Consider the following 83809-nt stretch of genomic DNA (forward strand, 5'->3'; position numbering starts at 1 on the left):
TCGGGCATATATTCGCTGGCGCAATAAGCACAGGCGAAACGCTAGCCTTCTACGGGAACAAAAGAAGATCAAGGTTGCCTGAAGGGGCACTAGCAAACCCGATCTCTCTCTGTTGTAACTCTGTCTCGGACTTTGTCGCTAACCAGGCACCCGCTTCCATTGAAAGCGTACTTGCGAGGGCACCGAAAAATCCACTGATAAGCACGGTTGGCTATTTGCCGTATAACCGGCAACACCTGCAATAATCCCGAAAATTGCGCCCAAACCATCATTTACTCCGTAAATCGCGTCTCCAATCCATCCACCGGTCCGAGTCTTATGCCACCTTTCTTGTCCTAAGATGCGTTCAATCGACTCGGATATGGCAGAGATGGGGGGAAATGTGTTCTCCAACCATGTCAGATTTCATGGGACAACCTCCTTCAACAATCAGCATTGATCAAGTACTTAGAACGGTAACGAACCGCCAAATGACAGGTACAGGAGCAGAATATTCAAAGCTAGAATGACGACGGCGCAGAGTGTTGCGGTGACTGTCACAATTCGCTTGTTGACGAGAACCCCCATGATGTCGCGTCGTCTTGTAAAGTAAATCAGTGAAATGATTGGCATTGGCAACACCAGGCTTAGGACGACTTGGCTGATGACGAGCGTCTGAGTGGGATCGATACCCATGGCGACGATAATAAAGGTTGGTAACATCGTGATGACACGACGTAGCCATAGCGGAATGGAGAAGCCGACAAACCCTTGCATAATCACTTGGCCTGCCATCGTCCCGACAGCTGAACTTGAGATTCCTGAAGCTAAGAGTGAGACCAAAAAGGCTGTTGCTGCGGCAGGTCCCAGAAGCGGTGTGAGCGTCTTATAAGCTGACGATATATCTGCGATTCCCGTTTGCCCAGAACCATGGAATGCGGAAGCTGCCATGAACATCATCGAGAGATTGATAAGCCCCGCAAGGGTCATGGCGATAATGACTTCCTTGGTATGAAAGCGGGAAATGTTGCTTTTCTCCACGTCATTGCGGGGGACAATCCGATTTTGTGTCAAGCTCGAATGCAGATACACCGCATGTGGCATGACGGTTGCACCAATCACCCCCACAGCCAGCAGAACCGCATCGCTGTTGCCCATCCAGGGCACCACGCTGTGGTAAACAATTTGGCTGAACTTCGGCTTCGCTAGAATCGTCTCTAGGACGTAACAAGCGGCGATCACAACCACGAAAGCAGCGATGAATTTTTCCAACGGTCGGAATCCCAAACGTTCCAGCATGAGAATGAGATATGTTGTGGCACCCGTCAGCACGGTTGCAATCAGCATAGGTATATGAAATAGCAAATTTAACCCAAGTGTCGCCCCTAGGAACTCCGCGATGTCCGTCGCCATCGCAGCGACCTCGGAGAATCCCCACATGATATACGACAGCCATTTGGGGCAGTACGCCCTGCACATTTCAGGAAGATTTTTACCTGTGGCGATACCCAATTTGGCAGACATGTTTTGAATCAGCATGGCCATTAGGTTTGCCAGTACGACAACCCACAGCAGGTTATATCCAAACTCGGAACCGCTCTGAATATTGGTCGCATAGTTGCCGGGATCGATGTAGGCAACAGAAGCGATGAATGCAGGTCCCAAGAAGGGGAGTAGTGCACGGAGCCCCTTTCTTCGGTACGTGATGGAATCCCGCGCAGCAGAGACCACTTTGCTTTCCGTTTCCATTTGAACAGATGGTGTACTCAAGCGGATACCACCTTTCTTTTGATTGGGCAATTTTCTGGACAGCCAAGTGTTTCTCTTGCGCAACATTTTTAGCCTAAGGAAACTTTCTGAAGTTATTATAATCTGTCCGTCGCAAAATGTGCACATCTTTTTTGTTGAAGGGCAAAAAAGTTTCCCAACGGCAACATGGTTGGCACAGAAATACAACGTATTTCAGGAAAACATCGTAGGATGGTCACTTCACGTCTCAAGGAGGATCTGATGGGGGTCTTGAACGACCGTCTGGGCTCTACGCTAGTTGCTGAATTGGGTTCGTTCGTTCCAATGCATAGCATCCGCATATGATAGCACGATGTCTTATGAAACATCAGGGGGGCTTCAGTTGAGGAAGACAGGCGCAGCAACGAGCGTTTACAGCTGCCTCACGCCAACAGAACGCGGCACGCCCATCGGCGTGCCGTTGTCTTACTTCACATAGGATGTTCATGGTGATACCTTTTGACCACTTGGTGCCTCACAACGGAACCTGTGAGAGGCACAAAATCCCGGGGTTAACCATTGGCCAGGGTCGCGCGGGCCATCGCCAACTGCTCAAGCACAGCTGCCTTGGCCGTACCACCGCGAATCGCGCGACGGTTCACCACCGTCTCCACCTGCACCGCGTGATAGATGTCTTCCTCAAACAACGCCGAGTGTTTCCGGTACTCCTGGATGGTCAGTTCACCCAGGTTCTTTCCCTGTTGCAGGGCGTACAATACCAGCTTGCCGATGACCGCATGCGCCTCGCGGAACGGCAGCCCTTTGCGGACCAGGTAGTCCGCGGCATCGGTGGCGTTCGAAAAATCTCGCGCCAAAGCGGCGGCAATTTTGTCGCTTCGCACCTTCATCGTCTCCACCATGCCCTTGAACAGCCAGAGTGCGGGGAGCAGTGTGTCCAACGTGTCGAAGACACCCTCTTTATCTTCCTGCAAATCCTTGTTGTACGCCAGAGGCAACCCTTTCAACACCGTCAGCAATCCCATCAGATGACCGTAAACACGGCCCGTTTTTCCGCGCACCAATTCCGGAACGTCCGGGTTCTTCTTCTGCGGCATCATGCTTGAGCCGGTGCAGTACGCGTCAGCCAGCTCAATGAAACCGAACTCCTCGCTGCTCCAGAGAATCAGTTCTTCCGACAGGCGCGACAGATGCATCATGATGAGACTCGCCGCGGCCAAAAATTCGACCAGGTAGTCGCGGTCTGAGACCGCGTCCAAAGAGTTTTCATACAATTTTTCAAAGCCCAGTTCCGTTTGCACCTGGACGCGGTCAATGGGGAAGGTCGTCCCCGCGAGCGCACCCGCCCCGAGTGGAGACATGTCCGTCCGTCGCGCAGCATCCTTCAGCCTATCCGCATCTCGTTCCAGCATCCAGAAGTACGCGAGCAAATGGTGCGCCAACAGCACGGGCTGGGCCCGCTGCAGGTGCGTGTAACCGGGGATGACGGTGTCCACGTGCTGTTCGGCGGTCTGCACGAGCGCGCCCTGCAATCCGCGAATGGCCTCCAGCACCTCCACTATCGCTGATTTCATGTACAGGTGCATATCCAGAGCAACCTGGTCGTTGCGGCTCCGGCCGGTGTGCAATTTTCCGGCCACCGGGCCAATCCGCTCGTGCAGCAGGCGCTCCAAATTCATGTGGATGTCCTCGTCTTCCACCGAGAACGACACCTTGCCTTGTCTGACGTCGTCCAGCAGCGCTGCCAGGCCCGCCACCAGCAAATCCGCGTCCGCAGCGGGAATGATTCCGCATGTGCCGAGCATCTTCGCATGAGCGATGCTGCCGCGAATATCTACTTCAGCAAGCCGCTGATCAAACGGAATGGAGGCGGTGTACGCCTCCACCAACTCGTTCGTCGATTCGGTAAAGCGCCCGCCCCACAACTTCATTGCGGCACCTTCTCGACGTTCGCTGTCAGGTTCTCCTGAGCGGGGGTTGTCGCCGGGCCGGACACCGTCGTGGCCGATTCGAGCACACTGAACGGGCTGGTCACCGCAACCGGGGTGGCGGCACCTTCCACAGCCTCATGCACACCGGCGTACACCGTGGTCGGCATGCCCCACAGCGAGATGAAGCCGACGGCGTCGCCGTGCTGGAATGTGTCGCCGGTCGAGTAGGTGGCCAGGTCGTGCCGGTACAGAGAGTACGGAGACTTGCGGCCCACAGCTTGATAACTGCCTTTGTACAACTTGACGCGGACCACGCCGGTGACCGATTTTTGCGTTTCCTGAATGAACGCGTCCATCGCAGATTTCAACGGCGAGAACCAGAGACCATTGTAAATCAGCTTCGCGTACTCCAGTTCCATGCTCGCCTTGTATTGGGCCACCTCGCGGGTCAGGGTGAGACATTCCAACTCCTTATGGGCGTGCACCAACACCAATCCGGCGGGGGATTCGTACACCTCGCGGGACTTGATGCCGACCAAGCGATTTTCCACATGGTCAATGCGCCCCACCCCGTGTCTGCCGGCGATGACGTTCAGTCGATGAATCAGTTCGGAGAGCTGCATGACCTCGCCGTTGAGTGCAACCGGCACGCCTTCATCGAAGGTGATTTCCACGTATTCCGGATCCGCTGGCGCGTTCTCCGGATTGGTGGTCCACAGGAACGCGCCTTCCGGAGCTTCTGCCCAAGGATCTTCGAGGACGCCGCATTCGATGGCCCGGCCCCACAGGTTGGCATCGATGCTGTACGGATTGTCCAGCGTGATGGGAATGGGAATATTGTGCTCCTTGGCATACGCAATCTCTTCGTCCCGCGTCCAATTCCATTCCCGAACCGGCGCTACCACGGTCAACTTCGGATTGAGCGCCTTGACCGAGACTTCGAAGCGCACCTGGTCGTTGCCTTTACCAGTGCAGCCGTGCGCCACGGCCTCGGCACCTTCGGCCGCTGCAACTTCCACCAGCAACTGTGAGATCAACGGGCGGGAGAGTGCTGAGGCGAGCGGGTACTTGCCCTCATACAACGCGTTCGCCTGAAGAGCCGGGAGAATGAATTCTTTGGCGAATCGTTCCACCGCGTCGACTTTGTAAGATTTCACGGCGCCCACCTGGACCGCCTTTTTCTGAACAAAGTCGAGATCCGCGCCTTCGCCGACGTCTACGCACATGGCAACGACGTCGTACCGGTACTTCTCTTTCAACCAAGCGATGGCAACCGATGTATCCAAACCGCCCGAATACGCGAGAACCAGTTTTTTACTCATTATTTATTCCTCCCCGAATGCGCCGGCGTCGGCCATGAGCGCGCATAGTACAGCTTTTTGTGCATGGAGGCGGTTTTCCGCCTGATCAAAGATGATGGAGTGCTCACCGTCGATAATCTCGGCGGTCACTTCCTCGCCGCGGTGGGCCGGCAGGCAGTGCATGAACAGGTAGTTCGGGTTGGCCCAGCGGACCAAAGCGCTGTTGACCTGGTATTCACTGAAGATGCGCTTGCGATGCTCCGCCTCCGCCTCGGCGCCCATGCTGGCCCAGACGTCGGTGTAGATGACGTCGGCATTTTCCACCGCCCGCTGCGGATCTGTGGTGACCAGCACCTGCGAGTGGTTGCGGATGGCGTCTCTCTTGGCCTGCTCCACAATGTCCGCGTTGGGCAAATATCCGGCCGGCGCCGCAATCCGGATGTGAATGCCGAGCTTGGGTGCCAGTTGCAGCCAGGAGTGGGCCATGTTGTTTCCATCTCCCACGTAGGCGACGGTGAGGCCCTGCAAGCGGCCGGTGTGCTCCAGCAGAGTCAGGACATCCGCCAGCACCTGGCAGGGGTGATGGTCGTCCGTCAGGCCGTTGACCACGGGAACGGAGGCGAATTCGGCCAATCGCTGCACCGTGGCGTGTTCAAACGTGCGGATCATAATCCCATCCACATATCGAGACAACACGCGCGCCGTATCCTCTATGGGTTCGCCGCGACCCATCTGTGACGTTTCGCCCGGAACGAACAGGGCGTGCCCGCCCAGTTGAGCCATCCCGACTTCAAACGATATCCGGGTGCGCGTGGAGGCTTTGTCAAAGATCAATGCCAGCGTTTGTCCACCCAAAATGGCGTGTGGGAATTTCGTCTTCTGGGCTTCCTTCAACACCAGGGCCAATTTCAGCAGCGCGTGCACGTCTTCCGTCGTATAGTCGGAGAAGTCCACCAGGTCCCTGCCTCGCAGCCTCTGATGGGCCGCCATGAGGGCGGTCTGCAGGCGAACAGACAGATAGCCGTCACCAAGCGGCTGAATTCCGTTGCCAATTCCCAGTGGGCTTACTTCGTGCTTCCACGCATACACTTGGCATTCTCCTCCCAATCGTGGTTGAATCACGATACAGACTGTATGTATCATTATACGCATTCATGCATAGGTATCAAGATAGTAATGAGGGGTGGGCGAATATTTATTTTTATAAGCCATTGATTTTCAGTGGGATGATGAAGAAAATACACATATTCATTGCATATTCATTCGGTTGCGTGGTATAAGTAAAAGTATCCTCAGGAACGCGCGCAGGTTCTAAAAATGGGGGGGATGGTCCCCAAAGGAGGTCGTGTCCATGCGGATTCGAGAGGCGACCGTCGATGACGTGCCGGATATGCAGCGTGTCATTGCACAGTTTGCCGCGGAGGGACTGATGCTACCGCGGACGGAAAAGTCGTTGTATGAGACGCTGCATTGCTTCGTGGTAGCCGAAGAAGACGGCGTCTTTGCAGGGACGGCAGGCCTTCATCTGTTGTGGCGGGATTTGGCGGAAATCCGTTCGTTGGCGGTGAAATCGGATTTTCACGGACGTGGCGTCGGTCGCATGATTGTCCAAGCGCTGATTACAAAGGCGGAGCGGCTGCATGTTCCGCAGGTTTTGTCCTTGACCTACCAAACCGCCTTCTTCGACAAGCTTGGATTTCAGGTGGTCCAGAAGGAAATGCTGCCGCACAAGATTTGGGCGGATTGCATACACTGCAAAAAGTTTCACCACTGCGACGAGGTGGCCATGCTGTACTACACCGCCGTATACGCGGAGAAACAACGCGAATTCACCAGTGTTTCTGTGGAAAGATAATCCTCATCGGTTGATTGTGCAATGGATGGATCATGGAGTGGCCGCGCATCCTCCCGGCCGGAGGGTGGGCGGTTTTTTGTGTTAGAAAGGGGCGAACAGCTTTCGCCATTCGCCCCCTTCTCCAGGTCACACGAGTGCCTGAATTTTGGTCATGGCTTCGTCCACATGGGAGGTATCAATGATCAGCGGCGGCACCCACCGCACGCGTGTCGGAGCCACCGCGGTCAACAAGAGTCCCGCTTCTGCGGCCTTTTGAACAAACGCGGATGCATCGGGGACCGTGATTCCCCACATCAACCCTCGTCCGGTCACCTCCGGGAACCGGGATGTCAACTGCTGCTGAAGATAGGCGCCCACCCGTCGGACGTGCGCCAAAAAGTCGGGGGCTGCCACATGTTCCAGTACGGCTTGTGCGGCGGCCATCGCGAGCAGGTTGCCGCCGAAGGTGGAGCCGTGGCTTCCCGGAGTAAACGCGGCTGCCACGTCCTTCCGTGCCAATACAGCGCCGATGGGCACGCCGTTGCCGAGGCCCTTGGCCATCGTGACAATATCGGGCTCGAGCCCGATGGCTTCGTAGGCGAAAAACGTCCCGGTTCTGCCAACACCCGTCTGCACTTCGTCGATAATCAGCAGAGCTCCCTTGGCTCTGCACCGCGCCTGAATGGCCCGCAGCACCTCCGTCGGCACCGGATGAACGCCGCCTTCTCCCTGCACCACCTCGACGATGCACGCGGCCGTCCGTTCGTCAATGGCTTCCACCGCCGCCTCAAACGTCTCCGGCGCCGTGCACTCGGGCAACAATGGCTCGAATCCGGCGTGGTAAGCGGGTTTCGGTGTCACTGACAACGCGCCGAAGGTCCGTCCATGAAACCCGCCGGGGAGGGAGACGAAGCGCACTCTGTCCGCTTCCCCGCGCATCGCCGCCGCCTTTCGCGCCAGCTTCAGCGCCGCCTCGTTCGCCTCCGCGCCGGAGTTGCAGAAAAACACCTGGTCGAGTCTGGACAGTTCGGCCAAGCGGGCGGCCACCTGACCGCGCAGCGCATGTCCGTATAAATTGGAGGTGTGCACAATCAATCCCGCCTGGCGGATGATGGCTTCCGTGACCGCCGGATGCGCGTGGCCCAAGTTGCACACAGCGATACCGGCCGTGAAGTCCAAGTACTCTCGTCCATCCGCCGAATATACGTAAGGCCCTTCGCCGCGAACAAGTTCGATGGCTGGCGGAGCGTAGTTGCCCATCAATGCACTGGTCTGCGTGGTTGGGGTCATACCCATCTCTCCTCTTCTTTCGGTGCGATGTGCGTGCCAAGCGGCTGCCGCCATGGCGCGGTCGTATGCTGCACCGCCGCGACCGCAGTGGACACGTCGTTGCCTTGGATGACGTACGCATGCGCCACACCGCCCGCCAACGCTTGCAGAACGGCGTTCACTTTCGGCAGCATGCCGGCCTGGAATCGGCCTTCCTCCGCCAGCGCGCGAACATCCGTCGCAGTAACGTCCTCCATCCGAATCCGGTTGGCAAAATCGGAATAAATGCCTGGAACATCTGTGAAAAACACAATTTTGTTCGCTTGCAGCGCGGCCGCCACGGCGCTGGCCGCCAAATCCGCGTTAATGTTGTACCGGACTCCGGACTCATCCACCCCAATGGGGCACACAACCGGAATCTCACCGCGTGCCAGCACGTCCTCCAGGGGCTTCGGGTTCACGCGCTCCACGCGTCCGCTCCGCTGCAGGTTGGGGAGACCCCCTGCGAGCAGAATGCCTGACCAGCCGGCCATCGCCTGCGCGGGCTTGCCTGTGGCTCGCAGGTGCTGCACAATCGCCTGATTGACCTGTCCGTACAGCACCGCTTCCACCACGCCCATGGCTGCCGGTGTGGTCATCCGCTGTCCATCGATGAACGGCAGTTCAATCCCTCTTTGTTGGAGCGCCTCGGTAATGGCGGGACCGCCGCCGTGAACGATGACCACGTCCAGATTGGCAGCCTCCGCGGCCGCCAGCGCCGCCGATACCGCGTCCATCGCCTGGCCTTTCAGCGATCCACCAATCTTCAACACCAACCGCTGCCTCACGTCCATTTCACCTCACTGATTTCACGGATACAGTGGTGTCGCGTGAAGCCCTGCGTCTTCCGGGAAACCAAAGATCACGTTCAAGTTTTGCACAGCCTGGCCCGCCGCACCCTTCTGCAGGTTGTCGATGACCGAGAACACCTGCAGCGTGCCATTCGCTTCGTGCAGGTGATAACCGATATGGCAATCGTTGCTGCCCCGCACATGCTTCAATTGCGGGCTCTGACCGGCGGGCAGCACCCGTACGAACCGCGCATCGGCATAGGCTTGTTCAAACGCGTCCCGAATCTCCGCCTCCGTCACCCGCGCCGCCACCGGCACGTAGATGCTGGCGAAAATGCCGCGGGCCACCGGCAACAGCTGAGTGGTCAGCAGCAGTTGAGATTCCGGCAAGCCCAGCTGCGCCGCAATCTCTGGCGTGTGTTGGTGGCTGCCAATTCGATAGGCATAGAAGTTTTCCTGCAGTTCTCCAAACATCAGATGCTGCAGCGGTTTGCGTCCTGCGCCGGAGACACCGGATTTGGCATCGACCACCAACGGCGACGCACCGGAATACAGATTGGCACGCACCACCGGCAGTAACGCCAACAGCACGGCCGTGGCGTAGCAGCCCGGATTGCTAATCAGGCGCGCGCTGCCGATGCGGTCGCGCTGCCACTCCGTCAACCCGTAGACGGCGCCGGCATCTTCCGGATGGTCCAGCAGGGCGGGTTTTCGATACCACGCTTCATAGGCGTTTCGAGGCAATCGCAAGTCTCCCGACAGATCAATCGCCGTCAAACCGCGGTCTCGCAACTGCAATGCGATGGCGCCGGCGGTTCCGGAGGGCAGGCCCACAAACACCGCGTCACACCGCTCCGCCGCGGCATCCGGTTCAAAAGCCTCCACGCGCCGATCACCGACCTGGCGCGGGAGAAAAGGCTCCAATTCACCGATGGACTGTTCACCGCCCTTCGATGCGGCCACATAGGTCACGTCCACATGCGGATGCTGTGACAAAATGCGCAGCAGTTCCAGCCCGGAATAGCCGGTGGCGCCAACAACACCGACGCGGACTCGGCGCATGGTCATGAATATCAACTCGCTTTAGTGTATTTATATTCAGACTACCATACCCGGCGGAAACTGGCCAGTGTTGTGGGGATTCAACGAGGGTGCGCCAGTCGAAGTGCGTGCGCGATGTCGGTGCCGACCAGTTCGGCGCCCGGAAACGGCGCGAATATGGCGGGGGCCCAGCCGTTGATGGGACTGACATTATCTTGTCACGATCCGTTCAGCGATTCGCCACAGGCCAAGTGTTACAATCGTCATGTCCGAGCTTCCTAAGGGACAAGCTGACTATCAGAGAAGAGAAGTGAATTCTATGCGATCCATGATACAGCGGATATGGGTGATGGTCGCGGCGTTCGGACTGTTGGGAATGACCGTGGGCTGTCAACCGCAGGGCGCGTCACAGCAAACCGACAATACAGCATCGTCCGCGCCCATTCAGAGCCATGCTGTCACTGTTGATATCAAGAATTTCGCATACAGTCCCGAAACGATTCACATTATGACGGGGACAACCGTGACTTGGCGCAATGACGACAGCGTTTCGCACACCGTCACGAGCGGTGCCAATCAGAAGGCGGATGGCGTGTTTGACTCGAAGGACATGGCGCACGGCCAAACGTTCTCCTACACATTCAGCAAGCCGGGTACGTACCATTACTTCTGCGCATACCATCCCATCATGACCGGTACGGTCATTGTCACGGCTGGGTCATCTTCCTCCGGCGCAGACAACATGGCTGGGATGAACATGTCCAATGCGTCCCCGTCGTCTGGGACCGAAAAATACACCATCGCGCCGCTCGGCACCGGCACCTCCGGAGAACCGAAGCAGGCGGACGATTTGCGGCTCTTGCCATACACCATGGAAGACGGGTACAAGGTCTTCCACCTGACGGCCGAGCCCGTGTGGTGGCAGGTGAAACCGGGACAGAAAGTGGAGGCATGGGCGTACAACGGCTCCGTACCGGGACCCGAGATCAAGGTGGATCAAGGCGACAAGGTGAAAATCGTGGTGACGAACAAACTGCCAGAGGGCACCACGGTTCACTGGCACGGTCTGGATGTTCCCTTCTCGCAGGATGGAACGGGCGGCGTGAGCCAACCGGACATCAAACCTGGCCAAACGTGGACGTACACGTTCACGGTGACGGCCCCGCCGGGGACCTACATGTATCACAGTCATCCCATGACGGACATGGAAAAACAGGAGGACATGGGGTTGTTCGGCCCGTTCATCGTGGAACCCAAAGGCACCGGTTGGACACAGGTACATCCGGGCTATCAGGATGAATACACGCTGGTGGTGAACGACTCGCCGCAGTTCGGATACACCATCAATGGCCTGTCCTATCCTGCAACGCCGGTGCTGCCGGCGAAGGTCGGTGACAAGGTGCTGGTGCACCTGGTGAACATCGGTTCCATGAATCATCCCATGCACCTGCACGGCATGCACTTTCAGCTTCTGGAACAGGACGGGTATCCATTGCCGGCGCCCCAGACCATGGATACGGTGGATACGGCGCCGGGCACGACCTACGACCTGGCGTTTGTGGCCAATCAGCCTGGTAAGTGGCTGTTCCACTGCCATATCACAGCGCATGTCACGGACAGTCAGGGAAATATGACCGGCATGATCACGATGTTTGACGTCAAGAATTAGCGGTCACCGTGATGGGCAACAATCCATCCGTTTGCACAGTGAGGGAAGCGCACATCGGTGCGCTTCCCTTTCTCCATCGTTTGTGCCGATGAACGCCCAGTCTTCATCGGCGGACGGAGCCACTGCCAACGTATGCCACGGTCATGTACGAAGTTCCTGTGCTCGCAACCATCGTCGACATTTCCCGGGGAATGGCGACAGGTTTCTGTTCTATCCTCGCGAATGCACTTGGAAAATGGCGAACTTGAGATAGTGTCCCTCGGGAACTCCCGCGATTTCCGGGTGATCTTTCCCCGCCCCTGACCAATGTACCAACCGCAGAATTTTGTGGGCGTCCAATGCGGCGTCGAGCAGCGTCTCCTGGAACAAGTCGGGCAACATGTGATAGGAACAGCTGGCTGTGACGAGAAATCCTCCGTCGCGAAGGAGTTTCATACCGCGCAGGTTGATCTCTTTGTACCCGCGGATGGCACCTTCCAGCGCACGGCGAGATTTCGCGAAAGCGGGCGGATCGAGAATCACCACGTCGTAACGCTGCCCGTTTCGTTCCGCTTCGCGCAGGTAGTCGAACGCGTTGGCGACCACGAACTCCACGTTGTTGAACCCGTTCAGTGCGGCGTTCCGGCGGGCCACGTCGATGGCGGGTTCGGAAATATCGACCGCGGTGACGTGCGCGGCGCCGTAGTGCAGCGCGTGCACGGTGAAACCTCCCGTGTGGCAAAAACATTCCAGCACCCGGGCACCCTGTTGATTGGCCCCGCAGCGCATGAGGGGGGCAATGGCGGCGCGATTGTCACGTTGATCAAAAAAGTAACCGGTCTTTTGACCCTCTCGAACGTTGACCACGATTCTCAAACCGTTTTCTAAAATTTCCACCTCGTCAGGCACGTCTCCAAACCAAACGTCCGCTTCCAGCGAAAGTCCTTCGAGGCGGCGGACGGGAACATCATTGCGAAGATAGATGCCCCTCGGCTGCAACACGTCTTTCAACGCTTGGAGAATCCAGTCTTTTCGAACTTCCATTCCATAGGACAGGATTTGGACCACGAGGATATCGTTATATTTGTCGACAATGAGTCCAGGCAGAAAGTCCGCTTCACCGTAAATGGCGCGGCATGCACCGGTGTCCTGCAGAAATTGCTGGCGATACTCCCAGGCGGCGCGAATTCGAGTAAAAAATAGATTCTCGTCCACCGCCTCCGACGGACTGTATGTGAGCACTCTGGCGATGATTTGCGATTGTGGATTGGCGTAGCCTCTGGCTAAAAAGACACCTTGGTGATTGACAATTTCCACGGTGCATCCGGGGGTCAGGGTGCCTTCAACGCCCTCCACTTCGCTTTGATAGACCCATGGGTGGCCGTGTTCCAAGCGCTTCTTGCGCGATTTCTTCAAATAGAGTCGTACGGTCACACAATCTCCTCTTTCTGTGGATTCGCAAGGTTGCAGCGTCATCTGTATCATATCTCATTCTTCCACATCGTTGAGGCGCTTCATTCGAGTGGAGACGCGCCTCGTCCGAATGACCGCGTGGGTTCGGGTTCATCATGCCTGCATTGCGGCGGGCGCGAGCCAGACTCCCGGCCGCCCTGCCGTGGGCAGAGGTGGCATGCTTGACGGACGAGGGCGAAACATGATATGGTACATGACGTTGTCTCACCGACACACACGTGGGGGTATAGCTCAGTTGGGAGAGCACCTGCCTTGCAAGCAGGGGGTCGTCGGTTCGAATCCGTCTACCTCCACCACGCATCACTGGATGGTGTGCCGCGTATTGGGCGGTTAGCTCAGTTGGGAGAGCACCTGCCTTACAAGCAGGGGGTCAGCGGTTCGAGCCCGTTACCGCCCACCAAAATGTATAACGCGGGGTGGAGCAGTTGGCAGCTCGTCGGGCTCATAACCCGAAGGTCGCAGGTTCAAGTCCTGCCCCCGCAACCACGTGGAGCTGTGGTGTAGAGGCCTAACATGCCTGCCTGTCACGCAGGAGAACGCGGGTTCGAATCCCGTCAGCTCCGCCACAACGGAGAGGTACCTTTTGGTGCCTTTTTATTTCAATGACAATTTTGTCTATTATTTTCGGGTTGAACTTCTGTCAAGGGTAGTATAGATTTTGAATTATAAATGCATTTACGTGCAGTGGAAAGATTCCGAAACAGAGACAAAGGGGGCAAATCCATGCTGAAGAGGACTTCCATGCTGTTGGCATCCACGCTTGTCATGGGTGCAACGCTGGTCGGCTGCGGCTCATCCGGAGGCAACTCAACCGGCAATGATACCGCTAACAGCACGGGCGGCGGCTCCGCACAGCAGACCATCACGGTGGCTGCGGACACCACATTCCCGCCGTTTGAATCGATGCAAGGAAACAATGTGGTTGGCTTTGACATCGACATGATCAAAGACATCGCGAAGCTGGAGAACCTCAAGATTGATGAAATCAAGACCATGCCGTTCACCGGTCTGATTCCCGCGCTGCAATCCGGACAGGTCGACGTGGCGGTCGCAGGCATCACCATCAAGAAGTCCCGCATGGGCGCCGTGGATTTTTCCAACGCGTACTATAAATCCGGGGCATCCATTCTCGTCAAGAACAATTCCAACATCACGGGATTGAACGACCTCAAGGGCAAGACCGTCGCGACCAAGAAGGGCACGTCCGCCGTCGATATTCTGACCCAAGCGGGGATCAGCGATATCAAGCAATTTGACAATATCGACCAAGCGTATGCCGCGCTCGAAAGTGGTCAAGCGGACGCGGTGGTCTTCGACAACCCCGTTAACATTAACTACAAGTCGACGCACAACGATGTGAAAATCGTGGGCGGCCTGTTGTCCGGTGAATATTACGGCATTGCCATCAGCAAGCATGACGCGGGGCTGGTTGCGAAGATCAACGACGGCCTGCAAAAAATGCAAGCAAACGGCGACTACCAGAAGCTGTTTGATACCTGGCTCGGAGGCGACAAGAACGGCGTCGTGGACGGTGTGAAAGCACCGGCCGACGTCGCACTGAACGGTTAACCCTCGCGGAGTCGGCAAACGAAGACAGGTCAAACGGCGTAGCACAGAGGCTGGCTACGCCGTTGGTCTGCCGAGAAAGGAGAGGATGAAGTGGGAGGTCAAACATCTGATTTTTCGTCCTGGTTTCCGCAACTGCTGCAGGGACTCGGACACACTGTGGAATATTCCATCCTGGCCATTGTCTTTGCCACCATTATCGGTCTGATTGTGGCTTTGATGCGGCTCTCGCGGTTTTGGCTATGGCGGGCCATCAGCACCGTGTACGTGGAGATTTTCCGCGGTACACCATTGTTGGTGCAGTTGACCTTCATCGTGTTCGGCCTGTCTCAGGCCATGCCGGTGTTGAATGATATCTTTGGCGCCAAGTCCTATCCGCTCATCGGGGCGGCGGCGGGTCTGGCCCTGAACGAAGGTGCCTATATCACAGAGATTGTCCGAGCCGGGATTCTCGGTGTGGATCGTGGCCAGCGAGAGGCCGCCGAGAGCATCGGGATGACCCGTTATCAGACAATGCGTTATATCATTTTGCCGCAGGCGTTCAAGCGGATGATTCCGCCGCTGGTCAACCAGTTTGCCCAGACCATCAAGGACACGTCGCTGCTGGCGCCGATTGGCATTGTCGAATTGATGTACCAGGGTCAGATTGTGGTGTCCAACAACTTCCAAAGTTTTGCCGTCTACGGCACAGTGGCCATTCTGTATTTTGTCGTCATTTTCATCGTGACTCGCATTGCGGGTTATCTGGAGAGGAGGTTGCAAATTGATCAGCGTTGAGAACCTCCGCAAATCGTTCGGACATCACGAAGTGCTGAAAGGGATCAGCAACGAGATTCGCGAGCAGGAGGTTGTTGTGGTCATTGGGCCGTCAGGAAGCGGCAAAAGCACCTTCCTGCGTTGCCTGAACGGATTGGAGACGGCCAGTTCAGGAAAGATTGTCGTCGCGGGCATGGAATTGACCAATCCCAAGACCGACATCACCAAGCTCCGTCAACACGTGGGCATGGTATTCCAGCGCTTCAATCTGTTTCATCACCTGACCGTGCTCGACAACATCACCATTGGTCCGCGGAAAGTCCTCAAGCGTTCGCGCGAGGAAAGCGAAGCCTTGGCTCGCGAATTGTTGGCAAAGGTCGGTCTGCAGGGCAAGGAGAGCAGTTTTCCCGATCAACTTTCCGGGGGTCAGCAGCAACGCGTGGCCATCGCCCGCGCGTTGGCGATGAAACCGGATGTGATGCTGTTTGACGAACCGACCTCCGCGCTCGATCCGGAAATGGTCGGGGAAGTCCTTCAGGTCATGAAGGATCTGGCCCGCGACGGCATGACCATGGTGGTTGTGACGCACGAAATGGGATTCGCGCGCGAAGTGGGAGACCGCGTGATTTTCATGGACGACGGGGTCATTGTGGAAGAAGGCACGCCGGACCAGATCTTCAACAATCCCCAGGAAGCGCGCACCCAGTCATTCCTTAGCAAAATCCTGTGATTGTCCGGGCTGAAGCCGCGATTTGCGCGAGCTTCAGCCCCTGATTTGACTTCGCGTGTGGATTATGTTAAGTTTGTAAACGTTCCAACCGACGCGGGGTGGAGCAGTTGGCAGCTCGTCGGGCTCATAACCCGAAGGTCGCAGGTTCAAGTCCTGCCCCCGCAACCACAAATCAGGAGCACTCCCGAAACAGCCGCATCGGCCGCCTGCGCAGGCCGGATGCGGCGGTTTTGCTTTGGGGCGTCTGTGGAAGGACATGGCGACCCCCAGTTGGCGAAGGAACGGATCGAACTCTATCCAAAGATGTCTGGGAATTCTGGAATCTGAGGAGGGGATGTCCGGTGAATGTGGCGCTGGGTATGCGGCGCAACGGGTTGCCCGCGCTGTTGGTGGCCGTGGGGATGACACTGACGCTGGGATTTGGCTGGGACTACTTTCAACAAATTGTCGGACTCGGGCATCGGCCCGTGCCGGCGTACCGCGCGGGGAGTTCGCGCCATCGCTGGCCCGTCCGGCCCGCCATCGGCACCGGGATCGGTGTATTGAACATTCCTGCGATTCATCTCACGGCCCCCATCATCCAGGGGACGGGCGCGGCGCAATTGCGCGAGGGCGTCGGCCATGCGCCGGATACGGCGCTGCCCGGACAAGGCAGCAATGTGTTTCTCGCCGGACACCGCGATACGGTGTTTCGCGCTTTGGGAAGGATTCACACCGGGGATGTGGTGACCTTTGACACGCTGTACGGCAAGTTTGTGTACCAGGTCACCTTCTCGCAGGTGGTGACCCAGTACGACACCCAGGTGATGAAGCCAACGCCGCAAGAGACCCTGACGCTGATGACCTGTTACCCGTTTCTGTTCTTTGGCTTTGCGCCAGACAGGTACATCGTGCACGCGAAGCTGTTGTCCGCGCCCGCCGGGAACGCTCGCTGAGCCCTGTTGCTTCAACAACACCTCATCCGTCCTGTCACGGCACCAATGTGTCTTCGGCTTTGAGTCTGCGGACGCTGGGTTTGCCCACCGGCACGCCTATCATCAGCAGAAGCGGAGCGAGCCCATACAGCGCCGTGATGCCCATGCCCTGCCAGATGGCGGGCAGGTCGTGAATGGCGATGATGTTGCGCAGGGTGGCAACGCCATACGTCATGGGCAGCAGCGGATGCACCCAGTGGAAGAAGACCGGAACCAGGTTGAGGGGAAACGTCCCCGCGCTGGATGTGAGTTGCAACAGCAGCAGCACAATGCCGAGAAAACGGCCGGGCCCTGTTCCCAACCACGTGATGATCCACCCAATGAGGGTGATGTCCGCCAGTGACAGCAGCACCACGTACAGGTAGAACAATAGGTTGCTCGTCACGGTCAGCCCCAGTCCGTATCGAAGGACCGTCGCCGCAATCACGGCTTGCCCAATCCCGATGCACCACAGCACCCCCAGTTTGCCGATGACCACCTCCGCATACGGAACCGGGGACAGGCGCCAGCGTCCATCGCGCATGGGGACCAGGAAGAACAACATCAGGGCGCCCACCCACAGGCTCAGCGGAATGAAATACGGGGCCAGCCCGGCGCCGTACTGATTCACCTGAAACAGGGAATGGGACACCGGCCGAATGGGATGTGCCATGACGTACGCGCTGACGTTCGGCTCCGCGTTGGCGGTGTTCATCGCGTCCGACACTTTCCCCGCAAAGGTCTGCTGGCCGTTCGCCAATTGTCCCGCGCCGCTCGCCAGCTGCATGGCTCCCTGATGCAGCGAAGACGCCCCGTTCGCGAGCGTCTGACTACCAGCCGCCGACTGTGCCAAACCGTGGCTGACCGCGGTAGCGCCGGATTGCAGCTGCGCCTGCGCGTGCTGCACCTGCGTCAATCCGCTCTGGAGTCGCGACAGTCCGGATTGCACCTGGCCCAGCGCTGTATACAGCGGCGCAATGCCCTGTTGGAACTGGGACATGCCGAACGCCAGGGAGGAAGCACTCTGTGCCAAGGATTGACTGTTCGCGTACAGCGTTTGACTGCCCGATTGAAGCTCTGACAGCGCGCTCGACAGGGACGCGGCGCCCTCCCCGGTCTGGTTGAGCGCGTCGGACAGCTGCTGCAGTCCGCTCTCGGTTTGGCCCAGAATGGAGATGGCCTGTTGGACGCGTGGATCGGCGTTCGATCCCGCATCATTCGCGTACGTCTGCAGCAGACTCAGCGCCTGTGCCAGGCCGTTCTGCAGCGATTGCACCGCTGTTTTTTCGGATGCGGCGCCATCCTGAATTTGTTTGGCGCCCGCCGACGCCTGCTGGACGCCGTCGTTCAACTGTTTCACAGCGGTGCTGAACTGGTCGAGGCCGTTCGCCAACTGCTTGCTGCCGGTCACCAGTTGCCCCGCAGGGCTCGACACCGGCTGTATCTGCTGCCGGATCTTCGCCAGTGCTTGCGTGGATTGCTGCATTCCCTGCTGCACCTGCGCGGTGCCGTGCTGGACCTGTGCGAGTCCGTTGACCACCTGGGTGCTGCCCGGCGCCAACGCGTGCAGACCGCTGTTCAATTGCGCGCTGCCACTTGCCACTTGCCCACTGGCTGAGGCGACTTTGTTCGCGCCATCCGCCACCTGTCGGCTGCTGGCTGCCAGTTGGTTCGCCGCCTGGACGATTCGACTCATGTCTGATTTCGACTGACCGACCACGTCCAGCAGCCGTTGAATGAACGTCTGGCTGAAATTTTGTGCCATCGACGCGGCAATCTCACCCTGAACGCGACTCGTGATCTGACCCGCCAGGTAATTCTTCGCCGGATTCGATTCGAAATCCAGATTGGCGCGCCGCGGATGGCTGGTGCCCACGCTCAGGATGTCTTCGGTGAAGGTCTTCGGGATATCCAGCGTCATGTAATACGTGCCGTCGTGGAGACCTTGGGACGCGGCGCTCGCGCTGACCATGTGCCAGTCCAGTGAGCGGTCCTTGAGCAGACTGGTCTGCAGGTCCTTGCCGAAGTTCACCGCTTTGCCGTCCTGTGTTCCGCCCGCGTCCTCGTTGACGATGGCCACGGGCAATTTGTCCAGGTGTCCGTACGGATCCCAGAATGCCCACAGATACAGACTGCTGTACAACAGCGGGAGCACGAGCATGGACGCGAGGCCCACGCGACGCAGTTTATTTCCCCAGAGACGCGCCCATTCGACGCGGAAGATGGTCCACAGTCGCATGCTGTTCTCCCTCCTCTGCTTGTGAGATATCCACCACCACATTCGCTCTGGCCGCCTCCTCCGGTTGGGCGGCCGTGAAGAGGACACCCACGTCGGCTCGGTTGAGGTCTTCGAACAATCGCCAGGCGGTCTCGCGTTCGGCGGGAGTCAGGCTCGCCAACGGTTGATCCAACAGAATAAACCGGGGATCTCCCGCCATGGCGACCGCCGTACCCACGCGAAATTGCGCAAAGGCGTCCAGGTCTTTGATTCGCTGCTTCGCCACGTCCATCAGATCGAACTGTTCCAGCAGCTGACGTGTCCGTTCCTGGATGGATTTTTGACGAAACAGGGCCAGTTGGCTGCGGACATGTTCGCGGACGGACAGCGTGTCGAACAGCGGGTTCAACGCGGCAACGGGCCCCAAGGCAACGGTTGCAGGCGATGGAGCGTGCCACGCGGCCTCGCGGCCGTCCGGTGCCTCTTGCACGAGACCCACGCGACCGTGCGTGCAGCGGATGATGCCGGCAGCGAGCAGCAGCACTTCGGTGAGGACGGATGCGGGGCCGCCGGTGACAGCCCCCGTGGTTCCGGAGCGCAGTTGAAAGGAAAGGCTGCCTTTGGGGGCGTGGTGCCCTGTCCAGCGCACCTGATCGAAGACGAAAATCATCACCATTCCTCCTAATGACATTGTGTCATTTTGTGCTGGAAACATCATAGCATGCTGCTTGGGTTTGGCACATCCCGTGGTTGTCTTAGTTTGCGCTGAATCTTTGCGCGCCATGAGCCGGCGGTTCACGGACGGCGCCGGTCTGCTGGATGGCTCTCCTGCATTTACTAAGAGGAAAACGAAATGCGCAACGAGAAAAAATTGTAAGAGAAGTATGTCATTCGGGAGGCCGTGCATGCTGTTCAGAGTCGGGAAGGTCAAACTGAGCCGAGCGGTGTTGGAGAGCGATGTCCAGGTGGAGGATCTGATTTCCGCGTTCGAACGGTACTTACGAGGGGATTGGGGAGACGGGGACTTCGCGCCGGACATCTCGAACGATCTCGCCCTGACGTGTGGTGAACGGATTGTCGCGACGTACACGGCGGCCGACGGGCAGAAAATTTGCATGTCCACCGCGAACGGCCGCACGTACATCTGCTTCCCGCACGAGGTACAGTCCTTACGAAACACGGTGTTCACCTGAACCTGCGACAGACATCCGGCGATAACTCGCTCCTCCTCGCCAATCGGGTATAGACGGAACGCGTTTCTTGTTGTACAACAGGTATTGTTCTTCAAATGATATTGATGCAATGACTTTGTTCGTACGCGGAGAACGTCGGAGGAGCGAGGGCATGGAAGTTCGTCAGTTGCAGTATTTTCGGGCGGTGGCCGAATTGGAGCATGTGACGCAGGCGGCAGAACGGCTCCACGTCGCCCAGTCGGCCATCAGTCGCCAAATTCGCCTGTTGGAAGAGGAACTGGGAGCGCCCCTGTTTTACCGGGAGGGAACCGGCATTCGCCTTTCGGCGTTTGGGAAGCGGTTCTTGCCGCGCGCGCTTCGGATTCTGCGCGAAATTGAATTCGCGAGGCAGGACGCGGAGCACTTTCTCAATCCGGACACGGGGACTGTTCGCCTCGGGTTTCCACATAGCGTTGGCGTTCATTATGTGCCCTCTCTGATTGCCGCCTTTCGCAGCGAAGCGCCGAACGTGCAGTTCGATTTGGTGCAGACGCGCGTGCACAACTTGTTGGAAGACCTGCTGAACGGAGACTTGGAACTGGCCATCATCACGCCGTGGGAAGACATCGATGACGTTCCGCCGCTGACCGGGGAATACCTGTACCAGGAAGAGATGCGCGCCATCGTTCCGAGCAATCATCCCTTGGCCAAGAAGCCGGACATCCACCTGTCTGAACTACAGCCAGATCCCTTCATCCTGTTCAAGCCTGGCTACACGCTTCGCACGTTGGTTTGGGACGCCTGTCTGGCCGCCGGTTTTGAGCCGAACATCGCGTTTGAAGCCGAAGAAACCGACACCATTCGTGCCTTCGTTCAAGCCGGACTCGGTGTCAGCGTTTTGCCGATGGTCCATCCCAACGCTGGCAACGTGCCCGGCATCGCCGCGGTGCCGATCCGCGGCGGAGGCTTTCTGCGGTCAGTGGGTATCGCCTGGCACCGAGAAGCGGGCCAATCTGGGCCTGCGCGCCGCTTCGCCCAGTTTGTGGTCGCGCGGGCGCGGGCGCACGGATCGTTGTCCCCTTGATTTTCGGTTCGCAGCTGGCGTAGCATGGGTCTGGAAAGTCGGGCAGAGAGGGTGAGGGCGTGTGTTGCGCACGCTGATGAAGTCGAAAATTCATCGGGCCACGGTCACGCGGACCAACTTGAACTACAAGGGCAGCATCACGATTGATGCGGCGTTGATGGAGCAGGCCGACCTGGTGGAGAATGAACTCGTCCAGGTGGTCAATGTCAACAATGGGCAGCGGTTTGAAACGTACGTCATCGTCGGCGAACGGAACAGCGGGTGCATTGAGCTCAATGGCGCCGCAGCCCGGCTGGCGGAACCCGGGGATTTGGTCATCATCATTTCTTATGGCATGTACACGCAGGAAGAGGTCAGAGCTCATAAACCCATCGTGCTGATGGTTGATGAGAAGAATCGGCCCGCGGAGCGGCTCGACGTGGAGCAGAATCCGTAGACGGGCCCTTGTTGCTGCACGCGCTTCGGCCGGGGCGTCGGCGCGGTGGAATGAAAAAGAGCTGCCTAGCCGTGGGCAGCTCTTTTGTATGGGTGGATTATGCTTGCTGAAACTCCGGATCGGCATACGGATGCGCCACCCAGCCGGATGGGTCGATGAACAGCCGAATGGCCACCACCTTGCGCTCGTCGGTCAATGTGAAGAAGTGGGGGTTGTTCTCCGGCACAGAAATCACATCGCCCGCCTCGAGAACAACGTCAAAATAGCCGACCTGTTGGCTCTTGATGACGAATATGCCGCTGCCGGCCACGATAGCCCGCACTTCGTCCTCGGTATGGGTGTGCACCTGTTCGAATTTCTTGAGCAGGTCCTCAAGGTTCGGCGTGGCATCGGACAGGGAGATGACATCCCACTTCACGTAACCCCGCGCTTTCGCGAGAGATTCAATATCGGACTGGAACGCATCGAGCACCTGTTGCTTTTCGTCATCGCTCAGGACGAAACGGCCCCGCAGGTCAGCCGGCAGTTGGTCTGTGTCCCAGTGGTCGTAGTAGACGTTTTGATCCGCAAGGAATTGGCGGACCTTGGCCTCATCGGAAATCTGCTCTCCGGTGTTGCGTACGCGAATCGTTGCCATGCGTGTTCCTCCTTCATGAGTGGTGCAAGTCGCGCCATGACTTGGATTCCATGTTAGGGCACTGTGTGGGAATTGTCTATCCTTTCTTAACATAGGGTACAGCAATTCCACAGGCGGATGTTATATCCACATGTGTCATCGGTGTGGGTGATACACCCGGAAGTGTCACGTGCCCTGTTCCACGTGGACGGATTGCAGCGCGGATAAGTCCTCGCGTTGGACGCAGAGAATCGGGCGCAAAGCGGGTTTGGCATTCCGACCAAAGTCGGAGGCCCGACGGGACCTGATGGCGGTTGTGTCCCGCAGATTCCGGAGGGTAAGATGAGAGCGCACAGAGCCGCCGAAGCGTGGCAAAGCCAGCAACATGAGCCGTCTGGATGAAGGTGCACATCCTCTCATTCAAGGTGGATCTGGAACTGGCCTGTGATTCTCAGCGCGGTGGAGGATGCGATGGTGATGGAGGCGCTGCGCGCAGGACAGGACACAGGCGGCGATTTACGCCATTCGCAACGGTCTGGATAGATGCTGAGGCCGTCCTCGAGACATGGCTCAAGACAATTGTGTCCCATCCCATGTTTTCATCCCTATGGAAGTTTGACTTCTCTCCTGTCGATTCGTATAGTAAGTTTGAGTTTTCATGAAACGGTGCGCCTCTTTCTGCACAGAAGGAGGCGCTTGTCGTGCAGGGAATCACGGGAAGGAGCAATGGCCATGAACGAAAAGCCCGGTTACGCGTTGGCGCGGTATCTGTTGGTGGACAAGCCGGATCAGTTGGAACGGCGCGCGGAGGGGATGGCCGTCGGCCTCACGGTGGGAAGCTGGACGGATCTTCCCGCGACGAGGCAGGCATCGATGCAGCCGTACTGCGGAACGGTCGAAGGGGTGGAAATTCAGGAGGAACTGGAGAACGGCAGGGTGCGTGCCGAGGTGACCATCGGCTACCCGACGCGGAACTTTGGCCCGAGCATCCCCGCGCTCCTCACCACGGTGTTTGGCAAACTGTCCATGGACGGGCAGATTCGGCTGGTGGATCTGCGGCTGCCAAAATCCTTCATCGCCGAATTCCCGGGGCCGAAGTTCGGCGTGGACGGGGTGCGGGAACGGGCGCGCGTCCACGGCCGTCCGCTCGTGATGAGCATTTTCAAGTCCTGCATCGGCCAGGACTTGGACGAACTCGCCGTTCACTTTCGGGAACAGGCGGCGGGTGGCGTGGACCTGATCAAAGACGATGAGATTTTCTTCAGCGAGCAGTTGGCCGCCCCGGAAACACGGGTGCAGCGGTTCCGGCAGCTGGCCGACGACATCGCCTCCACCACGGGCAAACCGGTGCTTTACGCGGTCAACCTGACGGGGCCCACGTTTGGCCTGCTGGAACGCGCCAAGCGCCTGTCTGACCTCGGGGCCGGCGCACTGCTCCTCAATGTGGTGGCCTACGGGTACGATGTGCTGCAGGCCTTGGCGTCCAATCCGGACGTGCACGTACCCATCCTGGCGCATCCTGCGGTGGCGGGGGCGATGTACGGATCGGCCACCCACGGCATTTCCAGCCACATCTTGCTCGGCCAATTGCTGCGGCTGGCGGGGGCAGACATCGCCATCTACCCGTCGCCTTACGGCTCGGTCACCCTGGCGGCGAAGGAAGGGGCGGCCCTGGTGGAATCACTGCGCGAGCCAAACGGCCTGAAGCCAGTGCTGCCGGCGCCGTCGGCGGGGATTCACCCAGGCTTGGTACCGACGCTGGTGCGCGACTTTGGCATGGACATCATCGTCAACGCGGGCGGCGCAATACACGGCCATCCGCTCGGAGCCACCGGCGGCGGACAGGCGTTCATGGCGGCCGTGGCGGCGGTCGGCGCGGGACAAAGTCTGAAACAGGCCGCCGAACACAGTGAACCGCTGCGGTTGGCCCTGGACAAATGGGGGTATCCAAGCGCGTGACGGGGAATCGGTTGGCGTTTTATTGCGATTTTGACGGGACGATTGCGGAACGGGACATGATTGGCGTACTGGTTCGGCGGTTCGCCCCTCCGGAGGCGCTGGACATCGTCCAGGACGTGAACGCGAAGCGGCGAACGGTCAAAGACGGGGTGGAGGCCATGTTTCGCATGACTGCAGCATCCGTCTATCCGCAGATGGTGGAGTACGTGCGGGAACACACCGTCCTCCGGCCGGGATTCGCGGAGTTTGTCGAGCGCTGCCGCACCGCAGGGTGGCGGTTGACCGTGGTCAGCGGCGGCTTTGACTTCTTCGTGGTGCCCGCGCTCGCGCCTTTCGCAGACACCGTCGCGGTGTACTGCAATCGACTGGTGGAGGAGAACGGGCATTTGCAGGTGGTCTGGCGCGTTCCGTGCGATGAGACGTGCGAGGGGGGATGCGGTCTCTGCAAGCCCGCCGTCATCCGGCGGACGCGCCGGCCCGGTGAGCGGCTGGTGGTGGTGGGCGATGGCGTTACCGATGTGAAACAGGCCCAACTCGCCGATTTCGTCTTCGCGCGGGACAAGTTGCTGGCGGAGTGCCAAAGGCTGCATCTGCCGCACGCGTCGTTTGACACGTTCTACGATATTCTCGAACATCCTTGGGTATCTGAAACGGAGGTCCGGTGAATGGTTCACGCGTTGGAACAACGGCGGCAGGTTCGCCAACTGGCGGCTGAATTGGCCGCCCGCGGGTGGCTGCCCGCGACGAGTGGGAATTTGTCCGTAAAGGTCAAGGCCGATCCGCTCTGCATCGCCATCACTCGCAGCGGCGCGGACAAACAGCAGTTGACGGAGGCGGACGTCATCCTCGTGAACGGAGACAACCAGGTGGTGGATGAAACGCCGTACCGCCCGTCCGCGGAGACGGCGGTTCACACGCAGTTGTACAACAAGTTTGGCTGCGGGGCGGTTCTGCATGTACATACCCAGTACAACAATCTGGTGTCTGACGCGTATTTTGAGGACGGAGGCGTCGAATTGACAGGGTATGAACTGTTGAAGGCGCTCGGTCACTGGGAAGAGAACGCGCGAATTCGGGTGCCCATTGTCGAGAATTTCCACGACCTGAACCGGTTGGCGTCCGCGGTGGCCGCCGTCGCGGATCCGGATGTGCCGGGCGTTCTCGTGCGCAACCACGGGATCTACGCGTTTGGCCAATCGGCGGATGAGGCGAAGCGTCACCTCGAAGCATTGGAATGGCTGTTTGAATACCACGTGCGGCGGATTCAATTCGCCGCTGCCAGGCGCCGCTTGGAGCAGATCTGAGCAGAGGGCCGGGGGACAGACCGGCTGTCCAACCGGGCTGCGGGAGGGGACTGCATGGTACGCATTTCGAAACGATTTCGCATACCGCGCGCGGTGTGGGTGATCTTGGTGCTCCTGTTGGCACTGTACGCCGCTCGCATCTGGGTGGACCAGCTGTACGCGCTGCGTCGGCATGTCGCGCTGGGGTACGGATCGGTCTACAGCCTCAATATGACCATTGCGTTGGTCAGCACCTATCTGGGCGGGCTCGTGTGCCTGCTGCTGGGCATTTTTGCGGTCCGGCCGTACCGGGAGGTGGCTCCGAAACCGCTGGTTCGCCTGCTGCAGGTGGTCGCCGCCGTGCTCGGATGGGTCATCGGCACCGGACTGTGGCAGCTGAACCCGACCGACTGGCTGCTGTATGTCCACCACGCGCCGTTTCACCGGGTGGATCCGCTGTTTCACCTGGACCTGTCCTTCTACGTGTATCAACTGCCGCTGGACATCGGCATCTTGGCGCGGCTGTTGACCATGCTGGCGCTCTGGATGCTTGTTCGACTCCCCCTGCCGGCCATCGCGCTGATGAAACAGTTCGCGGTTCGCCGCATCCGCCTGGGGGCTCCGGTTCCCGCAGCGCTGTTGCAGCGTCATTCGCGCGGGCTGCTGGTCTGCCTGGGTGTGCTGTTCGTCGGTTTCGCCGCGCTGACGTGGTTGCACCGCTTCACCCTGGCCTACACGACAGGGAATGGAACGTTTTTGGCGGGGCCGGACTTCGTGACCGCCCGTCTGACCATCCCCGTGTTCACGTGGGTGCACATCACGCTGCTGCTGATTGCGGCGCTATCCACGTGGTGGCTGGCATTCGGCAAGCACGCGTTGGTGGTGGAGCGGGACGGCTTTGCGGTGGTGTCCGTGAGCCGGGTGAAACCGCTGTTCTACGCCGGTGGCGGGTATCTCCTGTCGATGGTGGTGACCGGCGTGGTGGGCGCGTTGGTGAACGCGCTGTACGTTCATCCCAACCAGAGCACGGTGGAATTGCCGTACATTCAGCGCAGCATCGATGCGACGCGTTGGGCGCTCGGCATTGACCACGTGGCGGTGAAGCCGTTCAACCCGGCGACGACGCTGACGGCGTCCGCAGTTCAGGCGGACACTCCGACGTTGAACAATGCGCGCGTGAACGACCAGGGACAGACCACCACCATCTACAATCAGTTGCAGAGTTTCAAGAATTACTTCCAGTTCACACCGGCTGAGGTGGATCGGTATCAACAGGACGAGGTGTACATCTCGGCCCGCGAAATGGATGTGGATAAACTGCCCGTCCAGACCTGGGTCAATCGCACTTTGGTGTACACCCATGGTTACGGCATCGCGGCGAGTCCGGTGAATCGCTTTGACGCGGACGGCCTGCCGCTGTTATGGGCGAAGGACACGCCGCAGACCACACAGGCGCCCATTCCCGCCATCACGCGACCGGAGATTTACTTCGGGATGATGCAGAACGACGTCATTGCGCCGTCCAAACAGGGAGAGTTCGACTACCCCGCCGGCGCCGCGGATCACACGTCGCATTATCAGGGAGGCTATGGGTTGCCGGTGAACGGGAACCGCTGGCTGCTGGCTCTGGAGGAGAAATCGCTGAAATTCTTCACGAGTGATCAAATCACGGCCCAGTCCCAGTACCTGTTCGACCGCGACATCTACGACCGGGTAAAGGACATCGCTCCGTTCTTGGTGTATGACTCGGATGCGTTCCCGTTTATCGACAGCCAGGGCCATATCCAGTGGATGTTGGACGCGTTCACGGAAACCTCGAACATCCCGTACGCACAGACCTATATGAACACCAACTACGTCCGCAATTCCGTGAAAGTGGTGGTGGACGCCTACACCGGGAAGACGACGTTTTACGTGGTGGACCCGTCGGATCCGATGATTCAAAGCCTGATGCGGGTCTACCCCAAACTGTTCACCACGCAGATTCCGGACGACGTGCGCGCGCACTTCCGGTATCCGATGGATCTGTTTCAGGTGCAGGCCACGGCGCTGGCCAGTTACCATATGACCGATCCGGCCGCGTTCTACAACCAGGAGGATCTCTGGGACCTGGCGGAGCAGGTGTACAACCAGAACGAGACCGCACCGCGTCCGCCGGTGTACCAGATGCTGCGGATGCCGGATCGGACGCAGTTGAACTTTGTCCTGAGCGCGTTGTTCACGCCGCACCAGAAGATGAACCTGAACGGATGGCTGATTGCCGACAACGATCCGGGGAGCTACGGTCAGCTGACGCTCTACCAGTTCCCGCAGTCCAGCCTGATTTTCGGGCCGATGCAGGCGGAGAATCAGATTGACTCCAATCCGACCGTATCGTCCCAATTGACCCTGTGGAACCAGCAGGGTTCCCACGTTGTGCGCGGCGATCTGCTGATGATTCCGCTTGGCAACACGGTCCTGTATGTGGAGCCGATTTACATTGTCGCCAGCCGCGAGGGGTCTCTGCCGCAACTGCAGCGCGTGATTGTGGACTACAACAAGCAGGTCTACATGGATGATTCGCTCGGCGCCGCGATTCAAGATCTGTTGGGCAGCGGCAGCAACGGGGCTGAGCCGTTGCCGAACACGCCCGCAGGCGGGGCGGGCGGAGCAACGCCAAGTGCAGGGACGGGCGCAACCGAAACGGTGGCGCAGCTGTCGGATCAGGCCAACCAGTGGTTCCAGAAGTACGAATCGGATACAGCGAAGGGAGACTTCGAAGCAGCCGGCGCGGACCTGAAGCAGCTCGGGCAGGTTCTTCAGCAGCTGCAGAAAGCGAGCAAGACCGGATGAAAGGGACGGTCATCCGTCCATTCACGGCACCCTCTGGGCACATATGCTGAAATCAGGCAACAGCTGGGGGGTGACCTGAGTGTACGACGGTGTACTTGGCGGATACACACGTTGGGCGATTGTGTTTCTCATCATCTTCGTCCTGTTTGTGCTGCTGGTCCCGTACGACGGAGCGACCACCTGCTGACCGAGAGAACATTCTGGGATACAGTCATGGCGCACTCTTCGGGGTGCGCTCTTTTTTCACCCAGGCGGCCCAGGCGTCGCTGCGACTGGCTTTTGGAGATCCGCCACTATGACGGAGGAGGGAAACATGATATAATGGTGCACGTATTTTTCGATTATCGAAATAAATGGTTGTGCGAGGTGTCAGGTGGATGCATAAGTTGTTTCCTCCCGCAGTCTGGGCGACAGCATTCGCCGCGTTGATTGCTTTCATGGGCATAGGGATTGTGGATCCGATTCTCGGATCCCTTCTGAACGCCTGGGGAATTTCCAAGTTTGCGGTGGAGTGGCTGTTCACCAGCTACATTGCGGTGATGTCCATCGCCATGTTGCTGTCCGGCGTGTTGGCGACCAAGTTCGGCGCACGCCGGGTGTTGTTGACCGGTCTCACGCTGGTCATCATTTTTTCGGCACTCAGCGGTCTTGCGCCGAACATCGGCTTTCTCGCGGTGTTTCGCGGCGGATGGGGCCTCGGCAACGCGTTCTTCACGTCGACGGCGCTCTCCATCATTGTGGGCGCCTCCACGCGCGGCATGGCGGCCGCCATCACGCTGTACGAAGCGGCGCTCGGGCTCGGCATGGCGTCCGGCCCGCTGCTCGGCGGATTTCTCGGCAGCCTGCACTGGCGTTTTCCGTTTTTCGGAACATCCACGCTGATGCTGATTGGCCTGCTGTTCACACTGTTTCTGGTGAAGGATTCCGGAAAAAAAGAGGCGCCGCGCAAGGCGCGGGATATCATTCGGGCGCTTGGGCACCCGGCGGTCCGGACCAACGCCTTGATTGGCCTGTTGTACAGTTTTGTCTTCTTCACAGTGCTGGCCTATTCTCCATTGACGCCGGCGTTTCAACAACTGGGCAGCATGAAAGTGGGCGTGGCGTTCTTCGGTTGGGGTGTGCTGGTTGGCGTCTCCTCCGTGTTTGTGGTGAATTGGCTGCGGCCGCGGCTGGGTCCGTTGCGGCTGCTCGAGTGGAACCTGCTGTGCATGTGTGTGCTGCTCATTTTTGCTGCGGTGGCGAAGGGCATGGTTCTGGTATGCCTCGTCGTGGTCTCCGGTTTCTTCTGCGGCATCGCCAATGCCGTGTTCACGTCGATGGCGATGGAGGTTTCGCCGTTCTCGCGTTCGATTTCGTCCGGCAGCTACAACTTTCTGCGTTGGGCCGGCGCGGCTCTGTCGCCCATCCTCTGCGGTTGGCTGGGTGACCACGTAGGGGTGCAGGCGCCTTTTTGGCTGGGTGCCATCCTGCTGCTGATTGCCTGGATGGGTCTTCGCGCGAGCCACGCGACGCTGAAACAAGGATTGCACGAAAACGGTGCGGCGGGGGCGGTCCACGGTTGATGCGCCAAGTGGATGCCCGCCGGGATTTGCCGTTCCCGCACCTTTTCTCTTTTCACACCAGACGCACGTGAAATTCCTTCAGCCACGCGTTGACCTCCATGAGGTAGTGGAATAGCTGCGCCGTGGCCAGAATCTGCCCAAACCACGGGCGATGCTCCATGGGCTGCCGGCTCGCCTCGGCCAAAGCGCGGATGGCGGCCGTGTCGACGAGCGGGCGAACGGGCGCGTCTGGATTGTCCAGGATGGCGAGGATGCCGCTGCGGGTTGCCTCCAGATACTCTGGATTTGGCGTGCCCGGATACGGGCTCTTTTTCCGGTAGAGCACGTCTTCCGGCAGATAGTCGCGCATGGCGCGGCGCAGGAGCCCTTTCACCTCGTTGTCGCAGGTCTTCATGGACCAGGGCACGTTGAAGACGTATTCCACCAGGCGATGATCGCAAAATGGAACGCGGGCCTCCAGACTGGCGCCCATGCTCATGCGATCCTTTCGATCCAGAAGGGTGGGCAGAAATCGCGTGATGCTCAGGTAGTTGATTTCGCGCACCCGGGCATCGTGGGCGGATTCTCCGGGCAGCCGCGGCACCTCCGCCAGCGCTTCGCGGTATCGGTCCGCCACATATTCCTCCGGCCGAATGATCCGCTTCAGGTCTTCCGACAGGATGCTCACGCGCTCATGCAGCCGCAGCGACCACGGGAACGTGTCCGCCGCCAGGGCATCCTGTCGATGAAACCAGGGGTAGCCGCCAAACACTTCGTCCGCCGCCTCTCCGGTGAGCGCGACGGTGTGGTTGCGCTTGATCTCGCGGCAGAACAGGTACATGGAGACGTCGATGTCCGCCATGCCCGGGACGTCGCGGTAGCGAAGTGGGTGCAACAGATGATCTGTCATCTCGTCCATGCCGAACACCACCGAGTGGTGGACCGTTCCGAGAAAATCGGACACTTTCCGCGCCCACGGCGCGTCCAAGCTCTTCTGGAACGCGTTGGCCTGAAAGTACTTCTCCATGTCCTCAAACTCAATGGAGTAGGTGTGCAGAGGTGGCCGGCCCTGCGCCTGATAGTAACGCGCGGCGATGGCGGAGACGACGCTGGAGTCCAACCCGCCGGACAACAGCGTGCAGACCGGAACGTCCGATACCAGTTGGCGCGTGACCGTGTCCACCAACAAGTCGCGCACCGTCTCCAAGGTGGTGTCGAGATCATCGGTGTGTTCCCGGCTCTCCAGGCGCCAGTACGCTGAGGTCACGAATCGCTCCCGGGTCGCAAGCACCGAGTGCCCGGCTCGGACTTCTTCCAACCCCTTGAAAATCCCGTGTCCCGGCGTGCGTGCGGGGCCAATCGCAAAAATTTCCGCCAAGCCTTCTGCGTCCACCGCAGGCTCGATGTCCGGGTGGGCGAGAATGGCTTTGATTTCCGATCCGAACCAGACCCCGCTCCCGCGCCGCACGTAGAACAGCGGCTTGACGCCCAGCCGGTCGCGGGCCATGAACAACCGTTCCTTGGCTTCGTCCCAAAGGGCGAAAGCGAAAATTCCATTGAATTTTTTGACGCACTCGGGTCCCCAGCACACATAGGCGACGAGGACAACTTCCGTATCCGAGTAGGACTGGAAGGTGAAGCCCTGCGCCAGCAGTTCGCGCCGCACCTCTTCGGTGTTGTACAGCTCGCCGTTGTAGACGAGCGTGTAGGTCTTGCCGCCGAAGGTGCGGGACATGGGCTGCGTGCCGCCGCTCGGATCGACCACGATGAGCCGCCGATGCGCGAAGGCGGCGTGCAACGACAGGTAATGGCCGCACGCGTCCGGTCCTCTGCAGGCGAGTGTTTCCCCCATTGCCTGGACGGCTTCGGCTTCTTGGGTCAGGTCGCGTTCCCAGTCAATCCATCCTGCAATCCCACACATGTCGGTCTCAGCCCCCCAGCCTGTTGGTTGTGAGCTCCCGGTTCCGCGGCTTGCGGACACCCGGGCGAATGCCCATGTCACGCAGTACCTTATGCGACCATGAGGAAAAAGGTGCAATGGGCGTACGCAGGAGAAAGGACGGGGGGCGTGGACGCCGGCCACGCCGCGGGTGGCTTGGCCGGCCTTTTGGGGAGTGGTTAGCGCGTGGTGGACAATGACGTGGCGTCGTCGATGGGCAGCGGACCGACGTATTCCGATTGCGGTCGAATCAGCCGGTTGCCGGCGGCCTGCTCCAGGATGTGCGCGGTCCAGCCGACAGCGCGGCTGACGGAAAACGTGGGGGTGTACAGCGGCTTTGGCATGTTGACCGTGCGCAGAATGGCGGCGGCCCAATACTCGACGTTGCTATACAGTTGACGGCCCGGCTTGTACTCGTTGAGCAGCCGAATGGCGGTGTCCTCAACGACGACCGAGAGATTGAACAGGGGATCTTCGTCGCGCATACCCTGAACCACGCTGCGCAGCGCGACCGCGCGCGGATCTCTGGTCTTGTACACGCGGTGGCCGAACCCCATCAGCCGTTCTCCCCGCTCGAGCGCTTGCCGCAGCCACGGCTCCGCGTTCTCTGCCGTGCCAATCTCCTCCAGCATCGACATCACTTCGGCCGGGGCGCCGCCGTGCAGCGGTCCTTTCATGGCACCGAGCGCGGCAGCCAGCGCGGAGGCCATGTCGGACTGCGTGGACGTGACCACGCGGGCCGCGAAGGTGGACGCGTTCATGCCGTGCTCCATCGTGATGATGAGATAGGCTTCCAGCGCCCGTGCTTTCTCGGGGGACGGAACCTCTCCGCTCAACATGTACAGGTAGTTGGCCGCGTAGCCGAGATCCGGGTGCGGCGTCACCGGCGCGCGATGCTCCAGAAACGCCTGCCGATGGGCGATGATGCTGGGCATCGCCGCGGTCAGGCGTTTCGCGTCGGCCAGCGTCGGCGGCCACGCCGCCGCAGCACCGAGCGCGGAAATCGCGGTGCGCAGGACATCCATCATGCTCTGTTCCGGAGGCAGCGCTTGGATGATGTGTTTCACGTATTCCGGCAACGAAAGCTGGCTCCGCAGTTCGTCCACGAGCGCCGCGCGCTCCGCAGGATTCGGCAGCCGCCCTGCCCACAATAGATGGGCCACCTCTTCGAAGGACCGGGTTTGCGCCAAATCCTGCGCGAAATGGCCGCGGTACACCAGTCGACCTGCCGTGCCGTCCACCAGACTCAAATCGGTCTGTGCGGCAACCACGTGCTCCAATCCGTTCGTACTCGCCATGGTCCATTCCTCCTCTTCCATTCACAGCTTCAGCATAGCGCTAACCTTTGATAATGTATAATGAATAAACGTGAGTGAATTGATTGCGGATTGTAATCAGTTTTCGAAGGGGAGGATGTCGGTGCTGGATTGGTTGCAGACGTTTGTTGTGGCGGCGGAAACGGAAAATTTTCGCCAGACCGCCGAGTTGCTGCATCTCGCGCAGCCGACGGTCACCCTGCACATTCAAAAGCTGGAACAACAACTCGGCATGTCGTTGTTTGAACGTGTTGGCCGGCAGGTGCGCCTGAGTCCCGCCGGTCGCCAATTCCTCCCGCACGCGCTCGCAGTGGTTCGCCACTGGCGCGACGGTAGAGCACAGCTTCACCGCTGGCGGGCGGGTTACGACACGACCGTGGTGGTGGGGACGTCACCGCTGATTGCCACCACCTATTTGCCTCGGTGGATTCAGCAGGCTTCACGCCGCAACCCGCGAATCCAGTTCTCCATTCGCGTTCGGGAATCTGCGGATCTGCTGTCCGACGTGCTCTCCGGCGCCTGCGACATCGCCTTCACCCGGCTCCCTGTGGCGCATGCACAGGTCCAGTGCCTGCCGCTGTATGACGATCCGCTGCTGTTCATCGTCCCAGCCGACGGCGCCGACCTGGACGGGCCTGCGCAGAGTCCGGAGGACTGGTTGGCCGACCATCCAGTGCTCACCCACAATCATCCGGGGTATTGGGATGCGCTGGTGCCTGCGCTGCAACGGTTCTATCCAGATGTGCGCACCCTGCCGGTCAGCCAGGTGCACGTGACCATTCACTGGATTGTCGAGCGCATGGGGGTCTCCTTTTTACCCGCCAGCACTGTGCAGCGCGAACTTCTTCGCGGCACGGTGGCGGAGGTTCCCTTTTCAGCGTTCGCGCTGCCGAAGGTGGCCACGTATCTGCTCCTTCGCACCGGCGCGTTGTCTCCGGCGGTGTCGGCGTTCGCGGAGGAGGTGCAGGCGTACATGCGGATCCGAAAGTTTGAAACAGGTCTATCAGCAAACCGCGGAGAATAGTAGTATGAAGGTAACTTCCGAGAAGCACTGGCGATTTATATGAAAACGTTTACATGAGGTGATGCGTGTGGCAGAAACGGAAACGCTGTCGCTCATTGCGCAGAGTGCAAAAGTGTCTCCACCGGATGCGTACGTTCGCACGTCGTACATCCGTTCCTGGGATGCGTACCAGGCCAAGTACGAACAGTCCATCTCACATCCGGAAGCGTTCTGGCGCGAGATTGCCGACGAACTGCGGTGGCAGCAGCGAGAAGAGGCCGTGATTCAGGGGCAGATGCCCGACTTCGCGTTCTTTCCCGGCAGCCGCATCAATGTCTGTGAAAACTGCGTGGACAGACATGCGGAAAACCCGGCCACCACCAACAAAGTCGCGCTGTTTTTCGAGAGTGAACACGGAGACGCCAGAGCGGTGACCTACGGGCAGTTGCATCGCGACGTACAGAAGTTTGCGAATGTGCTGCAGGACCTCGGTCTGCAGCAGGGCGATGTGGTCAGCGTGTACATGCAGAACTTGATTGAAACCTACGTCGTGCTGCTGGCCTGTCTGCGCCTCGGCATTGTGTACAACACGGTCTTCGCCGGCTTCTCTCCGGAGGCCCTGCGGGAGCGCATTGTCAGTTCCAACGCGAAGGCGGTCATCTGCAGCAATGGGAGTTATCGCAGGGGAAACATTCTTCGCCTGAAAGAAACGGTGGATCGCGCGCTGGAAGGGGTGGACGGCGTCCATCACGTCATTGTGTATCGCCGCATTCCCGACCTGGATACGCCGATGCAGGAGGGCAGAGACCTGGACTATGAGGCGTTGATGAAAGCGGCGAATGCGCGCTGTCCCGCCGCAGCGCTCGACTGCAACGATCCGGGGCTGCTCATCTTCACGAGCGGCACCAGCGGCAAACCGAAGGGCATTATACACGCCGGCGGGGGATTTCTGCTCGGCACCTACGCGTACACCAAATACCAGCTCGACCTGCAGCCAAACGACGTCTACTGGAATACGGCGGACATCGGCTGGCTGACCTCCCACATCTTCGTGTTGGTGGGCGGCCTCGCGCTCGGCGCCACCACCATTCTGTACGAGGGGGCGCTCGACCATCCGGATTGCGGACAGGTGTACCGGATCATCGAACGGTATGCGGTCAACAAGTTGTTTTCCGCGCCAACCGCCTACCGCATGCTGGTCAAGTTCGGCGAAGAATTGACAAAACAGTTTGATTTGTCGTCTCTGCAGCTGCTGGCATCGGTGGGCGAACCCCTGAATCCGGAGGCGTGGCATTGGATACGGAGAGTGGTGGGAAAAGATCGGATCGTCATCAACAACACCTGGGGCCAAACGGAGACGGGCGGCACGCCATTGGCCTCCCTACCGGGTGCGGTGGACATGAAACCGGGCAGTTGCGGCGTTCCGTTCTTCGGCCACCAGCTGGAGGTCACGGACGTCGAAGGTCGTCCGGTTCCGGACGGCACACCGGGCTATCTGGTCATTCGCAACGTGTTTCCAACCCTCGCCCGCGACGTGTACGGAGATAGAGCGCGGTACCTGTCCTCGTACTTCTCACAAATTCCGGGCGCGTACTTCACAGGCGACAGCGCGGTTCGGGATGAGGACGGCCACTTCTGGGTGCTTGGCCGCGTGGATGATGTGGTCAATGTGTCCGGCCACCGCATCAGCACCATGGAAATGGAGAGTTCGCTCATTCAGCATCCCGCGGTGGTGGAAGCGGCTGTCGTGGGACATCCGGACGAGATCAAGGGCACGGTGCCCATTGCGTTCGTGACGTTGGAGGCCTCCTACCAGGCGGGGGATGAACTGGCCGAGGAACTGCGAAAAAAAGTGGAATCAGACATCGGATCGTTTGCCCGGCCGGGGGCGGTCTACTTTGTGGAATCCATGCCGAAGACCAGGTCCGGGAAGATCATTCGCCGCATGCTCCGGGAAATCTTGCGGGAAGGCAAAGTGCAGGGCGACACCACGGGGCTCGAGGACAACGATATTCTGGACCGCTTGATTCAGGAATTGGGAGCCTTCGGCAGCCGAGACGAGAAAAATATGTGAGACACTTGGCAATATGAGTATAATGAGGAGTATCTCGGGATGGCGGCCGCCGCGAAGCGGCCGCCAGCCAGACTGGGAGCTGGAGAGGGCGGTATTGCGTTGGTGTTGTACAATGTCACAGAAGTCTTGGTGCGGGCAATGCTGGAGGACGCCTATATTCATAAAGGCCGACTGGCATGTGAATGTGATCAGTGCGTGGGAGACATCCTGGCGATTGCTTTGAATCACTTGCCGACGCGGTATGTTTCCACGGACCAAGGCACGATGTACGTCAAGGCGCAATACTTCAATCCGCAGCTGCAGTCGGATATTCTTCGCGAATTGGCCGCTGCGGCGCGGATTGTCGCGGAACGGCCGCGTCATGCGGGAGTGGCCGCGAAGGCGACGGACGAGGCGGCCACGACCTCACGAGCGGAGGAGGCTGCGCCATCGGCGACGGAGGAGTCGTGGAAAGTTGATGTCGATACATGAATCATTCATGCGGCGTGCGCTGGAGTTGGCGGCACACGCGAAGGCGCGCGGCGAGGTGCCGATTGGCGCTGTGGTCGTTCAGGGGGGGCGTATCATCGGCGAAGGTTGCAACTGGCGAGAGACCTGGCGGGATCCGACGGCGCACGCGGAGTTGATTGCGCTGCAGGCGGCGAGCCGGACATTGAATGGCTGGCGGTTGGAGGAGTGTGACCTGTACGTGACCCTGGAGCCGTGCCCCATGTGCGCGGGGGCCATTCTGCTCTCCCGGATTCGCCATGTGTACTACGGCGCAGCGGATCCGAAAGCGGGTGCGCTGGCGTCCCGCGTGGCATTGTTGGATGTCGACGGATGGAATCATTATCCGGAAATTACCGCTGGCATTTTGGCGGACGAGTGTGGTATGATACTGAAGGATTTCTTCCGGGAAATCCGAACGGCGCGACGGACACGGAGAGATGTCTGAGTGGTCGAAAGAGCTCGCCTCGAAAGCGAGTAGGCCCGCAAGGGTCTCGTGGGTTCGAATCCCACTCTCTCCGCCACAATTGCATGCGAGGAAAGGGCGGGCGTCGCGCTCGCCCTTTCCTCGCCAATGTGTGTCCGCTCCGCAGTCCGGAGCAGAGCCAAGCGGCATACAGTACATGAGGAACGAAGGACGCATTCTGCGACCAGAAACCAAGTTGGGTCCCATGCGGCGGAAACTTCCGAACCGTGTCAGGTCCTGACGGAAGCAGCACTAAGGGAGACCTTCCGGGCGACGTGGGGTCACCTGATTTGGTTTCTGGTCGGAGAGTGGCGTCCGTTTTTTGTGTTGGAGCACGCATGGACTGCGACGAGAATCTTGCAACTTGTTGTCGTTTGAATAGAGCTTTTGTCGACCAGGCAGGAGTCGTAGAGCGGGTGTCCAAATCAAGGCGTAACCCAGGGATGGAGGTCTTGAATTTGGCCGCAATCACACCGTTTGCCGAACAGGACTGGAGTTGGAGAGATTGGCGCGCAGTCGAGTGGCTGAACTCGGGCGTCCTGTATTTGACCAAGCAGTTGGAGTTGACCGTGTACAACGGGCTGGCGGCACAACTGCTGGACGCGGTTGTGCCGATTGGACAGCCGGTGGCGCTCCGAGAATGCCTGAATCCGGATCGGGAGGAGTATCAGGTCCTGTCCGCCATGGTGACGTTTGAACGGGAGTATCGGAACCAGGTGATGACGTGGGCTGTGGACGGCTCCATCCGGCATGTGCTGCTGGATTCCTTTCGCAAGGAGGCGCCGGCCGGGACGCTGGAAGGCATGTATGTGGTGATGAAAGACCTCGGCAACTTCACCATGTTGGAGCAGCATATGCAGCGGTCGGACAAGCTGGCGACGGTCGGTAAGATTGCCGCGGGCATCGCCCATGAGATTCGAAATCCGCTGACGACCATCAAGGGCTTCCTGCAGGTGATGGAAGAGCGATTCTCCCGACAGTCGATGCACGAAGAGTTGCATTACACTCGTGTCATGCTGCAGGAAATTGAACGGGTGAACGGATTGGTGGGCGAGCTGTTGCTGTTGTCGAAGCCGCACAAGGTGGAGATGGCGCCGTGCTGCTTGGGAACGGTGATTCAGGAGATCTGTCCATTGATTCAATCGGAGGCTCTGTTGTTGAGTATTGAGTTTGAATGTTCGGTCAAGCCGCTGCCGAGAATTGTCGCCGATTCCGGCATGCTCAAGCAGGTGCTGCTGAACCTGGCCAAGAACGCGATGGAAGCCATGGAGAACGGCGGGATGTTGAAGATCTCGGCGTATCCGGAGAACGAATGGGTGCGCGTGGACGTGTCCGACACAGGCCCTGGCATTCCGTATTATTTGATGGATAAAATCTTCGACGCGTTCTACACCACCAAGGACAAGGGGACGGGGCTCGGCCTGCCCATCTGCCAACGCATTCTTGCGGATCACGGTGGGGAGATTCGCGTATCGTCCAAAGGCTTTGGTACCACCTTCAGCGTCCTGTTGCCGGTGATGGCCACCGAACCGGATTTGACCAACTGAGGCACAGGCGCATCATCTCCGATGGAACCCGCCAAACGCCCACAGAGGGCGGGAATGAGTCCTACCTCTGCTCCATTCCCGCCAGGAACGCCGCGATGAGGCGGCGGTAACTCTCGTCCACGTCCAGCGCCATGCCGAAGGCTCCGGCGGCCTCCAATGCGGCAAAGCCGTGGCCGATGGCGCGAAACCCGCGCACGAGGTGAATGGCGTCGTTTTGTTGCAAGTGAAAGGGTTGAAGCACCGTGAGCACCGTGTCCACAATGGCGTGAGCAGCGGTTTCCAGCGCGGCGTCTTCGTTGTCCGGTGCGCGCAGGGTCGCCTCGTAGAGCGCCGGCCGCTCTTTGGCGAATGCACGATACGCGTGCAACATGGCTTGAATCGCATCCAATCCGGACCTGCCCATGGCCGCTCGCTGCAATCGGCCGTTCAACTCTTCCAACCCCAACAGTGACAGTTCTCTGCGCAATTCTTCCAGTCCATTCACATGGTTGTACAGGGACGGCGTGCGCACGCCGAGGTGCTCGGCCAGCAGCGACATGGTCAATTTGTGCAGGCCCAATGCATCGGCCAGTTTCCCTGCGGCACGGACGATGCCTGCCTTGTTGAGTCCATGGCGGGCGCTCATTCAAATTCTCCCCTTCAATTGACGTTCAGCTTTGGCGATGGCCTCATCCATCGCTTTCAACGGGTGATTCACGACGCTGCCGTGTCCGACCGCGAGCCGAGCGGGGCGCAGTGCTCGCAACTGTTTGGCGCTCTGAAGCGCTGTCTCCGGATGCCAGGTGGCCCATGCGGGGAAGGGGAACAGCGGTCGCAGCGTACCGGATACAGCGACACCGCCTCGCACTTGAAAGGCATCCCCAGCGATGAGCGTGTTGTCACGAACGTCGAGGAACGCGAAATGGCCCGGTGTGTGGCCGGGGCACTGGACGGCAGCGCGGCGTCAATCAGTGTGAGACCATCATCGTCGCGAATGAGGTAGCAGTTGACCGGAAAGAGGGCAGGAAAAAACGTGATCTGAACACAGTGGCCGAAATTCGTGCAGCGCATGGCGGACGCCCCCTGTAAGCTAATGTTATTAGATTATAAACTAATATAATTAGTTTGTCGAACTTTTTGAGGCCCTTTCAAGCCGAAGGTGGCACTTCGGGTCTGCGTTTGGGTAGAATGGTCTACGTCAGTCGTCATGCACGGGGATGAACGGAGCGCGTGCAGAGGGGCAGTTCGCTTCGCGGACGGCACTCGAAGTGGCCACGGGGAAGGAGGGGTCTTGTTGTCCTATCAAGCACTGTACCGAGCCTGGCGGCCACAGACCTTTCAGGACATCATGGGACAACCGCACGTGACACAAACGTTGACCAACGCCATTGCCCGTGGGCAGGTGGCTCACGCATACCTGTTCTCCGGGCCACGGGGCACTGGAAAAACCAGTGCCGCGAAAGTTCTTGCCAAAGCGGTCAACTGCCTTCAGCCGGACGGCGTGGAGCCGTGCAACGAATGCGCAGCGTGCCGAAGCATCAATGCAGGAAGCAGCGTGGATGTGGAGGAAATTGACGCGGCCTCCAACCGCGGCGTCGATGAAATTCGCCAACTCCGGGACAAAGTGCAATATGCGCCTGCGGAGCTTCAGCGCAAAGTGTATATCGTGGACGAAGTCCACATGCTGACCACGGAAGCGTTCAACGCGCTGCTGAAAACGCTCGAGGAACCGCCCGCGCATGCCCTGTTCGTGCTCGCCACCACGGAGCCGCACAAAATTCCCGGCACCATCGTATCCCGCTGTCAACGCTTCGATTTTCGCCGGATTGCGCCGGAGGTCATTGTGGATCGCCTGCGCAAGGTCTGCGACGCGGAAGGGCTGCAGTATGAGGAGGACGCGCTGTGGCGCCTGGCGGAGGCGGCGGACGGTGGACTCCGGGATGCGCTGGGGCTGTTGGAGCAAGCGGTGGCGTTCGGCCAAGGGGTCGTGACCGCCGAGACGGCCGCGCATGTGATGGGCGGAGTCGCCACGGCAGATCTCCTGGGGTTGGTTCGTCAACTGGCCACCCGGGATGTGCTCGGCGCCCTGCAGCAGCTGATGGCGTGGTATTCAGCCGGGAAGGACGCGCAGCGGATCGTTCACGAGATCTTGCAAGTGCTTCGGGATTTATTTATCGTCAAGGTATCGCGCGGGGAAGGGCAGACCGCGCGACCTGGATATCGGGAGACGGCCGAGCAATGTTCCGTGGAGTGGTTGCTGCACGCGGTTGAAAAGCTCGGTGAGACGTACATGAACCTTCGCTTTGTCGACCAGCCCCGGCTTGCACTGGAAGCGGCGTTGATGGGATTGGCCGTGACAGTTCCGACGGAAGCGCCAAGCCCGCCGGCGGCTGGGCAAAGCGTTCAGGAAGCGGCGCCGGCCAGCGGATCAACGCATGCCCCCGTCGTGGAGGCAAGTGCCGTGGCCAAGCCCGCCACGCGGCGGACGACTGCCACCGGTTCTGCGGCGCGCAAGCTGGAGGTCCTCAAACAACTGCACGCCGCGGCCGATAATGCGTTTTTACAGATGGTCCGCAGCCGGTGGGACGACCTGTTGCAAGCGGTCAAGGACCGGCGGATTCAAACGCACGCCTGGTTAATCAATGGAGAAGTCGTTTTGGCGACGCCCGATACGGTGGTTTGCGCGTTCAGCAGTCCGGTGCATCGCAACGCCGTGATGAAACGGGAGGAACGGGAAACCATCCAGGCCGCATTCTCCGAGGTGTTTCAACGGGACGTTCAGGTCCTGGCCTTGGTGCACAGCGACTGGACAGCGTTTCAGCAAACCTTGCAGCCTCGGGAGGAGGCTGTGGCGGCAGAACCGGCATCCGCGCCGCACGCCGACGTGGTGGAGCGGGCGAAGCAGCTGTTCCCACAGGAACGAATCGAAGTTCGCGAGGAGTGAACGTCCTATGAAAAACATGAATCAGCTGATGAAGCAAGCGAAAAAGATGCAGGAAGAGTTGTTGAAGGCGCAGGAGGCTCTGGCTGAGCAAACCGTGGAGGGGACGGCCGGCGGCGGTGCCGTGAAGGTGACGATGTCCGGGCACAAGCAGGTGACCGCGGTGTCGATTGACAAAGACGTGGTCAATCCCGACGACGTCGAGATGCTCCAGGATCTGCTGGTCGCCGCACTGCAGGACGCGACGGCAAAAGTGGACCAACTCACCGAATCGACCATGGGCAAATACACGCGTGGCCTGAATATCCCAGGACTGTTTTAAGATATGTGGGGATTTCCTGAACCCATTCAGCATCTCGTAGAACAGTTCATGAAATTGCCGGGCATCGGTCCGAAAACCGCCACGCGCCTGGCGTTCTGTGTGCTGGACATGAGCGCCGAGGATGTCCACGAGTTTGCCGTTGCCCTGGAGGACGTCAAGCGGAAATTGACGGAGTGCGCCATCTGTTGCAATATCACCGAGGACAGTCCGTGCTCCATCTGTCGGGATCCATCTCGCGACAATCACGTGCTCTGCGTCGTCCAAGATGCCAAGGACGTCGCCGCCATGGAGAAGACGCACGAGTTTCATGGCCGCTACCACGTGTTGCACGGTGCGATTTCCCCACTGGAGGGCATCGGCCCGAATGATATTCGAATGAAGGAACTGGTTCAGCGCATTGGAACCAGCGACATTCGGGAAGTGATTGTGGCCACCAATCCGAATGTGGAAGGCGAGGCCACGGCCATGTATATCGCGCGTCTGCTGAAGCCGTTTTCGGTGATGGTCACCCGCATCGCCCACGGCCTGCCTGTCGGTGGAGATCTGGAGTATGCCGACGAAGTCACGCTGGCAAAAGCGCTGGAAGGACGACGCCAAATCTGACGCATCCGGCGTCCCGACAGGCGGTCTCTATAACTCTATAAATATGAAGGAGAAATGCTTGTCATAAACGCCCGTCCCACTGTCTATGATCTAGTGACTCTGGACAGAGGGGGGCGTTTTCTCGTGCGTGATCGACAATCGGGAACCGAATTCCGCGAGGAGCCGTTGGCCTTGCACACACCGGGGAGCGGTGATGTGACGCCGACAGAAAGTGTGCAGGAATTCCTGGCCGCGCTCCGCCGGTCAAAGCGGGAACTGGACATTGCCCGGCAGCAGTTCGACAGCGTGGTGGATCCACTCCTGATTGACCATGTGGTGTTCCGGCTCGGCGCCGCAGAGCGTCACTTCAATTATCTGTTCCAGCTCGCCCGCCGGTGGAACCTGGCCTTGGAAGACATGGACTGGTACTGGGCGGAGCGGGCGGAGTGATGTTCGTGCGCCGCCGGACGCTGTGGGGAATGACGCGTTTTGGCGATGCCGACGATAGGAGGCGGACGAGCCGTGTCTGAACAGCATTTGCTGATTGGAATTGGGCTTTTTCTCATTGGCGTCTACGCTGTGGCGCAGGTGGTGCGCTATCCGCGGCAAATGGCGTGGAAATTGGTGAAGAGTGCAGTGCTGGGGTGTCTGTTCGTCCTGGCGGTCAACTGGATAGGCGGCTATTTTCACTTCCATCTGCCGTTCAATCCGGTGACGGCACTGACCGCAGGCTTTCTCGGCATTCCCGGTGTGGCAGCTCTGATTGTGATGAAGTTGTGGCTGGTCTCCGGATGAAGCGGAGCGGATGGGGCCGATGATGATGGCGTCAGCGCCGGGCGCCGGTGGCCGGTGTTCGACGCTGAAGGCGAGCCGCCCATGGGGAAAGGCGGCGGCCAATCATGGGAATTCGCTGGAGTTCCGATGGGGTCACGGCCCGCATCCGAATGGCGGCGGTCACGTACAGGACACCGCCGAATGCCACGCCCAGAACCACTTGGAACAGTGCCTGAACATCGGCGGACGGAATGCCGTGTGCAACCGCCATACCCAGCCGATTTCCGAGGAACAGGCCCACAGCGCACAGCACGCTGGCCACCATCAGCGGGGCGCTGAGCCTCCACACGGAAACCCGGCTGTGGGCGTACTTTTTGACAGCGAGTACGTTCAACGTTGTGGAGACCAGATAGCCCACGCTGGTCGCCACAGCGGCTCCAAGAATATGGAACGGAAGAATCAGGACGAGGTTCATCACGATTTTGACGCATACCCCGAGAAACATATTCCGAACCGGCCGATACATTTTCCCAAGGCCCTGCAGCAAATACGTGGACAGCGTCTCCAAACTGCTAAAAATACCCATAAAACAAACGCTGGAGACGATGACCGCCCCTTTGGTATCTCCCGCGAGCAGTTGATCCAGTGGTCGTCCGAGGACAAGCAGAGCCGCCGCCACAGGCAGTGTCATGAACAGCATGGAGCGAAAGGCGTCCCGGATCCGCGCCTCCACCGCTCCCTCATCTCGTTTGGCGCTGGCTTCCGCAATCGCCGGCAACACCGATACCCCGAGCGCCATGGCGAACGCCAGCGGGAGTTGGATGAGCTGCATCGCCTGGCGCGAAAAAATGCCATACTGGGCATTGGCAACCTGGTAGCTGTCACCCGCCCACATCAGAAAATTCGTGATGGTCAGCGAATCGACCAGGCCGGAGATGGGAACCACCAAGGACCCGAGACACACCGGCAGCGCGTAACTGGCCAGCAGTCGCAGCGCCTGACGAGGTGTCAACTGGCTGCGTTGGCGCTGGACTTGGGGACGAAACCGCCGCCGCAGCGGGACCACCGCGAAGATCAACAAGATGACGCCGGCGACCGCGCCGGTCACCGCGCCAAAGGTGGCCGCCGCCGCACCTTCCGCGATAGTGCCTCCGGCTTTTATCACCCCATAGGCCCCCAACACAATGGTGGCAACTCGAACCAACTGTTCAACCGCCTGGGAATACCCCGAAGGCTCGAGGATCTGAAATCCGTTCAAATACCCCCGGAGTGTGCTGAGCACCGGGATCACCAGCATGGCCGGTGCCAACGCGCGAATGGACAACGTCACCGCGCTCTGCGCCTGGTGCGTTTCCCGGATGGCCGTCAACGCACTGTACAGCGGCGCGCCGAACCAGGTCAGCAGGAAGAGGAGCACGCCGAGCAGCATCACCGTGCGAAGGGTGGTTCGGTACAATTGCTCCACTTCGGCGTACCGCCGCAGCGCCAATCGCTCCGCGACCAATTTGCCCATGGCGGTTGGGAAGCCCGCCGTCGACAGGGTCAATACAAACACATACAGTGAATACGCTTGTGAGTAATAGCCAATTCCGTCCTCGTGAATCAGTCGTGACAGCGGGACAATCCAAAGCAGCCCAAGCACCTTTGAGAGCGTCACCATGAGCACCATGATGGACGCTCCGCGCGCCAGATTTGTCCCGGTCTGCCCTGCCACACTGTTCACCTCCTGAAAATGCAACGCAATTATAGCACACCCCGCCAGGCCTCGCCGGGTAAACAACAACAAGCCATACACATAAGGTGTATGGAGTCGGGAGGGGTGCTCCATGGGGGCGACGTTCGTCACCATCATCGCGATTGCTGTGGCTTCCAATCTGGACAATGCGGGCGTTGGCATCGCGTACGGAGTTCGCCGAATTGCCATTTCCCGGTTGGCAAACGTCTGGATTGCCCTGATTTCAGGGTTGGCTACGTATGTGTCGGGGGTGGCGGGAGACACGGTGACTCGCTACGTCACGCCGTGGGCCGCTGCCTGGATTGGCGGCACCGTGATGCTCGCGGTGGGGGCGTGGGTGTGCTCTGAACCATGTCGCAAACGGCGTCAGCAACGACTGGAGAAGGAGAAGACGGGGAAAGCAAACGTGGTGAAGCGTATCCTGGAAGATCCGGTCGCGGCCGACTTTGACCGTTCCCAAACCATCAGCTTGAAAGAAGCCACCGTGCTCGGCATTGCCTTGGCCATCAACGCGTTGGCCGGCGGGTTCGATGCCGGAGTGGTGCATATTGGGATTGTCTGGACGGCGTTTTCCGTGGCGCTCTGCAGCTACGCGCTGTTGGGGGCCAGCGCCTGGGTGGGGCGCAAGTATGCGGCGAGGGCCCTCGGGGACAGAGCTACCTACATCGCCGGGCTGTTGCTGATGTTTATTGGACTCCATCAAATCTGGTAGTATTTTCGATCCCCAAACAAGACATACTGATTGCTAGATGGGATCTGCCGAAACCAGGCGGATTCGCTGGAATTGCGGAGTGGATGCGGTACTGCCGGTGTCCAACTCTTTAGGTTGGTGAGATTGAGTGGAAGAGCAGCCGAAAACATCCTGTCTGGTGTGTCATCAAGAAAAAGCGATAGGTCTGCGGATTTGCGGCCAGTTTCTCTGCGCGGATTGTGAACGGGAAATTGTCGCAACGGACGTTTCCGACGCACGCTATTCGTATTACGTCGAGTGTATGAAAAAGATCTGGTTGGCCGCCATCTCCTGACGGCGGCCTTCGGTGGCCGCGATGCGACGCCTGCAGGCGCATCTTTGCTGCGGAGGTCGGCGCTGAAAAACGAGAAAGGGGGGAATCCCCCCCCCTTTGCATCAAACCAAGCCTGGGATGGCGTGCGGCGATTCGCGACGAGCCACGCCGGTTTGGTACGCGGCCTCCGTGACCGCGCGGCTGACGGCTTTGACGACTTCCGCGTTGAAAACGCTCGGGATGATGTATTGTTCGTTCAGTTGGCTCTCCTGCACGCATCCGGCGATGGCGTGGGCAGCGGCCAGCTTCATCTGTTCGTTGATGTCCCTTGCGCGCGCTTTTAGGGCGCCGCGGAAGATGCCCGGGAAGCACAGAACGTTATTGATTTGGTTGGGATAATCGGAACGGCCTGTGGCCAAGATCCGAACGTACGGCTCGGCTTCCTCGGGCGCAATTTCCGGAATGGGGTTGGCCATCGCGAACACGATGGGATCGCGGGCCATTCGCTTCAAATGTTCCACCTTCAGCACACCGGGGCCGGACACGCCGATGAACACGTCGGCGCCGTCGATGGCTGCCGCGAGGTCTCCCGTCCTTCCCTCCGGATTGGAATGCTTTGCATACCAATCCCACATCGGGTTGTCGTAGCTGCGGTTTTGTTCAATAATCCCGGCTCTGTCCACCCCGATGATGTTTTTTACGCCCGCGGCCTGCAGAATCCGCGTGCAGGCGATGCCTGCGGCGCCGATGCCGCACACCACCACGTGCAAATCCTCCATACGTTTGTCAACGATTTTCACAGCGTTCAACAGGCCCGCCAATAGCACCACTGCGGTACCGTGTTGATCGTCGTGGAATACGGGAATATCCAGCTCTTCGCGCAATCGCTGTTCAATTTCGAAGCAGCGTGGCGACGAGATGTCCTCCAGGTTGATCCCGCCGAACGCCGGTGCAATCGCTTTGACGATGGCGACAATTTCGTCGGGATCTTTGGTGTTGAGGCAAATCGGGAAGGCGTCCACTCCGGCGAATTGCTTGAACAGCATGGCCTTTCCTTCCATCACCGGCAGGGCCGCTTCCGGCCCAATGTCCCCGAGGCCGAGCACTGCGGTGCCATCGGTCACCACGGCCACCGTGTTTCGCTTGATGGTCAATTGGAACGCTTTGGATGGATCCCGGTGAATTTCCTCGCACACCCGGGCAACCCCCGGCGTGTACACGCGCGACAGGTCGTCGCGGTTCTTCACAGGGGTCTTCGGCGTGACCTCAATCTTGCCGCCCAGGTGGACCAGGAAGGTCCGGTCAGAAACGTTGATGACCTGAATGCCGGGGCGCCGCGACAGCGATTCCACGACCTTTTGACGGTGCGCGTCATTGTGGACGTTGACGGTGATGTCGCGAATGACGCTGTCCTTCCCCACGTGAATGACGTCCACGGCGATGATATCGCCTCCGGCTTCGCCGATGGCCGAGGCAACTTCGCTGAACGCTGAACTGGAGTGAATCTTCAACCGCAGAATCAGGCTGAGTCCGCTGGTTTGTTGAATGGACACGGCTGGTTCCTCCTAGTCTTCGATGATGCGCCTGCGCGCATGGATTCCTGCGAATCTCTTCGGTGCACTCGTGCAGCGCGGAATGTATCCGTATTGTATCATAGTGAGGAATTGGATTCGGTTGCGGAATGAACAGAAGGAGTCAGTAGAATTGGCGAAAACCCCGATTTTGGACGCGTTGATGGAGATGGTGCGGCAACTGCGCGTTCCGCTGCACGTACCGGGTCACAAACAGGGGCGGATGCTGCCCGCGGAGTTGGCGGCGTGGCTGGGCCAGGCGGGCCGCCTCGACCTCACCGAACTTCCCGGATTGGACAACCTGCATCAACCCGAAGAATGCATTCTGCATTCCCAGCGCTTGGCCGCAGAATACTACGGCAGTCAACACTGCTTTTACAGCGTCAACGGATCGTCGGCGGCGGTGATGGCGGCGATTTGCTCGGTGGCGGCGGGACGGAAGATCCTCTTGGCGGGCCCCTTCCACCAAAGTGCGTGGCGGGGCATTGTGCTGGCGGATGCGGAACCGGTCATTCTGCCGACGTCATTTCACCGGGCTTTGCATCGCCCGAATCCGCCGGCTGTGGCGGACGTGGCCGCCGAGCTCGCGAAACATCCAGATTGCGCAGCGGTGTTTGTGACGTCCCCCAACTACCAGGGGGCGGTGGCGGACGTGGCGGCACTGGCGGACGTGTGCCACCGGGCGGGGGTGCCGCTCGTGGTGGACGAGGCGCACGGAGCACACTTCGGCCTGATTCCTGAGCTGCCGCCGCACAGTGTGGCTGCCGGGGCGGATGTCGTCATACACAGCGCTCACAAAATGCTGCCAGCGTTGACGCAGACCGCGTGGGTGCATGTGACCGGACCGCGCGTGGATGCGGAGACGCTTCAGCGTTGGCTGTTGACGTTTCAGACCACCAGCCCGTCCTACTTGTTGTTGGCATCTCTCGACGCCGCGCAGGCCTGGCTCCGGTCAGACGGACCTCGGGCCGCAGCGGAAGCGCTGGCTGTGGTTCGCGATGCAGGGATCGTGGTGGCGGGGCAGACCGGGGTAGATCCGCTTCGGCACTGGCTGCCGACCTCCGGTCTTAGTGAGAGTTTGGCTGTCCAAGCTGCGCTCGCAGATGCGGGGATTCAGGTGGAGATGGCGGACGGGCAAGGCGTGTTGGCCGTGTTCGGGTTTGGCATTCGGCCTCGCGAAGCAGAGCGGTACATGGAGATTGTCCGCCAGACGGTGTCCGAGGTGCCGCCGGAGGCAAGGGAAGACGAGGCCGCATGGTCACTTCCGGCGCTGGCTCCCGACTTCGCCTGTCGCCCCCGGGCAGCGTACGGACAAGCGATGGCGTGGGTGCCACTGGCGGAGGCGGAGGGACGGACGGCGGGCGTGATGGTGACACCGTATCCGCCGGGCACGCCGCTGATTGTGCCGGGCCAACGCCTGGACGCTGCGGCGGTGGCGACCCTCCGCGCACTGCTGGCGCAGCACGTGCACATCCACGGAATGCGCGGGGACCGCGTGGGCGTGCTCTGCCATTCAGGTGCGGCAACCGGATGAAGGTGTCGTTCACGTTGACGAAATAAAGGGTGGGATGAGTGTGTTCATCACGTTTGAAGGCATTGACGGTGCGGGGAAAAGTACACAGATTGGGCGCCTGCAACATAGATTGCAATCACAGGGACAAAAAGTGCTGTGCACGCGGGAACCCGGCGGCACAACGCTCGGAGACGGGCTGCGCACGCTTCTGTTGACACCGACGGACACCCCCATGGTGCCGCAGGCGGAGGCGCTGCTCTACGCGGCGTCCCGTGCGCAGGTGGTTCACCAGGTGATTCTGCCGGCGCTGGCGAGAGGGGAAATGGTGCTCTGCGACCGGTACGTGGACGCGAGCCTCGCATACCAGGCGGCGGGACTGGGGCTCCCGTGGGAGGACGTGTGGCAGATGAATCAGCTGGCCACCAGTCACCTGCAGCCGGATTTGACGTTTCTGTTTGACATTCCGGTGGCAACGAGTCTCGACCGCGTCCGGAAGGTGCGCGGAGAGGGTGGACCGGATCGAATTGAACAGCGAGACGAGGCGTATTTTACGCGTGTGCGCGAAGCGTTCCTGCGGATTGCCAAGGAGCATCCGGAGCGGGTGGTGACGCTGGATGCGTCCAAAGCCCCAGATGAACTCGAGCAGGAAATATGGAAGGTCGTAGCGAATCGATTAGAAACCCGGCGTTGAACAGGGGGAATCACCTGTGAAGATGATCATTGCAGTGGTGCAGGACAAAGATAGTCCTCGCTTGGCCCAAAACCTCGTGAAGGAAGGCGTGCGCGCCACCAAGCTGGCGAGCACGGGCGGTTTTCTCCACGCCGGCAACACCACGTTCATGATTGGCACCAGTGAAGACAAGGTGCAGCAGGTGTTGGATTTGATACGGACCAGCTGCAAATCCCGAGAGCAGGTGGTCACGCCCATGTCCCCGATGGGGAGTCAGCTGGAGTCGTATGTTCCCTATCCGGTCAGCGTCCAGGTTGGCGGCGCGACCGTGTTTGTCATTGATGTGGAACAATTCGAGCAGTTTTGAGGAGCGAACATGTCAACCATTGCACCGTTTTCCACTTGGCCGATTCAAACGGAGACGCTGCGGCCGCTGTATGCGGCATTGGCGGAGGGCCGTGTGCCCCACGCCGTCCTGTTGGCCGGATCTTCGGAAGACACGGCAGAGCTGGCTGCCTTTATCACCCGATTGTTGCTCTGCACGGCGCCGGGGGCGCCGTGTGGTCGTTGTTGGGCGTGTTTGCAAGGCGACCGTCACCCGGATGCCATTCGAGCGGTGCCCGATGAGCACGGTGTGGTGAAAACAGCCGCCATTGAGCAGGTTCAGCAGCGCTTGTCTCGGACGAGCCATACGGGGGGGCGCTTGGTCTACACCATTCCCGGCGTGGATTTGTTGAACGCCGTGGCGGCCAATCGGCTGCTGAAGACGCTTGAGGAACCGAATCCGTCCGTCGTGGCGCTGCTGACGGCGACCCAGCCGCAGAACGTTCTGCCTACCATTCTCTCCCGATGCTTCATTTACTCCGTTCAACCGCGTGGCACCCACGCGGTTTGGGATGATTTGCTTCCAGAGATTCCAGCAAAAGAGGAAACGCTGTCCGCCGAGGAATCGTTTGCGGCTGCTTCGAAGGCAGTGGTACAATGGGCACAGACGCTGCTGCAGGGCCGCGAGGGGCCCGTTTTGTTGGCGGACAGCCTCTTGGAGGCGGCAGCGGAGATGGGGGTCGACGTATTCTTGCGGCTCCTGGCGATGTATCTGCGCGACGTCGCCCATGTGCAGGCGGGGGACCGCGAGCACGTGGCAGTCAGCGATTGGCAAGCGGATTTGACGAGGCATGCTCGGACAGTTCCAATGGATAGATTGTACAGGGCAATTCCGATTGTCCTTGAGGCGCGCGTGCGCCTGCGGTCACATGTTGCTCCGGCTTTGAATTTGGAGCGGATGTGCATCCGACTACGGGAGGTTTTACATGGTGTATAGCGTGGTTGGCGTTCGCTTCAAGCCCGCTGGAAAGATCTATTACTTTGATCCGGGGCACCTGCCGATAGAACGCAAAGACCACGTCATTGTGGAGACCGCCCGTGGCATCGAGTACGGGGAGGTTATCGTCGGTCGCAAAGAAGTGACGGAGGACGATGTCGTGCTTCCTCTCAAACAGGTGATTCGAATCGCCACGGAGAAGGACGCCGAAACAGTGGCGGTCAATCGGCGGTTGTCCAAAGATGCCATGGCTGTGTTTAAGCAGAAAGTGGCCCAGCGCGGCTTGGAAATGAAACTGGTGGATGCGGAGTATACGTTTGATAGAAACAAATTGATTTTCTACTTCACCGCGGAAGGCCGGGTGGATTTCCGGGAACTGGTCAAGGACCTGGCTGCGGTGTTTCGAGTGCGCATTGAGCTGCGTCAAATCGGCGTCCGTGACGAGGCGAAGCTGCTTGGCGGCATTGGACCCTGCGGACGCCTGTTGTGCTGCAGCACATGGATGGGGGAGTTTGATCCGGTTTCAATTCGGATGGCAAAGGATCAGAGCCTGTCGCTCAATCCGACAAAGATTTCCGGACTTTGCGGTCGCCTCATGTGTTGTCTGAAGTTTGAAAACGATACCTATCAGGAGCAGGCGGCACCCTGATGTCCCACGGCGGCGGGGGTCGTTTGAGCCATCGGCATGGGCGATGGCGCGCAGCGTTCCGGTTCCGGGCGGCTGACGGATAGACACCGATTACGGGTTGCGGCGTGCGGTCGGCTGGCCGCAGCCGCATCTGCGACAGGAGCGTCATCATGGACAAACAATCGCTGTTTGTACAAGTGGCCAATTTGGAAGAGCGGATTGGCGAACTCTACGTCGAATTGGGCAGTCTGAAGCAGAAGATCCAGGAGCTGATTGAAGAAAATCAGCGGTTGTCGCAGGAGAATGAGCGCTGGAAACAGGTGTTGGTCAGTGGGGAAACGACAGCGCATGCGGGAGAAGGCATCGATAATCTGTACAAGATTTATCAGGAGGGCTTCCATATTTGCCACCTCAAATACGGAAGTCTTCGCACAGAGGGTGAATGCCTGTTCTGCATGTCGTTCCTGAACAAGTAACGCGGCTGTCGCCATGGGGGAGATGCCCGACCCGGGAGGGTCGGGTTTTCCATATGGATGAACTGGCACGGCGCAGCGCCGGAAATGGAGGCGAATGAAAGTGACGGTGCGCGTGATGGAAAACGTTCGAGACGAAGGCCCGGTCCTGTACATATGCAGCACGCCCATCGGGAATCTCGGCGATGTATCTGAACGTCTGCTGGAGGTCCTCCGGTCGGTGGACGTGGTGGCCGCAGAAGACACGCGTCACACGAGGAAGCTGTTGACGCATTTCGATATCCACCCGCCGCTCGTCATCAGCTGCCACGAACACAATCAACGATCCCGGCGCGATACGTTCGCCAAGTGGTGGTCAGAAGGCAAGCGGATTGCCCTCGTCTCGGATGCTGGTACCCCGCTGATCTCGGATCCCGGGGACAGCATTGTGGAACTGGCGGTGGCCACCGGCGTGCCGGTGGTGCCCGTACCGGGGCCGAGCGCTGTGTTGTCGGCGCTGGTGGCCAGCGGATTCGCCGCCGCAACCTTCACGTTTCTGGGGTTTCTGCCGAGGCATCGGAAAGAGGCCGTCGCTGTGCTCTCCGCCCACGCCGAGCTGCCGGGGGCGCTCATTTTGTACGAGGCTCCGCACCGGTTGAGGGACACCCTGGCGCTGCTTGCCGAACAGTTCCCGCACCGGCCGGTGGCTGTGGCCAAGGAATTGACCAAGCGGCACGAAACGCTTTACTACGCCGACCACTGCGGCGAACTGGTCGAATACTTCGCTGCGCAGGCGCCGCGCGGTGAGTATGTGATTGTGCTGGGTCCGTTGAATGGCTTGCAGCGGAGGCGTTCCGCGGAGGAAGGCGAGGCCGAGTTGATCCAAAGCGCCGAGGCGGAGGTGCGGCGGCGGATGGCGGCCGGTGCGTCTCATGCCCGGGCGGTGAAGGATGTGGCGGCCGAACTGGGGGTTCATCGGAAGACGCTGTACCAGGTTACGCTGGCATCCGCGGATGACCGCGAGTGAATAACAAAAGGGGTTGCCGATGCCGGCAACCCGAACCGCATGATTTCGACTCCTGCATGAAACGACGTTGCTCAAGAACTCATTTCCGCAATGCAGGACGGGCAGATGTTCTTCCCCTTGAAGTGGATGATTTCATCTGCTTGTCCGCAGAAAATGCAGGCTGGCTCATACTTTTTCAGAATGATACGATCTCCATCCACATAGATTTCCAGCGCATCCTTTTCGCCGATGCCCAGCGTGCGACGCAATTCAATTGGAATGACGACGCGACCGAGTTCGTCCACCTTGCGCACAATGCCCGTTGATTTCATTGTCCGGCACCCCCGAAATGAAAATGTTCCCTTTTCTGTAATCCCGCCAGTCTCTGTTGTCTATCAGCGAGTCTGCATGCTGGTGACTCAGGCAGTCACTATCATCACATGCAAATTCTTGAATTGCTTTAACTATACAACATAGCACCAATTTTGCAAGACCCTGTTGTATGAGAAACACAGGCTTTAGGATAAACCTTTACCAGTGGACGAACGTTCAGCTTCGTTGACAGAGGCGGAGTGCGCTTGGTATAGTTATGGCGATCCAGCCGGAACCTGTTGCCAGGACTGGCAGCGCGGCAGGATTGGTTTTACGTTGACGTTTGAAACGGCGGTGGACGCCGAAGGAGAATATGGGTCCATGAAGGAATGGTACCTGGTGAAACTGCGCAGCGAGCCGGGATGGGTGTGAGCCGGCCAGGGAAGCCGGGGAGTATGGTTCCGGAGACTCGCGCGTCGAGTCGGATGACGAGGTAGGCGTGCGCGGGGGTTCCCGTTATAGGACGACGGTCAGCGTACGGCTGATCCGATGGAGGCAGCATGTTGCACCTTTGTACCGATGCTGCGAAGTTGGGTGGTACCGCGGGTTTCAAGCCCGCCCCAATTGGGGCGGGCTTTGTTGCATTCCGCATCATGCGGACACATTACGAGAACGTCACAAGGAGGATGGCGTTATGACCAAACCGACGTTTTACATCACCACGCCGATTTATTATCCCAACGACACGCTGCACATCGGGCACTCGTACACCACGGTGGCGGCAGACGCGCTGGCGCGCTACAAAAGGTTGCGCGGGTACGACGTGATGTACCTGACCGGCACCGACGAACACGGTCAGAAGATCCAGCAGCGGGCGAAGCAGGCCGGGAAAGATGTGATGGAATTCCTGGACGAGATCATCGCCTGGATCCGCGACCTGTGGGACAGGCTGGACATTTCCTACGACGACTTCATCCGGACCACGGAACCGCGGCATACGAAGGTTGTGGAGGACATCTTCGAACGCCTGATTGCCCAGGGGGACATTTACCTGGATGCGTACGAAGGATGGTACTGCACTCCGTGCGAATCGTTCTGGCTGGAACGGGATTTAAAGGATGGCAAATGCCCGGACTGCGGCCGCGAGGTCAACTTTGTCCGGGAGCCCAGCTACTTTTTCCGGATGAGCAAGTACGTGGACAGGCTCCTGCAGTATTACGAAGAGAATCCGGACTTCATTCAGCCGGAGTCGCGCAAAAATGAGATGATCAACAACTTCATCAAACCGGGGCTGCAGGATCTCTGCGTGTCCCGCACGTCCTTCGACTGGGGCGTCCATGTGCGGAGCAATCCGAAGCACGTGGTCTACGTGTGGCTGGACGCGCTCACCAACTACATCACCGCCATTGGCTACGGCAGCGACAATCCGGAGGAACGCGCCAAGTTCGAGCGCTACTGGCCCGCGAACGTGCACTTCGTGGGCAAGGAAATTGTTCGCTTCCACGTGATTTACTGGCCCATCATCCTGATGGCGCTGGGTCTGCCGCTGCCGAAGAAAGTGTACGGCCACGGATTCCTGCTCATGAAAGATGGGAAAATGAGCAAGTCGAAAGGCAATGTGATTGATCCCAAACTGTTGATTGAGCGTTACGGCAGCGACGCGATTCGCTACTTCCTGCTGCGGGAAATTCCGTTTGGACAGGACGGGGTGTTCACGCCGGATTCCCTGGTGGAACGCCTGAACTACGACCTGGCCAACGACCTCGGCAACCTCGTGCACCGGACTGCGGCCATGATTCACAGGTTCAACCGGGGGGTCATCCCGCATCCGGGATCGTACCAGACGCCGGACATTGAATTGCGGGACCTGGCGTTGCAGGTGGTGAAGGACGTGGAGGCGCATCTGGATGAAATGCAATTCTCTTTGGCCCTGACGGACATTTGGAAGGTGGTGCGGCAGGCCAACAAATACATTGACGATACGGCGCCCTGGTCGCTGCATAAGCAGGGAGATGTGGAGCGGCTGAACACGGTTCTGTACACGATGGCCGAGGTGATTCGGATGATTGCGGTGCAGATTCAACCGTTCCTGCCGCGCACAGGCGTTGAGATCCTGCGCCGCTATCAGGTGGCGCCGGCTGCCCGCGAATGGTCGTCGCTGTACAAGTTCGGCGAACTGGAGGCGGGCGTCGTGGTGGAATTGGGCGAGCCGCTGTTCCCGCGTCTGGACATTGCCGAAGAATTGGCGGCTCTGGCTGACTTGACCGGCAAGAAGGCGGGGGTGGGTTCGTCCTCGAACACGGCGGGGCAGACGGCGAAAACATCGGAAAAGGAGAGTCAGAAAGTGACCGAGACAGCACAGGCGAACGCGGAGTCCAAGTCGTTGATTGGCATTGACACTTTCAGTCAAGTCGAACTGCGCGTCGGGCAGATTCAGTCGGCGGAGCGGATTGAGGGGGCAGATAAGCTCCTGAAGCTGCAGGTGGACCTCGGCTCGGAGGTGCGCCAGATTGTGTCCGGGATTGCAAAGCACTTCACCCCCGAGTCGTTGGTGGGCCAACGTGTGGTGGTGGTCACGAACCTCAAACCCGTGAAACTGCGCGGCGTGCAATCCAACGGAATGATTTTGGCAGCTTCCGAGGGAGACACTCTGAAACTGGTGACTGTACCGGAAGGGCTGCCGAACGGAGCGATTGTCAAGTGACGCTGTTCGATACGCACTGCCATCTATTTGACGACAAGTTCTCGGAGGATTTGGCGTCGGTGGTGGAACGAGCCCGCGCCGCAGGCGTACGGCGGATGGTGGTACCGGGCGTGGATGTGGACACGTCCCGGCGCGCCATTGAACTGGCCGACCGGTATCCGGAGGTGTACGCCGCGGTGGGCATTCATCCCGAGTCGCTGGCGGATTGGGACGCCGCTGTGCTTGCGGAAATTGAGGCGTTGACGGCGCATCCGAAAGTGGTGGCGATTGGCGAAATCGGACTCGATTATTACTGGGATGTGGCGCCGCGGCTCGTTCAGCAGGAGGTGTTCGTCCGGCAACTGGAACTGGCCCGAAACGTGGGGTTGCCGGTCATCATCCACAACCGCGATGCCACCGAGGACACGGTGCGCCTGATTGAGACCCGGGCCAACGGGGTGACCGGCGTCATGCACTGCTTTACGGGCAGCATTGAAACCGCTCGACGCTGCATCCGGCGTGGGTTCTTCATCTCATACGGCGGTCCCGTGACCTTCAAAAACGCCGAGAACGTTCGAAAAGCCGCCCGTGAAATCCCGGACGAATGGCTGGTGGTGGAGACGGACGCTCCGTATCTCTCGCCGCACCCGTATCGCGGCCAGCGAAATGAGCCCGCCAGGGTTGCGCAGGTGGTGGAGGTGCTGGCCGAGACACGGGGACAGACGTTGGAGGAACTCGCGCGCCTCACCTATGACAACGCCCATCGCTTGTTCCCGCGCGTGGAGGCTGGCGGGAGCCGGTGAAGATTCAGGAGATCATTGTGGTGGAAGGCATTCACGACAAGCAGGCGGTGCAGCGGGTGGTCGAGGCGGACATCTGGGTCGTCGGAGGAGATAGGGTGGCGGAACGGTTTCTGCGAGAATTGGAGCGGGCGAGCCGCACGCGTGGCGTGCTTGTTCTGACCGATCCGGACGGCCCCGGAGAACGGATTCGCCGTCGCATCGCCGCCCGGGTGCCCCATTGCAAGCACGCGTTTCTGCCGCGTAAGCTCGCCGCGTCGCCGCATGGGCTGGGCGTTGAGCACGCCAGCGGGGAAGCGATTGTCGAGGCGTTGCGGAGGGCTCGGCCCACCCCGCCGAAGGCGGACGGTGGCGGTGAGTTCACCATGGATGACCTGCGGGTGAACCGGCTGGCGGGCGGCGCGGACAGCGCGGCTCGTCGAGCTGCTGTGGGTGAACAACTGGGCATCGGGTACGGAAACGCGAAAGCGTTTCTGCACAAGTTGAACGCGCTGGGCGTGGCCCGATGGGAATGGGACGCTGCGCTGAAGACGGTGGAAAGGGACCAGGTGGATGATTGATTGGGATGTGGCGAAGCCGAGCCAGCTCAAAGCGTTGCTGGCGCAGCACGGGTTTTCGTTCAAGAAACAGTTGGGGCAAAACTTTCTGATTCAGCCGCACATTCTGGATCAAATTGTGGAAGCCGCCGAGTTGACCAAGGAGGACGGCGCGTTCGAGGTGGGGCCGGGAGCCGGAGTGGTCACCCAGCGGTTGGCCCGTGCCGCCAAGCGGGTGGTCAGTGTGGAAAAGGACAGAGCGCTCACCCCTGTCTTGGCGGATTCACTGGCGGCGTGCGCCAATGTCGAGGTGCTCTACGAGGATGTCCTCAACCTCCATTTGTCGGACGTTTGGCAGCGGTATGCCGACTGCCGCTCGGTGTCCATGGTGGCCAATCTGCCGTATTACATTACGACGCCCATCCTGTTTCACGTGCTGGAGTCCGGCGTCTCTCTGCGGAATGTGGTCATCATGGTGCAGCGCGAGGTGGCCGAGCGCATGGCCGCCGCCCCGGGCAGCAAAGATTATGGCGTTCTGAGCATCGCCGTGCAGTATCGGGCCCAGGTGGAAAAGGTGACGACGGTGCCACCATCCGCGTTCCTGCCGCCACCGAATGTGGAATCCCAGGTCGTGCGGCTGCGGATTCGGGAGCAGCCGGCGGTGGCCGTGGCCGATGAAAAGACGTTCTTCCGCGTGGTACATGCCGCCTTTTCGATGCGTCGGAAAACCTTGCTGAACACGCTGTCGGCAGGCATGGGCGCCTCGAAAGCACAGGTTGCCCGCTGGCTGGAGGAGGCGGGGGTGGACGGCCGGCGCCGGGGGGAGACACTCACCTTGGCTGAATATGCACGGCTGTCCAATACCTGGTCTTCCCGGGGGTGAATCTTCCGATTTTTCTTCCGTTGGCATATACTGTAGCCAAGCGGTGGAAGGAGGAGATGCCCAGTGGATTGGATGTTTCACAGCCCCAGCCGCGGTATGATGACCTTGCAGGAGGTCGCTGAGGACATTCTCAGTCAGGTCAGTTCCTTTCCGAAGGACGAGTTTCGGTTGATGGTCGGCACCGACTCTCAGCCCAAACCGGGGACTCGGTCGGTGACGTTTGTCACAGCTGTGATTGTACATCACGTGGGGAAAGGCGCCCGCTATTACATTCATCGAGAACATCAGCAGCACATGTATTCCCTGAGGCAGCGGATGTTCACGGAGGCGTCGTATTCGCTTCAGGCGGGTGGCATGTTATCAGAATATCTGAACCAGCGCGGGGCCCATTGGGGATGGGAGGTTCACCTGGACATCGGCCAGAAGGGTGCCACCCGCAAGCTGGTGCGCGAAATTGTCTCCTGGATCACACAAAGTGGATATGAAGCGAGGATTAAGCCCGATTCATTCGGCGCCTCGAAAGTAGCCGACCGGTACACCAAGCACTGAGTCGGCTTTGTTTATGGCGGCAGATGGATGGTGATGGAACCGGCGAAGGCGTCCAGCGCGTCAAACCGCCGGGCAGTGTGATAGCCGTTCCAGAGGCGTCCGCGCCACGTGCGACCGGGCCTCTGGCAGAGCATCAGGCGGCAGCCGTCCAGCGCGTCGCCGAGCAGTGTGGCGCGCATGGCAGCCTGATGGTGTCCCGATTTCACGGGATTTCCCGCATAGCGCGCGGACCAGGCACGGCTGACGCCGAGCCGCAGCGGCGGGCGACGGTGCGCGGCAAGCAGGGCCAGCCATCGGCCGGGGTGGGCCAACCAACGCGGAGACACCCATTCGAACACCGCGCGGTCGACCAACAGCGGCAGCTCGTTGGGCGCCACATCGGTTAAATGGGGATGTTGGTGGTGCAGGGTGTCCTGCCAAAGCGCGATGTCCGGGCGGGGGTCTCCGCTGTGGGCCACCCACAGACAATCCAGCGCATCATCCCGCCCCTCCTTCAGAAACTCGGCCAATGCCGGACCGAAGCTGCCCATCCAATCACCGTCGACGTACAACAGTCGCTTGGCATTCGGGAAAGTCCGCAGGGCTGCGTAGGTTCCGACGGATCGACCGATGTCCGGGCCGAGTCCGTGCTCAAACGAGACTTCGTGAAGACGCATGGCCAACGCCGCAGCGGTTTCCTCCGCGGCGTTCAGTGCGGCGGCGGGCTCGATATGGTTCACCACGACCACACAGGTGGTGACCCCCGCGCGGTGCAGTTGGCGAAGCACGTTTTTCAGGGAACTCGTCTCGTTCTGTACGGCAATGATGCCGCAGACGTTCTCCTCGGACGTCATCCGGCGTTTCGCCTCCCCTCGTCACAACCGGCTTCACCGGGCCATATGCTAGGGTGTAATCGCCCCGCTGAAGGAGGATGCGGCCTTGTGGAAGTCCGGAGATTTGGTGGCGCGCAAGTCGTACGGAAAAGATCTCTGTTTTGTCATCGTTGAAGTGGATGAAGCGTCGGAAACGGCCATTCTGAAGGGAATCGACGTGCGGCTGATGGCCGATGCGCCGTTTTCCGACCTGGAGCTGTTGAGTGAAGAAGAGCGGCAGCAATTTGAAGCGAACCGCAAGCACGTCGAGGACGAGTGTCTACGCTTGGTGCACACTCGCCGCGCCATGGAATCCGAGAAACGATCCTTGCGCAAGGAAGCGCGTTTTCACTCCAATCCGGATTTTTTTGAGCGGCCCGGACAGGTTCTGCACTTGGACGGTGACGGCACCTATCTGCAGAAATGTTTGAACATGTACAAGGAACTGGGCATCCGGGCCATCGGACATCATGTGCGGGAAGCCGAAATGCCGGGGACGGTCAAGGGCTTGTTGGAAAAGTATGAACCGGACATTCTCATTATCACTGGCCATGACGGTTTAATCCGCAAAGGTAAGTCGTGGACCGACCTGTTCAACTACCGCAATTCCGGTCACTTTGTGAAGACGGTGCAGACCGCCCGCAAGCACTCGCGAAACATGGATGATCTGGTGATCATCGCGGGCGCCTGCCAATCCCATTTTGAAGCGATTCTCGACGCCGGCGCGAATTTCGCCAGCTCTCCGCAACGCATCATGATCCACGCGCTCGATCCGGTGTTCATTGCGGAAAAAATCGCCTTCACCCCCATCAATGAAACGGTCAACGTGTACGACGTCATCCGTTCCACCTACACTGGTACGGACGGCGTCGGAGGATTGGAGTCCAGAGGCAAGTACCGGCTGGGCCTGCCGAAGTCGCTGTACTGAGTCTGCGTCAAGTGAACTTCATCCACCGCAATGGAAAGACACGTCGTTCGACAAAAGTAGTGAGGAATACCCATTGACAATAGAAATCATGCGTTGCTATAATTATAAACCTTTGTTGACAATACCCTTCTTCCATGGTACAATGTCGGATGGAAAGAGGTGGTGTGTGTTGACGAGAAATGCGCTCCACGAAATTAAGAAGAGCCTCGATGGACTCATCGGGGAAAAAGTCCTTCTACGTGCGAACGGCGGACGTCGGAAAACCGTCGAACGCACTGGGGTGCTCGAGGAGACATATCCTTCTGTGTTCGTAGTCAAACTCGATCCACCCGATGGCACGTTTAAACGTGTTTCCTACAGCTATGCAGATGTTCTTACAGAGACGGTGGAACTCATGGTCTGCCGAGATGGGGATAACGTTCGAATCACGTATACCCAAGCGTAAGATACATTCCCAAAATGTTATGACAAGCGACTGGCTGTTCAGTCGCTTTTTTGTTTGTGCGCCCGGCATGGGCGACAGCGTCGGTGCTTCGGTTTTGGAAAACCCTGAAGGCGGCTGGAACAATCCTCCTGTGTTTGCCAACCGGAGACGGGCAGGCTAATCCTGCCGTCACTCTGCAAAGGAGGCGTTGTTCAGATGGGAAGACGACGGGGCATCATGTCCGAGGAATTCAAGTACGAATTGGCGAAGGAGCTTGGGTTCTACGATACCGTGCAGCGTGAGGGGTGGGGAGGCATCACCACCCGCGATGCCGGGAACATGGTGAAACGCGCCATCGAGATTGCCGAACAAGCGTTGGCAGAGCAACAACGACCGCACGGACAGGAGTGAGCACGGCCGGGCCGGGGATTTCCCGGCCCGTTTGACGTCGCGGTCATGCATACCGGTATCCTGCGGCGGTTAGGCTAAGGCCGATTGTGGCTTGACATCCTGCGTTAGGCAGAGAACAAAAAGCGAGGTGGATTCTCCTTGCGAGGTGAGCCTGGCCCGTTAATGATCATCGGCGGTGCCGAGGACAAAACCGGGGAGTGCCGGATTCTTCGGGAGTTTCTCCGGTTAGGCGGCGGCTCTGCAGCGAAAGTTCTCGTGATGACCGTGGCAACGGAACTGCCTATTGAAGTGGGCATGGACTATGTGGAGGTGTTCAAGCGACTCGGGGCGGCAGATGTCCGGACGTTTGACGTCTCGGATCGAAAAGCGGCCAATCGAGACAGCGCGGTGGAGATGATCCGCGATGCGACCTGCATCTTCTTCACGGGCGGAGACCAACTGCGCATCACCAAGCTGCTCGGCGGCACCCGAATTGATGCCATGCTGCACGAGGTTCGCGCGGACGGGGTCCCACTGGGTGGTACGAGTGCAGGGGCTTCCATGATGTCCAGCACCATGATTGTGGACGGGGAGGCCGAAACCAACCCGCGCATCGGGATTGTGCAGATGGCACCGGGCATGGAGTTTGTGGATGGCGTGGTGATTGATCAGCACTTTGCCCAGCGAGGCCGGTTGGGCCGCCTGTTGTCCGCGGTCGCCCAATACCCCCACCACCTGGGCCTCGGCATTGACGAGGACACAGCGGTGGTGGTGGGACGGGACGCATTCAAGGTGATTGGCAGGGGAGCGGTCAGTGTGGTGGACGCAGGGGCGCTCGACCACAGTAATCTTGAACGCGTACGCAGCGACGAATCGCTGGCACTGTGCGGCGTAAAACTCCACATTCTCCCAGAAGGGTATGGCTTTCACCTGCGGAATCGGGCGCCCATCGTCCATTGGCAGCAGTGGGAAACCAGCCGGAGCAAGGAGCTGACACCATGAAGATTCTTTCGGTACGCCATGTGGAAGGTCCGAATGTATATATACGCAAGCCGGTGCTGATTGCCCGGATCGACTTGGAGGAATTGGCCGAACGGGAAAGCTACGAATTTCCAGGATTTGTGGATCATTTGTTGCGCACGCTGCCCGGGTTGCGCGACCACCATTGCGCGAAAGGGGAACCGGGCGGATTTGTGGAGCGTTTGTACGGCGGCACATATTTCGGCCACATCGTTGAGCACGTGGCGATTGAGTTGGCGCACTGTTCGGGATTATCCGTCCACTTTGGAAAGACGGTGTACGCTGGGGGCGTCGGTTTGTACGACGTGGTCATGGAGTGCCAGGTCTACCCGGCTCAGGCCTGGCTTCTGGAACAGGCCATGCTGTGGGTGGACCGGCTGCTTCACGGACAACTGCCGGAGGCGCCATCGGTGATTGCGGAGGCGAAGCGGCGCGTGGGAGAGGCCGGTCTTGGGCCGAGCACCCAGGCGATTGTGGATGCCGCGCTGCGCCGGAGGATTCCGGTCCGCAGGCTGAACGCTGGCAGTCTCATTCAACTCGGCTATGGACGCCATCGCAAGCTGGTGGAGGCGACTATCACGCAACAGACATCCGCGGTCGGGGTGGACATCGCCTGCGACAAGGAGTTGACGAAGCGCGTTCTGCAGGAAGCGGGGATTCCCGTGCCGAGCGGCGGGGTTGCCAGATCGGCTGCGGAAGCGGTGGCGCAGTTCGGCGAGATTGGGGCGCCTGTGGTGGTCAAGCCCTACAACGGGAACCAGGGACGAGGCGTTTGCTTGAACCTGTGCTCGCCGCAAGACGTGTTGGAGGCTTACGGCATTGCGGCGCAGTACTCCGACAAGGTGATTGTGGAGCGTTACGTCAACGGGCGCAATGTCCGTCTTCTCGTGGTGGGCGGCAAATACGTGGCAGCCAGTGAGCGCTTGCCAGCCCGCGTCTGCGGCAATGGCCGCGACAGCATTCGGGCGTTGATTGACGCCATCAACCGGAACCCGCTGCGCGGAGAGGGACACGAGAAACCGCTGACCAAAATTGTGGTGGACTCCGTGGTTGAAGCGACGCTGCGGCGACAGAACCTGACGCTGGACGACGTTCCGCCCGCCGGTGCCGTGGTGTTGCTGCGCAACAGCGCCAATCTGTCCACCGGCGGTGAGGCCGTTGACATCACGGATGAACTCCACCCCACCTATCACCGCCTGGCGGAGCGGGTGGCGGCGGTCATCGGACTGGACGTGTGCGGGATTGACCTGGCCGTCGAACACCCCACGGAACCGTATCATCCTCACCACTGCACGGTGATTGAAGTCAATGCAGCTCCCGGAATTCGGATGCATGAACATCCTTCCCACGGTCTGCCGCGCCCGGTGGCGGACGCCATCGTGCAATCGCTGTTTCCGCATGGACAGGGTCGTATCCCCATTGTCTCTGTCACGGGGACCAACGGGAAGACGACCACCACACGATTGATTGGCCATACGCTGCACCAGATGGGGAAGATGGTTGGGATGACGACCACCGGTGGTGTCTTTGTGGGCGGTCAGCCGGTGGTGGAGGGGGACACGACGGGACCGGCCAGCGCGCGCATGGTTTTGGCCGATCCGACGGTGGAGGTGGCGGTCCTGGAAACCGCCCGCGGCGGCATTGTCCGAGGGGGTCTGGCGTACGACTGCGCGAATGTGGCTGTGCTGACCAATATCACCGCAGATCACCTGGGGCAGGACGGGATTGACACCATTGACGACCTCATGCACGTGAAGTCACTGGTCGCCGAATGCGTGTGGGAGGACGGCGTTGTGGTGCTGAATGCGGAATGTCCGCAGTTGGTGGAGCTCGGCAAACGGCTCCCCCAACGCATAGCGTTTTTTGCCCTCAGCCAAAGCCATCCGGTCCTCGCTCGGCACCTGGCGTGCGGTGGCACCGGTTATTATGTAGCGGAAGGGTGGTTTGTGGAAGCGCGCGGCAATTTGACCTGGCAAATCGCCCCGGTTGCGGGGGTTCCGCTCACCGGCGGCGGGGCGCTCCGGTTTCAGGTCGAAAACTGTCTGGCTGCGGCCGCCGCGCTGCGGGCGTTGGGCTGCACGCGGCAGCAGGTGGCGAAAGGCTTGTGCACGTTCCAGCCCAGCCTGCATAATCCCGGCCGCTGTACGGTGTTTTGCATGCCCAACGGCTGCCAGGTGGTGCTCGATTACGGGCACAATCCCGACGGCTTTCAAAAAGTGGGCGAGTGGCTGACCCGGGTGCCGCATCGGCGGTTGATTGGCGTGGTGGGTGTTCCAGGAGACCGGTCTGACGCGGTGATCTCCCAGGGTGCCGGTGTTCTCAGCGGGATTTTCGATGCCGTGGTCGTCAAGGAGGACGTGGACAAGCGCGGGCGGCAGCCGGGTGAAGTGGCGGGGCTGATGGCGGAGCGGATTCGCAGGGACAGACCGGAGGTGCCGTGCACCATTGTCCTCGATGAGGCTGAGGCGCTCCGTTTTGCGATTCAGCAGGCGCTGCCTGGGGACGTCGTGGTTCTGTTTTACGAGTCGTTTGACCGGGTGCAGCAGGTTGTGCTGGACCTGGGAGGACAACGCAAGGACGGATTGCAGGAGCAGAGGCCCTTCATCCCGTCATCTGCCTTGCAGTAGCGCATTTGGAAAAAAGTTTAGGGTCTCTTCGCACAGAGGCTTGCGTTGCGGACAACGGTCTGGGATGATGTTGGGAGTTGAGGTGGACCGTTGTGCTGGTAGAACGTGCATACGCGAAAATCAATCTGACCCTCGACGTCTTGGGCAAGCGGCAGGACGGATACCACAGCGTGGATATGGTCATGCAGACGTTGGATCTCTCTGATTTGCTGTGGATGGAAGAGATGGACCAGGACGCGGTGATCGTGGATGCCACCGCACCGCACATCCCGTTGGATCATCGCAATCTGGCCGTGGCCGCCGCCGAGTTGTTCCGGGAACGTTCGGGGATTCGCCGCGGGCTCCGACTGAAAATCGAAAAGAACATTCCGGTGGCGGCCGGGTTGGCCGGCGGGTCCGCGGACGCTGCGGCTGTGCTGCGCGGTTTGAACCGGCTTTGGCAGACCGGGTACAGTTTGGATGAACTGGCGGACATGGGGGCGGAAATTGGATCGGATGTGCCGTTCTGTGTCTACGGCGGCGCGGCCGTGGCTTCCGGACGCGGCGAGCGGATTCACCGTTTCACGCATTCGCTGCGGGCCTTTGTGGTGCTGACACGTCCGCCGGTGTTCGTCTCCACAGCGGATGTGTACGAGGCCACGCTGCCAGAACAGTACGCTTCGGCGCCGGCCAGCCCGCGCATGGTCAAAGCGCTGCAGGAAGGTGACTTGGAGCGGGTGCGGCAGGCGTACACGAATGGACTGATGGCGACCACGTTCCGATTGTATCCGGAGGTGCGGGCGCTGGCGGATCGCATTCGAACGGTGACAGGTCAACCGGTGTACATGTCGGGCAGCGGCCCCACGCTGTATCTGCTGCTGCCCACGCAGAGCCAGGCGCAGCGAACGTACAACGCGCTGCGCGGGTTCATCCGGGACGTCCATTTGTGCCGGTTCACGCCGGTGTGATATAGTCGCTAGTGAATTGGGCCGGCGCCTTTCGCCTGGGACGAAACCGGCGCCGGTCCACGGTGTTGGGAACCGGGAGGCGGGCTGTGTGCGGCGTTCGGAGCGCTTGATTCGCATAACCAAATACCTGCTGGACAGACCCAATTCCACCGTCTCTTTGGCGGAATTGGCGGATGGAACCGGTGCGGCCAAGTCGTCGGTGAGCGAAGACGTTGCCATGATTCGGGACGTGTTGGCGCAGGAGGAACTTGGCCGGGTACATACGATTGCAGGAGCAGGCGGCGGCGTCCGCTTTCAAGTGCGTGTTCCGACGTCGCTCAGGGAGCGGTTTGAACAGCGAATCATCGACCAATTGGCCGATCCGGCGCGGATTTTGCCGGGGGGATTTCTGTATATGTCGGATGTGCTCGGGGATCCGGACGTCCTCGATTTTGCGGGCCGCCTGTTGGCCGAGCGGTTTTCCGACAGCCCGGTGAACGTCGTGGTGACGGTGGAGACCAAGGGTATTCCGATTGCGGTGGCGACGGCGCATTACCTGCACGTTCCGGTGGTGGTGGTGCGACGGGAACACCGGGTTACGGACGGGGCGGCGGTCAGTGTCCACTACGTATCCGGTTCTACGCGTCGCATCCAGACGATGTCGGTTTCCCGGCGCGCCATGCCGACGGCCGCCAGGGCGCTGATTGTGGATGACTTCATGCGGGCCGGAGCCACGGTGCAGACGGTCAAGCGTCTCCTGGCGGAATTTGACGCCGAGGTGCTCGGGACCGCGGTGTTCATGGCGACGTTGGAACCGGAGACCAAATTGGTGGACGACTACCACGCTCTGTTTTCCGTGGGACCCTTGGAGGAAGGCCGGGACGTGCTGATTGTTCCGGGCGGCCGCCAGCACCTTGGCGATGGCACCAACAGACAGGGAGGAGAAGCAGAATGAAAACGATCGCGACATCCAATGCACCGGCTGCGATTGGGCCGTACGCGCAGGCGGTGGAAGTGGGAAACCTCGTCTTCACTTCTGGACAAATTCCGCTGCGTCCGGATGGTACGCTCGTGACGGGCGGCATTGAGGAACAGGTGGAACAGGTGTTGAAGAACCTCGACGCCGTACTCACGGCTGCGGGGGTGCAGCGGAATCAAGTGGCCAAGGCCACCATTTTTATGACCGACCTGGCTGATTTTGACAAGGTCAACGCGGCATATGGCGCGTTCTTCGGAGATCACCGGCCGGCACGTTCCTGCGTTCAGGTGGCCGCGCTGCCGAAGGGTGTGCAGGTGGAGATTGAGCTCATCGCGGTGAAAAACTGAGGCGGCGGGCGAAGGCCAACGCACGTTTCCACAAAATTTGACACACCGTTCTGCTCTGGTTTTGCGAGAGCGGAACGGTGTTTTTCTTTCCACGTGCATCACAAAATAATTCTAAAAATTCTAAGGTGAAAGCAGGACTTTGTTTGGGGTTGTGGAATACCAATGGTATTATCATCCGATTGGGATAAAAAGGATGGTGAAACCGATGCAAATTACCGATGTTCGCCTGCGCAAAGTCAATGGAGAAGGAAGGATGAAAGCGATAGCATCCATTACCATTGACGGTGAGTTCGTTGTGCACGATATTCGCGTAATTGACGGCAATAATGGTATGTTCGTCGCGATGCCGAGCAAAAAGACTCCGGATGGTGAATTTCGTGACATCGCCCATCCCATCTCGTCAGAGACGCGGCAGAAGATTCAGGACGCGGTACTGGAGGAATACCATAAAGCCGAAGAAGTGGAACAGCCGAGCGCATGATGTGGTGCGCAAGCCAAACCCTGATTCGTCAGGGTTTTTTCATGCTTTGTCGACTCCTGCCGAAACTGGAACCCATTTCAGGGCAACTGCCGCTGTTTCGTCAAATCCGCGGGGGCTGCATAAATTGAAATCGGGAAGGGGCATCAGGTACACTAAATAAGATTGGTTGGCTTGGAGGCGATGATGTGGGCAGGAGTGCAATCGTGTTGGCCGCGGGACTCGGCACACGAATGAAATCAAAACGCCACAAGGTGCTGCACGAAGTTTGTGGCAAGCCGATGATACTGCACATCTTGGACGAGCTGGAGAAGCTGCGGTTGGACCAAGTGATTGTGGTTGTCGGGCAGCAGCGGGAAGCGGTTGCAGCGGTTGTGGGTACCCGTGCCGAAATAGCCGTTCAGGAACAGCAGTTGGGAACGGGCCACGCGGTGCAGGCCGCGGTTGGGAAGTTGGATACACACAATGACACGACGGTGGTCCTGTACGGGGATGCACCGTTGATTCGCGCAGAGACCCTGGAAACATTGCTGTCGGCGCGTGAGCAGCACGCGGCCAGTGCGGCGGTATTGACCGCCAACGTTCAGAATCCAACGGGACTCGGCCGTGTGATTCTCGACCCCGAGGGCCGGTTTGTGCGAATTGTGGAAGAGAAGGATGCGACCCCTGAGGAGCGGGCGATTCATCGCATCAACACCGGAATTTACGCGTTCGCCACAGCGGACTTGCTGGAGGCGTTGCCACAATTGCGTCCAAACAACGCGCAGGGAGAATACTATCTGACAGATACGCTGGCGTTTTTCAATGAGAAGGGTGGTACCGTGTGCACCGTGGATGTCGCGGACGAGCGGGAGATTGCCAGCGTCAACGACCGCGCCCAATTGGCGGCGGTGGAAGCGATATTACGCGCGCAAATCTGTGAACGGTGGGCAAAGGAAGGCGTGACCATCGTCAATCCGGAGCACACCTATATTGGTTTGGATGTGACCATCGGCCGCGATACGGTTCTCTTGCCGGGCACTATTCTCGAAGGCCGCACCACGATTGGCGAGGATTGCGTCATTGGTCCGAACACCCAATTGACCAATGTGCAGGTGGCGGACGGCGTCACTGTCCAGCAGTCGGTGGCGCTGGATTGCGAGATTGGGCCAGCGGCCAAGGTGGGGCCGTTTGCATATATTCGCCCGGGCAGCCAGATTGGCGAACGCGTCAAGATTGGCGACTTTGTTGAAGTGAAGAACAGTCGAATTGGGGCCGGCACCAAGGTCAGCCACTTGGCGTACGTCGGGGATGCGGATGTCGGCCGGGATGTGAATGTCGGGTGCGGCGTCATCACTGTGAACTACGACGGTGAACGGAAGCACAGGACAGTGATTGGCGATGGTAGTTTCGTGGGATCCAACGTCAACCTGATTGCCCCTGTGGAGATTGGAAATGGTGCGTATGTCTGTGCCGGATCGACCATCACGGACAACGTGCCTGCGGATGGATTCGCCATCGGGCGCAGTCGCCAGGTCACAAAGGCCGATTACGTGCAAGCGTGGAAGCAGCGCAAAGCGGAGAACGCGGGGGAAGGGAGTCGTTCGTAATGTTTCGGGACGGGGATTTGAAACTGTTCACCGGCAACGCGAATCCAGACCTGGCTCACGAGATAGCGGATCACATTGGGATTTCTCTCGGAGACTGTGTGGTGAGCCGCTTCAAGGATGGGGAGGTGCGGATTCAACTTGGGGAGAGCGTGCGCGGATGCAATGTGTTCATTGTGCAGCCGACGTCCGCTCCGGTGAACGAGCACCTGATGGAACTGTTGATTATGATTGACGCGCTGAAGCGGGCGTCCGCCCGTTCCATCAACGTGGTGATTCCCTATTATGGCTATGCGCGGCAGGATAGAAAGGCGCGCGCCCGAGACCCCATCACGGCCAAACTGGTGTCGAATCTGCTGGAGAAAGCGGGAGCCAGCCGCATCATTTGTATGGATTTGCACGCCGGGCAGATTCAGGGCTTTTTTGACATTCCGCTCGATCATCTCGTTGGCATGCCGATTTTGGCCAACTATTTTCTGGACAAGCGGATTGAAAATCCGGTCGTGGTCTCTCCGGACATGGGCGGCGTGACGCGCGCCCGGGCGTTGGCGGAGCGCTTGGAAGCGCCGTTGGCGATTATTGATAAACGGCGCCCGGATGCCAATGTGGCGGAAGTGATGAACATCATTGGGGAAATTCAGGGGAAGACGGCCATCCTCATTGATGACATGATTGATACCGCCGGGACCATCACGCTGGGTGCGCAGGCGCTGTTGGAACGCGGGGCGAAGGAAGTGTACGCTTGCTGCATTCACCCGGTTCTGTCCGGAGACGGCGTGGAGAAGCTGAAGCGGTCGGCGATTCGCGAAATTGTGGTCACCAATACCATCGCGTTGCCGCCGGAAAAACGGATTGACAAAATCAAGGTGCTGTCCGTCGCCGAACTGATTGCGGAGGCCATCATGCGGGTGCATACGCACCGCTCCATCAGTCAGTTGTTCGACTGACCGGTGTGATGTCGACGGCAGCGGAGTATGATACGGAAAGCGGGGCGAGCATGAAGGTCATTGTGGGCCTCGGAAATCCGGGGGATAAATACGCTGCGACCAAACATAACGTGGGTTTCTGGGTGGTTGACGAACTGGCGAGGCGCTGGAACACACCGGTCTCCCGCGAGAAATTTCACGCGTTGGTGGGCGAGACGCGAGTGGCCGGAGAAAAGGTGCTGCTCTGCAAGCCCCTGACCTTCATGAACCTTAGCGGGGAATCGGTTCGCGAGGTGGTCGCCTTCTACAGTGAATTGACACCGGCCGCGGATGTTTGGATTATTTATGATGACATGGACTTTCCACCGGGTCAGGTGCGCCTGCGGCAAAAGGGCAGTGCGGGCGGCCATAACGGGATGAAATCCATCATTCAGCATCTGGGAGGCGACGTGTTTCCGCGCCTTCGCGTGGGGATTGGTCGCCCTGAGGCGGAACAGACGGTGGTTCATCACGTATTGAGCCCGTTTTCCTCACCGGTCTTGCCCGTTGTGCAGGAGGCGGTTCAGCGGGCCGCGGACGCGGTGGATTTTGCGCTGCACCACGGCTTTGAAATGGCGATGAACCGATACAATGCGATGAATTAACGAGGGTATGGCGCCGTTGCACGTATGGCCAGCCGGTCCCGTTTCCATACTAATACCAGTACCGCTGGTGGAATCGGCGATGGAAACGGAGCGAACGGCACATGCGTGTGGAATATTGGTGCAAACACTGCAAGCACCTGGTGGGGGCCTTGGACAGGCCGGAGTGGTCGCAGGCGGATGCGGAACGGTACTGCGGTCTGCAGCAGCTGAGCCCTGCGGAGCGGATGGAGTGGGTATCCGTGTACGGATCGCAGGGAGTCATGACGGTGCAGACCATATGCCAACATTGCCAACAGGCGGTGGAGCAGCATCCGGAGTTGCTCATCGAAGGGAAAGTACTGCAATAATGTAAGGTGGAAGCCTGATTCAGGGCCCCATTTCGAGACGGGTGCTCCACGGATACAGAACCTGGACATGGATGTGAGGTGGACCGAAAGTTCGGCTGCAGGTGTCCTGCAGCTGGCTTTCGGGCTGTTTGTGTTGTTGAGGGATGGAGGAGGAGTACCGTGATTGATTTGGTTCGTGTGATTGCTGCGGACCCTGAGTTTCGGCAGTGGTGGAGTCAGTTGCGCCGAGGCAACCACGACGGACTGGTGACCGGGGTCAGCGGAAGCGCCCGCCATTTGTTCTATGCAGCCATCCACTGGTTCGAACAAGAGCAGCAAGCCAATCGGCCCACGCTAGTGATTGCGCATTCGATGGGGCAAGCAGAGCAAATTGTCGAAGATTTGCGGGAATTCATGCCGGGCCACGAGGTGCTCCTGTTCCCGGAACAGGAGCTGTCCGTGGTGGATGTGGTGGCTTACAGCCGCGACGTGACGGTGAATCGCCTGCGGGTCTTGGAGCACCTGGCGTCCGGCCGTCCGGGCATCTTGGTCGCAACCGTGTCGTCGGCCGTGCAGCCGGTGATGACGCGGGCACAGCTGCAGACTCGGAAAATGGTGTTCCGGGTGGGGGATGAAATCGCCCTGGATGCGCAGATTGAACAGTTGGTCGGAAATGGATACGAACGGGTGGATTTGGTGGAGACGCGCGGACAGTTTTCCGTTCGCGGCGGCATTCTGGACATCTTCCCGCTGACGCACGAACATCCGGTACGCATTGAATTGTTCGACACCGAAATCGATTCCATCCGAACCTTTGATACGGAAAGTCAGCGTTCCTTGGAAAAGTGCGAACAGGTTGAGGTGGTTCCGGCGTTTGACTTTGTCGTGCCGACCTCGGCGATGCAAGACGCTGCGGAATCTTTGCGAGCGGCGTTGGAGCAGCGCCTGCGAACGGTGACGGATCTGGACGTGAAGGACCGCCTGCAGACCGTGGTCGGCGCGGACGTGGCGCGCCTTGCCTCCGGCATCCCCTTTTTCGGACTGCTGAGGTACACCGAATTGCTGGCGGCGCACACGGCCACGCTGTTGGATCATGTGCCGCAGGGAAGCGTGGTGATTCTGGACGAACCCTCCCGCTTGCAGGAACGACAACGGGGACTCGAAAAGGATTTCAGCGAATGGTTGTCGAGCGGTTTGCTGCGCGGCGAACTGCTCTCCCACACCATGGCCGTGCCACAGTACCACACGGTCTGGGAACACAAGGGAAAACACGGGGTGGAATTCTCCACATTTACGCGCGGCAGTGGCAAACGCTACGGCGCCGCCTACAACGTCTCTTTCAAATCGATGCAACAGTTTCACGGTCAGATGAACGTGCTCAAAGCCGAACTGCAGCGTTGGCAGCACAGTCACATGCAGGTGATCTTTCTCGCCGCCACCGAGGAGCGGGCGGAGCGCATGGAACGCGTGCTCAACGACTACCGGATGGATGTGCGCCACGTCTCCTCCCTCACGTCCGGCAGTGGTCCGGTGATCCTCGTCGGCAACCTGGCGAACGGGTTTGAACTGCCGCTGCAGCGGATTGCGGTGGTCGTGGAGACGGAGGTGTTCACAGAGAGGAAAAAGCCGCGCCGGGTCCGCGCCGAGATGACGGATGCCGAGCGGATCAAAAGCTATACGGACCTTCAGCCTGGCGACTTCGTGGTGCATGTCAACCACGGCATCGGCAAGTACCTGGGCATTCGGACGCTGGAGATTGACGGGAAGCACAAGGACTACCTGCATCTGCAGTACGCGGGGAACGACAGCCTGTACGTGCCAGTGGAACAGATTGACCAGGTGCAGCGGTACATCGGTTCGGAGGACAAGGCACCCAAACTGTACCACCTCGGCGGAAACGACTGGAATCGAGTGAAACAGAGGGTGTCCAAGTCTGTCCGGGACATTGCGGAGGACCTGGTCAAACTGTACGCGGCCAGACAGTCGGCACCAGGCTACGCGTTTTCCCCGGATACGGCTTGGCAGAAAGAATTCGAGGCGATGTTTCCGTACGAAGAAACGCCGGATCAGCTTCGGGCGATTGAAGAAATCAAGCGAGACATGGAGAAATCGCGGCCAATGGACCGATTGCTGTGCGGCGATGTGGGCTACGGCAAGACGGAGGTGGCCATTCGCGCGGCATTCAAGGCAGTGATTGACGGCAAACAGGTCGCGGTGTTGGTGCCGACAACCATTCTCGCCCATCAGCACTATGACACGTTCAAAGAACGGTTCAGCGGTTTCCCGGCCACCGTGGAGGTGCTCAGCCGTTTTCGCACCAAGTCCGAAGCGCAGGCCATCCTGAAGGGTTTGAAAGACGGCAGCATCGATGTCATCATCGGCACCCATCGGCTGCTGCAGAAATCCGTTCAGTTCAAGGACTTGGGTTTGCTGATTGTGGACGAAGAACAACGGTTTGGTGTGACGCACAAGGAGCGCCTCAAACAACTGCGGACCAACGTCGATTGCCTGACGTTGACGGCAACGCCCATTCCGCGCACGCTGCACATGTCACTGCTCGGGGTGCGCGATTTGTCCGTGATTGAAACGCCGCCAGAAAACCGGTTCCCGGTTCAGACCTACGTGGCGGAATACAACGAGAGCCTGGTCCGGGAAGCGCTGGAGCGCGAATTGAACCGCGGGGGCCAGGTGTACTTCCTGTACAACCAGGTCAATAACATTCAGTCCATGGCCGAGCGCGTGCAGCGCCTGGTGCCCAGCGCCCGCATCGCCGTGGCGCACGGTCAAATGGCGGAGGAAGAACTGGAGCGCGTGATGCTCGACTTCCTGGACGGCAACATCGACATCCTGGTGACCACCACCATCATCGAGACCGGACTTGACATTCCCAATGTAAATACGCTAATTGTGTATGACGCGGATCGGCTTGGACTGAGCCAGTTGTATCAGCTGCGCGGGCGAGTTGGACGCTCCAACCGCATTGCCTACGCGTACTTCACGTACCAGAAAGACAAGGTGCTGACGGAGGTCGCGGAAAAACGCCTGCAAGCCATCAAGGAGTTCACCGAGCTTGGCAGCGGGTTCAAGATTGCAATGCGGGATTTGGCCATTCGCGGCGCGGGGAATCTGCTCGGCGCGGAACAGCACGGATTCATCAACTCCGTGGGGTTCGACATGTACAACGACATGCTCGCCAAAGCCGTGAAAGAAGTGCGCGGAGAAGTACAAGAGGAATTGCCGGAGCCGACCATCGATCTCGGCTTGGAGGCGTATCTGCCCGATTCCTTCATCCCAGATGCAGCCCAGAAGATTGCCATGTACAAGAAGTTCAAGTTTGTACGCAGTGCGGAAGCAGCGGATGATCTGGAGGAAGAGCTGGAGGATAGATACGGAGATCTCCCGGATGCGGTTCGGAATTTGCTCGATGTGACGCGGATGAAGAGTGCCGCGGCGCAGTACGGCATCGAGGGGATTTCTACGCACGGTGCGGAGACGGTGATCCGCGTGGCCCCAGAGAAGGCGCCGGAAATTGATCAGGCGAAGTTGTTCGGGCTCACCAAAGTGCATGCGGGGCAGTACCTGAAGAAAAGCAACGGGAGCCTGCACATCGTCTTTCGCACCAAAGGACTGGGAGACAGAGAGCTGTGCAAACGACTCCTGAAGTTTCTTGCGGACTTTCACACGGTGGTCAAATCGAGCGCGGAAGCGGAGCCGGTGGCTCGTTAACACCATTCTCCTGGATTGGCACAGGCCGGTCCGCGATCAATCCTCGCCCTGTTTGCATAGCGGCCTGGTTGTCGAAACATAATAAGCGCACGTCAGGAATCCGCAGTCGTTCGATACACATATTGGTTTTCGCCATAACGACCTGCAGGCAAAACAGGGGTGAGGTTCGGAAACAGCAGTACATCACAACAAGGGTGGGGATCTACGGTTGAAAGCTACTGGCATCGTGCGTAGGATTGATGACCTCGGTCGCGTCGTGATTCCGAAAGAAATTCGACGAACGTTGCGGATTCGTGAAGGAGATCCCTTGGAGATCTTCGTAGACCGGGATGGCGAAGTGATCTTGAAGAAGTATTCGCCAATCGGTGAACTGAGTGATTTTGCCAAGGAATACGCAGAGTCGCTGGCGGATTCCACCGGACATATCGCCCTCATCACGGACAGGGACGTCATCATCGCCGTGGCGGGCGCTTCCAAGAAGGACTTTCAGGACAAGCCCATCGGGGAAGACGCGGAACAGGCCATGGAGGATCGAAAGACCATCGTGAATGGTGCGGGAGAATACGCCGTTGTCCGGGATCGCACCGAAAAGTTTTCGTCGCGGGTCATCGCGCCCATCATCGCAGCGGGCGATCCGATTGGCAGCGTGATTTTGGTGTCTCGCGAAGATGGCGTGAAGATGGGAGAACTGGAGCGCAAGCTGGCGGAAACCGCCGCGGGATTCTTGGGCAAACAAATGGAGCAGTGAAGCGCGTCTTCACAGGAGGACGCAACGCGTAACGAAGAAGCTGTCTCGGACAGGCCATCTCGCCCTCCGAGGCAGCTTTTTTCGTTGGCGCGCATTCGGCGGGACTATCTCCCTGGGTCTGTCCATACCTATAGCAGTGGATACATGGACACTACCGGCGTCCGGGCGCGCCGGATGGAAACGGAGGGAGACAAGTGCCACAGCGTCACGGGTTTGTGTACGGCGCCCTGTTGCTCGCGTTGGCCGCCGTGGTAAGCAAGCTGCTGGGGTCTGTGTACACCATCGTGCTGCAGAATGTGATGGGAGATCAGGGGATGGGGCTGTTTCAAATGGCGTACCCCGTCTATGCGACGCTGCTGGCCGTGGCCACGGCGGGATTTCCTGTGGCCATCTCAAAGATGGTGTCCGAACGTGTCGCCCTCGGCGATGAATACGGAGTGCGGCAAGTTTTTCGCATGGCGGTTGTGCTGCTCTCCGCCTTGGGGGCGGGTTCCTTTGTGTTGCTCTACGGTTGGGCGGACGCCTGGGCCAAATTGGCGGGCGATCCGGCCGCTGCATGGGCCATCCGCGCGATTGCACCGGCGCTGTTGGTGGTGCCCGCTCTGAGCGCGCTGCGGGGGTACTTCCAGGGATATCAGTGGATGCAACCGACAGCGGCTTCCCAGGTGGTGGAGCAGGTTGTTCGGGTGATGACCATTCTCGGCCTGGCCATCTGGCTTACGGCTGCAGGATTCGGCAAGGAAATGGCGGCTGCGGGAGCGGCCTTCGGGGCGGTCACCGGCGCATTGGCGGGGCTGCTGATGATGGTCGGATATTGGCTCCGGCAACAGCAGACTCGTCCGGTGGGGCGTCGGCCGGACAGTTTGTCCGGTCGGACGCTGGCGAAGCAGCTGCTGTTGACCGCGTTTCCCATCAGCCTCGGCGCGCTGGTGGTGCCACTGATGAACAACGTGGACGTGGTCACCGTGGTCAACCTGCTGAAACATACGGGGGAAACGCAGGTGCAGGCCACCACGGACTTCGGACTGTTGACGGGGCGGGCATTTAAGTTGATGATGTTGCCCACAACATTGGCCGCCGGGATTGGGGTGGCGGTGATGCCCGCCGTATCCGAGGCGTTCACTCTCGGTTTTCGCGGACTCGTTTCGGATAGGGTGGACACCGCCATTCGCTTGACGGTCCTGATTGCCCTGCCGGCGGGCATCGGACTGCTTTTGTTGGCCGGACCCGTGGACGTCGCGCTGTTCAAGGACGCGGCGGGCGTGGACGTGATTCAGGCCATGGCCTGCGCCACGGTTTTCGCCAGTCTTCAGACGACGGTCGCCGCCGTCCTGCAGGGGGCCGGGTGGATGTACCTGCCCGTGCTGAATCTGCTGCTCGCATCGGCTGTGAAACTCTGTGGAAATCTGCTGTTGGTGCCTGGTTATGGCATTCGTGGCGCGGCGTGGGCCACGGTGTTCAGCTACGCGGTGGCGACGCTCCTGAATTTCGTGGCGCTCCGCCATCGGCTGCACCTCCCTCTGCACTGGCGCGGTTGGTTTGCCCGTCCGGCGCTGGCCACGTTCATCATGGGCGCCGCCGTCTTCGCCATGGAGCGGCAATGGCGCTGGATGGGCGGAATGGCGTGGGGGCGTATGGGAATTGCAGCAGCCAGTGGTATCATGGTCGGTATTGCGATAGCGATTTACGCCGTGGCGCTGTTGGTCACGGGCAGCGTGCGCCAGCAGGACGTGGCGGCCATTCCCCGCATCGGCCCTCGCCTGGCCGCCTGGTGCCAGCGGTTGGGGTGGCTGAATCCCTAGGGCCAACGGCCAAGCGGCGGATGTGGAGGTGGACGGATTGGCGAAAATTTTCGTGGTAGGTCTGGGGCCAGGCGACATGTCGGGTCTGCCGATGGGAACCTATCAGATGTTGAAATCCGGGAGACCGATTATTCTCAGGACGGAACGGCATCCAGTGGTAACGGAGTTGGCGGGAGAAGGGCTTGCGTTCACTTCGTTGGACGATCTGTACGAAACCGGCGAGGAATTCGCACAGGTGTACGAGGACATGGCCGCGCGTTTGATACAAATGGCCGAACAACAGGGAGAAGTGGTGTATGCCGTACCCGGCCACCCGCTGATGGCCGAGCAGTCGGTGCAGAATCTGTACCGCATGGCCGGTCCCTCCGTGGAGATTGTGTTAGGCGCCGGTCACAGTTTCTTGGACTCCGTCTGCGCCGCGCTTCGGATTGACCCGATTGAAGGGTTGATGCTGCTCGACGGCACCAATCTGGCAGTGCAGAATCTGCAGCCCAATTTACATACGCTGATTGTGCAGGTGTATCATCCCACAGTGGCTTCCGACGTGAAGTTGACGCTGATGGAGGTGTACCCGGACCATCATCCCGTGACGGTGGTTCGAGCGGCCGGCGTATCGGAACTGGAGCGCGTGGAGAACGTGCCTTTGTACGAGTTGGACAGGCTGGACTGGATAGACCATCTCACCACCGTGTACGTCGCTCCTGCTGCGGAACGGTCTCCGGCGCGGCGTAGAGATCCGTGGGAACTGGCGGAGTTGGTGCACATTCTGCGGTCGCCTGAAGGGTGTCCCTGGGACAGAGAGCAGACGCACGCGTCCTTAAAGAAGTACGTGATTGAGGAAGCGTACGAGGTGGCTCACGCGATTGAACAGGAAGATCCGGAAGCGTTGGCGGATGAACTGGGCGATCTGCTGCTGCAGGTGTTGCTCCACGCCGAAATTGCCAGCGAAACGGGAGTTTTTTCGATCCGCGATGTGTTCGAAGCCCTTTCGGACAAGCTGATTCGCCGCCACCCGCACGTCTTTGGCGAGCAAACCGCAGCGGGGGTGGCGGACGCCAATCGCCTGTGGCGGGAGGCAAAGCGGGCCGAGGAGCCGCCGGTGAAACCGCAGTCCCTAATGGATCAGGTGAAGTGGGCGCGTCACCCGCTGACAGTGGCCGCAGACATTCAGAAGCAGGCGGCATCGGTCGGATTTGACTGGGACAGTGTGCATGGCGTCCTGGAGAAGCTGAAGGAGGAAGTGCATGAACTTGAGACCGAAGTGATGTCTGCAGCGGGCGACGCCGACCGGGTGGCGGAGGAATTGGGTGATGTTGCGTTCACATTGGTGAACGTGGCGCGCTGGTTGTCGCTCGACGTGGACAATGTGTTGTCGAAGGCGAACGAGAAGTTTGCAGAAAGATTTCGCTTTGTGGAGGAAAAAATAAAGGAAAATCCATCGCGCGCAGCGAATATTGGTACGTCCGACTGGGAGGAATTTTGGAAGCAGGCAAAAAACCGTGCGAAATCTACGGGGCGGCCGCTGAATTAGCAGGATTTCTCCGTTCTGGCACGAATAAAACTTTCGGATATTCCCATGAAGGGGGCTAAACGCGTGAACAAGAATGAACTTGTGAATAAGGTAGCAGAGCAAACCGGCCTCAAGAAGAAGGATGCCGAGCAAGCAGTCAACAGCGTGTTTGCTGCGATTGAAGAGGCGCTGGCCGCTGGCGAGAAGGTTCAGGTGATTGGCTTCGGGACGTTTGAAACCCGGAAGCGTGCCGCTCGTTCCGGACGCAATCCGCAGACCGGCGAAGTGATTGAAATTCCGGAATCCACGGTGCCGGCGTTCAAACCGGGCAACCGTTTGAAGGAACTGACCAAGTAATTGCGTCTCGACAAATTCCTGAAATCGTCCCGACTTATCAAGCGGCGCACGGTAGCCAAGGAAGTATCAGACGCGGGACGCATCCTGATTAACGACAAGGTCGCGAAGCCGGGCTCGGAAGTGAAAGTCGGAGATGTGCTGACGATTCACTACGGGCAGCGGACGGTGCAGGCTCGGGTTTTGCAACTGCTGGAGAATCCGCGGAAAGATCAGGCGGAGAGCATGTACGAGTGGCTCGGTGACGGCCGAGGACTCGAAGAAGGTCCAGAAACCTGAGCCACCGGCAACCGAGGTTTGCACCCGCAGACGGTCGTGGTGAATTGATGAATCAAAGAGACTGCCGATGTATGTCGGCAGTCTCTTTGATTTGACGCGGGGTGAACGGTTCTATTCTCTCTTGGCTGGCGCATACACTGGGGAAGAAGACCGGATGGACGAGTTTGGGGGGATTCGCGTGGACGGCAAGGCAGCCCATGATCTTCACATTCTTGGTCGGAAATCGGTGGAGGTGACCGGTGTGGCCAGCGTGGAGAGCTTTGACACCACGGCATTCACGCTGATAACGAACGAAGGGCCGCTGTCCATTCAGGGGCGGGATTTGCACATGAAGCACCTCGATCTGCAGAGCGGCGTCGTCATCATTGAGGGCACGGTAACCAGCCTGTCGTACATTGCACCGAAGGAGAAGAAGCGCAGACTGTCCGGAGCGCTGTTTCGTTAACCATGGGGAGCCAGGTTTCATACATTGCCAGCCTGCTGTTGATGGGACTTCTGATGGGTGTGGTGTTCGACATTTACAACACGGTTACCGGCGCCTCGAAATGGCTTCGTTGGCTGCGCTCGACGCTGGATCTGGCGTTTTGGATCGTCTCTGCGGTCGCTGTGTACTATGTCGCGTTCATCACGGACGACGGGATGCTTCGGGTCTACACGTTTGGCCTGCTGCTGGCGGGGTGGCTTATTCACCGCGTCACGCTGCATCGACCGGTGGTCCGCAGCGCCTTTTACATTGTGCGTATGGTACAGGCCATCCTGCGCAGCGTTCTCCGTGTCCTTCAGGTGTTGACGATTCGGCCAATCCGTCTCCTGTGTTTGCTGGTCATCGGGATCCTGCGCGTCCTTTATACGGTGTTGTGTGTGTTGGAGAGTTGGGGATTTCGAGTGGCGGAGTTCTGGCTGCGCCTGCTGCTTGTACGCTGGCTGCTGCAGCGCCCGCTGATTCAGCGATTTTTTGCGAAATGCCGGATGCATTGGGAGGAGTTCTGCGGCACCGTGTCGAAGTGGCTTCTGAAACGATGGGGACGGGCTTAGGTGATTCGGACAACCCCGACAAGGAGATGACCTGACGAGTGTCCCGCATTTCCACTTTGCCGACAGCACGGGTTCCAAAATCCGGTATGGGGCGAGCAACTGCGCCCGTTCGTCGTAGAAAGATCCGCTTGCGGTACGTCGCGCTGATTTTGGTCTGTGGCTGGGCCCTGTACTACTATTGGCACGTGCAGTATCCGCAACTGCGAATGCTTCAACAGAAGCAGGCTCAGCTGCAGCAGACGTTGGATGCGGCCAATCGCCAGCACGCGGAGCTGGTTGAGCAATCCAAGCAACTGCAGAACGACCAGTACATCGCGAAATACGCCAGCGAACACTACAACCTCATCTTGCCTGGACAGGTGGCGTTCAATGTCAGCCACTGAGGCGAGGGCGTCCCGTTCTCGGAACGGGGTATTTTTGTGGCCGGGTTTCGGAACACTTGAATTGCGCGCGCATAATTTCTAATATTAGAATTGGATAGGTCCATATGCTTAGAGGAGGCATTTCTTCTGTATGTCCATTGAAGTCGGCAGCAAGTTGTCGGGGAAGGTCACGGGCATCACACATTTCGGGGCGTTTGTATTGCTGCCGGGAGGTGTGACAGGACTTGTGCACATCTCTGAGATTTCACACAGCTATGTGAAGGACATCCATGAACACCTCAAAATCAACGACGAAGTGACCGTGAAAGTCATCAATGTGGATAAGGATGGGAAAATCGGCTTGTCCATACGGCAAACGATGGAGAATCCGAATCCCCCGTCTGGAGAACGCCCGTATCGGGGGCGGCACGGTGGAGGGGGGTTCCATCGGCAATCCTTTGAAGATAAACTTTCGCGCTTCATGAAGGACAGCGAAGATCGGTTGCAGGCGCTGCGCCGAAGTGAATCCAAGCGCGGTGGGCGCGGCGGTCGCCGAGGTTAATTGCAGACGGTTGGGGGCACGCGGTGCCCCTTCTCGTTTATTCTGAGGAACAAGCTTCAAGAGGGAAAGGTGTGCCGAAGCGTGGGGAGTTCCGACACGTACTACTTGGAATATGAGTTGGTGGATGGCCAGCGCGTCATCTTGAAGTTCGACAATGAGAATGACCGGGATGGGTGTCACATATCTCTGGATATGTACAAAGTGCAGCTGGGCCCGGTGGATATGTCCGTGCTGGAGAACATCGCGCTGAAATTTGGCGGTCAGTTGGTGTCGCCAGCATCTTGAAGGGTTGAGGTCAGCCTCCAGGGCCGCTGCTCCGCTGTTCATGCGACGCCTTTACCCATAGAAGACCCATGAACTATAATTTGGTTGCAGCCAGTCGTACATTCAGATGCGACGCGAGGTGATCGGCCTTGGGAGGACACTATCTTCACCCCTGGATTATCGCCATCTTTCTGCTTCTCTTCACTCTGATGTCGATACTGGGAATGGTTCGCCTGATACGACAACGGAATCTGTTCGGCAGTGTCTTATTGCTTATGTCCACTTTGGTGTTCGGCTACAGCACGTGGATTGCCGCCACGTTGCATGCGTAGCTCCGCCGCCGAGCCGGAAGCGCCCTCGCACCGTGTTGCCACGGACGAGGGCGCTTCGTCATTTCTGAATGGTTGCGCGGTAGCGGAAAAACGCTTGATTCAACATTTGTATGGATTTCGCGTCGCGACTTTGGAACGCCCTGCGCAGTTGACTGCAAAGCCAATCCGGCATTCCATCAACCCCTCGCAAAGTTGCTTAATTCATCTATATGTGCGGGGACGGATTGTGCGCCTATGGACGCTGAAGCGCCAGGAACGATGTCAGATTGCTGTGCACCTGTTGAACCGGGATGCCGGCCAGAGCAAACAATTCCGCGGCGTATGGATCCGGACGATACGGCGTTTCATAAAATACCCGCCGAATGCCAGCCTGAATGATGCTCTTGGTGCATTGCAAACATGGCAGATGCGTGACGTACAAATCGGCGCCTTCTGTAGATATGCCGAAGCGAGCGCACTGCAGCAGAGCGTTTTGTTCGGCGTGGATGGCTCGTACGCAATGTCCATCCACAATCTTGCATCCAACATCCACGCAATGCACATCTCCGACAATGGAACCGTTGTATCCGCTGGCAATCATGCGCTTGTCTCGGACAATGACGCATCCCACCGCCAGCCGGGGGCATGTCGATCGCAGGGCCATCACTCGACTCTGCGTGGCAAAAAACTCTTCCCAGGACATACGTGTCGATTGCTGCCTGTCTTCGGGGGTCACAGGATATCACCGTCTCTTTCCCGGGGGTTGTACGCCCACCCGCTGTTTTCTCACATTATGAGCGTGTCCGAAAAGCCTTCCGAATGAGTTTATGAGGGCGTAAAACACAGCAATTCACTTTCCTCTTATGGGTATTCATTCCTTGGAAACCAGGTGGAGTGGTCGGTATCCACAAGCGGTAACGATAGACAGCTTATAAAGGGCATACGAATCCCTTGGCCTTGATGACACTTCCTTGTTTTGGTTTCTGTCCAGTTGAAACCGTCTAAACGGCGATATCAAGTTGTAGTTGCTCGGTCTGCTCTGTATACATTTGTATAATCCGCTCTACGTGATCCTTTGGCAATTGCGTCTGCCGGATGTGAGCGATCCTTGCCT

General features: G+C 59.3%; 83 protein-coding genes, 6 tRNA genes, 1 other RNA gene and 2 pseudogenes. 71 read left to right on the forward strand and 21 right to left on the reverse strand.

The genetic code is table 11. The annotated features are described in order from the left end of the window. Positions 1-447 precede the first annotated feature (447 nt). From G463_RS0105600 to argF, 4 genes are all read right to left on the reverse strand, one after another. On the reverse strand, positions 448-1728 hold the full coding sequence (locus G463_RS0105600; RefSeq protein ID WP_051321979.1) for an Nramp family divalent metal transporter: 1281 nt from the start codon (positions 1726-1728) through the stop codon (positions 448-450). Positions 1729-2279: 551 nt separating this feature from the next. After that, positions 2280-3656, reverse strand: coding sequence for an argininosuccinate lyase (gene argH / locus G463_RS0105605; protein WP_026974376.1), 1377 nt, complete (start codon positions 3654-3656; stop codon positions 2280-2282). Further along, positions 3653-4978 (reverse strand): argininosuccinate synthase, encoded by a 1326-nt coding sequence (locus G463_RS19030; protein WP_084171250.1) that lies wholly within the window; start codon positions 4976-4978, stop codon positions 3653-3655. Before G463_RS19030 ends, argH begins: the two co-directional genes overlap by 4 nt. A gap of 3 nt (positions 4979-4981) precedes the next feature. After that, positions 4982-5947 carry an ornithine carbamoyltransferase gene (argF, locus tag G463_RS0105615; RefSeq protein WP_084171280.1) on the reverse strand — a complete coding sequence of 322 codons (966 nt, stop codon included), beginning with the start codon at positions 5945-5947 and terminating at the stop codon, positions 4982-4984. A gap of 361 nt (positions 5948-6308) precedes the next feature. Between argF and G463_RS19035 the strand changes: the two genes are divergently transcribed. Continuing rightward, positions 6309-6812 (forward strand): N-acetyltransferase, encoded by a 504-nt coding sequence (locus G463_RS19035; RefSeq protein ID WP_051321980.1) that lies wholly within the window; start codon positions 6309-6311, stop codon positions 6810-6812. A 126-nt stretch (positions 6813-6938) separates the two neighbouring features. Here G463_RS19035 and G463_RS0105625 read toward each other — a convergent pair whose 3' ends face one another. Genes G463_RS0105625 through argC form a run of 3 tightly spaced genes read right to left on the reverse strand, consistent with a single transcriptional unit; the run spans position 6939 to position 9958 of the window. Beyond that, positions 6939-8081, reverse strand: coding sequence for an aspartate aminotransferase family protein (locus G463_RS0105625; RefSeq protein ID WP_051321981.1), 1143 nt, complete (start codon positions 8079-8081; stop codon positions 6939-6941). Beyond that, positions 8078-8887, reverse strand: a complete 810-nt coding sequence (gene argB / locus G463_RS19040; protein WP_051321982.1) for an acetylglutamate kinase — start codon at positions 8885-8887, stop codon at positions 8078-8080. The genes G463_RS0105625 and argB overlap by 4 nt, the downstream gene beginning before the upstream one ends. A gap of 21 nt (positions 8888-8908) precedes the next feature. Then, positions 8909-9958, reverse strand: a complete 1050-nt coding sequence (gene argC / locus G463_RS0105635; protein ID WP_051321983.1) for an N-acetyl-gamma-glutamyl-phosphate reductase — start codon at positions 9956-9958, stop codon at positions 8909-8911. Positions 9959-10250: 292 nt separating this feature from the next. On the opposite strand from argC, the gene G463_RS21625 reads away from it, so the two are divergent. Further along, positions 10251-11600 carry a multicopper oxidase domain-containing protein gene (locus tag G463_RS21625; RefSeq protein WP_051321984.1) on the forward strand — a complete coding sequence of 450 codons (1350 nt, stop codon included), beginning with the start codon at positions 10251-10253 and terminating at the stop codon, positions 11598-11600. Between the two features lie 210 nt (positions 11601-11810). On the opposite strand, the gene G463_RS0105645 is transcribed toward G463_RS21625, so the two are convergent. Next, a complete protein-coding gene (locus tag G463_RS0105645) occupies positions 11811-13013 on the reverse strand; it encodes a class I SAM-dependent rRNA methyltransferase (protein WP_026974380.1) in 1203 nt (400 codons plus the stop codon). A 259-nt stretch (positions 13014-13272) separates the two neighbouring features. Here G463_RS0105645 and G463_RS0105650 point away from each other — a divergent pair. The 9 genes from G463_RS0105650 (at position 13273) to G463_RS0105690 (ending at position 17039) form a co-directional block, all read left to right on the forward strand. Then, a tRNA-Ala gene (locus G463_RS0105650) sits at positions 13273-13348 on the forward strand. A gap of 28 nt (positions 13349-13376) precedes the next feature. Then, positions 13377-13452 (forward strand) — tRNA-Val (locus tag G463_RS0105655). Between the two features lie 10 nt (positions 13453-13462). Continuing rightward, positions 13463-13538: transfer RNA gene (locus tag G463_RS0105660), tRNA-Met, on the forward strand. A 3-nt stretch (positions 13539-13541) separates the two neighbouring features. Further along, positions 13542-13618: transfer RNA gene (locus tag G463_RS0105665), tRNA-Asp, on the forward strand. 157 nt (positions 13619-13775) lie between these two features. After that, complete coding sequence (locus G463_RS19055; protein ID WP_051321986.1) at positions 13776-14621, forward strand: transporter substrate-binding domain-containing protein; 846 nt, start codon at positions 13776-13778, stop codon at positions 14619-14621. 90 nt (positions 14622-14711) lie between these two features. After that, complete coding sequence (locus G463_RS0105675) at positions 14712-15395, forward strand: amino acid ABC transporter permease (RefSeq protein WP_026974381.1); 684 nt, start codon at positions 14712-14714, stop codon at positions 15393-15395. Next, positions 15382-16104: an amino acid ABC transporter ATP-binding protein gene (locus tag G463_RS0105680; protein WP_026974382.1), complete on the forward strand. Its 723-nt coding sequence runs from the start codon at positions 15382-15384 to the stop codon at positions 16102-16104. The genes G463_RS0105675 and G463_RS0105680 overlap by 14 nt, the downstream gene beginning before the upstream one ends. A 92-nt stretch (positions 16105-16196) precedes the next feature. Next, positions 16197-16272, forward strand: a tRNA-Met gene (locus tag G463_RS0105685). 173 nt (positions 16273-16445) lie between these two features. Beyond that, positions 16446-17039: a class D sortase gene (locus tag G463_RS0105690; protein ID WP_026974383.1), complete on the forward strand. Its 594-nt coding sequence runs from the start codon at positions 16446-16448 to the stop codon at positions 17037-17039. 34 nt (positions 17040-17073) lie between these two features. Here the strand turns inward: G463_RS0105690 and G463_RS0105695 are convergent, their stop codons facing one another. Together G463_RS0105695 and G463_RS0105700 are read right to left on the reverse strand one after the other, a co-directional pair. After that, positions 17074-19296: a YhgE/Pip domain-containing protein gene (locus G463_RS0105695; RefSeq protein WP_026974384.1), complete on the reverse strand. Its 2223-nt coding sequence runs from the start codon at positions 19294-19296 to the stop codon at positions 17074-17076. Beyond that, a complete protein-coding gene (locus G463_RS0105700; RefSeq protein WP_026974385.1) occupies positions 19244-19945 on the reverse strand; it encodes an ATP-binding cassette domain-containing protein in 702 nt (233 codons plus the stop codon). The genes G463_RS0105695 and G463_RS0105700 overlap by 53 nt, the downstream gene beginning before the upstream one ends. Before the next feature lie 235 nt (positions 19946-20180). Between G463_RS0105700 and G463_RS0105705 the strand changes: the two genes are divergently transcribed. From G463_RS0105705 to panD, 3 genes are all read left to right on the forward strand, one after another. Further along, positions 20181-20468, forward strand: a complete 288-nt coding sequence (locus G463_RS0105705; protein ID WP_026974386.1) for a hypothetical protein — start codon at positions 20181-20183, stop codon at positions 20466-20468. A 151-nt stretch (positions 20469-20619) separates the two neighbouring features. Beyond that, positions 20620-21531, forward strand: a complete 912-nt coding sequence (locus G463_RS19060; protein WP_051321987.1) for a LysR family transcriptional regulator — start codon at positions 20620-20622, stop codon at positions 21529-21531. Positions 21532-21592: 61 nt separating this feature from the next. Beyond that, entirely contained in the window at positions 21593-21967 is a 375-nt protein-coding gene (gene panD / locus G463_RS0105715) for an aspartate 1-decarboxylase (protein ID WP_026974387.1), read from the forward strand. Positions 21968-22064: 97 nt separating this feature from the next. On the opposite strand, the gene G463_RS0105720 is transcribed toward panD, so the two are convergent. Beyond that, on the reverse strand, positions 22065-22604 hold the full coding sequence (locus tag G463_RS0105720; protein ID WP_026974388.1) for a 1,2-dihydroxy-3-keto-5-methylthiopentene dioxygenase: 540 nt from the start codon (positions 22602-22604) through the stop codon (positions 22065-22067). Between the two features lie 711 nt (positions 22605-23315). Between G463_RS0105720 and G463_RS0105730 the strand changes: the two genes are divergently transcribed. From G463_RS0105730 to G463_RS0105755, 5 genes are all read left to right on the forward strand, one after another. Then, positions 23316-24542: a 2,3-diketo-5-methylthiopentyl-1-phosphate enolase gene (locus tag G463_RS0105730; protein ID WP_026974389.1), complete on the forward strand. Its 1227-nt coding sequence runs from the start codon at positions 23316-23318 to the stop codon at positions 24540-24542. Next, positions 24539-25207 (forward strand): MtnX-like HAD-IB family phosphatase, encoded by a 669-nt coding sequence (locus G463_RS0105735; protein ID WP_026974390.1) that lies wholly within the window; start codon positions 24539-24541, stop codon positions 25205-25207. Before G463_RS0105730 ends, G463_RS0105735 begins: the two co-directional genes overlap by 4 nt. Continuing rightward, positions 25208-25846, forward strand: coding sequence for a methylthioribulose 1-phosphate dehydratase (gene mtnB / locus G463_RS0105740; RefSeq protein ID WP_026974391.1), 639 nt, complete (start codon positions 25208-25210; stop codon positions 25844-25846). A 54-nt stretch (positions 25847-25900) separates the two neighbouring features. Further along, positions 25901-28657 (forward strand): UPF0182 family protein, encoded by a 2757-nt coding sequence (locus G463_RS0105745; RefSeq protein WP_026974392.1) that lies wholly within the window; start codon positions 25901-25903, stop codon positions 28655-28657. 377 nt (positions 28658-29034) lie between these two features. Continuing rightward, positions 29035-30219 (forward strand): MFS transporter, encoded by a 1185-nt coding sequence (locus tag G463_RS0105755; RefSeq protein WP_026974393.1) that lies wholly within the window; start codon positions 29035-29037, stop codon positions 30217-30219. Between the two features lie 52 nt (positions 30220-30271). Here G463_RS0105755 and asnB read toward each other — a convergent pair whose 3' ends face one another. Together asnB and G463_RS0105765 are read right to left on the reverse strand one after the other, a co-directional pair. Further along, positions 30272-32119, reverse strand: coding sequence for an asparagine synthase (glutamine-hydrolyzing) (gene asnB, locus G463_RS0105760; RefSeq protein ID WP_026974394.1), 1848 nt, complete (start codon positions 32117-32119; stop codon positions 30272-30274). Positions 32120-32316: 197 nt separating this feature from the next. After that, positions 32317-33435 (reverse strand): citrate synthase, encoded by a 1119-nt coding sequence (locus G463_RS0105765; RefSeq protein ID WP_026974395.1) that lies wholly within the window; start codon positions 33433-33435, stop codon positions 32317-32319. Between the two features lie 121 nt (positions 33436-33556). On the opposite strand from G463_RS0105765, the gene G463_RS19065 reads away from it, so the two are divergent. The 7 genes from G463_RS19065 to G463_RS0105795 all read left to right on the forward strand — a co-directional run bounded on the left by G463_RS19065 (position 33557) and on the right by G463_RS0105795 (position 39029). After that, positions 33557-34477, forward strand: a complete 921-nt coding sequence (locus G463_RS19065; protein WP_051321988.1) for a LysR family transcriptional regulator — start codon at positions 33557-33559, stop codon at positions 34475-34477. A gap of 67 nt (positions 34478-34544) precedes the next feature. Then, positions 34545-36530 (forward strand): acetate--CoA ligase, encoded by a 1986-nt coding sequence (gene acs, locus G463_RS0105775; protein WP_245575699.1) that lies wholly within the window; start codon positions 34545-34547, stop codon positions 36528-36530. Between the two features lie 39 nt (positions 36531-36569). Then, a complete protein-coding gene (locus G463_RS19070; protein WP_245575700.1) occupies positions 36570-37001 on the forward strand; it encodes a late competence development ComFB family protein in 432 nt (143 codons plus the stop codon). After that, positions 36988-37464, forward strand: coding sequence for a tRNA adenosine(34) deaminase TadA (gene tadA, locus G463_RS21630; protein ID WP_051321999.1), 477 nt, complete (start codon positions 36988-36990; stop codon positions 37462-37464). The genes G463_RS19070 and tadA overlap by 14 nt, the downstream gene beginning before the upstream one ends. Further along, positions 37451-37540 (forward strand) — tRNA-Ser (locus G463_RS0105790). The genes tadA and G463_RS0105790 overlap by 14 nt, the downstream gene beginning before the upstream one ends. Before the next feature lie 136 nt (positions 37541-37676). Beyond that, positions 37677-37776: signal recognition particle sRNA small type (ffs, locus tag G463_RS22185), an RNA gene on the forward strand. Positions 37777-37940: 164 nt separating this feature from the next. After that, positions 37941-39029: a two-component system sensor histidine kinase NtrB gene (locus G463_RS0105795; RefSeq protein ID WP_245575701.1), complete on the forward strand. Its 1089-nt coding sequence runs from the start codon at positions 37941-37943 to the stop codon at positions 39027-39029. A 61-nt stretch (positions 39030-39090) separates the two neighbouring features. On the opposite strand, the gene G463_RS0105800 is transcribed toward G463_RS0105795, so the two are convergent. Together G463_RS0105800 and G463_RS22190 are read right to left on the reverse strand one after the other, a co-directional pair. Beyond that, positions 39091-39654, reverse strand: coding sequence for a TetR/AcrR family transcriptional regulator (locus G463_RS0105800; RefSeq protein ID WP_026974399.1), 564 nt, complete (start codon positions 39652-39654; stop codon positions 39091-39093). Beyond that, positions 39655-40079 (reverse strand): annotated as a pseudogene (locus tag G463_RS22190) (MBL fold metallo-hydrolase). It lies immediately after the preceding gene. A gap of 223 nt (positions 40080-40302) precedes the next feature. On the opposite strand from G463_RS22190, the gene dnaX reads away from it, so the two are divergent. The 5 genes from dnaX (at position 40303) to G463_RS0105830 (ending at position 43648) form a co-directional block, all read left to right on the forward strand. Then, positions 40303-41952 (forward strand): DNA polymerase III subunit gamma/tau, encoded by a 1650-nt coding sequence (dnaX, locus tag G463_RS0105810; RefSeq protein WP_026974401.1) that lies wholly within the window; start codon positions 40303-40305, stop codon positions 41950-41952. 7 nt (positions 41953-41959) lie between these two features. Continuing rightward, on the forward strand, positions 41960-42271 hold the full coding sequence (locus G463_RS0105815; protein ID WP_026974402.1) for a YbaB/EbfC family nucleoid-associated protein: 312 nt from the start codon (positions 41960-41962) through the stop codon (positions 42269-42271). A 3-nt stretch (positions 42272-42274) separates the two neighbouring features. Further along, positions 42275-42874 (forward strand): recombination mediator RecR, encoded by a 600-nt coding sequence (gene recR / locus G463_RS0105820; RefSeq protein ID WP_026974403.1) that lies wholly within the window; start codon positions 42275-42277, stop codon positions 42872-42874. Positions 42875-42997: 123 nt separating this feature from the next. After that, the gene (locus G463_RS19080) at positions 42998-43303 is read left to right on the forward strand and encodes a DUF2508 family protein (protein WP_051321989.1); all 306 of its coding nucleotides are present in this window, start codon (positions 42998-43000) and stop codon (positions 43301-43303) included. A gap of 72 nt (positions 43304-43375) precedes the next feature. Beyond that, positions 43376-43648, forward strand: a complete 273-nt coding sequence (locus G463_RS0105830; RefSeq protein ID WP_026974404.1) for a pro-sigmaK processing inhibitor BofA family protein — start codon at positions 43376-43378, stop codon at positions 43646-43648. Between the two features lie 31 nt (positions 43649-43679). Here the strand turns inward: G463_RS0105830 and G463_RS0105835 are convergent, their stop codons facing one another. Further along, a complete protein-coding gene (locus tag G463_RS0105835; RefSeq protein WP_035486000.1) occupies positions 43680-45341 on the reverse strand; it encodes a putative polysaccharide biosynthesis protein in 1662 nt (553 codons plus the stop codon). A 112-nt stretch (positions 45342-45453) separates the two neighbouring features. On the opposite strand from G463_RS0105835, the gene ytaF reads away from it, so the two are divergent. Both ytaF and G463_RS0105845 read left to right on the forward strand, forming a co-directional pair. Next, complete coding sequence (gene ytaF / locus G463_RS0105840) at positions 45454-46074, forward strand: sporulation membrane protein YtaF (RefSeq protein WP_026974406.1); 621 nt, start codon at positions 45454-45456, stop codon at positions 46072-46074. 157 nt (positions 46075-46231) lie between these two features. Continuing rightward, positions 46232-46387, forward strand: a complete 156-nt coding sequence (locus G463_RS0105845) for a sigma factor G inhibitor Gin (RefSeq protein WP_245575703.1) — start codon at positions 46232-46234, stop codon at positions 46385-46387. Positions 46388-46488: 101 nt separating this feature from the next. Here G463_RS0105845 and G463_RS0105850 read toward each other — a convergent pair whose 3' ends face one another. Then, positions 46489-47919 carry an NAD-dependent malic enzyme gene (locus G463_RS0105850; protein ID WP_026974408.1) on the reverse strand — a complete coding sequence of 477 codons (1431 nt, stop codon included), beginning with the start codon at positions 47917-47919 and terminating at the stop codon, positions 46489-46491. A 151-nt stretch (positions 47920-48070) separates the two neighbouring features. On the opposite strand from G463_RS0105850, the gene G463_RS23795 reads away from it, so the two are divergent. The 7 genes and pseudogenes from G463_RS23795 to rsmI all read left to right on the forward strand — a co-directional run bounded on the left by G463_RS23795 (position 48071) and on the right by rsmI (position 53548). Further along, entirely contained in the window at positions 48071-49471 is a 1401-nt protein-coding gene (locus tag G463_RS23795) for an aminotransferase class I/II-fold pyridoxal phosphate-dependent enzyme (RefSeq protein WP_051321990.1), read from the forward strand. Between the two features lie 34 nt (positions 49472-49505). Then, a complete protein-coding gene (tmk, locus tag G463_RS0105860) occupies positions 49506-50141 on the forward strand; it encodes a dTMP kinase (protein ID WP_035485939.1) in 636 nt (211 codons plus the stop codon). Positions 50142-50157: 16 nt separating this feature from the next. Further along, positions 50158-50487: a cyclic-di-AMP receptor gene (locus G463_RS0105865; RefSeq protein ID WP_026974410.1), complete on the forward strand. Its 330-nt coding sequence runs from the start codon at positions 50158-50160 to the stop codon at positions 50485-50487. A gap of 9 nt (positions 50488-50496) precedes the next feature. Beyond that, positions 50497-51441 carry a DNA polymerase III subunit gene (locus G463_RS0105870; protein WP_051321991.1) on the forward strand — a complete coding sequence of 315 codons (945 nt, stop codon included), beginning with the start codon at positions 50497-50499 and terminating at the stop codon, positions 51439-51441. After that, a pseudogene (locus tag G463_RS0105875) lies at positions 51434-52072 on the forward strand (PSP1 domain-containing protein); the annotation flags it as partial. The gene G463_RS0105870 and the pseudogene G463_RS0105875, both read left to right, overlap by 8 nt. 167 nt (positions 52073-52239) lie before the next feature. Continuing rightward, positions 52240-52545 carry an initiation-control protein YabA gene (locus G463_RS0105880; RefSeq protein ID WP_026974413.1) on the forward strand — a complete coding sequence of 102 codons (306 nt, stop codon included), beginning with the start codon at positions 52240-52242 and terminating at the stop codon, positions 52543-52545. 100 nt (positions 52546-52645) lie between these two features. Beyond that, complete coding sequence (gene rsmI / locus G463_RS0105885; protein WP_169725430.1) at positions 52646-53548, forward strand: 16S rRNA (cytidine(1402)-2'-O)-methyltransferase; 903 nt, start codon at positions 52646-52648, stop codon at positions 53546-53548. 71 nt (positions 53549-53619) lie between these two features. Here the strand turns inward: rsmI and G463_RS0105890 are convergent, their stop codons facing one another. Then, positions 53620-53859, reverse strand: a complete 240-nt coding sequence (locus G463_RS0105890) for an AbrB/MazE/SpoVT family DNA-binding domain-containing protein (protein ID WP_021294663.1) — start codon at positions 53857-53859, stop codon at positions 53620-53622. A gap of 205 nt (positions 53860-54064) precedes the next feature. Between G463_RS0105890 and G463_RS22780 the strand changes: the two genes are divergently transcribed. From G463_RS22780 to G463_RS0105925, 6 genes are all read left to right on the forward strand, one after another. Beyond that, positions 54065-54271, forward strand: a complete 207-nt coding sequence (locus G463_RS22780; protein WP_026974415.1) for a hypothetical protein — start codon at positions 54065-54067, stop codon at positions 54269-54271. Positions 54272-54533: 262 nt separating this feature from the next. Further along, positions 54534-56543 (forward strand): methionine--tRNA ligase, encoded by a 2010-nt coding sequence (gene metG, locus G463_RS0105905; RefSeq protein WP_026974416.1) that lies wholly within the window; start codon positions 54534-54536, stop codon positions 56541-56543. Beyond that, the gene (locus tag G463_RS0105910) at positions 56540-57325 is read left to right on the forward strand and encodes a TatD family hydrolase (protein ID WP_026974417.1); all 786 of its coding nucleotides are present in this window, start codon (positions 56540-56542) and stop codon (positions 57323-57325) included. The genes metG and G463_RS0105910 overlap by 4 nt, the downstream gene beginning before the upstream one ends. Next, positions 57322-57882 (forward strand): ribonuclease M5, encoded by a 561-nt coding sequence (locus tag G463_RS0105915; protein ID WP_026974418.1) that lies wholly within the window; start codon positions 57322-57324, stop codon positions 57880-57882. The genes G463_RS0105910 and G463_RS0105915 overlap by 4 nt, the downstream gene beginning before the upstream one ends. Beyond that, on the forward strand, positions 57875-58741 hold the full coding sequence (gene rsmA / locus G463_RS0105920; RefSeq protein WP_026974419.1) for a 16S rRNA (adenine(1518)-N(6)/adenine(1519)-N(6))-dimethyltransferase RsmA: 867 nt from the start codon (positions 57875-57877) through the stop codon (positions 58739-58741). The genes G463_RS0105915 and rsmA overlap by 8 nt, the downstream gene beginning before the upstream one ends. Before the next feature lie 72 nt (positions 58742-58813). Continuing rightward, positions 58814-59290 (forward strand): ribonuclease H-like YkuK family protein, encoded by a 477-nt coding sequence (locus G463_RS0105925; RefSeq protein WP_051322001.1) that lies wholly within the window; start codon positions 58814-58816, stop codon positions 59288-59290. A gap of 11 nt (positions 59291-59301) precedes the next feature. On the opposite strand, the gene G463_RS21635 is transcribed toward G463_RS0105925, so the two are convergent. Further along, positions 59302-60123: a hypothetical protein gene (locus G463_RS21635; RefSeq protein ID WP_051321993.1), complete on the reverse strand. Its 822-nt coding sequence runs from the start codon at positions 60121-60123 to the stop codon at positions 59302-59304. 85 nt (positions 60124-60208) lie between these two features. On the opposite strand from G463_RS21635, the gene yabG reads away from it, so the two are divergent. From yabG to G463_RS24005, 25 genes are all read left to right on the forward strand, one after another. Next, a complete protein-coding gene (gene yabG, locus G463_RS0105940) occupies positions 60209-61069 on the forward strand; it encodes a sporulation peptidase YabG (RefSeq protein WP_026974422.1) in 861 nt (286 codons plus the stop codon). A 169-nt stretch (positions 61070-61238) separates the two neighbouring features. Further along, positions 61239-61514 carry a biofilm formation stimulator Veg gene (gene veg, locus G463_RS0105945; RefSeq protein WP_026974423.1) on the forward strand — a complete coding sequence of 92 codons (276 nt, stop codon included), beginning with the start codon at positions 61239-61241 and terminating at the stop codon, positions 61512-61514. A gap of 195 nt (positions 61515-61709) precedes the next feature. After that, positions 61710-61904, forward strand: coding sequence for a small, acid-soluble spore protein, alpha/beta type (locus G463_RS0105950; protein WP_026974424.1), 195 nt, complete (start codon positions 61710-61712; stop codon positions 61902-61904). A gap of 138 nt (positions 61905-62042) precedes the next feature. Further along, positions 62043-62885, forward strand: a complete 843-nt coding sequence (locus tag G463_RS0105955) for a cyanophycinase (RefSeq protein ID WP_026974425.1) — start codon at positions 62043-62045, stop codon at positions 62883-62885. Beyond that, a complete protein-coding gene (cphA, locus tag G463_RS19095) occupies positions 62882-65530 on the forward strand; it encodes a cyanophycin synthetase (protein WP_035485949.1) in 2649 nt (882 codons plus the stop codon). The genes G463_RS0105955 and cphA overlap by 4 nt, the downstream gene beginning before the upstream one ends. A 92-nt stretch (positions 65531-65622) precedes the next feature. Next, a complete protein-coding gene (gene ispE, locus G463_RS0105965) occupies positions 65623-66477 on the forward strand; it encodes a 4-(cytidine 5'-diphospho)-2-C-methyl-D-erythritol kinase (RefSeq protein WP_026974426.1) in 855 nt (284 codons plus the stop codon). 88 nt (positions 66478-66565) lie between these two features. Next, a complete protein-coding gene (purR, locus tag G463_RS0105970) occupies positions 66566-67411 on the forward strand; it encodes a pur operon repressor (protein WP_026974427.1) in 846 nt (281 codons plus the stop codon). Next, positions 67408-67782, forward strand: a complete 375-nt coding sequence (locus G463_RS0105975; RefSeq protein WP_026974428.1) for a RidA family protein — start codon at positions 67408-67410, stop codon at positions 67780-67782. Before purR ends, G463_RS0105975 begins: the two co-directional genes overlap by 4 nt. Positions 67783-67987: 205 nt before the next feature. Continuing rightward, positions 67988-68263, forward strand: coding sequence for a septation regulator SpoVG (gene spoVG / locus G463_RS0105980; protein WP_026974429.1), 276 nt, complete (start codon positions 67988-67990; stop codon positions 68261-68263). A 185-nt stretch (positions 68264-68448) separates the two neighbouring features. Next, complete coding sequence (glmU, locus tag G463_RS0105985) at positions 68449-69849, forward strand: bifunctional UDP-N-acetylglucosamine diphosphorylase/glucosamine-1-phosphate N-acetyltransferase GlmU (protein WP_026974430.1); 1401 nt, start codon at positions 68449-68451, stop codon at positions 69847-69849. After that, complete coding sequence (locus G463_RS0105990) at positions 69849-70793, forward strand: ribose-phosphate diphosphokinase (RefSeq protein ID WP_026974431.1); 945 nt, start codon at positions 69849-69851, stop codon at positions 70791-70793. Before glmU ends, G463_RS0105990 begins: the two co-directional genes overlap by 1 nt. Positions 70794-70843: 50 nt before the next feature. Beyond that, entirely contained in the window at positions 70844-71416 is a 573-nt protein-coding gene (gene pth / locus G463_RS0105995) for an aminoacyl-tRNA hydrolase (protein WP_026974432.1), read from the forward strand. A 101-nt stretch (positions 71417-71517) separates the two neighbouring features. Beyond that, positions 71518-71763, forward strand: coding sequence for an anti-sigma-F factor Fin (locus tag G463_RS0106000; RefSeq protein WP_026974433.1), 246 nt, complete (start codon positions 71518-71520; stop codon positions 71761-71763). A 159-nt stretch (positions 71764-71922) separates the two neighbouring features. Beyond that, complete coding sequence (gene mfd, locus G463_RS0106005) at positions 71923-75468, forward strand: transcription-repair coupling factor (protein ID WP_051321994.1); 3546 nt, start codon at positions 71923-71925, stop codon at positions 75466-75468. Between the two features lie 208 nt (positions 75469-75676). Then, positions 75677-76216: a stage V sporulation protein T gene (gene spoVT / locus G463_RS0106010; RefSeq protein WP_026974435.1), complete on the forward strand. Its 540-nt coding sequence runs from the start codon at positions 75677-75679 to the stop codon at positions 76214-76216. 194 nt (positions 76217-76410) lie between these two features. Then, positions 76411-78018: a putative polysaccharide biosynthesis protein gene (locus G463_RS0106015; protein WP_026974436.1), complete on the forward strand. Its 1608-nt coding sequence runs from the start codon at positions 76411-76413 to the stop codon at positions 78016-78018. A gap of 37 nt (positions 78019-78055) precedes the next feature. Further along, the gene (gene yabN, locus G463_RS19100) at positions 78056-79549 is read left to right on the forward strand and encodes a bifunctional methyltransferase/pyrophosphohydrolase YabN (protein ID WP_035485956.1); all 1494 of its coding nucleotides are present in this window, start codon (positions 78056-78058) and stop codon (positions 79547-79549) included. A 63-nt stretch (positions 79550-79612) separates the two neighbouring features. After that, positions 79613-79885, forward strand: a complete 273-nt coding sequence (locus tag G463_RS0106025) for an HU family DNA-binding protein (RefSeq protein ID WP_026974437.1) — start codon at positions 79613-79615, stop codon at positions 79883-79885. Beyond that, a complete protein-coding gene (locus G463_RS0106030; protein WP_026974438.1) occupies positions 79886-80161 on the forward strand; it encodes an RNA-binding S4 domain-containing protein in 276 nt (91 codons plus the stop codon). A gap of 67 nt (positions 80162-80228) precedes the next feature. Continuing rightward, positions 80229-80606: a sporulation protein YabP gene (yabP, locus tag G463_RS0106035; protein ID WP_245575702.1), complete on the forward strand. Its 378-nt coding sequence runs from the start codon at positions 80229-80231 to the stop codon at positions 80604-80606. 2 nt (positions 80607-80608) lie between these two features. Then, a complete protein-coding gene (gene yabQ, locus G463_RS19105; protein ID WP_051321996.1) occupies positions 80609-81196 on the forward strand; it encodes a spore cortex biosynthesis protein YabQ in 588 nt (195 codons plus the stop codon). A gap of 38 nt (positions 81197-81234) precedes the next feature. Continuing rightward, positions 81235-81579: a septum formation initiator family protein gene (locus tag G463_RS0106045; protein ID WP_084171276.1), complete on the forward strand. Its 345-nt coding sequence runs from the start codon at positions 81235-81237 to the stop codon at positions 81577-81579. A 130-nt stretch (positions 81580-81709) separates the two neighbouring features. After that, the gene (locus G463_RS0106050; protein ID WP_026974441.1) at positions 81710-82120 is read left to right on the forward strand and encodes a S1 domain-containing RNA-binding protein; all 411 of its coding nucleotides are present in this window, start codon (positions 81710-81712) and stop codon (positions 82118-82120) included. Between the two features lie 81 nt (positions 82121-82201). Then, positions 82202-82405 (forward strand): hypothetical protein, encoded by a 204-nt coding sequence (locus G463_RS0106055; protein WP_051321998.1) that lies wholly within the window; start codon positions 82202-82204, stop codon positions 82403-82405. Positions 82406-82533: 128 nt separating this feature from the next. Further along, positions 82534-82716, forward strand: a complete 183-nt coding sequence (locus tag G463_RS24005) for a DUF2759 family protein (RefSeq protein ID WP_026974443.1) — start codon at positions 82534-82536, stop codon at positions 82714-82716. Between the two features lie 58 nt (positions 82717-82774). Here the strand turns inward: G463_RS24005 and cmpA are convergent, their stop codons facing one another. Both cmpA and G463_RS19110 read right to left on the reverse strand, forming a co-directional pair. Next, positions 82775-82888 carry a cortex morphogenetic protein CmpA gene (gene cmpA / locus G463_RS22785; protein WP_156900105.1) on the reverse strand — a complete coding sequence of 38 codons (114 nt, stop codon included), beginning with the start codon at positions 82886-82888 and terminating at the stop codon, positions 82775-82777. A gap of 60 nt (positions 82889-82948) precedes the next feature. After that, complete coding sequence (locus G463_RS19110) at positions 82949-83398, reverse strand: ComE operon protein 2 (RefSeq protein WP_035485962.1); 450 nt, start codon at positions 83396-83398, stop codon at positions 82949-82951. Between the last annotated feature and the right edge of the window lie 411 nt (positions 83399-83809).

The organism is Alicyclobacillus contaminans DSM 17975 (assembly GCF_000429525.1).
GTDB lineage: Bacteria > Bacillota > Bacilli > Alicyclobacillales > Alicyclobacillaceae > Alicyclobacillus_A > Alicyclobacillus_A contaminans.

Bases quoted from the DNA above. Each gene is read 5' to 3' on its own strand.
- G463_RS0105800 (WP_026974399.1), bottom strand. From the start codon at position 39,654: ATGAGCGCCCGCCATGGACTCAACAAGGCAGGCATCGTCCGTGCCGCA.
- spoVG (WP_026974429.1), top strand. From the start codon at position 67,988: ATGCAAATTACCGATGTTCGCCTGCGCAAAGTCAATGGAGAAGGAAGG.
- ytaF (WP_026974406.1), top strand. From the start codon at position 45,454: ATGGGGGCGACGTTCGTCACCATCATCGCGATTGCTGTGGCTTCCAAT.
- G463_RS0105890 (WP_021294663.1), bottom strand. From the start codon at position 53,859: ATGAAATCAACGGGCATTGTGCGCAAGGTGGACGAACTCGGTCGCGTC.
- yabQ (WP_051321996.1), top strand. From the start codon at position 80,609: ATGGGGAGCCAGGTTTCATACATTGCCAGCCTGCTGTTGATGGGACTT.
- G463_RS0105815 (WP_026974402.1), top strand. From the start codon at position 41,960: ATGAAAAACATGAATCAGCTGATGAAGCAAGCGAAAAAGATGCAGGAA.
- pth (WP_026974432.1), top strand. From the start codon at position 70,844: ATGAAGGTCATTGTGGGCCTCGGAAATCCGGGGGATAAATACGCTGCG.
- cmpA (WP_156900105.1), bottom strand. From the start codon at position 82,888: ATGCCGGATTGGCTTTGCAGTCAACTGCGCAGGGCGTTCCAAAGTCGC.
- G463_RS19035 (WP_051321980.1), top strand. From the start codon at position 6,309: ATGCGGATTCGAGAGGCGACCGTCGATGACGTGCCGGATATGCAGCGT.
- G463_RS0105990 (WP_026974431.1), top strand. From the start codon at position 69,849: ATGTTTCGGGACGGGGATTTGAAACTGTTCACCGGCAACGCGAATCCA.
- mtnB (WP_026974391.1), top strand. From the start codon at position 25,208: ATGGTTCACGCGTTGGAACAACGGCGGCAGGTTCGCCAACTGGCGGCT.
- G463_RS0105765 (WP_026974395.1), bottom strand. From the start codon at position 33,435: ATGGCGAGTACGAACGGATTGGAGCACGTGGTTGCCGCACAGACCGAT.
- G463_RS0105870 (WP_051321991.1), top strand. From the start codon at position 50,497: ATGTCAACCATTGCACCGTTTTCCACTTGGCCGATTCAAACGGAGACG.
- G463_RS0105705 (WP_026974386.1), top strand. From the start codon at position 20,181: ATGCTGTTCAGAGTCGGGAAGGTCAAACTGAGCCGAGCGGTGTTGGAG.
- G463_RS0105755 (WP_026974393.1), top strand. From the start codon at position 29,035: ATGCATAAGTTGTTTCCTCCCGCAGTCTGGGCGACAGCATTCGCCGCG.
- asnB (WP_026974394.1), bottom strand. From the start codon at position 32,119: ATGTGTGGGATTGCAGGATGGATTGACTGGGAACGCGACCTGACCCAA.
- G463_RS0105700 (WP_026974385.1), bottom strand. From the start codon at position 19,945: ATGATTTTCGTCTTCGATCAGGTGCGCTGGACAGGGCACCACGCCCCC.
- argF (WP_084171280.1), bottom strand. From the start codon at position 5,947: ATGGCGGCCCATCAGAGGCTGCGAGGCAGGGACCTGGTGGACTTCTCC.
- G463_RS0105745 (WP_026974392.1), top strand. From the start codon at position 25,901: ATGGTACGCATTTCGAAACGATTTCGCATACCGCGCGCGGTGTGGGTG.
- rsmA (WP_026974419.1), top strand. From the start codon at position 57,875: ATGATTGATTGGGATGTGGCGAAGCCGAGCCAGCTCAAAGCGTTGCTG.
- G463_RS19055 (WP_051321986.1), top strand. From the start codon at position 13,776: ATGCTGAAGAGGACTTCCATGCTGTTGGCATCCACGCTTGTCATGGGT.
- cphA (WP_035485949.1), top strand. From the start codon at position 62,882: ATGAAGATTCTTTCGGTACGCCATGTGGAAGGTCCGAATGTATATATA.
- G463_RS19030 (WP_084171250.1), bottom strand. From the start codon at position 4,978: ATGAGTAAAAAACTGGTTCTCGCGTATTCGGGCGGTTTGGATACATCG.
- G463_RS0106050 (WP_026974441.1), top strand. From the start codon at position 81,710: ATGTCCATTGAAGTCGGCAGCAAGTTGTCGGGGAAGGTCACGGGCATC.
- yabP (WP_245575702.1), top strand. From the start codon at position 80,229: ATGTATGTCGGCAGTCTCTTTGATTTGACGCGGGGTGAACGGTTCTAT.
- tadA (WP_051321999.1), top strand. From the start codon at position 36,988: ATGTCGATACATGAATCATTCATGCGGCGTGCGCTGGAGTTGGCGGCA.
- G463_RS0105730 (WP_026974389.1), top strand. From the start codon at position 23,316: ATGAACGAAAAGCCCGGTTACGCGTTGGCGCGGTATCTGTTGGTGGAC.
- G463_RS19110 (WP_035485962.1), bottom strand. From the start codon at position 83,398: ATGTCCTGGGAAGAGTTTTTTGCCACGCAGAGTCGAGTGATGGCCCTG.
- G463_RS0105625 (WP_051321981.1), bottom strand. From the start codon at position 8,081: ATGACCCCAACCACGCAGACCAGTGCATTGATGGGCAACTACGCTCCG.
- G463_RS21625 (WP_051321984.1), top strand. From the start codon at position 10,251: ATGCGATCCATGATACAGCGGATATGGGTGATGGTCGCGGCGTTCGGA.
- metG (WP_026974416.1), top strand. From the start codon at position 54,534: ATGACCAAACCGACGTTTTACATCACCACGCCGATTTATTATCCCAAC.
- G463_RS19060 (WP_051321987.1), top strand. From the start codon at position 20,620: ATGGAAGTTCGTCAGTTGCAGTATTTTCGGGCGGTGGCCGAATTGGAG.
- G463_RS0105975 (WP_026974428.1), top strand. From the start codon at position 67,408: ATGAAAACGATCGCGACATCCAATGCACCGGCTGCGATTGGGCCGTAC.
- G463_RS19070 (WP_245575700.1), top strand. From the start codon at position 36,570: ATGGCGGCCGCCGCGAAGCGGCCGCCAGCCAGACTGGGAGCTGGAGAG.
- G463_RS0105950 (WP_026974424.1), top strand. From the start codon at position 61,710: ATGGGAAGACGACGGGGCATCATGTCCGAGGAATTCAAGTACGAATTG.
- G463_RS0105720 (WP_026974388.1), bottom strand. From the start codon at position 22,604: ATGGCAACGATTCGCGTACGCAACACCGGAGAGCAGATTTCCGATGAG.
- G463_RS0105695 (WP_026974384.1), bottom strand. From the start codon at position 19,296: ATGCGACTGTGGACCATCTTCCGCGTCGAATGGGCGCGTCTCTGGGGA.
- argH (WP_026974376.1), bottom strand. From the start codon at position 3,656: ATGAAGTTGTGGGGCGGGCGCTTTACCGAATCGACGAACGAGTTGGTG.
- G463_RS0106000 (WP_026974433.1), top strand. From the start codon at position 71,518: ATGCGTGTGGAATATTGGTGCAAACACTGCAAGCACCTGGTGGGGGCC.
- G463_RS0105925 (WP_051322001.1), top strand. From the start codon at position 58,814: ATGTTTCACAGCCCCAGCCGCGGTATGATGACCTTGCAGGAGGTCGCT.
- G463_RS0105880 (WP_026974413.1), top strand. From the start codon at position 52,240: ATGGACAAACAATCGCTGTTTGTACAAGTGGCCAATTTGGAAGAGCGG.
- tmk (WP_035485939.1), top strand. From the start codon at position 49,506: ATGAGTGTGTTCATCACGTTTGAAGGCATTGACGGTGCGGGGAAAAGT.
- recR (WP_026974403.1), top strand. From the start codon at position 42,275: ATGTGGGGATTTCCTGAACCCATTCAGCATCTCGTAGAACAGTTCATG.
- G463_RS21635 (WP_051321993.1), bottom strand. From the start codon at position 60,123: ATGACGTCCGAGGAGAACGTCTGCGGCATCATTGCCGTACAGAACGAG.
- argC (WP_051321983.1), bottom strand. From the start codon at position 9,958: ATGACCATGCGCCGAGTCCGCGTCGGTGTTGTTGGCGCCACCGGCTAT.
- G463_RS0105600 (WP_051321979.1), bottom strand. From the start codon at position 1,728: ATGGAAACGGAAAGCAAAGTGGTCTCTGCTGCGCGGGATTCCATCACG.